This window comes from Shewanella sp. BC20 (assembly GCF_003129585.1).
GTDB lineage: Bacteria > Pseudomonadota > Gammaproteobacteria > Enterobacterales > Shewanellaceae > Shewanella > Shewanella seohaensis.
The window spans coordinates 1-84,127 of sequence record NZ_NHRI01000020.1; the positions used below are offsets into that span (position 1 = coordinate 1).

72 protein-coding genes, 10 tRNA genes and 1 rRNA gene are annotated in these 84,127 nt (G+C 47.5%); 46 read left to right on the forward strand and 37 right to left on the reverse strand.

Annotation, left to right across the window (positions count from 1 at the left end):
* Positions 1 to 115, forward strand: a 5S ribosomal RNA gene (gene rrf, locus CBX96_RS17705).
* 233 nt (positions 116 to 348) lie between these two features.
* Here rrf and CBX96_RS17710 read toward each other — a convergent pair.
* Positions 349 to 1,053 (reverse strand): DUF2057 domain-containing protein, encoded by a 705-nt coding sequence (locus CBX96_RS17710; RefSeq protein ID WP_109287574.1) that lies wholly within the window; start codon positions 1,051 to 1,053, stop codon positions 349 to 351.
* Positions 1,054 to 1,323: 270 nt separating this feature from the next.
* Entirely contained in the window at positions 1,324 to 3,381 is a 2,058-nt protein-coding gene (locus tag CBX96_RS17715; protein ID WP_109287575.1) for a bifunctional 2',3'-cyclic-nucleotide 2'-phosphodiesterase/3'-nucleotidase, read from the reverse strand.
* 691 nt (positions 3,382 to 4,072) lie between these two features.
* On the opposite strand from CBX96_RS17715, the gene CBX96_RS17720 reads away from it, so the two are divergent.
* The 11 genes from CBX96_RS17720 to CBX96_RS17770 all read left to right on the forward strand — a co-directional run bounded on the left by CBX96_RS17720 (position 4,073) and on the right by CBX96_RS17770 (position 16,377).
* Positions 4,073 to 6,220 (forward strand): M3 family metallopeptidase, encoded by a 2,148-nt coding sequence (locus CBX96_RS17720; RefSeq protein WP_109287576.1) that lies wholly within the window; start codon positions 4,073 to 4,075, stop codon positions 6,218 to 6,220.
* A gap of 225 nt (positions 6,221 to 6,445) precedes the next feature.
* Positions 6,446 to 7,069 (forward strand): 2OG-Fe(II) oxygenase, encoded by a 624-nt coding sequence (locus tag CBX96_RS17725; protein WP_011622308.1) that lies wholly within the window; start codon positions 6,446 to 6,448, stop codon positions 7,067 to 7,069.
* A 416-nt stretch (positions 7,070 to 7,485) separates the two neighbouring features.
* Positions 7,486 to 8,088, forward strand: a complete 603-nt coding sequence (locus CBX96_RS17730; protein ID WP_109287577.1) for a GNAT family N-acetyltransferase — start codon at positions 7,486 to 7,488, stop codon at positions 8,086 to 8,088.
* An 82-nt stretch (positions 8,089 to 8,170) separates the two neighbouring features.
* Positions 8,171 to 8,635, forward strand: a complete 465-nt coding sequence (locus CBX96_RS17735) for an N-acetyltransferase (RefSeq protein WP_011716633.1) — start codon at positions 8,171 to 8,173, stop codon at positions 8,633 to 8,635.
* 34 nt (positions 8,636 to 8,669) lie between these two features.
* A complete protein-coding gene (locus CBX96_RS17740) occupies positions 8,670 to 9,065 on the forward strand; it encodes a hypothetical protein (protein WP_109287578.1) in 396 nt (131 codons plus the stop codon).
* Positions 9,066 to 9,326: 261 nt separating this feature from the next.
* A complete protein-coding gene (locus CBX96_RS17745) occupies positions 9,327 to 9,713 on the forward strand; it encodes a hypothetical protein (RefSeq protein WP_109287579.1) in 387 nt (128 codons plus the stop codon).
* Positions 9,714 to 9,959: 246 nt separating this feature from the next.
* Positions 9,960 to 11,024, forward strand: coding sequence for a DUF2157 domain-containing protein (locus CBX96_RS17750; protein ID WP_109287580.1), 1,065 nt, complete (start codon positions 9,960 to 9,962; stop codon positions 11,022 to 11,024).
* Positions 11,017 to 12,141: a DUF4401 domain-containing protein gene (locus CBX96_RS17755; protein WP_109287581.1), complete on the forward strand. Its 1,125-nt coding sequence runs from the start codon at positions 11,017 to 11,019 to the stop codon at positions 12,139 to 12,141. The genes CBX96_RS17750 and CBX96_RS17755 overlap by 8 nt, the downstream gene beginning before the upstream one ends.
* Entirely contained in the window at positions 12,141 to 12,656 is a 516-nt protein-coding gene (locus tag CBX96_RS17760) for a GDYXXLXY domain-containing protein (protein ID WP_109287582.1), read from the forward strand. The genes CBX96_RS17755 and CBX96_RS17760 overlap by 1 nt, the downstream gene beginning before the upstream one ends.
* Positions 12,657 to 12,895: 239 nt before the next feature.
* Positions 12,896 to 15,742, forward strand: coding sequence for an ExeM/NucH family extracellular endonuclease (locus CBX96_RS17765; RefSeq protein WP_109287583.1), 2,847 nt, complete (start codon positions 12,896 to 12,898; stop codon positions 15,740 to 15,742).
* 206 nt (positions 15,743 to 15,948) lie between these two features.
* The gene (locus tag CBX96_RS17770) at positions 15,949 to 16,377 is read left to right on the forward strand and encodes a DUF6678 family protein (protein WP_109287584.1); all 429 of its coding nucleotides are present in this window, start codon (positions 15,949 to 15,951) and stop codon (positions 16,375 to 16,377) included.
* Positions 16,378 to 16,433: 56 nt separating this feature from the next.
* Here the strand turns inward: CBX96_RS17770 and CBX96_RS17775 are convergent, their stop codons facing one another.
* The 8 genes from CBX96_RS17775 to CBX96_RS17810 form a co-directional block, all read right to left on the reverse strand.
* The gene (locus tag CBX96_RS17775) at positions 16,434 to 17,330 is read right to left on the reverse strand and encodes a hypothetical protein (RefSeq protein ID WP_109287585.1); all 897 of its coding nucleotides are present in this window, start codon (positions 17,328 to 17,330) and stop codon (positions 16,434 to 16,436) included.
* 10 nt (positions 17,331 to 17,340) lie between these two features.
* The gene (locus tag CBX96_RS17780) at positions 17,341 to 18,099 is read right to left on the reverse strand and encodes a hypothetical protein (RefSeq protein ID WP_086904444.1); all 759 of its coding nucleotides are present in this window, start codon (positions 18,097 to 18,099) and stop codon (positions 17,341 to 17,343) included.
* Positions 18,099 to 18,632, reverse strand: coding sequence for a hypothetical protein (locus CBX96_RS17785; protein WP_181382231.1), 534 nt, complete (start codon positions 18,630 to 18,632; stop codon positions 18,099 to 18,101). The genes CBX96_RS17780 and CBX96_RS17785 overlap by 1 nt, the downstream gene beginning before the upstream one ends.
* A 141-nt stretch (positions 18,633 to 18,773) precedes the next feature.
* Positions 18,774 to 19,058 carry a DnaJ family molecular chaperone gene (locus CBX96_RS17790; RefSeq protein WP_011622321.1) on the reverse strand — a complete coding sequence of 95 codons (285 nt, stop codon included), beginning with the start codon at positions 19,056 to 19,058 and terminating at the stop codon, positions 18,774 to 18,776.
* Between the two features lie 567 nt (positions 19,059 to 19,625).
* A tRNA-Met gene (locus tag CBX96_RS17795) sits at positions 19,626 to 19,702 on the reverse strand.
* A 47-nt stretch (positions 19,703 to 19,749) separates the two neighbouring features.
* Positions 19,750 to 19,826: transfer RNA gene (locus CBX96_RS17800), tRNA-Met, on the reverse strand.
* 89 nt (positions 19,827 to 19,915) lie between these two features.
* Positions 19,916 to 19,992: transfer RNA gene (locus tag CBX96_RS17805), tRNA-Met, on the reverse strand.
* A gap of 38 nt (positions 19,993 to 20,030) precedes the next feature.
* Positions 20,031 to 20,107: transfer RNA gene (locus tag CBX96_RS17810), tRNA-Met, on the reverse strand.
* Between the two features lie 257 nt (positions 20,108 to 20,364).
* Between CBX96_RS17810 and rlmKL the strand changes: the two genes are divergently transcribed.
* The 5 genes from rlmKL to rmf all read left to right on the forward strand — a co-directional run bounded on the left by rlmKL (position 20,365) and on the right by rmf (position 26,887).
* Positions 20,365 to 22,506: a bifunctional 23S rRNA (guanine(2069)-N(7))-methyltransferase RlmK/23S rRNA (guanine(2445)-N(2))-methyltransferase RlmL gene (gene rlmKL / locus CBX96_RS17815; protein ID WP_109287586.1), complete on the forward strand. Its 2,142-nt coding sequence runs from the start codon at positions 20,365 to 20,367 to the stop codon at positions 22,504 to 22,506.
* Positions 22,499 to 22,738 (forward strand): glutaredoxin family protein, encoded by a 240-nt coding sequence (locus CBX96_RS17820; protein WP_011625889.1) that lies wholly within the window; start codon positions 22,499 to 22,501, stop codon positions 22,736 to 22,738. The genes rlmKL and CBX96_RS17820 overlap by 8 nt, the downstream gene beginning before the upstream one ends.
* Before the next feature lies 1 nt (position 22,739).
* Positions 22,740 to 24,662: an ABC transporter ATP-binding protein gene (locus CBX96_RS17825; RefSeq protein WP_109287587.1), complete on the forward strand. Its 1,923-nt coding sequence runs from the start codon at positions 22,740 to 22,742 to the stop codon at positions 24,660 to 24,662.
* 28 nt (positions 24,663 to 24,690) lie between these two features.
* A complete protein-coding gene (locus CBX96_RS17830; RefSeq protein ID WP_109287588.1) occupies positions 24,691 to 26,523 on the forward strand; it encodes a DUF3466 family protein in 1,833 nt (610 codons plus the stop codon).
* 187 nt (positions 26,524 to 26,710) lie between these two features.
* Positions 26,711 to 26,887 (forward strand): ribosome modulation factor, encoded by a 177-nt coding sequence (gene rmf / locus CBX96_RS17835; RefSeq protein ID WP_011071969.1) that lies wholly within the window; start codon positions 26,711 to 26,713, stop codon positions 26,885 to 26,887.
* A 107-nt stretch (positions 26,888 to 26,994) separates the two neighbouring features.
* Here rmf and fabA read toward each other — a convergent pair whose 3' ends face one another.
* Entirely contained in the window at positions 26,995 to 27,510 is a 516-nt protein-coding gene (gene fabA, locus CBX96_RS17840) for a bifunctional 3-hydroxydecanoyl-ACP dehydratase/trans-2-decenoyl-ACP isomerase (RefSeq protein ID WP_011625892.1), read from the reverse strand.
* A gap of 74 nt (positions 27,511 to 27,584) precedes the next feature.
* On the reverse strand, positions 27,585 to 29,318 hold the full coding sequence (locus CBX96_RS17845; RefSeq protein ID WP_109287589.1) for an AAA family ATPase: 1,734 nt from the start codon (positions 29,316 to 29,318) through the stop codon (positions 27,585 to 27,587).
* Between the two features lie 221 nt (positions 29,319 to 29,539).
* Here CBX96_RS17845 and CBX96_RS17850 point away from each other — a divergent pair.
* The 9 genes from CBX96_RS17850 to CBX96_RS17890 all read left to right on the forward strand — a co-directional run bounded on the left by CBX96_RS17850 (position 29,540) and on the right by CBX96_RS17890 (position 34,768).
* Positions 29,540 to 29,630 (forward strand) — tRNA-Ser (locus CBX96_RS17850).
* A 691-nt stretch (positions 29,631 to 30,321) separates the two neighbouring features.
* A tRNA-Ser gene (locus tag CBX96_RS17855) sits at positions 30,322 to 30,412 on the forward strand.
* 511 nt (positions 30,413 to 30,923) lie between these two features.
* A complete protein-coding gene (uvrY, locus tag CBX96_RS17860) occupies positions 30,924 to 31,568 on the forward strand; it encodes a UvrY/SirA/GacA family response regulator transcription factor (protein WP_011622328.1) in 645 nt (214 codons plus the stop codon).
* Between the two features lie 109 nt (positions 31,569 to 31,677).
* Positions 31,678 to 33,507 carry an excinuclease ABC subunit UvrC gene (gene uvrC / locus CBX96_RS17865; RefSeq protein WP_011622329.1) on the forward strand — a complete coding sequence of 610 codons (1,830 nt, stop codon included), beginning with the start codon at positions 31,678 to 31,680 and terminating at the stop codon, positions 33,505 to 33,507.
* 47 nt (positions 33,508 to 33,554) lie between these two features.
* Positions 33,555 to 34,103 (forward strand): CDP-diacylglycerol--glycerol-3-phosphate 3-phosphatidyltransferase, encoded by a 549-nt coding sequence (gene pgsA / locus CBX96_RS17870; protein ID WP_109287590.1) that lies wholly within the window; start codon positions 33,555 to 33,557, stop codon positions 34,101 to 34,103.
* 143 nt (positions 34,104 to 34,246) lie between these two features.
* Positions 34,247 to 34,322: transfer RNA gene (locus CBX96_RS17875), tRNA-Gly, on the forward strand.
* 20 nt (positions 34,323 to 34,342) lie between these two features.
* Positions 34,343 to 34,416 (forward strand) — tRNA-Cys (locus tag CBX96_RS17880).
* A gap of 48 nt (positions 34,417 to 34,464) precedes the next feature.
* A tRNA-Leu gene (locus CBX96_RS17885) sits at positions 34,465 to 34,551 on the forward strand.
* A 130-nt stretch (positions 34,552 to 34,681) separates the two neighbouring features.
* Positions 34,682 to 34,768 (forward strand) — tRNA-Leu (locus tag CBX96_RS17890).
* 332 nt (positions 34,769 to 35,100) lie between these two features.
* Here CBX96_RS17890 and CBX96_RS17895 read toward each other — a convergent pair.
* The 5 genes from CBX96_RS17895 to CBX96_RS17915 all read right to left on the reverse strand — a co-directional run bounded on the left by CBX96_RS17895 (position 35,101) and on the right by CBX96_RS17915 (position 39,250).
* Positions 35,101 to 35,376 carry an HU family DNA-binding protein gene (locus CBX96_RS17895; RefSeq protein WP_086904877.1) on the reverse strand — a complete coding sequence of 92 codons (276 nt, stop codon included), beginning with the start codon at positions 35,374 to 35,376 and terminating at the stop codon, positions 35,101 to 35,103.
* Positions 35,377 to 35,758: 382 nt separating this feature from the next.
* Complete coding sequence (locus tag CBX96_RS17900; RefSeq protein WP_109287591.1) at positions 35,759 to 36,667, reverse strand: ABC transporter ATP-binding protein; 909 nt, start codon at positions 36,665 to 36,667, stop codon at positions 35,759 to 35,761.
* Positions 36,664 to 37,494 carry an ABC transporter permease subunit gene (locus CBX96_RS17905; RefSeq protein WP_109287592.1) on the reverse strand — a complete coding sequence of 277 codons (831 nt, stop codon included), beginning with the start codon at positions 37,492 to 37,494 and terminating at the stop codon, positions 36,664 to 36,666. Before CBX96_RS17905 ends, CBX96_RS17900 begins: the two co-directional genes overlap by 4 nt.
* Before the next feature lie 84 nt (positions 37,495 to 37,578).
* Positions 37,579 to 38,244, reverse strand: a complete 666-nt coding sequence (locus tag CBX96_RS17910) for a YceH family protein (protein WP_109287593.1) — start codon at positions 38,242 to 38,244, stop codon at positions 37,579 to 37,581.
* A gap of 166 nt (positions 38,245 to 38,410) precedes the next feature.
* On the reverse strand, positions 38,411 to 39,250 hold the full coding sequence (locus CBX96_RS17915) for a S1 RNA-binding domain-containing protein (protein ID WP_086904872.1): 840 nt from the start codon (positions 39,248 to 39,250) through the stop codon (positions 38,411 to 38,413).
* 474 nt (positions 39,251 to 39,724) lie between these two features.
* On the opposite strand from CBX96_RS17915, the gene CBX96_RS17920 reads away from it, so the two are divergent.
* The 9 genes from CBX96_RS17920 to CBX96_RS17960 all read left to right on the forward strand — a co-directional run bounded on the left by CBX96_RS17920 (position 39,725) and on the right by CBX96_RS17960 (position 47,981).
* Entirely contained in the window at positions 39,725 to 39,877 is a 153-nt protein-coding gene (locus CBX96_RS17920; RefSeq protein WP_011071981.1) for a hypothetical protein, read from the forward strand.
* A gap of 463 nt (positions 39,878 to 40,340) precedes the next feature.
* Positions 40,341 to 42,254: a biosynthetic arginine decarboxylase gene (gene speA, locus CBX96_RS17925; RefSeq protein WP_109287594.1), complete on the forward strand. Its 1,914-nt coding sequence runs from the start codon at positions 40,341 to 40,343 to the stop codon at positions 42,252 to 42,254.
* 281 nt (positions 42,255 to 42,535) lie between these two features.
* Positions 42,536 to 43,507: an adenosylmethionine decarboxylase gene (locus CBX96_RS17930; RefSeq protein ID WP_109287595.1), complete on the forward strand. Its 972-nt coding sequence runs from the start codon at positions 42,536 to 42,538 to the stop codon at positions 43,505 to 43,507.
* A 214-nt stretch (positions 43,508 to 43,721) separates the two neighbouring features.
* Positions 43,722 to 44,360: a pyridoxamine 5'-phosphate oxidase gene (gene pdxH / locus CBX96_RS17935; RefSeq protein WP_109287596.1), complete on the forward strand. Its 639-nt coding sequence runs from the start codon at positions 43,722 to 43,724 to the stop codon at positions 44,358 to 44,360.
* A gap of 20 nt (positions 44,361 to 44,380) precedes the next feature.
* Complete coding sequence (locus tag CBX96_RS17940) at positions 44,381 to 44,833, forward strand: YaiI/YqxD family protein (RefSeq protein WP_011622341.1); 453 nt, start codon at positions 44,381 to 44,383, stop codon at positions 44,831 to 44,833.
* A gap of 150 nt (positions 44,834 to 44,983) precedes the next feature.
* Positions 44,984 to 45,559: a YceI family protein gene (locus tag CBX96_RS17945; RefSeq protein WP_086904685.1), complete on the forward strand. Its 576-nt coding sequence runs from the start codon at positions 44,984 to 44,986 to the stop codon at positions 45,557 to 45,559.
* Between the two features lie 160 nt (positions 45,560 to 45,719).
* Positions 45,720 to 46,076 (forward strand): DUF3802 family protein, encoded by a 357-nt coding sequence (locus CBX96_RS17950; protein WP_109287597.1) that lies wholly within the window; start codon positions 45,720 to 45,722, stop codon positions 46,074 to 46,076.
* Positions 46,077 to 46,445: 369 nt separating this feature from the next.
* Positions 46,446 to 46,826 (forward strand): STAS/SEC14 domain-containing protein, encoded by a 381-nt coding sequence (locus tag CBX96_RS17955; protein WP_109287598.1) that lies wholly within the window; start codon positions 46,446 to 46,448, stop codon positions 46,824 to 46,826.
* A 189-nt stretch (positions 46,827 to 47,015) separates the two neighbouring features.
* Positions 47,016 to 47,981, forward strand: coding sequence for a RimK/LysX family protein (locus tag CBX96_RS17960; protein ID WP_109287599.1), 966 nt, complete (start codon positions 47,016 to 47,018; stop codon positions 47,979 to 47,981).
* A 31-nt stretch (positions 47,982 to 48,012) separates the two neighbouring features.
* Here the strand turns inward: CBX96_RS17960 and CBX96_RS17965 are convergent, their stop codons facing one another.
* The 3 genes from CBX96_RS17965 to nhaB all read right to left on the reverse strand — a co-directional run bounded on the left by CBX96_RS17965 (position 48,013) and on the right by nhaB (position 53,013).
* The gene (locus CBX96_RS17965; RefSeq protein ID WP_109287600.1) at positions 48,013 to 50,631 is read right to left on the reverse strand and encodes a PAS domain-containing protein; all 2,619 of its coding nucleotides are present in this window, start codon (positions 50,629 to 50,631) and stop codon (positions 48,013 to 48,015) included.
* Positions 50,632 to 50,788: 157 nt separating this feature from the next.
* Positions 50,789 to 51,316, reverse strand: coding sequence for a disulfide bond formation protein DsbB (gene dsbB / locus CBX96_RS17970; protein WP_109287601.1), 528 nt, complete (start codon positions 51,314 to 51,316; stop codon positions 50,789 to 50,791).
* Between the two features lie 95 nt (positions 51,317 to 51,411).
* Complete coding sequence (nhaB, locus tag CBX96_RS17975) at positions 51,412 to 53,013, reverse strand: sodium/proton antiporter NhaB (RefSeq protein WP_109287602.1); 1,602 nt, start codon at positions 53,011 to 53,013, stop codon at positions 51,412 to 51,414.
* Positions 53,014 to 53,316: 303 nt separating this feature from the next.
* Here nhaB and fadR point away from each other — a divergent pair, with 303 nt between their 5' ends.
* Positions 53,317 to 54,042, forward strand: a complete 726-nt coding sequence (fadR, locus tag CBX96_RS17980; protein WP_109287603.1) for a fatty acid metabolism transcriptional regulator FadR — start codon at positions 53,317 to 53,319, stop codon at positions 54,040 to 54,042.
* A gap of 107 nt (positions 54,043 to 54,149) precedes the next feature.
* Here the strand turns inward: fadR and CBX96_RS17985 are convergent, their stop codons facing one another.
* The 4 genes from CBX96_RS17985 to sodB all read right to left on the reverse strand — a co-directional run bounded on the left by CBX96_RS17985 (position 54,150) and on the right by sodB (position 59,790).
* Complete coding sequence (locus CBX96_RS17985; RefSeq protein ID WP_086904482.1) at positions 54,150 to 55,676, reverse strand: SpoVR family protein; 1,527 nt, start codon at positions 55,674 to 55,676, stop codon at positions 54,150 to 54,152.
* Between the two features lie 9 nt (positions 55,677 to 55,685).
* Entirely contained in the window at positions 55,686 to 56,954 is a 1,269-nt protein-coding gene (locus CBX96_RS17990; RefSeq protein WP_041408751.1) for a YeaH/YhbH family protein, read from the reverse strand.
* A gap of 65 nt (positions 56,955 to 57,019) precedes the next feature.
* Entirely contained in the window at positions 57,020 to 58,954 is a 1,935-nt protein-coding gene (locus CBX96_RS17995; RefSeq protein WP_011625916.1) for a PrkA family serine protein kinase, read from the reverse strand.
* 251 nt (positions 58,955 to 59,205) lie between these two features.
* Positions 59,206 to 59,790: a superoxide dismutase [Fe] gene (sodB, locus tag CBX96_RS18000; protein WP_011622352.1), complete on the reverse strand. Its 585-nt coding sequence runs from the start codon at positions 59,788 to 59,790 to the stop codon at positions 59,206 to 59,208.
* 226 nt (positions 59,791 to 60,016) lie between these two features.
* Between sodB and CBX96_RS18005 the strand changes: the two genes are divergently transcribed.
* A complete protein-coding gene (locus CBX96_RS18005; RefSeq protein ID WP_011622353.1) occupies positions 60,017 to 60,349 on the forward strand; it encodes a Grx4 family monothiol glutaredoxin in 333 nt (110 codons plus the stop codon).
* Positions 60,350 to 60,478: 129 nt separating this feature from the next.
* On the opposite strand, the gene CBX96_RS18010 is transcribed toward CBX96_RS18005, so the two are convergent.
* The gene (locus tag CBX96_RS18010) at positions 60,479 to 61,717 is read right to left on the reverse strand and encodes a uracil-xanthine permease family protein (RefSeq protein WP_109287604.1); all 1,239 of its coding nucleotides are present in this window, start codon (positions 61,715 to 61,717) and stop codon (positions 60,479 to 60,481) included.
* A 215-nt stretch (positions 61,718 to 61,932) separates the two neighbouring features.
* Here CBX96_RS18010 and CBX96_RS18015 point away from each other — a divergent pair, with 215 nt between their 5' ends.
* Both CBX96_RS18015 and hda read left to right on the forward strand, forming a co-directional pair.
* Positions 61,933 to 63,015 carry a DUF2066 domain-containing protein gene (locus CBX96_RS18015; RefSeq protein WP_109287605.1) on the forward strand — a complete coding sequence of 361 codons (1,083 nt, stop codon included), beginning with the start codon at positions 61,933 to 61,935 and terminating at the stop codon, positions 63,013 to 63,015.
* A gap of 78 nt (positions 63,016 to 63,093) precedes the next feature.
* Positions 63,094 to 63,804 carry a DnaA inactivator Hda gene (gene hda / locus CBX96_RS18020; RefSeq protein WP_011622356.1) on the forward strand — a complete coding sequence of 237 codons (711 nt, stop codon included), beginning with the start codon at positions 63,094 to 63,096 and terminating at the stop codon, positions 63,802 to 63,804.
* Between the two features lie 178 nt (positions 63,805 to 63,982).
* On the opposite strand, the gene CBX96_RS18025 is transcribed toward hda, so the two are convergent.
* The 4 genes from CBX96_RS18025 to CBX96_RS18040 all read right to left on the reverse strand — a co-directional run bounded on the left by CBX96_RS18025 (position 63,983) and on the right by CBX96_RS18040 (position 68,722).
* Entirely contained in the window at positions 63,983 to 65,932 is a 1,950-nt protein-coding gene (locus CBX96_RS18025) for a hypothetical protein (protein WP_181382232.1), read from the reverse strand.
* 430 nt (positions 65,933 to 66,362) lie between these two features.
* Positions 66,363 to 66,743, reverse strand: coding sequence for a DUF2069 domain-containing protein (locus CBX96_RS18030; RefSeq protein WP_011626505.1), 381 nt, complete (start codon positions 66,741 to 66,743; stop codon positions 66,363 to 66,365).
* 47 nt (positions 66,744 to 66,790) lie between these two features.
* Positions 66,791 to 67,141 carry an arsenate reductase (glutaredoxin) gene (gene arsC, locus CBX96_RS18035; RefSeq protein WP_088211409.1) on the reverse strand — a complete coding sequence of 117 codons (351 nt, stop codon included), beginning with the start codon at positions 67,139 to 67,141 and terminating at the stop codon, positions 66,791 to 66,793.
* Between the two features lie 111 nt (positions 67,142 to 67,252).
* Entirely contained in the window at positions 67,253 to 68,722 is a 1,470-nt protein-coding gene (locus tag CBX96_RS18040; RefSeq protein ID WP_109287607.1) for a M48 family metalloprotease, read from the reverse strand.
* 112 nt (positions 68,723 to 68,834) lie between these two features.
* On the opposite strand from CBX96_RS18040, the gene CBX96_RS18045 reads away from it, so the two are divergent.
* Positions 68,835 to 69,068, forward strand: a complete 234-nt coding sequence (locus CBX96_RS18045; RefSeq protein ID WP_109287608.1) for a sulfurtransferase TusA family protein — start codon at positions 68,835 to 68,837, stop codon at positions 69,066 to 69,068.
* Positions 69,069 to 69,276: 208 nt separating this feature from the next.
* Complete coding sequence (locus CBX96_RS18050; protein WP_089068027.1) at positions 69,277 to 70,377, forward strand: AI-2E family transporter; 1,101 nt, start codon at positions 69,277 to 69,279, stop codon at positions 70,375 to 70,377.
* Between the two features lie 129 nt (positions 70,378 to 70,506).
* Here CBX96_RS18050 and CBX96_RS18055 read toward each other — a convergent pair whose 3' ends face one another.
* Positions 70,507 to 71,424: a LysR family transcriptional regulator ArgP gene (locus CBX96_RS18055; protein WP_109287609.1), complete on the reverse strand. Its 918-nt coding sequence runs from the start codon at positions 71,422 to 71,424 to the stop codon at positions 70,507 to 70,509.
* A 112-nt stretch (positions 71,425 to 71,536) separates the two neighbouring features.
* On the opposite strand from CBX96_RS18055, the gene CBX96_RS18060 reads away from it, so the two are divergent.
* Positions 71,537 to 72,151 (forward strand): LysE/ArgO family amino acid transporter, encoded by a 615-nt coding sequence (locus tag CBX96_RS18060; RefSeq protein WP_109287610.1) that lies wholly within the window; start codon positions 71,537 to 71,539, stop codon positions 72,149 to 72,151.
* Between the two features lie 180 nt (positions 72,152 to 72,331).
* Here CBX96_RS18060 and bcp read toward each other — a convergent pair whose 3' ends face one another.
* Together bcp and CBX96_RS18070 are read right to left on the reverse strand one after the other, a co-directional pair.
* Positions 72,332 to 72,799 (reverse strand): thioredoxin-dependent thiol peroxidase, encoded by a 468-nt coding sequence (bcp, locus tag CBX96_RS18065; RefSeq protein WP_109287611.1) that lies wholly within the window; start codon positions 72,797 to 72,799, stop codon positions 72,332 to 72,334.
* A 3-nt stretch (positions 72,800 to 72,802) separates the two neighbouring features.
* Positions 72,803 to 73,354, reverse strand: coding sequence for a glycine cleavage system protein R (locus CBX96_RS18070; protein ID WP_011716686.1), 552 nt, complete (start codon positions 73,352 to 73,354; stop codon positions 72,803 to 72,805).
* A gap of 172 nt (positions 73,355 to 73,526) precedes the next feature.
* Here CBX96_RS18070 and dapA point away from each other — a divergent pair, with 172 nt between their 5' ends.
* From dapA to CBX96_RS18090, 4 genes are all read left to right on the forward strand, one after another.
* Positions 73,527 to 74,411, forward strand: a complete 885-nt coding sequence (dapA, locus tag CBX96_RS18075) for a 4-hydroxy-tetrahydrodipicolinate synthase (RefSeq protein WP_109287612.1) — start codon at positions 73,527 to 73,529, stop codon at positions 74,409 to 74,411.
* Between the two features lie 3 nt (positions 74,412 to 74,414).
* A complete protein-coding gene (bamC, locus tag CBX96_RS18080; protein ID WP_109287613.1) occupies positions 74,415 to 75,512 on the forward strand; it encodes an outer membrane protein assembly factor BamC in 1,098 nt (365 codons plus the stop codon).
* A 372-nt stretch (positions 75,513 to 75,884) separates the two neighbouring features.
* A complete protein-coding gene (locus CBX96_RS18085) occupies positions 75,885 to 76,967 on the forward strand; it encodes an efflux RND transporter periplasmic adaptor subunit (protein ID WP_011623099.1) in 1,083 nt (360 codons plus the stop codon).
* A complete protein-coding gene (locus tag CBX96_RS18090; RefSeq protein ID WP_011626494.1) occupies positions 76,964 to 80,059 on the forward strand; it encodes an efflux RND transporter permease subunit in 3,096 nt (1,031 codons plus the stop codon). The genes CBX96_RS18085 and CBX96_RS18090 overlap by 4 nt, the downstream gene beginning before the upstream one ends.
* 49 nt (positions 80,060 to 80,108) lie before the next feature.
* Here CBX96_RS18090 and CBX96_RS18095 read toward each other — a convergent pair whose 3' ends face one another.
* From CBX96_RS18095 to CBX96_RS18115, 5 genes are all read right to left on the reverse strand, one after another.
* Entirely contained in the window at positions 80,109 to 80,582 is a 474-nt protein-coding gene (locus CBX96_RS18095; protein WP_109287614.1) for a GNAT family N-acetyltransferase, read from the reverse strand.
* 101 nt (positions 80,583 to 80,683) lie between these two features.
* A complete protein-coding gene (locus CBX96_RS18100) occupies positions 80,684 to 81,439 on the reverse strand; it encodes a sulfite exporter TauE/SafE family protein (RefSeq protein ID WP_109287615.1) in 756 nt (251 codons plus the stop codon).
* Between the two features lie 225 nt (positions 81,440 to 81,664).
* Positions 81,665 to 81,976 carry a cytoplasmic protein gene (locus tag CBX96_RS18105; protein ID WP_109287616.1) on the reverse strand — a complete coding sequence of 104 codons (312 nt, stop codon included), beginning with the start codon at positions 81,974 to 81,976 and terminating at the stop codon, positions 81,665 to 81,667.
* Positions 81,977 to 82,007: 31 nt separating this feature from the next.
* Positions 82,008 to 82,610 carry a DJ-1/PfpI family protein gene (locus tag CBX96_RS18110; RefSeq protein ID WP_109287617.1) on the reverse strand — a complete coding sequence of 201 codons (603 nt, stop codon included), beginning with the start codon at positions 82,608 to 82,610 and terminating at the stop codon, positions 82,008 to 82,010.
* Positions 82,611 to 82,716: 106 nt separating this feature from the next.
* Positions 82,717 to 83,748, reverse strand: a complete 1,032-nt coding sequence (locus CBX96_RS18115; protein ID WP_258294904.1) for a hypothetical protein — start codon at positions 83,746 to 83,748, stop codon at positions 82,717 to 82,719.
* Between the last annotated feature and the right edge of the window lie 379 nt (positions 83,749 to 84,127).

Consider the following 84,127-nt stretch of genomic DNA (forward strand, 5'->3'; position numbering starts at 1 on the left):
TTGGTGACAATAGCATTGTGGTCCCACCTGATCCCATCCCGAACTCAGAAGTGAAACGCAATCGCGCCGATGGTAGTGTGGGGTCTCCCCATGTGAGAGTAGGTCATCGCCAAGCGCCTAATTAAACAATGAAGCCAGCTGAATAAGCTGGCTTTTTTGTTTTTCGCGTTTTCAATTTCCACCGGTTAACTCTTTATATTGCCACTTCACTCACGGTTCAGCTTGGTTTTCCCCTAACCATTTAGGCAAATTATATCAGGCCAATAAAAAGAGCAACTTAGGTTGCTCTATTCTGTATGGGGTAGCGTGTCTTGCTCGTTTGTTACTGCAAAAACATAACGAACACGCTTATTGCTCGTTAATTTTTGCCTTGAATTTTGCTTTGGTGGCGTCATCGGCGAGGTGATACCAATAATCCAGCATATGGCTGATTTCGGCTTGAGTCGGCGAGTCAGGCGCTGCGCCTTGTGTTATTGCTACTGTTGATGCGGCAGTACTGGTGGCTATGGCTGTTGATGGTGCAGAAGTGGTAGCAGGCAGCGTTGGAGCACTCGTTGCTGCAGATACTTGAGGCGCAGCAAGCGTTATCGAGGCGGGATGCTGGCCTTGATTGTATTGAAAGATTTCCTGCTCGAAGTTTCGGCCTATCTGAAGCCCGTTTTTCACTAATCTGTCTTGGTCAAAGCTAATTGCTTGATTGTGCTTATCTAACAGCGTGAGTGACGGTGACTCATCGAATTGCTTTGCGGCTTTGGCCGAGTCGATACTAGGCAGTTTGAGCAGTAATGCTTGGTCGGTTTCATTAAAGCGGATGATCAGTACGTCCGATTGGTAGCGTACCGAATTAGCCTGTTTGCGGTACTGGGCGTTGAAGCGAAACGCGATTTGGTTCAATCCATCACTCAACGTGACTGGCGAGGTGCTTAATGGCTTTTGTCCATTCACAGTTAACAGCTCGACATCACTTGGCAGCAGCAGGATAACTTCCGCACAAACGGGTTGCAGGCTGGCAAGCAGCATGGCGGATGCGCACAGGATAGAGGGGGATTTCATAGGCTTTCTCTTGGTTGATATCACGCACTAATGATAAGTGAGATAGCCGTTAACACAAAGTGGAGAGCTAAGCCGATGATCACAAAGGACACTCAAAGCACTATACATTCATCGATATTTAGTTGGGATCTAGAATAAAGAAAAGGCTCACTGGGAGCCTTTTCTTGTCTAAGTACGAGACTGAGTTTAGCCTGATATTGGCTTAACCTAAGCGTAATAACGCAAATTACTTCGCTTTATCTTGGCTTAACCTAAGCGTAATAACGCAAATTACTTCGCTTTATCTTGGCTTAAATTGATGCGGTACACGGCAAAACCGAGTTCATCTTTACTGATCTTGGTCATTTCGCGTTGTTTATTGGCTTCGATAAAGGCAGCGGCTTTATCGCTATCTTGGGTCTGGAAGCGAATATCTAACGCAACATTGGTGCTGATGGTTTTGAAATCCCAGTTGTAGTCAGCACTTGGGTTGACCATGCCATCATACTTGCCTGTGGTTTCGTTGAACTGAGATTGCGCCGTGATGTAGGCCGCTAAGGCTTCACGGTTAGTATCTGGTAGTTCCAGTACCACATGATCACTTCCTGTACCGGCAAACTTGCCACCAAAGGCGCGGTAGTTATTTGAGGCCACGATAAATTCTTTGGCCGCAAACTCTTCGCCAGTAAAGACTTTACCGTTGGCATCTGTGTAGCTTAAATCGACGATACGGTTAGCGTTGGCATTGACGACGGCACAGTCGCGGTCAAACTTGCTTGGTTGAGTCACATCAATCTTGTAGGTCAAGCCATCGAGCACGTCGAAGTTGTAGGTTGGGTGACCATCCCAGTTGATTAATTCCTGCGGCGTGGTCTTGGTTGGATCGATTTGATTGAATTGGTTAGCCGAACACTCCAGCCAATCTTTCAGTTCAGCACCCGTCGCTTTAACCGCCACCATAGTGTTGGGGTAGAGGTAAAGATCGGCGGCGTTTTTAAAGGTCAATGCGCCTTTATCCACTTGTACATATTGGTCTGCATCACTGGTTGTACCGTGGCGACCACCAGCTTTGAATGGCGCAGAGGCCGATAAGACTGGCAGATCTTTTAATGCCTCGGGGAGTTTGGCTTTAACGTTGGCAATTTGCGCGTCAGAAACGATTTGTACGGTTGGATCGTCCTGCACTAAGGTCAAGAAGCTATACATATCGGCGGCAGCAACCCCAATTGGCTCGTCCACGAAGGCGAGTGTCCCTTGGTGCTCGGCGGCGACAGCATCATGGATGGCGGTGTCGGCTTCGACTAATGGTGTTTTAGTTGCACCATCATAGATAGGACGTGCCTTAGTGGTGGCACTGAGCACTGACCACTTACCGTCTTTACGCTCGAGTTTAAAGTCGACCACACCTAAGTTGTCACCCCAGCGTCCAGGCATGACGGCTGGTACACCATTTAACAGACCTTTAGTCACGTCTGTGTTAGGTAAGTCGGCATATTTGGCATCGGGGAAAATAGAGTGGCTGTGACCAAAGAGGATGGCATTAATACCGTCGACATAGGTCAAGGCATAGGTTGCGTTCTCTGCCATAGGATCGCCAGGATTTTCGGTCGAACCAATACCAGAGTGTGGGATTGCGATAATCAAATCAGCGCCTTTTGCTTTCATTTCAGGCACATATTTTTTGGCAGTCGCCACAATATCTTCAACCGTTACTTTGCCGGTCAGATTTTGTTTATCCCACAATAAGATTTGTGGTGGCACAAAACCAATATAACCAATCTTAATGGTTTGGTTATTTCCTTCGCTATCGACGATTTGTTTTTCTTTAATGATATAAGGGGTGAATAAATGCTCACCTTTTTTCACATCATTCCAGCAGCCATTATCGTCGGCACAATAGACGTTGGCGTTAATATAAGGGAATTCTGCACCATGAAGTGATTTATTTAAAAAATCTAAACCATAGTTAAATTCGTGGTTACCGATATTACCTACTTCGTAATCTAATAGATTCATCGCTTTATAGGCGGGGTGAACATCGCCCATTTGCAGGCCGACTTTAGCCATGTAGTCACCCATAGGACTACCTTGAAGCAGGTCACCGTTATCTACGAGTACACTGTTTTTGGCTTCTTTACGGGCGGCATGGATAAGGCTTGCGGTACGAGCTAGACCGATAGTTGGGTCTTCTTTACCACTGTAGTAGTTGAAATCCATGATATTTGTGTGCAGATCCGTGGTTTCTAATACACGTAAATCCGCTTGAACGATTTGCTCATCATCCGAGCCACAGGCGCTTACGCCTAAGGCAGCAGTGATCATCACTGCGAGTAGTTTTTTATTTAACATTGTTTTCTCTATTTATATTTATTTGACCCTAATACATGTTCTTTTGAGAACATGCCCATCATCCTGTTAATTCATAACGAAAGAACTGTTAGGTCGTCGCGTCATTCAGTTAACGGACGGGGATTATAAAGAGATTTAATGATCTGAATGTGACATTAATTGGATAAAAGCTGTTTCAAATTGTGACTAGGCGCTTGATTGATTAATTTGTGCACCATGGCTGCGGTATTTTTATTCATCGGCTGGTTAACTCGATGTTGCCAGCTATTTATTAAGAATAATTAATATTTGTTAGATGATTGAATTTCGCCTGTGCTGATATTCGATGAGTCTCTGAGATAATGTTGACGATTTTTATGAAGTGTTTTCACCTAAGCTTTTATTTATAAAATAAATTCCATCGTTTAAAACCTTGATTGTTTTTACGCCTTACCTATGGCTGCTCGTCGCTCAATCGCAGACAAAATGCCCTTGATTGCGTAGTTTGACGGCCGTCACACATAAAGAGATACAAATTCCCCTCGATCCTTGGCTTCGAAAACTTGGCCGAAGGTCGCTTAACTTGCTAAGGTTGTGCGTCGAAAACGGGCGCCCAAAGCATGCGTCAGTTGGAAGAGAAGCCAAAATCCGTTACTCGCACCTTTCACTTAAAAAATATAAAGACAGGGCAGTAACACTCTAGGGAGTTCCTATGCGTAAGTCTGTTATTACTACTGCCGTGGCCGCGGCATTGTTATTGGGCGCTTGCTCAGAAAAACCGGCAGCCAATACTGAGGCCGCCAATGCGGTCGCGACGCAAGCTGCTGCATCGACTCAAGCTGATGCAACCAATGTGTTATTGAGTAAGAGTCCACTGCAGGATCAAGCTCCGCAGTTTAATCTGATCAAGAGTTCGGATTATGCCCCTGCGTTTGCGCAGGGCATAAAAGAGCATGAGGCTGAAATTGCTGCCATTATTGCCAATAAACAGGCGCCCACCTTCGAGAATACGATTTTAGCCATGGAAACCTCGGGTGAGTTGTTAACTCGAGTGTCACGCACCTTCTTCAATCTGGCGGGGTTAATCTCCGACGATGATTTTCAAAAAACCGAGGCGGACTTAGCGCCTAAGCTATCGGCCCACCGCGATAACATCTACTTAGATCCAAGTTTATTTGCCCGTGTTGAAACCGTATATCAACAACGTGCCGGGTTAAATGCCGAAGATAAGCGCTTGGTCGAGTTTTATTACGAGCAGTTTGTACGTGCTGGGGCCAAATTATCCGATGCCGATAAAGCCAAAATGCGCGACTTTAACGCTGAGTTAGCGACCCTTGCGACTGAGTTTTCCCAAAACAGCTTAAAGTCATTTAAAGACGATGTGATTGTTGTGACCGACAAAGCACAACTGGACGGTTTATCTGACAGCGAAATCGCGACCTTAGCGGCCGCAGCGCAGGCAGCGGGTAAAACGGGTTACCTGATTACCTTAGTGAACACCACTCGTCAGCCTATTTTAGCCAGTTTAAATAACCGCGAACTGCGCCAAAAAGTTTGGGAAACCTCGGCTCACCGCGCCGTTGCCAGCAATGGCCCTTTAATCGTGAAGATGGCGCAGCTGCGCGCCAAGAAGGCCAATTTGCTCGGCTTTGATACTTGGGCAGCCTACGCCGTAGCCGACCAAATGGCTAAAACGCCAAGCGCCGTGTATGAAATTTTAGATGACTTGGCGCCTAAAGCGCTGGCTCACGCTAAGGCCGATGCGGCGGATATCCAAGCTGAAATCAAAAAGGCCGGCGGTAATTTTGAATTACAACCTTGGGATTGGGCTTATTACGCCGAGAAAGTGCGTCAGCAAAAATACGCCCTCGATGAGAGCAGCATCAAACCCTACTTTGAGTTTAACTCTGTTCTGAAGGATGGTTTGTTCTTCGCGATGCACAAACTCTACGGCATCAGCGTTAAACCGCGCACCGATTTACCAGTATGGAATAGCGATGTCCTCGCCTTTGAGGTTTTCGATAAAGACAACAGCTCTATTGGTCTGTTCTATCTTGACCCTTATGCCCGTGAAGGTAAGGGCGGCGGCGCTTGGATGGATGAGTTTGTCACTCAAAGCGGCCTGCTAGGCACTAAGCCTGTGGTGTATAACGCACTGAATATCCCGAAACCTGCCGACGGTCCAACCTTGATGACCTTCGATGAAGTGACCACTATGTTCCATGAATTTGGTCATGCGGTGCACGGTTTATTCTCCAAGGTGAAATACCCGAGTGTGGCAGGTACCTCTACAGCGCGCGATTTTGTGGAGTTTCCGTCTCAAGTTAACGAAGATTGGAACATTGACCCTGCGGTCATTGCCAATTACGCCAAGCACTACCAAACTGGTGAGCCTATTCCTAAAGCCTTACTCGATAAAATCTTAGCCTCGAATAAATTTGGTCAAGGTTTTGATACTGTTGAGTATTTAGCGGCTGCATTACTGGATATGGAATGGCACTCGATTGGTGCCGACACCCAAATTAAGGATGTGGAACAGTTTGAGCATCAAGTGTTAGCCAAACATGGCCTCGATTTCGCGCCAATTCCACCGCGTTATAAGTCGAGCTATTTTAGCCATGCTTTCTCCGGTGGCTATTCTGCCGGTTATTACGCTTATCTGTGGACGGAAGTGTTTGCCGCCGATGCCTTTGCCTATATGGGCCAACATGGTGGTTTAAAAGCCGAAAACGGCGATAAGTTCCGTGATGCGGTATTGTCTAAAGGCAACAGCGAAGATCTGATGCAGGATTACATCCACTTTACCGGTCAAAAACCCACGACCGATGCCTTATTAAAGCGCCGTGGTTTAGTCGATTAAACGATTCATTGTAAAAAGGGCCAAAGGCTTGGTAGGGCAACCTATCAAGCCTTTTTTTACGCTATTGTTTTTCGATAATCTTTACTCTAAAATCCCGCCAAATTTGACTGTGGGATAGCTTCTTTATCCCGTATCGACGCCCCTCGAAAATCAGGCTCAGTTCCCCCTCCTTTGAGCCCTTGAGTACAGCTAAAGCGTAGCCTTTTATTATTGGATGTAGCATTAATGGTTTCGCAATTAAGTGAAGCAGTGCTGGATGTGATCGCTGACGCCTTGGTAGACAAAGGCTATATTTTTTTACCCGAGTTAATTCCTCACCCCATTAGCCAAGTATTATTGGAAAAAATCCAAGCAACAGAAATACATGAGCTCAAAGCGGCCTCGATTGGACGTGGCGCTGAGCAGCAGCTTAATCCCGATATCCGTCGCGATAGGATCCAGTGGCTTGAGGAGCAGAGTGAACCAGATAGCCTCTATTTAGATTTGATGACGCAGTTAAAGGATGGCCTAAATCGTCGATTATTTATGGGGTTATTCGACTACGAAAGCCATTATGCCGTGTACCAACCCGGCGCCTTTTATAAGAAGCATGTGGATGCACTAAAAGGCAGTCAAAACCGTATCTTAACTACAGTGTTTTTCTTAAATCCCGATTGGACGCCAGCAGATTGCGGCGAGCTGATTATTTACGATGAAGCCGATAATGAGATTGAACGCATCGCGCCTAAAATGGGTCACTTTGTGATTTTCTTAAGCGAGCGCTTCCCCCATGAGGTGAGTAGAACCTTAGCCCAGCGCAACAGCATTGCTGGCTGGTTTAGGGTGAGTAATAGCGTGCACGGGTTTTAATGTATTGGGCCGTAAAGGCTTGATGCTGCTGAAATGCTTAATATGATTTCAAAGCGCAGTGTTTTTAAGTAAACACTGCGCTTTTTTGATCTTAATGGGCTGCGTTATCGACATCCGTCAAATCGATGCCTAAGTCGCTCTCTTTTGCTAGTTTGCGTTGACGCTAGGCTAAAAGGGGGCATCACTATCCGAACTCTTTCGATCCCTGCGTTATTTAGCGGCATCAGAACTAGCCTCATTCGATTCATTAACATGTCATTTTCTAAGGCGAAGCTTAAGGAAATCTTAGCGTCAGCACCTAGAATGAAATTAAAAATCACATTGAAAATAGAGGTTTTTTTATTTTAGATTAATGTTAGGCTAGTAAAAAATGTGCGCAAGGACACACTTTTTAGTCAGCTAATGGAGGCGATACTGTGGGCGAACGCGATCTTTTAGGTTGTTTAACGGGTGAACATGTAGTGCTAGAACCCCTCTCTTTATCCCATGTTGCCGCCTTGAGTTTAGCTGTGACAGATGGCGAGTTGTGGCGTTTATGGTTTACCAGCGTGCCAGAGCCAAGCGAGATGAAAGCCTATGTGACTAAAGCCTTGGATGAGAAAGCGCGCGGCGAGAGTTTCCCGTTTGCGGTGCGCGACCGTCTCTCCGGTGAGATTGTCGGCAGTACCCGTATCTGCCATTGGGAGAGCGAGCATCGCCATTTGGAGATTGGTTACACTTGGTATGCTAAGCGCGCCCAGCGCACGGGGATCAATACCGAGTCCAAGTTATTACTGCTGACCTTTGCATTCGAAACCCTCGATGCCATTGCCGTCGAGTTTCGCACCCATTGGCATAATCAAGCATCTCGCCAAGCCATTGCCCGCCTCGGCGCAAAGCAAGATGGCGTGCTGCGCAACAATAAGATCCTCAAGGATGGCACGATCCGCGATACCGTGGTGTATTCCATTATCGATTCCGAATGGGCCACAGTGAAACACAACTTAGCATTTCGCTTACAACAGCGACCAGTAGAGTAGGGCGGATTGCTGCTTTAAATGGCGATGGTCATTCGCTATTTGGACTCGCAACACGCATGTAGATTTGAGGTTGGAAAGGCCGATGGCAAACATTATTTCTCGTGCTGACGTATCCCATAGTCATGAGGTTGCCCTGTTATTTAATGAGTATCGGCAGTTTTACGGCTGTAAGGATGATGTCCTCGCGGCGGAGCAGTTTATTCGTGCGCGATTGCAGGATGCCTCGTCCGTGGTGTTTATGGCGCGCTCCCCCGAGGGAATGGGGCTGGGGTTTGTGCAGTTATATCCCAGTTTTTCATCGCTGCGTTTAGCGCCGATTTTTATCCTAAACGATGTGTTTGTCACCCAGCATGCGCGTTGTGTTGGCATCGGTCGAGCGTTGGTGCAACAGGCGGCGGAATATGCCAAAGCTCAGGGCGCTCGCGCCTTAGTGCTGGAGACCCAAAAGGAGAATGTCCGCGCGCAGGGATTGTATGAGGCCTTAGGGTTTGTGCGGGATCAGAAATTTTTAACTTACGAGCTTGAGATCCACTCATTGCTTAAGTAGTTTATGCTTAATTGCTAATAAAAAGGACAACAAGATGTTTAAAGCGTTTGCCGTTGCCGGCTTAATGTTAACCGTGAGCCATAGCGTAGTCGCCGATGAGGCAGAAAAGGCCTTTAGTAAAGAAGCCATTGAATGTGCTGCTTATTATCAAATCAGTTCCGAGGCCATTGGCGCCATGAATGCCCCGCAAATGCAAGCTGTGGGTGAGCGCTTAAAAAACTCTAAAGTCGAGGCTGAAAATCTGGCGAAGAAGTATCAGTCAGAAGCCGAAGTTACTCAAGCGGTGGCCGACGCTAAAGCGCGCCAGATCCAGAGTCTAGGCGGCTCAAGTAACTTAGGTGCACTAATGGGCAAATACAAAGAAGAGTGTAAAAACCTGTTAGCCGATCCGCAAAAGCGCCTCGATTACTGGACCATGGCCACCATGTAAGCCTTGCCTGTGATAAACAAAGGAGCCTGTGGCTCCTTTGTGTTATCTGAAGTCTATTTATAGATTTACTGTGGTTTAGCATGATTTAGTCTTTATGAATGTGATTCCGCCGATACCTGTGTCATGGCACATGCTATGTGTAATAGCGCACAGCTTTTGTCATTAAGAGTAAGGCTGTTGTAATAGAGTGCCGCTTTGGCGGGTCTTACTCCCTAGATGAGCATGGGCCTAATGGCCGCGAATAAGGGCGAGAGATAACCAATGATCAGTTTGGCGATAGCAACAATCCTGAGCACAGGTGTGTGCGTTTACCACTTACTGGAGGGGAAACAAAAGCGGCTGCCGAAGCTGATGAGTGCGTCCTTATCTGAGCCAGATAAGCAGTGGTTCAGCGCGCTATTTTATTGCCAATCGGTATTCTATGTATCCACTACCGCGGTGTTTTTGGTGTGTGCGCTCAAACTCCTTCCTGAAATGTATGGCTACAGCCTATTGCTGTTTTTGGGGCTTAACTACGGTATGTATGCCATTTGGCTGTTTTACGTGGCGTTGTTATCCCCACCTCAAGCCAGCCTGCGACTCCGTTTGCAATCTTTAGTCTTTTTATTGATAGCCTTGCTTGCGGTGCTCAGCCCACTGCAGTTATAAACGCGTTCGTTGAGCTAGGATTTCCCCTGCCAATAGACAGTACCTATATCCCTTTGGTTGATTTATGGATAAGGCTGAAGATTCACTTATCTATTTGTTCTATTGATCAATACAATAGGGACTATCTTTGGCAATTTGCTTGGCAGGTTTGTCGCGCACTTAGTGATGTACTTAGTGATGCACTTATTGATAGCTCTTAGTGATAGTTGCGCTGTCATTGTCAGGTAATAATAGGGAGATTTCAGATTGCGTTATCTTACCTCGCACGTCTATGAATGGCTGGAACAGGGACATCTCACGCCAACCGAGGCAAACGAACTCTATCGACAGTTATCCGTACCACCCAATGCCGCCAGTTGGCGCAGCTTATTGGCGCAGCTTTTACAATGGGCGGGGGCGTTAAGCTTTGCCTGCGGGGTGATTTTCTTTTTTGCCTATAACTGGCTGTCACTCGCGCGAATGAGCAAGTTTGCGCTGATTGAAGCGGCGCTATTAATTAGCCTTGTCAGCTTTGTCTGGCTGTATTATCGCAGCGCAGCGAAGCAGCTCGTTGACCCTTCTCATTGTTTGTTCGGAGCAACTCTTGCCAATGCTGCGCTGCTGGTGGTGAGCATGTTAGTGGGTGGGCTGCTCGCGCTAGTTGGGCAAACTTATCAAACTGGCGCCGATCCTTGGCAGCTGTTCGCCATTTGGGCGCTTGCGATTTTGCCCTTCGCATGGGTGGCAGGCTTTGATGGCCTATGGTTACTGCTGGTGGGGCTAGTTAATTTAAGCCTTGGGCTGTATGCCGATACGACTTTGCTCTGGCTGGATGAACAGTTGTGGTTATGTCTCTTTGTGGTCCTTAATCTGACTATCTACTACGGTTTTGTGTTTCTCGGCAGTACCAGCAGACGTTGGTATGCGCCATTTGTAGAGTATGCGAGTTCATTGATGGCCATGGGGTGCTTTACCTTACTGGTGTGTTGGATGATTTTTGAGCCGAGCGACACTAAGCCGCTGCTGGTTGCGGTGTGGGTTGGTTATTTTGGCCATCTATTGTTTGGATTCTGGTGGTTCAGGCACAAACGATTGCAGGTTTATCCCTTGGCATTGGGTGGCTTTAGCTTGATCAGCGTCGGCGCGGCGTTATTCACCGAACTGCTGTTTCGCAATAGCGATCCTATTGGCGGCTTTTTGTTGATTGGGCTTTATATCATTTTAGCGAGCACAGGCTTAAGCACTGTGTTAAGGCGATTGCATCGGCAAGCTAAAGCGGGCATCTCGCCTACGCAACTCCGCAGTGAGAATGAGGAGCTAAGCCATGAATAAGCACCCCAATGAGTCGCTGCAAACAAGCGAGATAACTGCGCCGCAAGCTCTGTGGCAGAGTTTATATGCTAAGGGCGCAGTGAATACCCCAGAGTTGCCCGATTCCCAAGATATGCCCTGGTATATCGCCCTGATGCAAGCTGGCGCGGCCTGGATAGCCGCTTGGTTCTTATTAGGTTTTATGGTGTCACTTTTCGATAGCCTGTGGGGGCGATTCGAAGGGGGCGCGGCACTTTTTATCGGTGGCAGCTATTTAGGCTTAGGGCTTGCCTTATATTGGGGCGGGCGCCAGCAGCACTTTTTGCAGCAGTTTGCCTTTGCCTCCTGTTTAAGCGGCGCGCTTGCTCTAGCTTGGGGGCTGTTTGATTTACTCGGCGACACCTTCAATCTGGCTTGGTATCTGAGCATGGCGGCACTGTTTTTACTGCTTTGGGGGATTATCAAGCACGCTGTGGCCCAGTGGGTATTTGCATTTGGCTGTAGTGTCTGCGTCACAGGCCTGTTGGCCGAGTGGCATCTCTTATCGTTAACGCCGACGCTGTGGCTGTTACTATCGAGCATTATGCTACTCAATCTTCACCGCACTGGGCACCACTATCAACGGGCGAGAATGTGGATTTTTGCCACCAGTGCAAATCTGCTCACCATTCAACTTATGCATGTGTTTAGTCTGGATAGCGAGTTTTCGCAGTTGTATGCTGTAGATTGGCAATCGGGGATTACCGCGGTTCATTTACTGATCGTGTTTGCCATCTGCAGCTTTTTACTCCTGAGTCTGTGTAAACAATGGCAGACTCCATTGACCCATCCCGCCATATTATTTGCGCTTTTAGGATTAGTGCTCATTACTGCACTGTCTTTCCCCATGCAGGGATTATCGACGGCAGTGCTGCTGATATTGTTGGGGCACTACGGGCATGAGGCGTGGCTTAAGGGGATGGGAATCGCCTCCGGGCTAGTGTTTGCGGCGGGCTATTATTATTCCCTTGAGACGACCTTGATGCTTAAGTCTCTGTATTTAATGGGATTAGGCGGGGTGCTGATTATCGCAAGGTTACTGATGTGGCGCTTTTTTCCCATCACACAAGTGCAGGTTGAGCATAAGGAGCAAGCATAATGGATACAGCGACCTTAGCATTAAGCCGTTTCCATAAGCGCGCCTTAGTCTTAGTAGTGTTTACCGCCGCGGTACTGCTGATAAGCATCAACTGGCGAATAGCCCAGTTTGAGCAGTTATTACAAGATGGCCAAGTGGTACGTTTTGCCTTAGCGCCAGTGGATCCTCGCTCGATTATGCAGGGGGATTACATGGCCTTGGAGTATGCCATTGCGCAGGAGGTGCGCGCCGCACTGCCTGAAGGGATGACGCAGGGGCAACTGCTGTTGACGCTCGACTCGCAAAAAGTGGCGCGCTTTGTCGGTATTTACCGTGACCAACCAAAAACGGCTGAGCAACTCACGGTAGATTTTCGTCTGCGTAATCATAGAGTAAAGCTCGCCTCAAATAGTTTCTTCTTCGAAGAGGGCCAAGCAGACCACTTCAGCCAAGCCAAGTATGGAGAATTCAGAGTCAGTGAACGGGGAGAGTTGTTGTTGTTGAATCTGCTGGATGAGCAGTTGCAGCCGCTATAACGGACAACCCTGATGATCGTTAACAAGATGGTGAGCCATGCTCGCCATCTTCGCTATTTTTCCTAGTCCAATCCGCTAAATCGTCGCCTAAATATCCATCTTAAGTTGCAACTTGCGTGCAACTAATTTGTAACCTTGATTCCCTATAGTATCGTCAGTTTTCGAGGCTAAGCGCTTCGAGAAATCGTAAGTCTTTAACTTCAATACCAATATAAAAAAGATACTTATTAGGGGTCATTATGTTTAATAACAAAACACTGTTGGCGTTAGCCATCAGTAGCGTGTGTGGGTTTGCCCATGCTGCCGATAATCTGATTATTTCTGAATATGTTGAAGGCAGCAGCAATAACAAAGCCATTGAGCTGTACAACCCAACTGCCAACACTCTCGATTTAAGCCAGTATCAATTGCGCTTCTATTTTAATGGCAGCACCAATGTGGGCACGACTATCGCCCTGAACGGCACCTTAGCCGCAGGTGCGACTTATGTGGTTGCTGATAACGACGCATCGGCGGATATTCTGGCGGTGACGAATCAACAAAGCAGCGCGAGTTTTTTCAATGGTGACGATGCCATTGTGCTGACCTATCAAGACCAAGTGATTGATAGCTTAGGCCAAGTAGGTGTCGATCCCGGCACTGAGTGGGGCAGTGGTGATTTATCGACGCAGGACAATACTCTGCGCCGCAATCCCGATCAGCTAATCGCCGATACCATTATTGATGATGCTGTCACCTTTAATACATGGTTAGGTTTTGCCAAAGACGATATCTCGGATCTGGGTAAGTTCAGCGCAGGCACCCCCAACGTTCCTGTTGAGCCGCCACCGAGTTCACTTGCCTGTGGTGAAGCCTCAACGCCTATCCATGCCTTACAAGGTTCGACCAATGTCAGTCCGTTAAACGGACAAACCTTAGTGGTAGAAGCCGTAGTGGTGAGTAATCAAGAAGCTGGCCTAAAGGGCATCTTCGTGCAAATGGCCGACAACGAAGCCGATAATGATCCTCAAACCTCGGAAGGGGTGTTTGTTTATACCGGTAATGCACCTACGGGTTACGTGGCGGGCGACCGTGTACGCTTAAAGGCTAAAGTCACTGAATATCAAGGCTTAACGGAACTGACTACCGTTGCCGATCATAAACTGTGCGCTGCAGGACAACCCCTACCCACTGCCGCCGTGGTGACCTTACCTGTGAATTCGAGCGATGACTTTGAACCATTTGAAGGCATGCGTGTACGCTTTAGCCAAGATCTGGTGGTGAACGAAGTCTACAACTTGGGCCGCTATGGTGAAATATCACTCGGTAGCAGCCGTCACTTTATTGGGACACAAGTCGCAGCGCCAGGTGCCGATGCCTTGGCCGTGACTGCGGCCAATCTTAAAGACAGTATTTTACTCGACGATGGCCTAACGGCGCAGAACCCCGATCCTGTGATTTTCCCTGCGCCAGGTTTAAGCGCATCGAACACTGTGCGTGTGGGTGATAAAGCCACGAGTCTGACGGGCGTCATGCACTATGGCTTTAATCTTTATCGCATTATGCCGACTGAGCCAGTTAATTTTGTGGCGGAAAATCCTCGTCCACAATCGCCAGTACTAGCCGAAGGTGGCAACCTGAAAGTCGCTAGCTTTAACGTACTGAACTACTTTAATGGTGATGGACAGGGCGGTGGTTTCCCGACTGCGCGTGGTGCCAATACCCTGAGTGAGTTTGAGCGTCAAAAAGCGAAGATTGTCAGTGCTATGGTGGGGATCAGTGCCGATGTGTTTGGTCTGATGGAAATCGAGAACGATGGTTTTGGTGCTAACTCGGCGATTGCCGATCTCGTGGCGGGCCTCAATGCCGCCGTGGGTGAAAATCGCTATGCCTATGTTATTCCAAAGGTCAATGGCAGCAACGTAAGCGCGATCGGTACGGATGCGATTACCGTTGGTTTAATTTATCGCAGTGACAAAGTGAGCCCTCAGGGTGATGCGCGTATTTTATCGAGCGCGAACTCTCCCTTAGATGACGCCGGGCAGCCGCAGTTCGACGACAGCAAAAATCGCCCTATGTTGACTCAAGCCTTCGCGCTAAACGGCAGTGAGGAAAGCGTGGTGGTTGCGGTTAATCACTTGAAATCTAAGGGCAGTGAGTGTGCTGGCGACCCAGATATGAACGATGGCCAAGGTAACTGCAATATTACCCGTACCCGCGCAGCAACGGCAGCAGGGCAGTGGATTGCCGCGCAGTATCCAGAGCAAGGCGTACTGCTGATTGGCGACTTAAACTCCTACGCTAAGGAAGATCCGCTAAGCGCATTGGCTAACGCTGGCTTTAGCGAGTTGTTTGCAAAACTCGAAAAAGCCAATCCTTATTCCTATGTATTCTCGGGTGAATCTGGGCAGTTAGACCATGCGCTGGCCAATGCCGCGTTAGTGGATAAAGTCCTAGATGTGACCGAGTGGCATATCAATACCGACGAGCCGCGCGTGTTAGATTACAACGAAGAGTTTAAGACGGCTGCGCAGGTGCAAGACCTGTACGCCAGTGATGCTTATCGCTCATCGGATCATGATCCTGTGGTGATTTCTCTGTTGCTCGAAGCGGAAAAAGTGGCTCCTGAAGCCAGCTTCACTCAGGTTGTGAATGGTGCGAGTGTGCAATTGACGTCAACCTCTATTGATAGCGACGGCCAAATCGTCTCTACTGAGTGGGACTTTGGTGACAACACTCAAGCCATGGGAGAGGCCGTATCTCACACCTATGCGCAAACTGGTGATTATCTAGTGACGTTAACCGTGACCGATAATGACGGTTTAAGCCATAGCAGTTCACAAATGGTGTCTGTCGTGGTTGAAAATGTGAAGAAACCACCCGTTGCGCAAATTCAGCACATCAATTTATGGCTAGTCGATATGTTTATTTCGACCAGCTATGACACAGACGGTGTGATCAAGCAGCATAAGTGGAAGTTTGATAACGGTAGCCGTGCAAGTGGTCCTGTGGTGTTTCGCCAAGCTCGCCGCGGACTCCATACGGTCGAGTTAACCGTAAAAGACAATGATAAATTAACGGATACCACGTCACTGACGTTCCGTTAAGCGTTAACCACTTTCTATAAATATCAAAAGCCTGCTATTGCAGGCTTTTTTACGTTTATTCACTTACTTAATGACTATCTTAACTGACTGTATCAACTGACCATAACGTGCTCTAAATTCAAGCTAAGTCGATTTAAGTATCTATCCACTTGCGCTAAGATGACGCCACTTAAGGATTTTTACTCACAGGGAGCAGGCGCATCACAATGAATGCAGACACCTTGGCGTACCTCAATCAGCATCAATTAACCTCGGTGTTGAGCCTCACTAAATGGCGTCAGCTGGAGCTGGCACTCCATGAAAAGCCAGAGTTTGTGCCCCATGTGCGTTATAAGCTGCTGGAAGATGAAGGGCCAAATCCAGGTTTTACGCCAGTCTGGTGGGACGAGTTACTCGCGATTTGCGAGCGGATTGAATGGCTTGAGATTGACCCGCTCAAAAGAGAACACCGCGGCAGATTACTGCCGGAAAAGACCACGGATTTTACTGATTATATCGAGGCGCAACTGCACAAGTATCGACTCCCCTACAGTAAAGAAGCACAAGGGCTCAGGATTTGGGGCTATCTTCGCCCCGATGCGGCGATGCCGGTATTTTGTATTGCACCTGGTGGCGAGACCATAAACGAAGGGTAAGCAAATTCAGACGGCAGAAAAAAGAGGGCGCTAATTGATTAGCGCCCCGATAAGGATTAAAGCACGATATAAAGCGGCCAGCCGAGTAGACCGACGAGTCCTTCTTTATGCTCAAATCTTTCTAAACGCTCTGGTGAGGCATCACTAAGTAGCAGTTCGCGGTAGCTTTTCGCGAAATTCAATGTACGCAGCAATGCTGGCGCAAAGTTTTTACCCAAATCTTTACCGATAGTCTCGGCCAGCTCCGCAGGGAGTTCCGCCAAGGCTTTTTGGGTTTGCTGCTCGATATAATCAAGGCTGAACCATTCGTCCTGCAAGCTGATTTTGGCAATGCGCTTTTTCAGATCTTGTCTGACTTTGGCATTATCAAACAACATCCGATACAGCACGGCTTCGGCCAATACGCTCTCCAGATTTAAGAAATCTAAAGGATCGTAGCTGGTTTGGGCATAAAACTGTGCCATGAGTGCCGCAATCGATTGCTGACGTTGGTGCTCGGCCAAGGCATCCTGGTAGGCCTCATAGCCCAGCCACTCTTCGGCGTCAGGCGGTGTAGAGACTTGTTCCAGCAGGAATTTGTCCACATCACCATAGAGCGACTTACCGTTCGCCAGCTTATGTTTGCTGACGACGCTGAGCATGCTCCAACCCTTTTGGAAGCATTTGACTACGCCGTCGCTGGTGAGCAATAAACGCACCGCTTGCTGTTGATCCTGATCAGACAGTTCCATTAATCCGAGGCTGACAACGCCAATCACATCGTGCGCCGCCTGTTCCAGTAAGTGCATCTTGTACTTGTTGTAGAACTTATCCGCCAATTTGAGGCTCATCAAAATGGCTTTAGATTTGATTTGTGCGAGCTGCTCACCACTAAGGGTGTCGTCTGCTTGGCCTTTGGCCAACACCTTGCTCAGGTATGGACCTTGGTCTAAATCACGCAGTACCAGTTGCATCTAGGGATCCTTAATCTAAAAAGCTAAACATATCATCCACTTCTGCGTATTCGTCCGTGACTTGGTTTTTCTCTTTCGCTTGGATAACCAGTTCATTGACGAACTTATTAATGATCATCTCCCAACCAGAGCTTTCGTTACGCAGCAGGTTTTTAATGGCTTTTTCTACATCGGGTGCCAGCTCATGGATTAATGCCATCAGACTACGTGGGTCATCTAGGCTTAAGCTATGGGCTTCTTCACTGTCGACACGACTGTCATAGCCGACGGTGTCGGTATCTTCTTCATCGTCGTAATAATCGTTGAAGTGGTCTTCATCGTCGTGGCGCTCACCCAACATCATCTCGATAAAGGGGATAGACAGATAGAAGAGGCCGGCGGGATCTTCGGCAATGCACTCTAAAATAGCGGTTTGTTTTTCTTCGCTATCTTGAATGCGAATTAAATAGGTCAAAAAATCAAAGGTATGCTGAATGAGTTCTTCGGCATTGTTCTTGATTTTTTCTTCCCAATATAAAGGTTGCTGGCAGACGATGTCGCGAATTTGCTCAGGGGTCATCAGCTCCGACATAATTGACGGGCAGGAGATATCGTGGTGACTGTTGATTTGCGTCAGGGTCACAATATCCATTTTTTCAATGACTTCAACTAATTGCTCATCGTTCATTGTGGTGGCGATGAGTTCGAAACGTTTACTGGCCTGTTTTGGCTCGACATCGGCGAGCTCTTTAATCTCGGCAACGGTTATTTCAATGAGACTAGTGTTCATTAGCGGTCCTCATCATCGTAGTGATCGTAGTAGCCATCTTCCTCTTCGCCGTCATCATCGTCGTCATCGGAATAATCGGCGTAATCACTGTCTTCGTCTTCAAAATCATCGTCAGCGCTGCGTTTAGGCACAGGTGTACTTTTGCCTTGGTTTTCCAGTAGATAGAGTACGGCGCAGCTTTCAATCAATAAATCTTCTGAATAGGCGCGCACCGCTTGCACTAATGGGACATCGGCATTATTAAAGCCAATAGTGACCTTGAACTCGTCCCACTCGGGTTGCGTTGCAGTGTTAATCCAGTGAGCCCACTTAAGCTTGGCGTCACTTGGAAATTTTACTCGGCCATAGAGTGCCACAGGCAGGTACTCGGGTACTGACTCGAGCATTTTAGGATCGGCCTGTAATACTTTTTTGATTTGACTAGTAAATTGTTCCAATGCCTTGGGTGTATCCGGGTCATCATAGGACTCGATATTGTCGTAGGCATTGGTCTTAAGCTCATTAATGCGTGAGATATTCAGTTTTTTGGCCATGGGCATGTCTCGAAATAAAAAGCTATCAAACAAACAGCTTCTCAAAATAAACCGTGTTGCAATAAAAGGTCCAAATTAAGGGGCTAGGCAAACTAAGCTCATTCATTTGGCACTCCCAGCGTTGCACTGGAAATAACCCGCTTAAGGGTAAAACTGATCCCATAATTCGCGCATGGCGCCATTGGGATCGGTCACGATCACATTGTTGAAGTCTCGGATAAACGCATTTCTAAGCTTGGGATCTGAGAGCACTTCATAAGCTTTTTTAACGCGCTCAAGTTGTTGTGATGCTTGCTCTTTTTCTTCATCAGAGGCACCTAACAACTTATCGGGATGGTATTTGTTTGAGAGCCGGCGATAGGCTTTTTTAATGTCGTCTTCTTTGGCGCTAGGCTTGATACCGAGCACACTAAAGTGGTTAATCATATTTGTACCTGCAGGCGATGGGTTGGTATCGCAAGATAAAAGGCTAAGTGCTGATTATCTGTCAATTTGTGGAATTATGATTAGTCAGCGACGGATCATAGCAGAAATGCTTGTTTGGCGGCAAATGACTATGGCGGCATTTATGGGGAAAAGTGAGTACTTAATTGTGGTTTGTGAGCATAGGCAACAGTGAGGGCCGACGACGAGTGCTGACTTAGGTGCTTTGGGCACTCCTAGCTGCTCACATTGTTATTTTACCGCGAGTGAATGGATGTGTTTTTGTTCATCGTAATCCGATATAGCTCGATCACTTAGATAAACGATAAAAGCAAATAAAGCCAAGATAAATTTTGGTTACATGAATTTCGGGTACAAAAAAACCAGCGGAGGCTGGCCTAGTTGTTACTTTGTTTAAATGGGTTGCGGGAGCCGGATTTTAACCAACGACCTTCGTCTGTGTTTATAAAGGGTTGAGGGCGACGAGCTAGCCTAGTGAAACTCTATAAGACGAATTTCGGGCACAAAAAAACCAGCTTAATGCTGGCCCAGTCGTTACTTTGTTTTAATTGGTTGCGGGAGCCGGATTTGAACCGACGACCTTCGGGTTATGAGCCCGACGAGCTACCATGCTGCTCCATCCCGCGTCCGATTAACACTGTTAATAACTTTTTTAATTCTGTCATCTAAGAATTGGTTGCGGGAGCCGGATTTGAACCGACGACCTTCGGGTTATGAGCCCGACGAGCTACCATGCTGCTCCATCCCGCGTCCGATTAACGCTGCGAATAACTGTTTTTATTCTGTTATCTAAGAATTGCCCAAGGGCGATTTCTTTTTATAAGCCTATACATCTAGATTGGTTGCGGGAGCTGGATTTGAACCAACGACCTTCGGGTTATGAGCCCGACGAGCTACCAAGCTGCTCCATCCCGCGTCCGATATCTATCTGTATTACTTAACTTTGCTTTAAATTGGTTGCGGGAGCTGGATTTGAACCAACGACCTTCGGGTTATGAGCCCGACGAGCTACCAAGCTGCTCCATCCCGCGTCCGTCTTCAAAGCGGGGCGAACTATAACGGCAGCGCTGTGGCATTGCAAGGAGGAATTCTAAAAAAACGGGTGAATGCTTAAATATAAAGCGTAGTGCGGGGAATTCGTCCAGTCTTGGCCGTTATCTGGGATTTGAGCGAGCTAAATGTGGGTTAACTGCTTGACTAAATCGAGTTTTGGCTAATAACTGTTTATCTTTTATGTCGCTTCACAGGTATAATGTCGGTTTGATTTTGACTGTGTATTGATTATCCCATGCTTAATTTTTTTGCTGCCGCCCCTAAGGGCTTTGAATATAGCTTAGCCCAAGAACTGACAGAATTTGGTGCGACTGAGATTAAAGAAAGTGTTGCCGGTGTCTATTTTACCGCGCCGCTTGCCTTAGCTTACCGTATTACCCTGTGGACACGTTTGGCCAGCCGTATCGTGCTGGTGATCTATAAGGGCCCCTGTGAGTCGGCGGAGCAATTATATAACGCAGCTTATTGTATTGATTGGTCAGCCCATTTCTCCAATCGCAACACCTTTAGTATCGATTTTCACGGCACTGGCGGCTTTATCAATAACACCCAGTTTGGTGCGTTAAAGATTAAAGATGCGATTGTTGACCGTTTCCGTGATGACGGTGATGCCCGTCCAAACGTCGCCCGTATCGATGCCGACATTAAAATCGACGCCCATTTCCGTAATGGGGTGATTACCATTGCGATGAACTTCTCGGGACCTTCTTTGCATCAACGCGGTTATCGCTCTACGACCGGTGAAGCGCCGTTAAAAGAAAACCTCGCCGCCAACATGCTAGTGCGCAGTGGCTGGAAAGCCGCGCCAACCACCTTACTCGATCCTTTCTGCGGCAGTGGTACTGTGCTGATTGAGGCCGCATTAATGGCTGCCGATATTGCTCCAGGGTTGCAGCGCAGCCGTTTTGGTTTTGAGCATTGGCGCCGCCACGATAAAGCCACATGGCATGAGATTTTAGAAGAAGCCAAGGCTCGTGCATCATTAGGTGTAAAACGTTGCGACGTGAAGTTCTACGGCTCGGATATCGATTCGCGCTTAGTGGCACTGGCAAAACGTAATGCGCAAAACGCCGGTGTACTTGAGCTGATTGACTTTAAAGTGGCTAATGCGCTGAATGTCGAGCCGCCCGCTGGTGAAGGTTACTTGATTACTAACCCTCCCTACGGCGAGCGTTTAGGTAGCGTCTCTGAGCTATTGCAGCTCTATTACCAATTAGGCGACAAGTTTAAAAAGGAGTTTGGCGGCTGGAAAGTGGCCATGCTCTGTAGCGATATTGAGCTGATTTCGGCGCTGAAACTCAAAGCCGATAAGCAGATGAAGATGTTTAACGGTGCGCTAGAGTGTGCCTTTAACCTTTATACCTTGCACGCGCAAAGCACTCGCCGTGATACACCCGTATTGCCGGAAGGGGTGGATATTGCCGATATCGCACCAGCGTTTGCGAACCGTATTAAGAAAAACGCTAAGCAATTAGAAAAGTGGGCGAAAAAAGAAGGTATCGACAGTTACCGTTTATATGATGCCGACATTCCCGAATATAACGTCGCGGTCGACCGCTACTTAGACCATATCGTGGTGCAGGAATATATGGCGCCGGCCAGTATTCCAGAGGCAGTGACAAAACGCCGTTTAAGCGATGTGCTACTGGCTCTGCCTGCCGCGATTGGTGTCGATCCGCACAAGATCACTATGAAGACCCGTGAGCGTCAAAAGGGCACCAATCAGTATCAAAAGCTGGATGAGCGTAAGCTTGAACTTATCACCACAGAATATGGCGCTAAGTTTAAGCTGAACCTGACGGGCTATTTGGATACAGGTTTGTTCCTTGACCACAGATTAACCCGCCGTTTAGTGGGACAAAAATCGAAAGGACGCCGGGTATTGAACCTGTTCTCTTACACAGGTTCCGCCTCTGTGCATGCCGCATTAGGTGGCGCTAAGTCGGTCACAACGGTTGATATGTCAAACACCTATCTGGCGTGGGCGAAGGAAAACTTTGCCTTAAACGATCTCAGTGGCAAGCAGTATGAGTTTGTGCAGGCCGATTGTTTGCAATGGATCCGCGATAGTACGCTCGATAAATCCGCGCAATATGATTTGATTTTTATCGATCCGCCGACCTTCTCTAACTCCAAGCGGATGGAAGATTCCTTCGATGTGCAGCGTGATCATGTGAATTTATTGGGCATGCTCATCAAGCTATTAAGTCCAAATGGGGAGATAGTGTTCTCCAACAACAAACGCAAGTTTAAGATGGACACCGAAACCTTGGCCAAGATGAAAATCAAGGTGGAAAACATCGATGATCTGACCTTGCCGATGGATTACAAGCGCAATCCCCATATCCATAACACTTGGCTTATCACCCATGCATAATGTACTGCAAGCGGGTTACATTCTATACCACACCGAAGGGTGTCACTTATGTGAACAGGCTGCGGCATTACTTAATGCCGCCGAGGTGCCCTTTACGGCCATCGATATTTGTGATGATGAAGCCTTAGCTGAACGTTATGGCGTGTGTATTCCCGTGGTGAAGGCCGCGGATGAGCGTTGCCTCTTTTGGCCCTTTGACGCTACCCAATTACAAGAATTTTTAGGAGCTTAGTTTGAGTCTGGTTCGTATCAATAATGGCTCGTTAGCCTATGGTTACACTCCGCTGCTGCAAAATGCCGATTTCACCATCGAGCGTGGCGAGCGAGTGTGTATTGTTGGCCGCAACGGCGCGGGCAAGTCGAGTCTATTGAAGATTTTATCCGGCGATGTGCTGCTCGATGAAGGGGAATTCAACATCGACAACAGCGTCACCGTTAGCCGTTTGCAGCAAGATCCGCCAAAGGCGGAGCAGGGATCGGTCTACTCTTATATCGCTGCGGGCTTAAAGGAAGTCGGTGAAGCGTTAGAGCAGTACCATCAACTGTCCCACGATGTGGCCTTTGCCGAGCCTGAGCAGATGGAGCGCATGCTCAATCAAATGCAAAAGCTGCAGGAGACTTTAGATCATCACAACGGCTGGCAGCTTGACTCGCGCATCAAACAAAATTGTGAGTTGTTAGGCCTCGATCCCGATAAATCCTTGAGTGAATTATCCGGCGGTTGGCAGCGTAAAGTAGCGCTTGCCCGCGCCCTCGTGAGTCAGCCGGATTTATTGCTGCTCGATGAACCGACAAACCACTTAGATATCGATACCATCGAATGGCTGGAAAAATTCCTTTTGGATTTCCAAGGCGCCATCGTGTTTATCAGCCACGACAGGGGCTTTATTGCCCGCATGGCCACACGTATCGTTGATTTAGACCGTGGTGTAGTGACCTCATGGCCTGGGAATTATCAAGCATACCTTGATGGCAAGCAGGAATGGTTAAGGGTTGAAGCTGAGAAAAACGCCTTATTCGATAAGCGATTAGCCGAAGAAGAAGTCTGGATCCGCCAAGGCGTTAAAGCCCGTCGTACCCGTAACGAAGGCCGCGTGCGTGCATTGAAAGCACTGCGTCAAGAACGTAGCGAGCGCTTATATCGTCAGGGCAATGCCAAGATGGCGGTGGCTGATACCGAGCGTTCGGGTAAGTTGGTCTTCGATGTGAAGGACTTAAACTACAATCTGCCCGATAAAAATCTGGTTAAAAACTTTAATACCACGGTACTACGCGGGGATCGTATTGCGCTTATCGGCCCTAACGGCTGTGGTAAATCGACCCTTATTAAGCTGTTGATTGAGAAGTTACAACCTCAATCGGGTGAGGTGAAAGTAGGTACTAAGTTGGAGATTGCTTATTTCGACCAATACCGTGAGGCGCTGGATCCTGAGCAAACCGTTGAAGACAACGTGGGTGAGGGTAAAAAGACCATCACCATTAATGGTCAAGATCGTCATATCTTAAGTTATCTGCAGGATTTCCTGTTTTCGCCGATGCGCGCTCGTACTCCAGTGAAGGCATTATCGGGTGGTGAGAAAAATCGTTTACTCTTGGCTAAGCTCCTTATTCGTCCGGCCAACCTGATTATCCTCGACGAACCTACAAACGATCTTGATATTGAGACCCTAGAATTGCTAGAGTCGCTGCTGACTGAATATCAAGGCACACTGTTACTTGTGAGCCATGATAGGGCCTTCATCGATAACACTGTCACCAGCAGCTGGTGGTATGCGGGTAATGGGCATTGGAGCGAGTATGTTGGTGGTTATCAAGACGCGATTGACCAAGGGGCAAAGTTTTATTCTGAGGAACCTAGTCAGCCAAACACGGTCGAAGCTCCTGCGACAGCAAAAACCGCTGAGGTGAAAGTGGCCGAGCCCGCCAAAGCTGCGAAAAAACTGTCCTATAAGTTACAGCGTGAATTAGAGGCCATGCCCGAGTTAATGGAGAAATTAGAGGCTGAAATCCTCGAATTGCAAACCACAGTGGCGCGCCCAGATTTTTATAGTCAGGCACAGGATAAAATCAATCCGATATTGAACCTGTTGGCAGATAAAGAAAAACAATTGGAAGTTTGCTTCGAGCGATGGGAAGAGCTTGAGTCACTGAAGTAAACCAATAATAAAAATGGGAATAGAATTAATGAAGTCAAAGTTGGATAAAGCCCTCTCCTTGGTTGCCTTAGGTGTCCTTGGCGTATTACACAGTGCCCATGCTGCACCCGTCTATGAAATTGTTAACCTTGATAATTATGATCTGCCACTCTCTGACAGCTTCCAAGGGGCGCGTAATGGTTATGCCTTAGGTGTTAACGCCAACGATGAGTTGGTCGGTATCATCAAAGGTAAGAAAAAACTCAGTACATCTGATGTCGAAGGTGGGGTTATTGACGTCGAAGATGGTATTGCCCCTGAGGAAACCATTACCTACTCTATTACATCTGCCATTATTGCCAATAACTTTGCTTTTATCGCCGCGCAAAATGGTGCCTTTGGCGCATGGAAGCCAACCTTTGACAGTATCAATGGTACTACGCCACCGAGTGATACTTCGGTCGTTAATTCAGTCGATACCTTTTACTATGGTATTAATGATGCCGGCGTGAAAGTGGGGAGTATGACCGCACCTGAAAAGAAAACGGAAAATACCGCGACTACGGATGATACTGCGGATTACTGGTATTACCGTGATTATGAATATCGCGGTTTTGCCAAAGTAGGGGATAGCGAAATTCCCTTACTCCCACCTTATACTCAATATGTTAAAGATGACAAAACCGTTGAGTTAGGCGGTTGGTCTGCGGCAACAGCGATCAACAATAATAATTTAGTTGTCGGTTATGCCAGTACTGATATCAGTAAATATGGTGGCGATCGTGTAGCTTACTGTTTAAGCACAGATAACACGTTACCGTTAGATGTGTGTATCCAGCGTGAGCAATACCCGAATACTCAAGGTACGCGCAATATTCAGTACCAAACCCGTGCATATGTGTGGCAACTGGATAATGGCGTAGCAACTGGCACAGTTTTACCTTTAGGCTTAACCCCTGCGAGTGATAACACCTTAACCTTTACGGCTCAAGCTCTGGGTGTGAACAATGAAGGTGTAGTTGCAGGACGCTCGCACGTTTACCGTAACGGTAATACAGATAGATTGCGCCAGGATGCTGCCTATTGGAGTAAAGATGCTGAGGGCAACTATCAATACCATTGGATCCCAATGGGTGATTCTGTTTCGAGTTCAATTGCTTACGATGTTAACGACAACGGCATCCTTGTGGGTAGTTATCGAAGTTATATCCAAGGTTATCCACGTGATAAATTCTTCTACTTTGATACCAATACGCCTGATGTTGCTTATGTCACGCCGAATGATTTTGCATCAACGACCACAGACCTTTCGAGTAAACCCAAAGATATCAATAACAAAGGTCAAGTCGTTGGTTATATTGAAACCACCTACGATAAGGAAAAACCACGTCCTAAGGCGGGCTTCCTGTATGAGAAGTCTACCGGGGAGTTCAGTAACCTCAATAACTTGCTGACCTGTGAATCTAAGGGTTTTGAAAAGGGCTCGGATGATAATTGGGCTCGCCATAAGGTTGAAATTAAAGACGGTACTGGCAAGGTGCTAAGCTACAACAGCGATATTCTCGTTGTTGAAGCAAATAGTATTAATGAAGATGGCACTATTGTAGGTACCGCCTTTATCCGTAAACCTTCGTTCCAGTTAGACTCGAAGGGTAATATTATTGTTGGGGAAAATGGTGAACCGCTGTTTGAACTTAGCGGTAATGGTGACCCAGTTACGGCCTATGTTCCGCGTATGGTCGTGTTAAAACCGACCACTAATGGTGAAGCTTGTACTGTCGATGACAGTACTGACACGGGTAATTACGAACGTAAGGGCGCTGCATCTCTCGCTTGGTTACTTGCCTTACCTTTAGTCTGGTTACGTCGCCGCGTTCGCTAATTTTTCAGCTTGAATTCAGACTCAAAAAATCGAGGCAAATTGCCTCGATTTTTTTTAACCATGATCTCAATAGTTTAATAAATAGTCGATAAAATGGACGATTTTTTGATTGATCTCGGCGCTGAAAAGCACTATTTCTATGGATGAAGCTGTTGCTTCTATTTCAAGTAGAACAGAGGACGCTTGCATGAAAAGACAAAAACGAGATCGTTTAGACAGAGCTTTTTCCAAAGGATTCCAAGCGGGTATTGGGGGTCGATCTAAAGAGCTTTGTCCTTATGCAAATCTTGATTCGCGATCACAGTGGTTAGGTGGTTGGCGTGAAGGTGTGGATGGCCGAGTTAATGGGCTATTTAATAAATAACGAGTGTTTCTCGTGGATTAAATAGCCCTGAACAGACAGAGTAATGCAGCATAATTGCCCTCAGATGAGGGCATTTTTGTATCTTAGCTTGTAGGGAATAGCTACGATTAGAAGGTCGAGGTATCACTAAATACGCCGACTTTTAAATCGGTCGCACTATAGATTTGACGACCATCGACTTCAAGGATGGCATCGGCAATACCCATGACCAATTTACGATGAATGGTACGTTTGATGTTTAGCTTGTAAGTCACTTTTTTCGCGCCAGGTAACACTTGTCCGGTAAATTTCACTTCACCGACGCCCAGTGCGCGGCCTTTACCCTCGGCGCCTTCCCAACCGAGGTAAAAACCTACTAGCTGCCACATAGCGTCTAAGCCTAAACAACCAGGCATTACTGGGTCGCTGATGAAGTGGCAGCCAAAGAACCAGAGGTCTGGATTAATATCGAGTTCAGCAACAATTTCACCTTTGCCAAATTCACCGCCGTTATCGTTAATGGTAATGATCCGGTCGATCATCAGCATATTATCGACGGGTAAACGAGGCGAGTTTGGACCAAATAAATTCCCATGGCCACAGGCGATGAGTTCTTCTTTATTGAAACTGTTTGCTTTATTCATTGTTTTACTACTCCAGCAATAAGAGCCGCCAAGATTAGCGAACACGTGTAAGCTAAACAACTCCGATCAGCTAATTAATGGCGAAATAATCCCAGTTTTGCGAGTAATCTCGTCATTAAGCTAATCTCTTCTTCGCCATTTCCCGCTAGCTTATCGAGCCGTTCTTGCACTAGGCCGTATAAGGAATCTGCAGGGAAGTCATTATCTTCATTGGCAACCCCAGCAGGCATCTGCATCAGTAGCTCCACCGCTTCGTCCATATGCTCAATTGCATAGATATGGAATTGGCCTTTGCCTACAGCTGTTATCACTTTAGGGGCGAGGTTAAGTTGCAGAACGTTCGATTTAGGCATAATCACGCCCTGTTCACCCGTGAGACCGCGTCGTTCACACAGATTGAAGAAGCCTTCAATCTTCTCATTAATGCCGCCAATGGCTTGCACATTGCCGAATTGGTCCAAGGCGCCGGTAATGGCGAGCGACTGGATAATCGGCTGCTCGGCAATGGCCGACATCAAACAGCAATACTCGGCGAGCGAGGCACTATCACCATCGATCTCTTGATAGGACTGTTCGAATACTATGTTGGCATTAAGGTGTAGCGGGGCGTCACGACCAAAAATACGATATAGGCAGGCGGATAAGATCATCATGCCCTTGGCGTGGATATTGCCGCCCAGCTCGGACTTTCTTTCAATGTCTGCCACTTCGCCATCACCATAGTGCACGGTTGCGGTGATCCGCGCGGGTTCGCCGTAACTATGGTCAATCGCATCGATAACCGTCAGGCCATTAATCTGTCCTACCATAGCGCCTTCAGTTGGCAGATTTATGAAATTGTCATCAAAACTTTGCCCAGAAAACTCTTCAGAGCTGTTATGGCGATAGTTGGCTTGCTCGAGCGCGTGTTCAATACTGGCGGCATTGATAGTGGCTTTGCCGCGATAGACCTTAGCCTGAGCCATTAATTGGGCAAAATCGAGCATCGACAGGCTTAAACGGCGTTGATGTTCTGTCAACCTAGCACTGTGTCTAAACAGTGGCGCAAGGCTTGATTGCTCTAAACCAACCTCAACACTCTGCGCCACGGCTTGTAACCAACTGGCATATTGCACTTCTTTAAAGCGAGTCAGATCGAGTTCACTCGCCAGCTCTGCCAGCAAACTAAAGTGGCGCTGAAATTGCCAGTCCTCTGAGCGGACTTGGCTGTAGATTAAGCCTGCGCCAATCAGAATGATTTTACAATTTAGCGGAATAGGGCTCAGGTGGCTGCTTATCTGATAGGATTTTTGCGTCAGAATTTGCATCACCAGATCCCATAGGCTTTCGCGTTTCCACAGTGATTCGGCGCAGATAAACACATAGTGGCACTGGGCGAGGGCGCCGGGTTGATATTTGCTGCCATTTGCTGATTGCACCATACGGCCGAGAAGATCGGCACGGCGGATATTGCCACTCAGGTAACGGTAACTGACATTTTTCTCGGCAATGGCGCCTTGATTGTCGAGCGGCGCTTCATACTGCCATTGGAATTGAATCGCTTTTTCTACGGGACGAGCCGCCACTAAATATGCGCAGGATAACGGCTCGATGGTTTCCATTAGGGCTTGCATGATTAATTGTCGGTCGATGCCGGGGAAATCGGCGAGGTACAGCTGTTGATCGGCAATGGCGTTATGTAACTTAAAGGCATCCAATACACGTTCTTGCCCTAAAAGCAGGGCTTTTAACCCTGTGGCCGATTGCGGCAGGGTAGGAAGGTTAAATTCAGGCGCGAGTGAGGATGATGGTATCAAGAGTGAATTCATATAAGCATTTACCATGAAAAGTTACCGCGATTTTACCATACCAAGACGGCAAGTCTCTTACTGTATAGGTGTTTTTGCGTTGGTTTACTCAGATATTGCTGAAAATTTGTGGGCTATTTGCCTGAAAAAACATCTTGGTGAACATAAGATGAGCATTTGACACAATATTGAAAAATTGCTGTTTACAAGCACCGATGATGCTTATATTATTTGCGCCATTCGGAGGGGTGGCAGAGTGGTTTAATGCACCGGTCTTGAAAACCGGCGTGGGTTTATAGCCCACCCAGGGTTCAAATCCCTGCTCCTCCGCCATATTTTACGGAAAAGCCATCAGCAATGATGGCTTTTTTGTTTGTGCCATTTGAACCCAGGGTTCCCTCATTCTAAGCGCAGCTCCTCTGCCATATTCCACGAAATGTCATCGGCGATGATGGATTTTTGTTTTGCCATTTAAACCTAGGTTCTGCATACGAAGCTTATCAGCTTCTTTTACTGCATTTGAGAGTCATTTGAGCAGCGCCAGCCCTACCAACTCAGTGTTGTTTGGCAGATAGGTGCACGCGGACTCGGTTGGGTGATACGAATACCAATTAGCTAAGGTTAACGCCCATTTACTTAAGCAAACTCGTATTTACCTTGGGGGTTTCTTCCCACCTTCTTAACTACTTATAAGTGCAGGCATCCACATCGCCAATTTGCCTTCACACGCCTTTAGTGCGCTTTGATTCGTGCGACTTTTTATTAAATGTCTATTTCGGCTATATAAAGTGGCTACTTTAAGGTGGTGGGGGCGAGTTAAAGGGACGTGTGTATTGAGCGCAGCGTGTTTGCGCCTAAGTAGCCATAAGTGCCACCTTAAGTGTGAATACAGGGACTTTTGGGTGAAGATTAGACGTTATTCGATGGTTTTATCGACGACTGGATATCAAATCGCCAATCAATTCAATTAATAATAAATTTAGGTTTACAACCTTAGGGGAGATAGCTATTATCTCGCTCGTTCGGAGGGGTGGCAGAGTGGTTTAATGCACCGGTCTTGAAAACCGGCGTGGGTTTATAGCCCACCCAGGGTTCAAATCCCTGCTCCTCCGCCATATTCTACGGAAAAGCCATCAGCAGTGATGGCTTTTTTGTTTTTGCCATTTGAACCCTAGGGTTCCTCATGCTAAGCGCAGCTCCTTCGCAATATTCCACCGATAAACTATCAGTAGTGATGGCTTTTTTGTTTTTGGCATTCCGGAAGTTGAACCCAAGATTCCTCATACTAAGTGCTGCTTCTCCGCCAGATTAAGTCTAAAGATCATCAAGCAATTTGCGTTCTTTTGGATTCTCAGGCTTCTATTCTATGGTGTTTAAAACTTGCGGCATTGAGCACACTCTTGGTTATTTGCCGTGAATGCCGAAACCAGTAGCGCCCTAAGTGCAGAATTTAAACTGGGTTAATGAGTCAGTTGTTCCTTTAAATATCATCTAGTTAACAATATTCATTTTATGCTTTGCGAAATGCCATTGTTGGGCTAAATTACCCTGATAACCTATATTCCGGTTGCGGTATCCTGATTTGACTAAACTTTCTTAGTCTACATTGGTAAAGGTGGATAAAAGTTGATATCGATATATTTAGTTGACGACCATGAGCTTGTAAGAACTGGGATCCGCCGCATCTTAGAAGATGAACGTGGGATCAAAGTCGTGGGAGAAGCGCCAGATGGCGAAACCGCGGTACAGTGGGCGAGACAAAATGAAGCCGATGTCATCTTAATGGACATGAATATGCCTGGGATGGGCGGGCTCGAAGCCACACGTAAGATTTTACGTTATCAGCCCCATGCCAAGATTATTGTATTAACGGTGCATACTGAAGATCCTTTCCCCAGTAAAGTGATGCAGGCGGGCGCGTCCGGTTATTTAACCAAAGGCGCGACACCTCCCGAAGTACTGCAAGCGATACGTCAGGTTTCCCGTGGTCAGCGTTATTTATCTCCAGAAATTGCCCAACAAATGGCATTGAGCCAATTCAATCCCGCCGATGAGAATCCGTTTAAAGCCTTGTCTGAGCGTGAGCTGCAAATTATGTTGATGATCACCAATGGTGAAAAGGTCAATGATATTTCTGAGCAGCTCAACTTAAGCCCCAAAACCGTTAACAGTTACCGTTACCGCTTGTTTGCGAAGCTTGGGATCAGTGGTGATGTGGAGCTGACTCGTTTAGCGATCCGCTATAAAATGTTAGATGCAGGCCATTTCTAATGGCCGCTTGTGTCAATGGTTCTAGCATTAATTAAGTGTTAGCTGTGAGTGTGAAGACGATTTATCAAGTTGTGTTGAAGACCGTGAGTAAAAGAGTGGGTGTGTAACGATGTCGACAGGTTTTAACGCCCAGAGTTTTTTACGCACGGTCTCATCCTCTGCTGGGGTTTATCGCATGTATGACGTCAAAGGTGACGTCATCTATGTGGGTAAAGCCAAAGATCTTAAGAAGCGCTTATCCTCCTATTTCCGTAAAAACCTTGGAAATGTGAAAACCCAGGCGCTGGTGTCCCATATCCATCATATCGATGTGACGCTGACCCACAGTGAGACCGATGCGCTGCTGCTTGAGAATGACTATATCAAGCAGTACATGCCCAAATACAATGTGTTACTGCGGGACGATAAGTCATACCCTTATATTTTCTTGAGCCAACACGAGCATCCACGCCTTGCATACCATCGTGGACCGCAGCGGGAGAAGGGCTATTACTTTGGGCCTTATCCGAATGGCGGCGCGGTGCGCGAAAGTTTGCACTTGATGCAAAAGTTGTTTCCTATCCGCCAGTGTGATGATCTCTATTATAAATCCCGCACTCGTCCCTGCCTGCAATACCAGTTATCCCGTTGCAGCGCGCCTTGCGTCGGTAAGGTCAGTAATGCGGAGTATGATGAGCAGGTTAAACTCGCCAGTTTGTTCCTTAAGGGAAAAGATAAGCAAGTCATCAGTGAACTCGTGGCTAAGATGGAAGAAGCCGCCGAGCAGCAAGCCTATGAGCAAGCCGCGCGCTTTCGCGATCAAATTATGGCGCTGCGCCGCGTGGCCGAGCAGCAAGAAGTCTCGGGTAATACCGGGGATATGGATGTTATCGGCGTACACTACGCCTCGGGTATCGCCTGTTTTCACCTGCTATTTATCCGCGAAGGTAAAATTTTTGGTAGCCGCAGCTATTATCCAACGGTGCCCGCGCAAACGGATATTGAAGAAGTCTTACGTTCCTTCCTGCTACAGTTTTATTTAAATGCCGATATTCAACGCACCATTCCTAAGGAAGTGGTGATAAGTCATCACTTTGAAGAACTGCACGAGTTAGAGGCGGCCGTCTCTGAGGCGTTAAACAAAAAGTTCAGCATCAAAACCAATGTGCGCGCCGACAGGGCAAGTTTTTTGCGCCTCGCGCTGACTAATGCCACTAATGCTGTGATGACGCGCCTGTCCCATAAAAACACTGTTGAACAGCGTTTTGTCTTGCTGGAGGAGATCCTCGAACTCAATGCGCCGATCCAGCGGATGGAGTGTTTCGATATCAGCCATACCATGGGGGAGAGCACGGTAGCCTCCTGCGTGGTGTTTAACCGCGAGGGACCACATAAGGCCGAATACCGCCGTTACAATATCGAAGGCATTACTCCCGGCGATGATTATGCCGCGATGAAACAAGCCATTAGTCGTCGATTTGATAAAATCGATGCCAGCGGCAAAATTCCTGACATCCTATTTATCGACGGCGGTCTAGGGCAGCTGCGTATCGCGCAGCAAATAGTGGATGAGAAATTCGTCAATTTAGATAAAGCGCCGCAACTGATTGGGGTGGCAAAGGGGGAGAGCCGTAAACCTGGGCTTGAAACCTTAATCTTTGGCGATACAGAAAGTAGCTTTTCCCTTGAAGATGACTCACCAGCGCTGCACCTTATTCAACATATTCGCGATGAGTCTCACCGCTTTGCGATTACAGGTCATCGCAATCGTCGCCAGAAAACCCGTAACACCTCGACGCTCGAATCCATTCCGGGCATTGGTCCTAAGCGGCGCAAGGCATTATTGCAACATCTTGGTGGTTTACAGGAAGTGAAGGGGGCGAGTGTGGCCGAGTTAGCGAAAGTGCCTGGTATTAGCATAGAAATGGCACAAACCATTCATGATGCATTGCGAGGGTGATAAATTTAAGGCAAGATTGGCGCTGCTTTTGACTAACTGGTTCGATCATGCCGTTTAACTTACCTATAGCATTAACCCTTTTTAGGCTTTTTTTACTGCCCATCTTTGTGGTGCTCTTTTATCTGCCTTACAGCTGGACTCCCTTCGTTGCTGCTTTTGTGTTTTGGCTTGCCGCCATTACCGATGCTTTGGATGGCTATGCCGCCCGTAAACTCAAGCAACTCACGCGTTTTGGGGCTTTTCTCGATCCGGTTGCCGATAAACTGATGGTAATCACCGCGCTGGTGTTATTAGTGGATCAATATGCCAATATTTGGTTAACGTTGCCGGCACTGTTTATGATTGGTCGTGAAATTGTGATTTCTGCCCTGCGTGAATGGATGGCTGAATTAGGTAAGCGCGGGACGGTTGCGGTTTCTTGGATCGGCAAATATAAAACGGCGGCGCAGATGGTGGCGATTATTGGCCTGATCTGGCAATACAACCCACTAATGATCCAAGCCGCATTTGTGCTGTTATATATCGCTGCCGTGTTAACCTTCTGGTCAATGATGAGCTACATTTTAGCCGCCTGGAAAGATTTAACGGCCGAATAGCACAATAAAAGATCAAAGAGATTATTTAGTGCGCAAGCAGTAAGTTATCGATAAAACAGCGGTTGACACTGCATCGTAAATAGGTAGAATGCCTCCCCGTAGACGAGAGACGAAGTGAAAACAAAATCTTAACTCTGCGTGATGCGACATTAGCTCAGTTGGTAGAGCGATACCTTGCCAAGGTATAGGTCATCGGTTCGAACCCGATATGTCGCTCCAATCTAAATGATTGGAAAGATGGCGCGATGGCAGAATGGCTATGCTGCGGATTGCAAATCCGTCGATCTCGGTTCGACTCCGGGTCGCGCCTCCATAATTAAGATATTAATGACACGATTCCCGTCGTTAATATAAAGAGTTTGCCCGAGTGGTGGAATCGGTAGACACAAGGGATTTAAAATCCCTCGCTGGTAACAGCGTGCCAGTTCAAGTCTGGCCTCGGGTACCATGATTATAATGGTGACAGCTCAAAGCGAGCTGAAGCGGTAAACTTCGTTATCTATAGATTGAAATATAACTAGAAGAGCGAAGCAAAGAGTTAACAATATCAATAGCAGTGCTTGCGATATTAAGAGTTTGCCCGAGTGGTGGAATCGGTAGACACAAGGGATTTAAAATCCCTCGCTGGTAACAGCGTGCCAGTTCAAGTCTGGCCTCGGGTACCATTATTCTTAGTGAATAGTAAATAAGCCTCGACATTAGTCGGGGCTTTTTTGCATCTACGGCTCTGATTTTTGGGTTTTGGTTTAAAGTGCCGTTTCTAACTTCTTCGCTAGAGCCACGGCTTCGCGCTTGCCACTTTTGTTACAGGCATTAGTCCTGCCTTATAACCTACTTATTTCTCAACTTTATTGCTCCACATTGAGCTTGATAGTATCAAACTGAGCTCGTGTAGGCTGCGTTTGAACGCTAAGGCTTATTGCCAAAGTGATGTCGTTACCTTGTCCCATAAAAAAGCCCCGTGGTTTTCACGAGGCAATTTTACACATCCGCAATACTACTCATTTATCGCTTGTTTAAGCGCTGTCGCGGCCTTAAAGCTTGGCTGGTTAAAGCCTGCAATCTCAATCGTCTCGCCAGTTTGCGGGTTTCGACCCAATTTAGGTAAATGATAACGTAATTCGAAGGTGCCAAATTGTGGCAGGAAGACTTTTTCACCTTCGCTTAAGGCGATATGGATCTGTTGTAGGATCTGTTCGACAACAGGTTTAGTGCTGGCCTGGGACTGTTCAAGCGAAGTGGCGATACGTTGGATAAGTTGTGCTTTGTTCATTGAAACCTCTGAATTCAGCGAAAGAGCAGGAAAGGGGAGTTATAACAAGCCCGGGATCAGATTGAAAGCCTAGGTTTACCAAAGCGGCTTAACTGCTGCTTTATTGGTTAGCGGTGGCAACTCACCTTTTATTTTGAAACGTAAATACGCCTCAGATAAGCAGCGTTAGGGGCTAAGTTGGCCTGTAGCGTTTAGATCTAAAGTGGACGTTAAAGGATAAAGCCTTTTAACACTGATATTTATGACTGTTCGATGTTTGACATGGTGTAATAAATGGCATTGCTTTAGCACTTATAAACAACATATTAGCCACAAAGCGCCCTTGCGGGCGCTGTTAGAGGTGGAGCTAAGCGTAGGAATAATGGTTGGACTTATCGCGGAGTTAAGAAAATAACGTTTCTTCCAATGTGCGCCCTTTCAGCAGCATCTTATATTGCCAATGCTGCTGCTTAAACAGGGCGAGTAGGGCGGTTTCAAACTCATAATGGCGATTTGCCGTGTCATCCAATTGGATAACAAATACATGAGTTTGTTTTGAGGTGATATTCACTACACCGGCTATTTGACCTACGGCTTGGATGAGCGCTTCACTGTCGCAGCTTTCCATGGTGAGGGTGAGATATTCACTGCCGCTATTGGATGAGCGCATTGAAATCGATTGGCCCAGCTCACCTTTATCTAGATACAGCACTTGGTCACAGAGCTTCTCGAGCTCGTCCAAGTTGTGAGAGCTGATCACAAAGGTGGTTGTGGGCGACAGCGTTCTGACGAGTTCACGGATTTTCTTCGCATTGGCAGGATCGAGTCCTGCGGTTGGCTCATCGAGTAATACCAGTTTAGGCGAGCCGATTAAGGCTTGGGCAATCGCCACACGTTTACTCATTCCATGGCTCAGGCTCGGTGGCTTTTGCTGCGCCACCTCGGCTAAGTCCACTAAATTCAGCACTCGCAGGGCTTCTTGATTTGCCTGCTTGCTATCCATCCCTTGAAGACGCGCAAAGAAGCTTAACTGACTGATAATGTTCAAATTGGGATCGAGCGTCGCATCCTGTGGCAGGGCGGCAATTTGCCCTAATAATGCTGGACTATTTGGCGCTTCTCCCAGAATACGAACCGTGCCCGCGCTTGGGGTGAGGTAACCACAAAGTAGGCTAAATAGCGTGGTTTTACCTGCACCGTTAGGGCCAACCAAGGCGATGGGCGCTCCCGATTCGAGGGTTAAGTTAACGTTATTGAGCGCTTTTTTACTGCCATAGTGTTTGGACAGTCCTTGGCATTGAATGAGGATCATAGTTGACTCCTTTGTATATAAACGCGGCCAAGGAAGAGGGCGAATGCGGTTTGTAATAGGGGGATTGGTGCGTAGGCAAAACTATTGAGTCCATTGGTGTTGACCATGTTCGACAGTTGAGCGCCAGGCAATATCCATTGTAAGCCTTCAAATAAGCTGGATTGATTACCCAAAATCAACAGTGCAATCGAGACGACTGTCCACAAGATGGTGGCGAGCACCATGGCCTGTCTTGCCGTGTTGGCATAAAGGGACAATAGGGTCATGACCGCGGTAAAGGGTAAAATCACGATAAGCAAGTTGATGCCGACCAAGGCACCCGAAGTTAATGCGGGTAATAACAAGCCGATATCACGAGTGAGAGCCAGCGCTATGGTGGCGAGGATAGTCAATAAGATCAGTAGACCTTGGATCAAGATTTGCCCCAAAAAGCGGCCGAAGAGTAGGCTGTCTTTGCTGGTTCTTAGGGTATAGAAGCGCAATGTGCCGCGGGATTTGTCTGAGGAGAACTGATCGGCGGCAATCAAAATACTGAACATGGGAAACAGATACAGCGCAAAGCACCAGAAGATAGCCATTTCCGCCACGGGCCAGTCAAACAGCACATTGAGTGCTTGGCTGCCTAAGAGACCGTCGATCAGATCTTTAATATTGGGCTGCATCAATAGGGTCGAAGCGCCTTGGATGGGATAGAGCAATAGCATGCCCCACACTAATGCAAAGGCGATAAGGGCGATAATCCCGCGAAGGTTAAATAGAAATTTGCGACATTCAAAGCCAGCGATCAAAAGCATGTTGTTGAATGTACTGGGAGCGTTTGGTGTCATTCGCTGTCTCGTCAGTGAGTGGGCGGACAAACTTTCACGTTAGTCATCATTAAGAGCGACCATTCGCGAAAGTCGTCCGCGCGTTTAGGATAAAGAAGCGATAAGCGAGTCTAACTTATTTTTAAGTTCAGCTACTTGCTCTTCAAGCTGCGTGACTCTCGCTTCCAGTTGTTGTCTATCCTGCTCGTTTAGCGGCTGGGCATCTGCATTTGTGGCACTGGTAAATGACGCGGCGCTGACCTGCTCAGCACCTTGGGAGAATAGCTCAGTGTAACGGCATTCACGCTTACCCGGTTCCCGTGGCAGTTGGGCTAGCACGGGTTTATCTCGCTCCATCAATTGCTTAATGCAGGCTTCCACTTCGAGCACATCTTTAAAGTCATGTAGCCTGTTGCTGCGGGTACGCAACTCCCCCGGCGTTTGTGGGCCGCGAAGCAGCAGCAAGCAGACAATAGCTAGCGCCGCGCTGGAAAGTTGTAACTCGCTAAATTCGGTGTTGCAGAATCTGTGCTTGTATTTGACGACTCGGCTGCCAAAGCCGGATTGCTCGCTGATAAGTCGCTTTTTATTCAATGAATCGAGGGCGTCTTGAACCTGCGCTTCGCTTAAGTCCAATACGGGATCGCGGCTGGTTTTTTGATTACAGGCGAGGGTCAGGGCATTGAGTGAAAGAGGGTATTGCTCTGGGGTGGTGACTTCTTTTTCAAGTAGACAACCGATAACTCTGGCTTCGTGTAACGTGAGTTCCATATAAGCTCCAAAGAAAAAAGCATGGCTTTGTTATAACAGAGCCATGCTTAATATCCTAGCGCTTGTCGGTAAACTGAGGTTTAAGGCAAACTATTTGTACAAATAAAGCACGAACATGGGGGCAAGAGAGTGCTAAGTCCCGTATTCGGTTGACTATTCTGCCCAATCAGTCTGCTTCAGTCAGACGTAAGCCATCATCATCGATGCTTAACTTGCCCGCTTTAAACAGGCCGCCGATGCTCTTCTTGAAGGCTTTTTTGCTCATGCCGAGTTGCTCGTAAATCACTTCGGCATCGGTTTTATCGGTCAGCGGTAAGAATCCACCCGCTTGCTTAAGTTTCACTAAGATAATGTGCGCGTGCTTATCGAGCTCTTGCTTACTGCCTTGTTGCAAGACCAAATCGATTTTGCCATCGCGGCGAACTTGTTTGATAAAGCCTTTCACTCTTTGGCCAAAACGCAGCTTTTGGAACACTTCATTTTGGTAAATCACGCCCCAGTGGGCATGGTTAATAATGGCTTTGTAGCCTAAATCTGTGGTGCCACCGATATATAAGTCAACCTGTTGACCCACTTCGTACTGAGCTGGAGTTTTATCGAGGAACTTATCAATTTTTGATGAGGCGACAATACGTTCATCCGCGCGGTTAACATGCACGTAAACGAGGTAAGAGCGGCCTTCTTCGATAGGTTTATGCTGCTCGCCAAAGGGCAGTAGCAGATCTTTATCTAATCCCCAGTCTAAAAATGCCCCGTAAGGACCCGTTGCCACGGCTTTTAGATAGGCAAACTCACCGACTTGCGCAAGTGGTCTGCGCGTAGTGGCAATGACGATATCTTCAGAGTCCAGATATAAAAAGACCTCTAGCCAGTCACCGACTTGGCAATCTTTTGGGGTGGCTTTGTTGGGCAGTAACACTTGGCCAAATTCGTGGGCATTTAAATACACACCGAAGCTGACTTGTTTTACCACCTCAAGTTTGCAGGTTTTTCCTATCTGTACCATGTAGCTCTCTATCTATAGATGTCATTCGGCGGTGATTATAACCGCTTTATCCGTAAACGGCAGCTTCCAGTTCGGCTTTTAGGTTTGCACTTTAGGATTAATGGCTTAGTGAGCGTTAAAAATCATGCCGGCGCTGCGATTGTTAGCCATTTATACTGCAAGACTATTAAAAAATATTGAACGTATTAAAAGTAGGATTATTCACTAAGTTATTAATTTATCGCAATTAACCCTACATGGGGATGCCATCCCTGTTAATGGGGTGTTTGTTATATTTTAATGAAAAATATTAAATGAGATTCTTGCTTGCATTCTGTGACATTGCGCGGTTTAATTGCGCCGTTTAACGACTTCGCTCGTTACAGACATGACAAATATTACGTGAGTTGTAATGGTTTTATGGTTCACAGGTCATTAACCGTGTAACGTACAATTTATAATGGTTACATGGGGTTAAGAGGAATTGTTTAGCTAATGCACAAGCATCCATTTTTTGCTCTTTGCCTAAAAGCATCACAATGTCAGCGCTCAATCGTTGTGCCCTATGACGATACCAGCCTTAAACATCTCACGTTAATCCGTATCAATTCTGGCCGCGAAGAAGCCAACAGTCCCCTGTTACAATAATCTTGCCTGTTATTAGGTGCGCTCGGTCTTGCCTGGCCACTTAATATGTAATGTTGTTCCTTTAGTGTTACCTGTAGTTGTAGACATGCTTGACCCTCTTTTTAATGAATTTGGGGTATTCGGCTGTGATGCAACGCCTAACGTTAGGGTTTTGGGTGTTTTTTAACCTCAAAGCGCGCTAAGGTTAATGCCATTGGTGAGAAACCTTGGCGATAAAAGGTGATATGAACGCAATCTCCTACCATCGCCAGTGTAATAAGAATATGGGGTTTACCCCGGCTGCGTTAAGGAAAAACGCATCAATGTCACCTCTGCTGGGTTGATTTTGCTGCATTAAACAGGGTGAATTCATCCTAATTGTATGTCAGGTAAACATATGTTTTACCTGGGTTTGTCGAACGGGCGGTCGCGCAAGAATGCCGTGGCCGTTTAACCCATTTTTTTATAGACGGGCTAAATAAAAATGAATGATTGGTCTATTGATGCTGCTCGTGCTGGGTACAACGTTACCCACTGGAGCCAAGGGTTTTATGGGATCAGCGACCAAGGTGAGGTGACTGTGTCGCCGGATCCTAAGAATCCTGATCACAAGATTGGCTTAAATGAGCTAGCAAAAGACATGGTTAAAGCAGGGGTCGCTTTACCTGTATTAGTTCGTTTCCCGCAAATTCTGCACCACAGAGTGAACAGTTTGTGCCAAGCATTCGACCAAGCGATACAAAAATATGAGTATCAGGCGGACTATTTGCTGGTTTACCCCATTAAAGTAAACCAACAAAAAACTGTGGTAGAAGAGATCCTTGCGAGCCAAGCATCAAAAGAAGTTCCACAATTAGGCCTAGAAGCCGGCAGTAAGCCAGAATTAATGGCTGTATTAGCCATGGCGCAAAAAGCCAGTTCAGTGATCGTGTGTAACGGTTACAAAGATAACGAATACATTCGTTTAGCCTTAATTGGTGAAAAGTTAGGCCATAAGGTCTACATCGTTTTAGAAAAACTGTCTGAGCTGAAGATGGTGTTGGCCGAGTCTAAGCGTTTAGGGGTGAAACCTCGCTTAGGTCTACGTGCTCGCCTTGCCTTCCAAGGTAAAGGCAAGTGGCAAGCCAGCGGTGGCGAAAAGTCTAAATTCGGTTTATCTGCGGCGCAGATTTTAACTGTGGTAGATCAGTTAAAAGAAAACGACATGTTGGATTCGCTGCAGTTATTGCACTTCCATTTAGGTTCGCAAATCGCCAACATCCGCGATATTCGTCAAGGTGTGAGCGAAGCGGCGCGTTTCTACTGTGAATTACGTGAGTTAGGCGCCAGCATTAACTGCTTCGACGTCGGCGGTGGTTTAGCGGTGGATTACGACGGCACTCGTAGCCAAAGTAACAACTCAATGAACTATGGCTTAAGTGAATACGCGAACAACATCGTGAACGTGCTTACCGATATCTGTAATGAATACGAGCAACCAATGCCACGTATTATTTCAGAATCTGGCCGCCACTTAACGGCGCACCACGCTGTGTTGATCACCGATGTGATTGGTACTGAAGCTTATCAGGTAGAAGAAATCCAGCCGCCAGCGGAAGAGTCGCCACAACTGCTGCACAACATGTGGCAATCTTGGACCGAGATCAGCGGCCGCGCCGATCAACGTGCACTGATTGAGATTTACCACGATAGCCAAAGTGACCTGCAAGAAGCGCAATCGCTGTTTGCTTTAGGTCAATTAAGCTTGGCGGAACGTGCGTGGGCTGAGCAGGCTAACCTGCGTGTATGTCACGAAGTTCAAGGTTTGTTAAGCACTAAAAACCGTTACCACAGACCGATTATCGATGAGTTAAACGAAAAGTTAGCCGATAAGTTCTTCGTTAACTTCTCTTTATTCCAATCGTTACCGGATGCTTGGGGTATCGATCAGGTGTTCCCTGTGCTGCCATTGTCTGGTTTAGACAAAGCGCCAGAGCGCCGCGCAGTGATGCTGGACATCACCTGTGACTCTGACGGTATTGTTGACCAATACGTAGATGGCCAAGGGATTGAAACCACGCTGCCCGTTCCGGCTTGGAGCGCTGAAAGTCCTTATCTAATGGGCTTCTTTATGGTCGGTGCCTATCAAGAGATTTTAGGTGATATGCACAATCTGTTTGGTGATACCAACTCTGCTGTGGTCAGCATCGAAGAGAACGGTATGACCAACATTGAGTCGGTCCTTGCCGGTGATACGGTTGCTGACGTACTGCGCTATGTTAACTTAGACGCCGTTGACTTTATGCGTACTTACGAAGAGTTAGTGAATCAGCACATTGCCGAAGACGAACGCGCCCAGATTTTAGAAGAACTGCAAGTGGGCCTAAAAGGTTACACTTATTTAGAAGATTTTTCTTAATATTGAGTGTGTTAAAAAAGTCAGCCTAGGGACACTTAGGCTGACTTTTGTTTTTTATAGCCGGTTGCTTTTTGCTAGTGCTTTGCAAGGCTGTCACCTTGTAAATGCAAACTCGGTGGTTTTATTGCGGCGTTAGTCGTGTAAAAATAGCCGCGCGAAATTGATGGGTTACCAGTCTTAAAATGCGTGCGTTCACTTAAGTCAGCGTTGCCAGCGAACCATTAATGACTGTTATACCAATAGATGCCCAAACACAGGGATAAGATGAGGCGAACGGTTTGATGTTTTTTGAAGGCGCGGAAAAAAAGCTTGAGATCAGACTCACTCCCAAGATGGCGTCATTACGCCAACGAGAGTACGGCTTTTGGTCAACCTTAGTGGCCTGCGCCAATGCGGAAATCCTGTCCACAATCAGTAATCATGCCTGCGATGCCTATCTGCTGAGTGAATCTAGTCTGTTCGTCTGGGATGATAAAATTCTGCTACTCACCTGCGGTAATAGCACGCTGGTTGATGCCGCCTGCCATTTTATCAACGCCGTAGGCGTGGAGCACATCGCCGCGCTCTGTTATCAGCGCAAGAATGAATACCAAGCTGAGCTACAAAGCACGAGCTTTGCGGACGATATCGCTAAGTTGCGAACCTTGATCCCCGGCAAAGCCTTTCGAGTGGGCCATTTAGACTCACATCATCACTATTTGTTTTGTAGTGACAATCAGTTTTGTACTGGCGATCTGTTTTGTACAGGCAACCAAGTTATGCCCTCAACCGAGACTTGCCTTGAACTGATGATGTACCACATCCGTGGCGAGCTTGCCGATTATCTCAAGCTGCCAACACAAACTGAGCAGGGGATTTATCAACGGCTTGAATTTCAGCAACTCTTTCCCGATTTTCAGTTTGATATGCATTGTTTTCAGCCAGCTGGTTTTTCGTTGAATGCGATACGTGGGACAGACTATGTTACCTTGCATATCACCCCATCGATGGGGCAAGGGGAGCATTCCTATGTGAGCTTCGAGACTAATCTCGATTTAGCGACTTACCCCCATCCCGTTGTGGCGCGATTAGTCAATGGATTCTTCCCAACGAGTTGGGACTTGATTGGTTTTAATCAGCCTATCGTTACCGAAGGATTCCCTGCTCATCTGTGTCTAGGCCAAGCCGTGGTCACCACAGCATCAGGTGGGGAGATTATTTTTAGTCATTATCAATTACTCAAAACCCAAGTATTACAGCCTGAGTTTATGTAGTGGCAAACTCTGGTGAGCTCGCCATTGCTGCTTGAGTCCATCTTGTACCATGCTTAAGCGCTGGATAATCAATAAAAAGCTAAGGTTAACGGCCCTGGCTTTTTTATTGACGGCTTAATAACAGAGCAGCGAATTGCGAGTTAGGCATGGTAAACTTGCATTATTAGCGGATTGCACCGATGGCAATCATTGTGCGCTTGTAAAAGGAAACCCTATGACAGATCTCAGTGATATTCGCCGCGAATACACCAAAGGCGGTCTAAGACGCGCCGATTTACCCCAAAATCCCATGCAACTATTCGAGTTATGGATGACGCAAGCTCGCGATGCCGAGTTGAGCGATCCCACGGCGATGTGTGTTGCCACCGTCGACGAGCATGGTCAGCCCTATCAGCGAATTGTGCTGTTAAAGCGCTTCGATGACACAGGATTTGTGTTCTTCACTAACCTAGGTAGCCGAAAAGCGCAGCAGATCGCAGCCAATAATAAGGTGAGTTTACATTTTCCCTGGCATCCGATTGAACGCCAAGTATCGATTCTCGGTGAGGCGCAGCCACTCTCTACCGCCGAAGTGCTGAAATACTTTATGACCCGTCCTAAGGATAGCCAGATTGCGGCTTGGGTGTCACAGCAGTCGAGCAAACTGAGCGCGCGACAAGTGCTCGAAGGTAAGTTCTTTGAAATGAAAGCCAAATTTGCCAAGGGCGATGTGCCCTTACCGAGTTTTTGGGGCGGCTACTTAGTCAAACCCTCGAGTATCGAGTTTTGGCAGGGCGGGGAGCACAGGCTGCACGATCGTTTTCTCTACACTCGCCAAGCGGATGAATGGGTCATTGACCGTTTAGCACCTTAATGGTCTTTAGGAGCGTAAGCGTGGGACAGTATAAGATTTGGGTCGATGCCGATGCCTGCCCAAACCCGATTAAAGAGATTTTATTTCGCGCGGCAGAACGTAAGTCGCTGCCGCTAGTGCTGGTGGCGAACCAAATGCTGAGGGTGCCACCATCGCCTTATATCAGCCAAGTGCGAGTCGGCTCAGGTTTTGATGTGGCAGATCAATACATTGTCGACCATGTTGAGGCTACGCATTTAGTGATCACCGCCGATATCCCGTTGGCGGCGCAAGTGATTGAAAAGGGCGCGCTGGCACTTAATCCCCGCGGCGAACTCTACACTACGGATAATATTCGCCAAAAACTGACGATGCGCGATTTTATGGAAGACTTACGTTCATCGGGCGTGCATACCGGTGGTCCTGATGCCTTATCGGCGGCGGATAAACAGGCTTTTGCCAATAGTTTAGATAAGTGGCTGGTGCGAGTTTAACGATAGTTAACTAGTCGCTAAACAAGAAAAAGAGTATCTTTAGCGAGGCTTAGGTGATCTTTGTCACAGATTGCCTAAGGATACGGCGGGGACTTCTGTGTCACAGGGTGACCGCCTTGCCTTAACTCTCACTGATTGAGGATGGATACGATGAAAAAATGGATAGGAATTGCAGCATTATCGACGCTGGTTAGTTTTAGCTGTGCGGCCCAGTGGCAAGTAATGGAGCAGGACTCTCGAGTCAGCTTCGTGTCGGTAAAAAAGGGTGATATCGCTGAGGTTCATCACTTTAAGCAACTCAATGGTGTCCTTAAGGATAATGGTCAATTTGAATTAACCATTCCCCTGATGAGTGTGGCGACTGGTATCGATGTGCGCGATGAGCGTATGCAAAACCTGCTGTTTGAAGTGTCCTTGTATCCCGAGTTGAAGTTAAGCTCGCAGGTGGATACCAAGATGCTGAAAGATCTAGCCGTCGGTGAGACTAAAGTTGCCGACATCGATGGGAAAATTTCCCTCCATGGAAAGCAACAAACGAAAACTTTTTCGGTAATTTTAACCAAAGTATCTGATAATAAACTGATGGTTAGCAGTTTTCAGCCGATAATAGTCAATGCTAATGAGTTCGATTTGGTCTCGGGTGTGGATAAATTGCGTGATATTGCAGGTTTATCTAGTATTAGCCAAGCCGTTCCTGTGTCGTTTGTACTAACCTTAACAAAGTAACAGCGATAAGATTGGTTTAGATCAATACGTCAGCTCTCCTGTTCGCGATATGGTTAGCGAGTGGCTGACGTGCAAATCTTTATATCGACCACTTTAGATGTGGGTTTTGTTTTTTCAGTGTCGCCTTTGGCGATAGATTTTGGTGTGTGAAGGGTAAAAAATGGTCACAGATAAAGACGGTTACATGCATTTGATCCAGTATTTGACTGAGCATCTTGGCTTGTTCGAAACGCCCGATACCCAAACTGTGTCCGACGATACTGTGATGGAGTTGTTCGAAGAGCAATTATCCGCACAGATTATTATGGTCTGCGGCCAAAATCCTTCCCTCTCTTTTGCTGAACGAAACACCATTATCCGTGAGGTCGATGCGATTGTGTACGATCTTGAGGAAATCTTAGCCTCAGTGGCGAATCATAGAGCCACGCCAGAGCAAACGCTGTTTATCACCGAGTTTTCTGGCCTTATCAAGAATTTGTTCGATCAAGAAATCTCAAAAATTCAAGTCCATGTGTAATACCTTCGCTTAAGCTTAGGATTAACCTCATCTCTTGGGTTAGTCCTATCTGTTAGTTTGTTAGCTAGTTACTTACTTTGTTAGTTATCCCTCATCATTACTTCACTTTTAATGTGTAACTCCAGCCAAGTGGGTTGTTTGGGCACCAGTCGATGCCTTTCGTGCAGGCTTTGAAGGTGTGAAGTCATATCGCGCAATGCTTACGCATGCCTTGCGAAACTTACAATCTCATCTCGTAATCACCTGCTATCGCATCAGTTTCCCGCAAGTTTGAGTAAAATAATTCCCACTTTTCAAGCATCTTCATTTACAGGGTATATCTTTACTCTATAGCCGTATTTTCTCGTTCGGTATCAAGGGAGATGCATAATGCTAACCATACGTCCAAGCTATGCCGAAGATATGCTGACCATTGTGGTGTCGGGTCAAGTCACCCATGGGGATATTGAAGCCTTACTGTTTCCCGCGATTGAGGCCAAGTTGCAGGATCATGCGAGTCTTCGCTTGTGGTACGAGTTCAGCCCTGACTTTATTGGCATTACCGTGGGCGCACTCTGGGATGATGCTTTACTCAGTGTGTTTCATTTTAGTGATTTCTCGCGGGTGGTGATGATTGCGGACATGCAAAGGCTGGGGGCTATGGTCAATACACTGGCTTTTATGTTGCCCTGTCCGGTGAAGGTTTTTAGCGAACATGAGCGCGCGCTGGCAAAAGCTTGGTTGGACGAAGCGAAAGTGGCAGAGGTGTAACGGCTGTAACCATTGTGTGTTAACTTGTGACTATTCCTTATTTTTTCATTGGCTTAATTGCTGTATTTGCCCTCAGCTTAGTGTTTTTCGGCTCTTTTCCTTCGCTTTTGTGCTATCACTAGCCCCTACATCGACCAAGGTGATGGGCTCAAAGTGGCTTGTCCGTCATCGTTCAGATAAGGAGTGAGGATGTTAAAACATCAAAGTGTCGGTCGCTGCACCACATTATTGCTAGGCGCCATTATCGCAAGTTTGAGCCTTGCTGGTTGCGGTAAAGTCAGTGAAGAGATGCAAACGCCTGCGCAGAGCGCAGCATCTACTGACACTAAGGCGATTATTGGTCAATCAGAGAAGATGCGCTTATTGGCCGCACAACTGGATTTTCAGGCAAGAATTGATACGGGCGCGGCGAACACCTCATTACATGCCATCGATCTGCAAGTTGAAGGCGGTGCATCCGACAAGATGCAGGATAACATTGGTAAGACATTGCATTTTACCACCGAAAATGAGGCGGGCGAGCAGCGGCGCTTAGCGGCGAAAATCCTAAAGACCACCACAGTGAATAACGCTCAAGGCAGTGAAGTCCGCTATTTGGTCGAGTTGGACATTGGTTTTGAGGGCCAACACCGTCTGGTTGCCGTTAACCTACGTGACCGAAGCCATATGGATTACAAATTACTGATCGGGCGTAATTGGTTAGCGGGCCGTTATGTTGTCGATGTGGCCGAGAAACGTCTTATTGGCCCGACAGCGTTTATCAAAGTGAAAGAAGTCGGGCTGACCTTTAAAACGCGCATCGATACGGGGGCGGTTGAAAATTCCCTGCATGCGATTGATCTCAAGATTGACGATGAAGATCCTACCAATATGGATAACAACATTGGTAAATGGCTTAATTTCACTACCGAAAATGAGCGTGGTGAGGACATGCGGTTAAGGGCTCGGATTGTCGATACTTCGCTTATCCGTAACGCGCAGGGGAGTGAAGTGCGTTATATGGTCGAATTGACCTTAGGCGAACCGGGACATGAGTACCCCGTCAAAGTGAATCTTAAGGATCGCAGTCAAATGTCTAATAAACTCTTAATTGGCCGTAATTGGCTACAGGGCCATTATCTGGTGGATGTGACCCTCGGTAAGTCGAGCGACTAGTCTGTCTCGATGGGCTTGCACTTAGCCGTGGTTATACCGCAGCTAATGGCCAGTGGCACTCAATCAGAGTGCCACGATTGAGCTCACTCTCTACCTTAAGCTCACCATGTAACTCTTCTTTTATCCAAAGATTAATGCAAGTCAGTGTGCCAATACATTGGTTTTGTTGCATTTCTTGTTTTAGTTGCTCAAGGTGCGCGACTGATATCCCGACACCATTGTCCTTAAGCTGCATCTGAAACTCGCCGTCTTTCTTTTCAAGCGTTAATGCTAAGGTTCTGTTTTGAATATGCTCTTTAAAGGCATGATGCAAGGTGTTGTTAATAAGCCGATAGAAAAACTGCAAATATTGCCAAGCATTGCCATCGACCACTAATTGCTCGTCGCACTCTAGATTGACCTTAACCTGAGTTTTCAGCAGTTGTGGCTGTAATAAACTCAATAATTGATTGATAAACTGAGCTAAATGCAGCGGGCGTATCTCACTATGTTGATCGGTAAACAGCTGCGATATATGCCTGAGTCTGGCCGCTTGTTGGCTCATCAATTGCACCACTTGGGCTTGGTGGCTGTCATCTTCCTTGTGGCGCACTTGGCAGATCTGTGCGAGAAGTTTGTCCTGCTCTTGCATCATTTGGCTCATGACGTCGGCTAGGAAATTCTGCATCAGTTTCTGACTTTGTTGTTTGCTTAGGTTGAGTTGGATTTGCTGATTGATCTCGGCTTGAATTGCCGCGAGTTGTTCCCTGAGCTGGCTGCTTTCTTGCTGCGAGAGTTGGGTCTTGCGCTGTTCATCTTTTAGCTGGGCTAATTGCGATTGCAGCAACTTTTCTTGTTCTTTTTCTTGGCGTTTTTTCAAGTCCACATTAAAGCCAATGGCACCGACGCCCATGGAATTATCCTCATCGTCGCGAATATCGAATTTACTCATTTGATAAATAACCTCGCCGCGAAGGGAGGGAATGGCTTCTTCGAAATGTAGGGCATCGTGGCTATGGGTGACCCTTTGGTCGTTCTGTTGATACTGTTGCGCGAGTGAGTTTTGGAACAGATCAAAGTCGGTGGCGCCGATGATCTTGCGCCGCTCAATCCCTAAGACTTCGCAGTATTTGTTGTTCACTAAGGTATATCTGCCGTTTAGGTCTTTGATGTAAATGATGGTGGATGAGAAATCGAGTAAGGATCTTAATTGTTCCTTGCGCTGATTTAACTCCTGCTGAAAATGCTGTTGAGTCAGTAATTGCTGCTCAAGGGCGAGATTACTGGCATCTAGACTGGCCATGGCGACTTCAAGCTGTTGGGTGCGGGATAAGAAGCTTTTCGCCAGTAGGCCGACCTCATCGTGCCGCTCCTTGGCTTTTAATTCGATAGAGGCCGAATCATTGCGTTTGAGTGCCTGCACCATCTCCATAATGGGGGCGATAATTAATCTATGTTGCAATAAAAACAGCAGGATAAGGCCGAGCATCTGAATTAATACGAGGGAGAGGCCGACTTTTTCGATCAGTTTTTTGGCCGTGTCCTGTAATGGGGCGATGGGCGTGACGACCAGAATTTTCCAGTAGGTGTGGGGCATTAAAAACACCGACACCAATGATGGGCCCTTGAGGATAGGATCCATAGTCAAGGAGACCGAGGCGATTCGTCTAGGTGTTAAGAACTGGTTTTTAGCATTGTCATTGACTATGGCGGAGAGCATCTCCCGCTCACTGTTGTTGCTTAGGCGGGTGAGATTGTCCATTTGCTCTTGGGTAAACACACGTTCTGCCACGGCTTGCTCGATAAAACTACGATCGGCTAAGTGCAGTGCCGAGGCTATCGGGCTAAAGGCGGCTTCGGTTTTTGCCAACTCGTCGAAGGTCTGTAGGGCATGGTTAGGATTTTGGGCCGATTGCGGCAGATTATCGCTATTCGGCGAGGCTAAAATTTGGTTTTGATGGTCTAGGGCTATCACGTAGCCACTGACATCTAACATGGTATTGCGTAAGAGCTGATTGAGTTTTTCTAGGCTGATGTCGGTTGTTGCCGCCCCAATAAACTGATGTTCCATCCACATGGCACCCGATGCGGTCACCATAGGTTCGTGGGTGGTGGGATCGACATAGGATTTAGACCAAAATATTTTCCCGACGGGAAAATAGCGGGTCGGTCGATACCATTCTTCGGTGTGGTAGCTTGGAAAACTATCATCGTTATAACTGTTTATGGCGACGAGTTCGCCGTGAATATTGTGTGACCAGAATAAGCTGTCGCGAAACTTTTGCCGATCAAATGCCCCTGGCTCGGGCCAAATCCCGCCACCTGAAATAATCGCCTTTTGATTTTCAATCGAGAGTAAAACCGGAATGCTTTTACTGAGCTGCTCGGGTTCGTAACGGTACAGCATGGCGATTTGACTGATGGCATTGACCTGATTCTCCACTTGGGAGGTCATTTCCTGCAACTTGGCAATGATAATCTGGCCATGGTTTTGATTGAGTAGGGTTTGTTGCTCGCTGATTTGCTGGGTCTGTATGTTGAGAATGACCCAAGCCGTGCTAAAGATCAGTATGCTGGCGATCAGCAGTTGGATCAGACTGAGTTTAAACGGCAGGCTCTTTTGCCATTGGGTTAACGGTGCTTGAGGCTCAATGAGAGGCCGCTTATCCATGTTCGTCGCATTCCGAATGCCGTTATCATTGAGCCAGTTTAGCGTTTTTTCGCCTATTTGCCATTGGCTTAAATCAAAGTTCGCGTAGAGCTTTCGGTGAGAAATATTGACAGCGACAGCTAAAAATGAGGCAGACCTTACGTCTGCCTCATAAAGATTACTTATACAGTGATGGTTTATTCGAACCGCTGAGGATGGGCACAATAAACAGTAACAGTGCGACCAGATAACCACTAAAGGCTACCACCATCCACTCGGCCATAGTGACGCCCATAAACTGCCATGGCATATCGGTACACATTCCCGTTGGTAACATCACGGATGGGAACCATTCATGGAGCGGCATCCAAGCTGGAAATTCGGGTAAAAATGAGCAAGTCGAGAAGGGCGAAGGATTATTCTGCATATCGACTAAGGCTAACGCCAGTTTTAATCCCCAGGTTGCACTGACGGCCCAGCCAAGGGCGCCTAAAATGCGAACGATGCGGTACTTCGGCGCTGTCATACCTATCAATCCTGCCGCCAGAATGCCAAATACCGCCAGCCGCTGGTAAATACACATGACGCAGGGATCTAACTTCATCACGTATTGGAAATACAAGGCGGCCGCTTCGAGGGCAATCGCAGAGCCGGTGAGAATGAACCAAGATGCGCGGGAATGGGCAAAGCGAGTGAATGCTGTCAAAAGTGAACTCCATATCAACAAAAAACGCCCTCGAAGGTAGGGCGTTTTTTTGACTGTACTGAACTCATAAAGTTCAGTCAACTCCGATATTTATGTTAGTGACCTGTCGCAGGCGCTAACGCTTCTTTAACACTGTGATGCAGTATCGCATGGGAGTCGTAGAAGTACTGGGTCATCTGCTCTAAGAAGCCCGATTCGATGGCCATCACACCCACAATCGATAACACGATAGTGTAAGGCAATGCCATCCACACCATTCTGCCGTAGGATAAACGGATCAGCGGGGCAAGGGCAGAGGTCAATAAGAACAGGAACGCGGCTTGACCGTTTGGTGTCGCCACCGAAGGTAAGTTAGTACCAGTGTTAATCGCAACCGCTAACAGGTCGAATTGATCGCGAGTAATTTGACCGTTAATCAATGCGGCTTTGACTTCGTTAATGTAAACCGTGCCGACGAACACGTTATCACTGACCATAGAGAGCAACCCGTTAGCGATATAGAAGATCACTAATTGGGTGTTACCTTCATGGTTCAGTGCCCATTGGATCACTGGGCCAAACAGTTGTTGGTCGATGATCACGGCGACAACCGCAAAGAACACCGCTAACAATGCCGTAAAGGGCAGGGCTTCTTCGAAGGCTTTACCCAGCGCATGCTCATCGGTAATACCGTTAAAGGCTGTGGTTAAGATGATCACAGACAGACCAATCAAGCCTACAGACGCTAAGTGCAGCGCAAGACCTGCAATTAACCAAACGCCAACAAAGGCTTGGATAACCAGCTTCATCTTGTCTTTATTGGTACGACGCGCGTCTTCATAGGCGGCGTAATCACAAAGGATTTTATGCACGGCTTCCGGTAGCTGGGCACCATAACCGAACCAACGGAATTTTTCGACCACAAAACAGGTGAGGATACCCGCGAACAATACGGGCACAGTCACAGGTGACATGCGGATCGCAAATTCGCCAAATTGCCAGTTTGCTTGGGCAGCAATGATTAAGTTTTGTGGTTCACCCACCATAGTACACACGCCGCCTAATGCGGTACCGACACCAGCGTGCATCAATAGGTTACGTAGGAAACCACGGAAAGACTCGAGCTCGTCTTCATTGAGCTGGTTTTCACCATCATCATTTTTGCCTTCGGAGGTATGGTCATGATCGGCCGAGAAATCTTTACCTGAAGCAACTTTGTGATAGATAGAGTAAAAACCGACTGCCACGGTAATAATCACGGCGATAACGGTTAAAGCATCTAAGAAGGCGGATAAGAAGGCAGAAGCCAAACAGAATAGCAAAGACACTAAGATTTTCGAGCGTACTTTAGTGATCATCTTAGTGAACACGAACAGCAGCAGCTGTTTCATGAAGTAAATGCCGGCCACCATAAACACCAGCAGTAATAATACTTCAAGGTTCGCTTCAATTTCGTGCAGTACTTGGCTGGCAGAGGTCATCCCGATGGCGACAGCTTCAATCGCTAATAAACCACCGGGTTGTAATGGGTAGCATTTCAGCGCCATTGCCAAGGTAAAAATAAACTCAAGCACTAATACCCAACCAGCCACAAAGGGGCTGACATAGAAAAAGAGTATTGGATTGATTATTAAAAACGATAGTATTGCGATCTTGTACCACTTAGGAGAATTCCCTAAGAAGTTCCCAATAAACGCCTGACTCATTGTCATCGGCATGGCATCCTCTCTTCTAATTATCTTTTAAAATTGCACAGGTTATTGTTTCTGGCATTTGTTTTAGAAAATCAGTCTAGCCTAAAGAGAATGCTAATGTAACGAGATACTGAAACCCAGATTTCAAAAAGCGGAGCTAATCGGCAAAATTGGCACAATTGCTGTTGATTAATGTCGTTTTTTTGAACATTTCTGTGACAATTGTACGGTGATTTTAAGGTGAGCCTCAGTCAATGGTTTCCATTTTTTACCGCTCTGGTATGATCAGTGACCATTATAAAGCACAACAACTGGAAAAGTGGGCTGATGATTATCAATGCCAAAGGACCTGCAAGTTTTGCAGAGAAGTATATTGTAAGATCGATTTGGGAAAATAAGTTTCCCCCAGGGTCCATTTTACCGGCTGAACGTGAGCTTTCTGAATTAATTGGTGTAACACGCACCACCCTGCGTGAAGTGCTGCAACGCTTAGCTCGTGATGGTTGGTTGAAAATTCAACATGGCAAACCGACTCGGGTGAACAATTTTTGGGAAACCTCGGGCCTTAACATTCTTGAGACCATAGCGGATCTCAACCCAGAAGGCTTCCCTGTGCTGGTAGACCAATTGCTGTCGGCTCGAACCAATGTGAGCGCGATTTATTTTCGCGGTGCACTGCGTAACAGCCCAGATACAGCCGTGGAAGTCCTCGGACAAATTCACCAATTAGAAGACACGGCCGAATCCTTCGCCGAGTATGACTACCTGTTGCATCATACCTTAGCCTTCTCTTCAGGCAATCCGCTGTACGTGTTGATCTTAAATGGCTTTAAAGGTCTGTATAGCCGAGTCGGTCGTTACTATTTCAGTAGCCCAGAGGCGCGCCAGTTAGCGCTGAACTTCTATAAAGAACTCGAAATATTAGCCAAAGCTAAAAACTATATCGATGTGCCCGCATTAATGCGTACCTACGGTATTAACAGCGGCAAAATGTGGTTGCAATTGCGTGACGATATGCCAACCTCGATTGCTCAGCAGGACGGCAATTCATAAGTTTCGATTCCGAAGCTTACATGTGGCAAGTTAGCTGTTTTAAGACGGGTTAAATAAAAAGCCGTTTCATTGAGAAACGGCTTTTTGCTTTTTCATCAAACTGATATTTAGTCGGCCTTGGGTTGCTCAGGGCAGGACGCTAACAAGGTTACGCTGGTATCGGCATTTAACTGCTCAAGGCTGACGGTAAAGCCCCAGAGTCGATGCAGATGCTTTAACACTTCCTTATAGGTGCTGGCGAGCGGGATATCATTACTAGGGACATACCTTAAAGTTAAGGAGCGGTCGCCGTTTATCTCAACGTTATGTACTTGAATATTAGGCTCAATATTCGACAAATTGTACTGCTGCGAGAGTAGATTGCGAATGTCTTGATAACCCTGCTCATCGTGAATGGCCGATACGGACAGATAATTACGTTTCTCATCATCGTGGATGCCAAACAGTTTGAACTGACGGATCACCCTCGGCGACAGATATTGGCTGATAAAACTTTCATCCTTAAAGTTTTGCATCGCAAAATGTAAGGTATCGAGCCAATTACTGCCCGCTATGTCCGGAAACCAGACTTTGTCTTCCTCAGTTGGATTCTCACACATGCGCCGAATATCGGTAAACATCGCAAACCCGAGGGCATAAGGGTTGATACCGCTGTAGTAACGGCTGTTATATTCGGGTTGGGCGACAACGCCAGTATGGCTCTGCAAAAACTCCATCATAAAGCGGTCAGTGACCACGCCATCATCATATAGATGATTCAAAATGGTGTAATGCCAGAAGGTTGCCCAGCCTTCATTCATCACTTGTGTTTGTTTTTGCGGATAAAAATACTGCGCCATCTTACGCACGATACGGATAATTTCCCGCTGCCATGATTCCAGCAATGGCGCATTTTTTTCAATAAAATACAGAATATTTTCCTGCGGCTCGGCGGGAAAACGGCGCTTAGTGGTCGAAGGTTGCTGCTGTTGATGGGTGGGAATGGTGCGCCACAAATCGTTCACTTGGCTTTGCAAGTAGGCCTCGCGGTCTTTTTGCCTCGCCTGTTCTTCCCTAAAGGAAATTTCCGATGGGCGTTTATAGCGGTCGACACCGTAATTCATCAGAGCGTGGCAAGAGTCGATGATGCTTTCAACTTGCTCGACACCGTATTTTTGCTCGCAATCACTGATGTAGTTTTTGGCAAACACCAAGTAGTCGATAATCGAGCTTGCATCCGTCCATGTCTTAAATAAGTAATTATTTTTAAAGAAACTATTATGGCCAAAACAGGCATGAGCCATCACCAAAGCCTGCATGGTAATGGTGTTTTCTTCCATTAAATAAGCGATACAAGGGTTGGAGTTAATCACAATTTCGTAGGCTAGCCCCATTTGCCCACGCTTGTAGCCCTGTTCGGTTTCGATAAAACGTTTGCCGAAGGACCAATGGGTATAGCCAATGGGCATGCCAATGCCGGCATAGGCGTCCATCATCTGTTCGGCGGTGATGATTTCGATTTGATTGGGATAGGCGTTCAGCTTATAAATGGCCGCCACTCGCTCAATCTCTTTTAAATAACTTTGTAACAGCTCAAAGCTCCAGTCGGGACCGTCGCTCAAGGCTGTACGTGTTTTTGCTTCTTTTATCCCCATAGAGCCCCCTTAAACCGCCTGCTTTTTAAATAATTCTCTAAATACAGGGTAGATATCTTCGGCTTGACGAATATGTTGCACCGCTATGTTGTCGTAGTGTTGTTGTAGGGATTCGTATTCGCGCCACAGGGTTTGGTGGGCACGATTGGTGATTTCGATATAGCTAAAATAGCGCACTAGCGGCAGGATTTTTTGCTCCAATAATTGTCGACAGGTGGGAGAGTCATCGGCCCAGTTATCGCCGTCAGAGGCTTGTGCGGCATAGATATTCCACTCATCGGCAGGGTAGCGAGCCTGCTGAATTTCGTGCATTAATTTCAATGCGCTTGAGACAATCGTGCCGCCGGTTTCTTGGGAGTAGAAGAACTCATGTTCGTCCACTTCCTTCGCTTGGGTATGGTGGCGGATATAGACCACCTCGAGGTTTTTGTAGGTTCGGGTGAGAAACAAGTACAGCAAGATATAGAAACGTTTTGCCATATCTTTTGTCGCTTGATCCATCGAGCCTGACACGTCCATTAAGCAGAACATGACCGCTTGGCTTGAGGGCACCTCGCGCCTTGCAAAGTTGTTGAAACGTAAGTCAAAGGTATCGATAAAAGGGACTTTAGCAATCTTCTGCTTGAGCGCTTCAATTTGCGCTTTTAAATCCAAAATCAGTTCGGCTTTAGTGCCAGGAATATTTTCAAGCTCCGCCAGCTCTTGCTCTAACTCTTTGAGCAATTTCTTTTTACTTGCCGACATGGCAATGCGGCGCGCCAAGGAGGAACGCAGTGAGCGCACAATATTGATATTGGCTGGTACACCATCATTGGTGAAACCCGCACGGTAGATTTGATACTCGACGAGCTTGTTTAAGCGATTCTTCTGCAAATTCGGCAGTTCTAAATCCTCAAAGAGCAGCTCTAGGTATTCATCCTTTGAGATTTCAAACACAAAGTCGTCATTCCCTTCGCCCGAATCCGAGGCATCGCCTTTACCCGCACCGCCGCCAGCGCCACCTTGGGGTCTGTCAATTTTATCGCCACGGGTGAATTGATCATTGCCTGGGTGGACTCTGTCTCTTACGCCTCCTTTGCCTTGATGGAACATAGGTTCACTGATATCCCGTGTGGGAATACTGATTTTTTCGCCTTTATCTACATCCGTTACACTGCGACGCGTGACGGCATCGCTGACGGCTTTTTTGATTTGTTGCTTATATCGGTTGATAAAGCGTTGGCGGTTGACTGTGCTTTTTCCTTTCGCATTCAACCGTCTATCGATAAAGTTCGCCATACGCACCTCCCAAACCCCAGCGAAGGCTTTGGCAACACCAAAGCCTCGTTTTTAGTGAGCGCAAGTTAAGAGGATTTACGAACCCGTAAATACCACTCAGACAGGAGTCTGACTTGTTTTTTGGTATAGCCTTTCTCCATCATTCGATTGACAAAATCATCGTGTTTACGTTGATCGTCAGTCGAGGTTTTGGCGTTAAAGGAAATCACCGGGAGTAGATCCTCTGTATTCGAGAACATTTTCTTCTCAATCACAGTGCGTAGTTTTTCGTAGCTGGTCCAGAGTGGGTTGTTGCCCTCATGGCTTGCGCGGGCGCGCAGGACAAAGTTAACGATCTCATTACGGAAATCTTTAGGGTTGCTGATCCCCGCAGGTTTTTCGATTTTCTCCAGTTCGGCATTGAGTGCAGAACGGTCAAACAATTGACCGGTTTCGGGGTCACGATATTCCTGATCTTGGATCCAGAAATCGGCGTAGGTGACATAACGGTCGAAGATATTTTGGCCGTATTCAGAGTAGGACTCTAAGTACGCGGTTTGGATTTCCTTACCGATAAATTCGACGTATTTGGGGATTAAATAGCCTTTTAAGAACTCCAGATAACGTTCGGCGGTATCGCCGGGGAATTGTTCCTGCTCGATTTGGCGCTCGAGTACGTAGAACAAATGTACAGGGTTAGCGGCAATCTCTGAGTGGTCAAAGTTAAACACCCGCGACAAGATCTTGAACGCGAAACGGGTAGAAAGACCGTTCATGCCTTCATCAACGCCGGCGTAGTCGCGGTACTCTTGGTAGGATTTGGCCTTAGGATCGGTATCTTTAAGGCTTTCACCATCATAGACCCGCATCTTAGAGTAGATGGAGGAGTTTTCTGGCACTTTGAGCCTCGAGAGCACACTAAATTGCGCTAAGGTTTCTAAAGTACCGGGAGCACAGGGCGCTTTTGATAACTCAGAGTTGATCAGCAGTTTTTGATAGATTTGCAGTTCTTCTGAAACTCGTAAACAGTAAGGGACTTTGACGATGTAAACACGGTCGAGGAAGGCTTCGTTGTTCTTGTTGTTTTTGAAGGTCGACCATTCTGACTCATTAGAGTGCGCCAAAATGATACCGCTATAGGGCAGGGCGGATAAGCCTTCGGTGCCGTTATAGTTACCTTCTTGGGTAGCTGTGAGCAATGGGTGGAGCACCTTAATCGGCGCCTTAAACATTTCCACAAACTCCATCATCCCTTGGTTCGCACGGCAGAGTGCGCCCGAATAGGCATAGGCATCGGCGTCGTCTTGCGAGAAATGTTCAAGCTGACGAATATCGACCTTACCCACCAAGGAGGAAATATCCTGGTTGTTTTCATCCCCAGGCTCGGTTTTGGCAATCGCCAATTGATCGAGGATAGAGGGGTAGACCTTGACCACTCGGAATTTTGAAATATCGCCGCCAAACTCGTGCAGGCGTTTCACCGCCCAAGGCGACATAATGGTTTTTAAGTAACGGGTGGGAATATTAAACTCATCCCGCAGCAGCTGGCCGTCTTCTTCGACATCGAAGAGACAGAAGGGATGATCATTCACCGGGCTTCTCACGCCATTAGCACTTAGAATGTAAATTGGCACTTTTTGCATCAAGGCTTTGAGTTTTTCCGCCAATGATGACTTACCACCACCCACAGGGCCGAGTAAGTACAAAATTTGCTTCGATTCCTCTAAGCCTTGGGCCGAGTGTTTTAGGTAGGCAACGATTTGTTCAATCGCATCTTCCATACCGTAAAAGTCTTTAAAGGCGGGATAGCGTGAGATGAGACGATTCGAAAAGATACGGCTTAGGGTTGGATTTTTCGCGGTATCAATAATTTCGGCTTCGCCGATGGCAAGCAGTAATCGCTCGGACGCTGACATATAAGCACTGCGATCTTCTTTGCAGATATCGAGGTATTCTTGCAAAGTGTATTCTTCATCGAGTTTTTGTTCGTAGCGCTTTTGGTAATGCTCGAAAATGCCCATATAAACCCCCTGAAACGCCAGTGATGTCATGGATGGATAACTGATTTTTCAGCTTCCTACACTAATCTTAGACACAAACTTGCCAGCTGTGTCAAAAAAATATCAAATAAAAACAATAACAAATGATTGCAATTGCAATTATTGCACTTGTAGCGATTGGGCGGTGTTAGACAAAAAGGGCGAGGTGAGGGATTTGTGAGGCCATAAAAAAAGAGCCACTTGGGCTCTTTTTCGAAATGATTTAGCAGCGATTAACCAGCGAAGTTTTGGTTAACGAAGTCCCAGTTAACTAATTGCCAGAAGTGGGCTAAATAGTCAGGACGTACGTTGCGGTAATCGATGTAGTAAGCGTGTTCCCACACGTCCACAGTCAGGATTGGCGTCACAGTGCTGTCAGTCAGAGGCGTAGCAGCATTGCTAGTGTTAACGATAGCTACAGTGCCATCGGCCTTTTTCACTAACCAAGTCCAAGCGCTACCAAAGTTGTTTACGGCAGAATCGGTAAATTGTGCTTTGAATGCGTCGAATGAACCGAAAGCAGCATTGATTGCATCAGCTACAGGACCTGTTGGCTCACCGCCAGCGTTAGGCGCTAAGCAGTTCCAGTAGAAAGTGTGGTTCCAAACTTGAGCTGCGTTGTTAAATACGCCACCAGTAGAAGTCTTGATGATTTCTTCTAAAGATTTACCTGCGAAATCGGTTCCTTCGATCAAACCGTTTAGCTTAACAACGTAGGTGTTGTGATGCTTGCCGTAGTGGTATTCAATGGTTTCTTGAGAAATGTGTGGTTCTAGTGCGTTCTTTGCATATGGTAATGCGGGTAATTCGAAAGCCATTAGTATCTCTCCATGGTCTTAGGTTATCGTTTTTTAAACGTGCTCACTGCGCTCTATTGTACCGATAATATTTGTGATGTGAATCATTGTTTGGCTAATTGATTAGATAGGCGTCATCGAAAAACTAATTGTAGGGCATAACCTTACAAACTGTGGGATTTTGTTCTGTGCCTAGCTGTCGTACAATAGCGGCATTGAGTCAATGTCATCGTACTTAGGAATTAAAATGGAAACAGTAGAGAAAATTAAACAGCAAATCGCTGAAAACCCAATCATCGTTTACATGAAGGGTTCTCCTAAATTACCAAGCTGTGGTTTTTCATCTCAGGTAGCACAAATCATGATCAACTGCGGCGAGCAGTTTGCATTTGTGGATATTCTCCAGCACCCAGATATTCGTGCTGAATTACCTAAGTATGCAAACTGGCCAACTTTCCCACAATTGTGGATTGAAGGCGAGCTAATTGGTGGTTGTGATATCGTGGTTGATATGTACCAAAAAGGCGAATTACAGCCGTTAATCAAAGCGACTGCGGATAAATACAAAACTGCAGAGTAATCACGCTTAAACGTGATGAAAGAATAATAAAAAAGCCGCTAAGTGAATAACTTAGCGGCTTTTTTGTTGCCGAATCCTAACACAAGGATTCGGCGATGAGTGATGCGCTATAGCGCTTATTCACTGCGTTTAGTGTGTTGCAGCGTCACGCTCATGGTGTTTGCTTGCAGGTAACAGCAGATTCATGGTGATGGCCACAATACCACAGAGGCTGATGCCCGTGAGGCTGAAGGAGCCAATGCCAAAGGCCATACCACCAATACCGAAAACCAGTGTCACGCCGACAATACTTAAGTTACGGGGCTCGGATAAATCCACGTGATTACGGATGAGGGTATTTAAGCCCACTGCGGCGATAGAACCGAATAGCAAACACATAATGCCACCCATCACTGGGACTGGAATCGTTTGCATCAGGGCGCCTAACTTACCCACAAAAGCCAAGGTAATGGCGGTGATCGCCGTCCAAGTCATGATCCTAGGGTCGAAGTTACGGGTTAAGGTCACCGCGCCAGTCACTTCCGAATAGGTGGTATTTGGGGGGCCACCGAAGGCCGCTGCGGCAATTGTCGCAACGCCGTCACCGGTCAAGGTGCGATGCAGGCCGGGTTTTTTCATAAAGTCTTTACCCGTGACATTGGAAATCGCGAGGATATCACCAATATGTTCAACCGCGGGCGCAATCGCGACTGGGATCATAAAGGCGATGGCATGCCAGTTAAATTCGGGCGCGACAAATTTCGGAATAGCAATCCAGCTTGCCGCTGCAACCACCGCAAAATCCACGATCCCGAAGGCAAGGCTTAGACCATAACCCACCACAATCCCCGCCAGAATAGGCATAACCTTAAGTAAGCCCTTGGCAAAAATAGCCACAGCTATGGTGGTACAGAGTGAGGCGAGGGAAATAATCAAAGCGGTATTGGTGGGAACGAGTGTTAAGCTGCCGTCTCCACTTTTACCCAGCGCCATATTCACCGCCACAGGCGCTAAACCTAGACCAATGATAATAATCACTGGGCCAACCACCACAGGTGGAAGCAGTCGATGGATAAAGTCGGTGCCGCGCACTTTCACTAACGCGCCGAGGAGGATATACACAAAACCCGCGGCAATGATGCCGCCCATGGTCGATGGGATCCCCCAGGTTTGCACCCCGTAGAGAATCGGGGCAATAAACGCAAAGGAGGAGGCGAGGAAAATTGGCACTTGGCGTTTCGTGATTAACTGAAACAGTAGGGTACCAATACCCGCAGTAAACAGGGCGACACTGGTATCAAGCCCTGTGAGTAGCGGCATTAGCACTAGGGCGCCAAATGCAACAAACAGCATTTGCGCGCCCTGAAGTGGTATAGCGAGTCGTTTCATTTATTGTTCTCGTAAATTTAGGGTAAACCGCGAGATGATAACAGTTTGTTGCTATATGTTCCTTATAAAATGCCCCGATTGTGGGTAAGGATCACTGTTTTATTACTAAAGCGAGTGACAACACTTAATCCGTGGTCGAAATCTCCCCAAGACTCGCTAAAGCCGCTAACTATGGTACAATTTGCACTATCTGACGTTACTTCAACTACTCAAAGATGCTGAAATTCCTATTAAAGCCAAGCTTACTCGCGTTTTTATACTGCCTGTTTACCGTTAATAGCCTGCAAGCTGTTGAAGTGAGTAAATTAGATGAAGCTGACGTACCTGTTTCTTCCCGTGCGGTGCCTGAACGTAATAGCGCACTAAAAACGGCATTGGAAAAAGTGATCATTAAGAATACCGGTACTGCTCGTTCTTTGGATAACGGCGTTATTCAATCGCAACTGGCCAATCCCGATGCACTGCTGAGCCAATATGGTTATGTGGAGCAAAATGGCCAACTGCTGTTAAAAGCCAACTTTGAGCATCGCCGCATTATTACCCTTTTACGTCAGGCCCAATTACCCGTGTGGGGCATTCAGCGTCCACTGACACTCTTTTGGGTTGCCATGCCAAGTGAAGGTGACACGATTTTACTGAGTGATTCATCGACCTTAGCCGAGCGTCAGGCATTCAATACCTTCTCCGATGAGCGCGGTATTCCTGTCTTGCTGCCTATTCTCGACCTCGATGAGTTAATGGGCATCAATCCGAATGATGTTAAAGGCATGTTTGCCGATATAGTGTCTAGCGTTTCTGGACGTTACCAAGCCGACTTCTTAGCCCTGGTCGCAATTGAACCTGCTGGAAACCAAGTGCGTTACCGCTTGAATTTGTACACCAAGGCCACGATCGACTCGTTAACACCGCCACTCTTTAGTTTTAATGGCACGGCAGAAAATAGCGCGCAGGCGATCACCGCCATGATGGCCGCCCTCGGGGATTATTATTTTACTAAGTACGCCATTGCCGATTCTGGCGAGCAGGTCGGTGCCAGCGTGACCTTTGTGAACATTGATAAAATGGCGCAGCTAGTTGAAGTGGAAAAATACTTAAAGCAACTCAGCGCAGTGAAGAATGCGACGTTGTCGCGCATCCAAGGTAATACCGCAACCTTTTCCTTGGATTTGTTTGGTTCTCAGACCGACTTTGAGCGTTTACTGAGTCTAGAGCCGCGAATTTCGGTGGTGGCGCCAGGGGAGTTTTCTGCCGGTGTCAGCCCTGCGGGTAAAACTGTCTATCAATGGCGGTTACCTTAAACTTCCCTCGTTGTGACTGGGCATGCTCTGCTCAGTCATGTGGGGGAGTCGATAATTTATTGATATTGAGACGTACGAGTGCCATTAAACTCACCGCTACAACTGTCGTTACCGGTTTACTTACCGGATGATGAAACCTTTAACAGTTATTATCCGGCAGCGGGTAATGACGAACTTATCCAAAAGCTGCGCGCCAATGCCGAAGGCCAAGGTGAAGCCGCTATTTATGTGTGGGGACCAGTGAAATCGGGGCGGACTCACTTAATGCACGCCGCCTGTGCCCATGCCAATGAACTCGACCGCCGCAGTTTTTACCTTCCCCTTGGCATTCATGCGAGTATCTCAACCGCGCTGTTAGAGGGGCTGGAGCAGCTCGATTTGATCTGCATCGACGATGTGGATGACATTGCGGGTCACCCGATTTGGGAAGAAGCCATATTTGATTTGTACAACCGTGTCGCCGAGAACAAGCGCTGTGCGCTGGTGGTCAGCGGCCGCTCGGCGCCCGCGGATGCTGGCTTCTTGTTACCTGACTTAGTCTCTAGGATGCAGTGGGGACTCAATTATCAGCTGCAACCTATGGCCGATGATGAAAAGCTAGCCGCACTGCAACGCCGCGCGGCGATGCGCGGATTACAGTTGCCCGAAGACGTTGGCCGTTTCTTACTTAACCGCATGGCAAGGGATCTACGTACCTTATTTGATGTGTTAGATAAACTGGATAAGGCCTCCCTCGTACATCAGCGCAAGCTCACGATTCCTTTCGCCAAAGAAATGCTGCATCTGTAATCGTTCTGACTGTTAATCTAAAGCCTGTTTAATAAACATTCAGTGTTAACAAAAAGCCCGTCGTATCATGACGGGCTTTTTTATCTCTATTTATCTCACATCTATCGTTATCTTAGATCTGCTAAGAGGCTTGAGCTTAGCGTATCTGCTTGTTTAGCAATCCAAATCACTGTTCAAATCATTGCTGTGGGTGGCGGTGACGATCGCCACTGAAGCGTAGCTCTGGCTCGGTAAGCGTTTCGCCACTTGCCGCAACTCCTTGTAGTCCTTTCACTGTGGTATTGGGCGAAATCCCCAAGGTTTGGCGCCAGCTTTGGCCTTGCGTCATCGCTATTGGCTCGGGCAGGCTCGTGAGCAAGCCGATACCATCAAGTTCTGGTAGCATGCCATCGATCACTAAGGCTGCGCGGTTCGCTAGGCTATCATCGCCAATTCGGCCCCTTTGTCCCCAGTCAACGATTACAGTGTCAGCCGTAAGTACGGCGGGCAGGTTAGTGACGGCCACATCGCGCTGGATTTGATAGCGATAGCTCATCATGGCTTCTTCGAATAACATCGCCGCGTCTTCACGGGTACTGGAATAATTGTAAAAGTCATTGGCGATATCACCGGAGAAAAACGTACTCACATCCGAAGGTTGATAGGCTTTTTGGGTTGCAGTGGCTTTGGCGCCTAAGAAGCTCACCGCCGCAAGGCCTGTCATCTCGGTGCTGGTGAGGGGATAGCTGCGACTTACTTGATCGGATATCAAACTCTTATTGGCATTTCTACGGCTATAGTCGTCCAACAATCTGGGACCTGTGAGCGTGGCGTGTATGCTTCTTGGGAAGAAGTCATTGGCGTGGGCGAGCTCATGGTACAAGAGTGAGGCGAGATCGGGATTAATCTGGCTGAGCGTGCGCGTGGCGCGCGTAGTGATTGGGAATCCCTGTGAAGCATATTGGTTATTTTTAACGTAACGCCACGGCATGATGAAATTGAGTTCACTGCCAAAGTCGCTGCGATAATCTGGCGCCTCGTTAATGGTGTCGCGCTGGGTTGGCGTGAGCCACAAATCATTCGGGTCGAGATAAATCGCCCCTGTGACCACCCAATAAAACGAGGGACGCACATCATAGCTGATCACCACGGCGGTGACCGATTGTAGTAGGCGGGCAAAATCGCTGCTCGGGTCCATTTGACGTAAAAATGCTTCGAAATTGTCTCCCATCCAATCGTGGGACACTAAGACGCGATCGAGAATCGTGTCGACATCGAGCGTATTTGAGACTTGGCCGATTAGCGGCAATTGATTGATAGTACAAGCTTCTTTTAACTGATTCGAGTACACACAGCTCGTTAAGGCGCTGGCATAGGGAGAAGCAGGATGATAAGCGTGGGTGCGTGCCACAGGTGTATCGAAGTAGGTTGAGCTTATTGTGGGCGCCGCCGTGGTGAGCACATAGGCTTCGTCTGTCACTGTATTACCGTTAATCGTGGCCGATGCCCTAAGGCGAGTTAGGGTATCTTGAGCAACAGTGGCCGCAGTAAACAGGGGTCTAAAGGGATCGCTGATATCGAGACTGACACTGGGGCCCTCGGCGATACACCAATTGATGCTTGATGCACTAAGGCCGGCTTGTTGAGCGATGCGTAGGCTGACATCGTTACCCTCAACGGCTTGATGATCTTGACGAATGTTTAGCATTGCCCCCGCGCTGCTGTCGGCATTGAACGCTATTTCAGCCGTTTCATCAATATTGCTGCCGTTGATATGTAGGCTAAAACGGTAGCTGCCTGCTGCGGGGATATCGAAGGCTAATACTGGGCTATTTTGACTCACAAGTTCAATGCTGGGGCCTTCTAACTGTTGCCAGCGGAAGGTGAGATCCTGTGAATCGCGACTCCCTAGGCTGGCAATAATGGCACTGGATTGTCCCGCCACATATTGGGGCTCAGTTTTAAAGCGGATGGCGCCTGAATCTGTGGTGATGAGCGGAGTCACTGTGGCGCATCGTGGCACGTTAGTGGTTGGTGGGGTGACTGTACCACCATCATTTTTATCCCCACCACCGCCTCCTCCACAGGCACTGAGAGCGACGGTCGCCGCGATAATACTCAATCGACGCATTGGAACCCATATTCCCATCATGACTCACTCCAATTAACGCTATGTTATTGTTTTTGTAGTATGACTGGCTTGGTTGGCCGTCATTGCTTGGCATATCAACCGACTATAGCACGCTCTTTTGGTTACAAAAAGTGATGAAAGGTAAGTTAAATGTTGTCGGATTGCGAGGGGGAGTCGTACCGAAAAGGGATTAATACAACAGCGGATTTGGCTGTGAGTGAAGGTTATAAAAGCGGGGTTCGAATTTATAGAATTATGATGTTGCGAATCACAACATATTGAATCATGACATCTCTAATCACGACTTCTCGAAACAAACAGCGCGGAGCGGTATTAAAACCGAACCGCGCTTGTTAATCTGAACTTGCTCATCTGAACTTGCTTATCGGCGCTGGCTAATCGCGACTTGTTGGTTGCTGGCAGCGATGAGATTGATTGGAGCTCACAATCAGTCTTGCTTGTCGGACTTTTTCTTAAGACCTAGGCCGAGTTCACGCCCACGGATACGTGCATAAAATGGGAACGCGACTAACAGGGTGCCAATCAGCAGGACTTCGATAATGGCAAAGGCCAATGCATCGGTCGTGACATACAACAAGGTAAGGGCGTGCAGCATATATAAGCATAAAATAAAGCTGGCCCAAGCATAGGTGTATGGATTGCCTTTCAAAATACCTCTTAAGGGCAGCAACAAAGGTACTAGCCAGAGTAGGCTGAATAATAAGGTGTATTCCCCATTGAGGCCCTGACCAATAAACCAACCGCCCAGCAGGAGAACGAGGGCAAGGTAGCCTAAACGGCTCAGTGTCAGCAAAGTGCTTGAGGTCATGATGTTCCTATCTTAATCGCATCGAATGATGGTGAAATGGCCGAAGATTAGAGAATGTTCAGTACATTTTCCGGTGGACGACCAATGGCTGCCTGTTGATTGGCCAGTACGATTGGGCGTTCAATCAATTTTGGCGTCTTGACCATGGCGTCGATAAGTTGCTCTTCGGTTAAGGCCGGATTGGCGAGTCCCAGTGCTTGATACTCGTCTTCCTTAGTGCGCATCAACTCACGGGCGCTGAGTTTGAGTGTGGCTAAAATTCCACGGATGTCGGCGGCGCTTGGTGGATTCTTAAGGTATTCCACGACTGTGATATCGCAGCCTTGCTGCTCGAGTAGGGCTAAGGTTTCGCGGCTCTTTGAACAACGTGGGTTATGGTAAATCGTTGCTTGGGTCATAGTACTTATGCTCAATCGGCTAAAACAATGGCGCGGATGATAGCAGAAAAAACAGCGCCCCGTCAGGATGTTCGGGGCGCGATTATAAGCGATACAGATAAAATGGCTATTTTACTTCAGGGCATCCATCTCTTTATCCGCTTGTTTAAATTGGCGGATACGTGCTTCGATTCGTGCCAGTTGTAATGGATTGCCTTCCGAGGCGCGGTAGGCAAAGTTCAGCTGATCGATAGCGCCCTTGTAGTTAGCGCCTAGCGCCATTATCTCGGCATTGGAGAAATACTCCATGCCCTGATTGCCCAATTTTTTATAGGCAAGATTGAGCAGTTGATAGGGCAGTTGATTTTGCTTATCGAGGAAAATCATGTCTTCCAGCAGAGGGATAGCTTTCGCTGGCTCACCGGCCTCAATATAGATATTGGCTAAGTTCGCGTTAATCACCTGCGATGTGGGTTTCATCTTACGCTGGGCTTCGAGTAGCTTAGTCGCCTTAGCATAATCCTTGCGCTCGTTGAGCAAATCCGTCTTGGTATCGATATAAAACAAGTTGTTATCATCGATTTTTAATAGCTCGTCGACAATCTTTTCGGATTCATCAAATTTCTTCAATCTAAACAGCGCTAAGGCTTTGCCGTAGAGGGCCGCTTCTTTAAAGCCGTAGGTTTGCTTATTGAGCTGTTTTTCAAACATGCTCAATACGGCATCGTCGCTGTAACTGGAAAAACGCACCTGAATACGGGCTTTAGCGAGCTGGAAGTTTAAATTATCCGGTACATAGCGGTGTGGATACTGATGGGCACGATCGCGCGCTTCGGAGATCCGTGACTCGGGTAATGGGTGAGTCAGCAACATTTGTGGCGGCGTGGTGGTAAAACGGTAGCGACTGGCGAGTTTACCAAAGAAATCGGCGGCGGCATTGGGGTCAAAGCCCGCATCGACCAGAATCTGCATGCCAATCCGGTCGGCTTCTTTTTCATGCAGACGGGTATAGTTGATCTTCGATTGGGTCGCCATGGCTTGAGTGGTTGCCAGCGCAGCCATCCCCGCCTGCGGCACGGCGATGGTTAGTAAAATGGCTCCAAGAAGGCCCGCAACGGTCGCTGGGCCACTTTTTTGCTGCGCTTCGAGGGAGCGCGCCAAGTGACGTTGGGTCACGTGGGTAATTTCGTGGCCGAGCACTGAGGCCAGTTCACTTTCGTTATCGGCGTTAAGGAATAACCCTGTGTGTACTGCAACGTGGCCGCCGAAGAAGGCAAAGGCGTTAATCTCATCGTTTTGCAGTAAGAAGAAATAAAAGGGCGTTTTAACGCCCGTGGCGTGGGCGACTAATTTATTGCCCAGTTCAGTTAAATATTGGCTCAATACCGGATCGTTAAGCATGGGCGCCGATGAGCGAATAACGCGCATATAGGCATCGCCATAGACCATTTCTTTTTCTAGGCTGAAGGTATTGACGGCGGCGGTGCCCAAGTCGGGCAAGTCGTTGTTGGCAAAACTCTTTGCGGCTCCACCGAGTAACATTAATGAAAGCACACTCGCCGCAAGGGGTTTACATCGGGTCAAAAACGTCAAATTACGCAAGTGGATCCTTTAATTCTTTTAATTGTCTCAACTAAGGCTAGGGTAGCACTTAGCTTGTAGTTTGAGTTGCAACTTAGGATAATAGCCCAAGTTCGTTCATAGCAAGTTCATTATGATTTTTATTGATTTAACATCATTTCGCTGCCCCGTTCCCTTGGTTAAGGTCAAACTTGCGTTGAAGTCTGTGTCTGCTGGCGATAGCTTACATATCCTACTCTCAGACCCAGGTTCCCGCCGAGATGTTCCCGCGTTTTTTAAAAAACAGGGGCATACCGTCGTGACATTGCAAGATGACGCCAGCCAATTAGGGCTATTAATCACAAAAGTTGATTTATCGCAGGGCTAAGCACGCCCAAAGCATGATTCAATGCCGCAGTAAAAATGGCCAGTTGGCTTAGCTGGCTGCAACTTCGCCTAGGCGTGTCGGTCATAGGTAGCAGTTAACTGATTTTCAAGCATATACACAGTAAAACGGATGCGATAAGGTTAACCACCAAAGCATAAGCATCTTTCCTGCGTTTTCGGAAAGCCAATCACCTCATTGGAACGAATTCATGTTTAGTTTTTTCTCTCGTTGGTATCAAGAGCGCTTTAGCGATCCTCAGGCGGTGACGCTGCTGGCCATTCTCGTGGGTCTTGCCCTAGTGTTGTATTTTGCGGGCGGCTTATTAGCGCCGTTGTTGGTGGCATTGGTGCTGGCTTTTTTGCTCGAATGGCCTGTGGCACAAATGCTGAAATTGGGGATTAACCGCACGACGGGGGCCTCTTTAGTACTAGTGCTGTTTTTAGGAATTGTGGTGCTGCTGACCTTTGGCCTTATCCCGAGTGTGTGGCGCCAAGGCGTGAGTCTGATGACAGATTTGCCGAGTATGATCGACAAAGGATTACAAACCTTGCAGGGATTAGCGACCCAGTATCCGCAGTTTGTCAGTTCAGAACAGCTTAATTTAATGGTCGCCGAGCTTAAAAAATTGCTCGACACCCAGCACCTGCTCGATATTGCTAAGCAACTGATTGGTTATTCGGCCTCCTTATTGGTGCTGATGGTGTACGCCATTTTAGTGCCCTTATTAGTGTTCTTCTTTCTTAAAGATAAAGACCAGCTGATCAGTGGTAGTAAACGTTTTTTCCCTACTAATCGACAGCTAGCCCGCAAGGTATGGTTTGAGATGCACCAGCAGATCTTCAACTATATCCGCGGCAAGGTGATTGAGATTGTGATTGTCGGAGTAGCAAGCTACATCTTCTTTGCCTTTATGGGGCTGAGATACTCGGCCTTACTCGGGGTGTTGACCGGTTTGTCTGTGCTTATTCCCTATGTGGGCGCAACTTTAGTGACCTTGCCCATCACCTTGGTGGCCTTCTTCCAGTGGGGTTTTAGCTCCGAGTTTGGTTATCTGATGTTAGGTTACGGCATTATTCAGGCGTTAGATGGCAACGTGCTGGTGCCCATTCTTTTTTCCGATGCGGTGGATTTACACCCCGTCATCATCATTGCCGCCGTGTTAGTGTTTGGTGGTTTATGGGGCGTGTGGGGCGTGTTCTTTGCCATCCCATTGGCGTCCTTGGTAAAAGCGGTGATCAATGCTTGGCCGAAAACCGAGATTGAACCTGTAGCGATAACGCAGGTGAAGGCGGATTCGGCAGAAGCCTAAGCCGTTGGCAGTAGATAACACTGATAGGTAAAAGCTAATAGATAAAAACTGGGCCCGAGTGCTCAGTTTTTTTATCCGCTAACTATTTGTACTAACCATTGTTTGTTGTACTAACGATTGCGGCACTCATCATTGCTGTAATAGATGCTGCGCGGTGGCGGCGAGGGCGCGATAGACCAAGGTCGTTTGCTTGGCTTTTATATTCCAATGCTGCCAATAGAGGGGAACCCGAATGCGTTTTTCTGGGGTGAGTTCAATCAATATGCCTTTGTCTATCAAAGGTTTTGCCTGTAAGTGTCCGACTAAACCATAACCCAGACTTAAGTTAATCGCCTCTAAAAAACTCTCCGATGAGGGAATACTGTGTTGCCACCATTGGCCTGGCAACATTTGAAAATACTGGGCGAGGTACTTTTCATGCATTTTATCTTTGGTTGAAAACACCACGGCAGGGGCTTTCGCGAGCTGCGCTTGGGTTATTTGAGCGCCGACATCATCGCTATTTTTTGCCCATTCGAAATAACGCGCCGCAAACGCTGGGGTCGCGACGCACATATATTCCATGGTCCCTAAAAACTCGCTGCTACAACCGGCCATGGGATTGGCCGTTGTAGTCACACAACCGACGGCCTCACCGTTTTTCAATAGGTGATGGGTGTAGGACTCATCATCGACAATCAATTCCAGCAGCCAAGCATGTCGGCTGAACATATCGGCCAAGGCGGGTAAAAACCATGTCGCTAAACTGTCGGCATTGACGGCAATCCGCACCGTCGTGGGATGGTTTGGGTCATCGGCATCTAACTCGGCTCTCAATTCACTCTCGAGTAATTGCACCTGAGAATAGTGGCGCAATAAACGTTTACCCGTGGGAGTCGCCACCACGGGCGTTGAGCGGATAAGTAAGGATTGGCCGACTCGTTCTTCTAATTGCCTAACGCGCTGTGACACCGCCGATTGGGTGATATGCAACACTTTGGCGGCGCGCTCGAAGCCGCCTTCGGAGACGACGACCGCAAGCGCTTTAAGATTGGCGTATTCCAACATGATTGCCGTCCTTAAGGTTATTAATTTTACTTATGATACATAAAAAACATTAGTTATATTAATTTTGTTGTTTTGTCTATGCTAGCGCCTTCTTCAGACATGAGAGGTAGTTATGCAAACGGCGTTTATACAAGGTATGGGCATTGGTGGTAGTTTGATCATTGCCGTAGGGGCGCAAAATGCCTTTGTGCTAAAGCAGGGGATTAAGCGAGCTTATCCTTTGCCGATTGCGCTGCTTTGTTCAATCATCGATGCCTTAATGATCACTGCGGGGGTTGCTGGGCTTGGGCATATTATTGAAGCCTTCCCGACCATCAAACATGTGGCCAGTTTTGGTGGTGCCGCTTTTTTGCTTTGGTACGGAGCCAATGCGCTTAAGGCCTCGTTTGCCGCTAAAGGGATGGAGATGGATAATGCGCAAAATGCCGACACTTTGCGTAAAGCCATGCTGACCACGCTTGGGATCAGCCTGCTTAATCCACACCTTTATTTAGATACAGTCGTGCTGCTGGGGAGCATTAGTACTCAGTTCGAAGATGCCCATCGTCCTTGGTTTGGTGCGGGTGCGGTACTGGCTTCGTTTATTTGGTTCTTCAGCCTAAGTTTTGGTGCGCGTTTATTGGCGCCGATATTTAGCCGCCCAGCGGCGTGGCGATACTTAGATCGTTTTATTTGGTTGACCATGTGGAGCATTGCCGCGGCAATTATTTGGCCTTATCTGGCATAAGTTTGGGCACCTAAGCAGCATCAGCTTGAATTTATTTCACAAATCAGGTTGATTTTTAGACGCAAGCTGAAAATTTTTCATGAAAAAAGGCCCTGATAAAGGGCCTTTTTGCGTTCAACTGCTAATTTTTTGTGCGCTGTGTTGAGCCGCGAGACATGAATGCGGCACTAAAGTGCGCAATTAACCAGCAATTTGCGCCAGTACAACTTGGTGATGATCGCTGGTTTTAAACTTATCGAACACATGGGCAATGGTGCCGTCGGTGTTGATGAGGAAGCTCAATCTATGGATACCGTCGTAGATTTTGCCCATAAATTTCTTCTCGCCCCACACGCCAAAGGCATCGGCGACGCTGTGGTTTTCATCACTAAGCAGGGTAAAGTTAAGCGACTGTTTTTCTGCAAACTTAGCTAATTTAGCCACGGGATCAGGACTAATACCAAGCACGGTCACTTTGTGGCTGTCGAGTTCGGCTTTGCTGTCACGTAAACCACAGGCTTGCACTGTGCAGCCAGGGGTTGACGCCTTAGGGTAAAAGTAGACTAAAACCGGGCCGCGCGTTAAGCATTCTTGTAGGGAAACAGCATTACCCTGTTGATCTTGAAGGGTAAATAGCGGCGCTTTCGCGCCAGCGGTTAATGTGTTCATCAATTATCCTCTATCGCTTCTTGAGGTGGTGCCTTCCATGCGTCTAATGGTGCAATCCAGTGCCATTTCTTCAGAGAGTTGATAGATACTCTTTTCGAGCTTTTCTAGTTCAACTTTTTCAGGAATATTGATGGTCAACGAAATCGTCTGGGTTTGCTCACCGTTGTCGAGTTCTTCAGAGAAAGAGCGTACTGCGGCTAAGTCTAAGGAACGGTCGGCGAGGAACTGGGTGATAAGCTTCATAGTGCCGCGCTGATCCTTACCGGTAAAGCGCACTTCAAGGCGTGAAAGGTAGTTTTGCGGCGTATGTTTAGAGGTGCGCTTCATCACTGTCATCAGTTCTAATTCAACACTGAGACTCGGGAGCAGGCTTTCAATTTTCGTTATGGATGCCCACGAACCTGACAACATCATGATTAAGGTAAATTCGTTACCAAATAATGCCATACGGCTGTCGACGATATCGCAGTCACAGTCGCTGGCAAGTCGAGCTAGTTTACTTACGAGTCCAGGACGGTCTACGCCCATTGCGGTTACGACCAGGAAATTGGTCATGAATTGTCCTCACTTTTTCGATATCATAGAGCGAAAACTCGAGACTGAGTGCCGAGTTTTTGTGCGGGATGTAATGCTACCATAACTAATTCAATTTGAGAGCCCCGTTAGTGCTTGTCATTAATGGTTGGCATCAGTACCATAGCGAATCCTGAAATTTTGGGGAAGTCAGATGATAAACGGAAGCATCGTAGCCTTAATCACGCCAATGAACAGTGATGGCTCAGTAGATTTTGCAAGTCTTGAAAGGTTAGTCGAATTCCATATTGACCAAGGCACAGACGCCATCGTCGCCGTGGGCACTACCGGCGAGTCAGCGACTCTGCCAATGAATGAGCACGTTACTGTGGTCGCGCAAACGGTTAAGTTTGCCGCAGGCCGTATTCCTGTGATTGGTGGCAATGGCGCGAATGCGACATCTGAAGCTATCGAACTCACCAAGTCTTTATCTAAAGTAGGGGTTGCCGCCATGTTAGGCGTGACACCTTACTACAACAAACCCACGCCAAAGGGCTTAGTCGCACACTACACTGCTGTGGCGGCGAGCACGGATATTCCGCAAATTCTCTATAACGTACCAGGACGCACTGCCGTCGACATGAAGCCCGAAACCGTGGCCGAATTGGTCGCTGTGAGCAATATTATTGGCGTTAAAGAAGCCACGGGCGATGTATCACGCGTTAAGCGTTTACGTGAGCTTTGCGGTAATGACTTTATGTTGTACAGCGGCGATGACGCAACGGCGAGAGAGTTTTTACTCCTTGGCGGTAATGGCGTGATTTCGGTTGCCAACAACATAGTGCCAAAAGCATTTAAAGCCATGTGTGATGCAGCACTTGCGGGCAATGCCGTATTAGCGGCGAGCATCGATGAGCCGCTGCGTGGTCTGTATAGCACACTGTTCTGTGAAGCGAACCCAATCCCTGTGAAGTGGGCAGCTCACCGTATGGGACTGATTGAGTGTGGCCATATTCGTTTACCTTTGACTGAACTTTCTGAGCAATGTCATGGTCTGTTGTTAGATGCAATGACTCGCGCCCAGATAGAGGTTAAATAATTAATGTTAAAGAAAGTCACCCCACTGTTCCTAGTTGCTGCCGTTGCAGCTTGTAGCTCGCCATTAGAGCGTCGCCAAGCAAACGGCGGTGAAGACTATGTGCAGGCCGAGCAAGCGCCAATGCTGAAGATCCCCGAGGGATTAAAAGCACCGCCATATAATAAAGAATTTGAAGTGCCTAACTTAGGGCCAAAGGCGAATTCCGCGCTGGTTGGTAAAAACCTCGATATCCGTCCTCCACTACAAGTACTGCCAATGGCAGAAGGTACGCACGTGGAAGAGGGCAGCGATAACATTAAGATCGTGGTTGAATCGATTGATAACAGCGTCGATCTTAAGCAAGAGATCTTCACTAACTTAGATGGTTTCTTTGCTAAGCAAGGTATCAGCATTCGCAACCGTGATTTCGATAAAGGCAGTATCGAAACCGATTGGATTGAAAACACGGAAGTGCTTGAATCGAGCCTGTGGGGCTCAGATAAAGAGTACCTGCTGCGTCAGCGCTATCGCTTCGACGTAGAAACTCGTCCGCACGGCCGTACCGCTAACATAGTGATCCACTTGGTTGAACACCAAGAGTTTTACGACGGTAAAGAGCAAGATGTTCTGTTAAGCAGTGAAGATAAACAGCGTTACACTATCGACATGCTCAACAGCTCTATCGCTTATATGAGTGTGAAGCGCGAGCAAGCGATTCAAGCGAACCGTTTGAAGCAGACCTTAGGGATCAATGTGGATTTAGTGACGCCTGAAGAAGGTGCTGCTTACTGGTCCGCGAAAGCGCCATACAAGCAAGTGTGGGATCGTCTGCGCATCGTGCTGCCAGAAATGGGCTTTGAAATTGCCGATATGGACAGCGCTAAGGGACTTTACTTCATTAAGTTTACCGACAACTCTGGTTTCTGGAGTTCGTTGTGGAACGACAAGCAATTGGCCTTGAAGGAAGGCAGTTACCGCATACTGCTTGAAGACGGCGATAGCCCAGAGGAAACCAAAATCCTGCTGCGCGACGGTGAAGACCAACCATTGTCGAATGACGTCGTGACCAATGTGTATCAGTCACTGTCGAACCTGATGAAAGAAGAGCGCAAACTGCGTTAATCCTACCACAGTCTACAAAAGGGCGATTTAATCGCCCTTTTTTGTGCCTGCCATTTGAGCGCCGCTATGCTCACCTTGCGCGTTAACTATACAGAATGATGTTTCAGAATATTTCTGGCGTATATCAATATTTAAAGCATGGTTTTAGATAAAGTGTTTTAAATTTCGACTTTTTTTGAAGTAATTCGCTAAAGCTGCCAATTATCCTACTGTATTCTTAATCCTGCTTATCCTTTCTGACTCAAATTGCCATTTATTACAAATTTTATGCAGTTGGCGTAATTTGTAAGAAAAAGTAAAACGTATTGATGCAATGATGCGAGTGGGTAAACTAGCCGTCACTAATGCGAGTCATCATCATTTGGAAGCCAGATGAAAAAAATCATAATTATCATCGCTATTTTGGCTGCGGGCTGGTTTGGATACCAAAGTATGCAACCCCAAGCACCGCAGAAAGCTAATGTTAAGCTCACCCCTAATGTGGTCATCGCGACTGCCGCTATGGCGCCCGTGCGTGACGAAGTCGAAGCCATAGGCACCAACAAGGCCTATGAGTCTGTCACTATCACGCCTAAAGTCACCGATGTAGTCACCTCACTCAAGTTTGATGATGGCGATATCGTCAAAAAGGGCGACTTATTGGTGCAACTGCAAAATGCCGAGCAGATAGCCAAAGTGAAAGTGGCTCAGGTTAAGGTGAGTGACAACCAGCGCGAGTTAGCGCGGATCAGCTCTCTGGTGACCAGCCGCACTGTGGCGGAGTTAGAACGTGACCGCCTGCAAACCTTAATCGATACCACCCGCGCCGAGTTAGAGCAGGCACAATCCTCCCTGAATGATCGCAGCATAGTGGCGCCCTTTAATGGTCGTTTAGGCCTGCGCCAAGTGAGTGTGGGTAGCCTTGTGACTCCGGGGACTGAGATCACCACGCTCGATGATATATCTAAGATTAAATTGGACTTTTCGGTGCCTGAGCGCTTTATTCAAGACTTACAGCCCGGTAAACAAGTCGAAGCCAAAGCCGTGGCGTTTCCCGATGAAATCTTTAAAGGCAAAGTGATTTCTATCGATAGCCGTGTTAATCCAACCACTCGTGCCGTGATTGTGCGCGCCGAAATCCCAAATCCGGATTTACGTTTACTGCCCGGCATGCTGATGAAGGTGAAACTCATCAAGCGCAGCCGTGAGGCCTTGATGTTGCCTGAGTCGGCGATTATCCCAATCCAAAAAGAGCATTTTGTTTACAGCGTTAATAAAGACAATGTGATTGAGCGTAAGCAAGTCACCATTGGTATTCGGACCCGCGGCTGGGTGGAAATCCTCGGTGGTTTAGAGATTGGTGAAAATGTGGTGATCCGCGGGTTACTCAAAGTGCACCCAGGCGATGTGGTCAAAACCGAATTGGCTGAGAAGTTTAGCTATCTTTCCGATGCTAATGCGGAGCCAAGTGTATGATCCTGACAGATCTTTCCGTTAAACGACCGGTATTTGCCTCGGTTATTAGCTTATTGCTGGTGGCCTTTGGTTTAGTGGCATTCGATAAGTTACCGCTACGGGAATACCCTAACATCGACCCGCCGATTGTTTCGATTGAAACCAACTATCGCGGCGCCAGTGCCGCCGTGGTTGAGAGCCGTATCACCCAGCTGATTGAAGATAGGATCAGCGGCGTCGAAGGTATTCGCCATGTGAGTTCATCGAGCAGCGATGGTCGCTCGCAGGTGACCTTAGAGTTCGATATCAGCCGCAACATTGAAGATGCGGCCAACGACGTACGCGACAGAATTTCGGGCCTGTTAGATAACTTACCCGAAGAAGCCGATCCCCCAGAGGTACAAAAGGCCAACGGTGGCGATGAAGTGATTATGTGGCTCAACCTAGTGTCGGATCAAATGACCACATTAGAGCTGACCGATTACACCCGTCGTTATTTATCCGACCGTCTGTCCGTGGTGGACGGGGTGTCGATGATCCGTATTGGTGGTGGCAAAGTTTACGCCATGCGCGTGTGGCTCGACAGACAAGCCCTAGCATCCCGAAGCCTTACAGTGGCCGATGTTGAAGCCGCGTTAAGGGCTGAAAACGTTGAGTTGCCCGCAGGTTCGCTCGAGTCCAAGGAGCGCCATTTTACCGTACGTTTAGAGCGTAGTTATCGCACCGCTGAGGATTTTGCCAATTTGGTGATTTCCCAAGGAGAAGATGGCTATTTAGTCAAACTTGGCGATGTGGCTAAGGTGGAAATTGGCTCGGAAGAAGAGCGCATCATGTTCCGCGGCAACAAGGAGGCCATGATTGGTCTTGGGGTGTCGAAACAGTCGACCGCCAACACCTTAGAAGTGGCCCGCGCTGTTAACGCCTTAGTCGATAAAATCAATCCAACCTTACCCGCTGGCATGTCGATTAAACGTAGCTACGACAGCTCAGTGTTTATCGAAGCCTCGATTAAAGAGGTGTACCAAACCCTGTTCACCGCCATGGTGCTGGTGATCATCGTGATTTATCTGTTCCTTGGCAGCGTGCGCGCCATGTTAATCCCCGCGATTACCGTGCCCGTGTCTTTGCTTGGGACGTTTATCGTGCTCTATGCGCTAGGATACACAATCAACCTATTGACGCTGCTTGCGATGATCCTCGCTATCGGTATGGTGGTAGACGATGCAATTGTGATGCTGGAAAACATTCACCGACGTATCGAAGAAGGGGATTCGCCCTTAAAGGCGGCATTCTTGGGCGCCCGTGAAGTGGCCTTTGCGGTTATCGCCACCACCTTAGTGCTAGTGGCGGTATTTATGCCGATCACTTTCCTCGAAGGGGACTTAGGTAAGCTCTTTAAGGAGTTTGCGGTGGCCATGAGCGCGGCGGTGATCTTCTCCAGTATCGTGGCCTTAACCTTAAGCCCGATGATGTGTTCTAAGCTGCTTAAACCCGCGTCGCAGGATTCGTGGTTAGTGCGTAAGGTCGATAGCATAATGACGGGGATTTCCCGTGGCTATCAGAGTTCGCTTGAGAAGGCGATGGCAAGACCTGTGCTGATGTCGGTATTAGTCTTGATTGCGCTCGGGAGCAGTGTGCTGCTCGCCCAAAAAGTGCCGCAGGAATTTGCGCCTCAGGAGGACCGGGGTTCGTTATTTTTGATGGTGAACGGGCCGCAGGGCGCGAGTTACGAATATATCGAATCCTACATGAACGAAGTGGAAAACCGCCTAATGCCGTTGGTTGACTCGGGCGACATTAAACGCTTGCTGATCCGTGCGCCCCGTGGCTTTGGCCGCGCCGCAGACTTCTCTAATGGTATGGCGATTATCGTGCTCGAAGATTGGGGACAACGTCGCCCAATGAAAGAAGTGATAGGCGATATTAACAAGCGCCTCGCGGATTTAGCCGGTGTACAAGCTTTCCCTGTGATGCGCCAAGCCTTTGGCCGTGGCGTGGGTAAACCTGTGCAGTTTGTGATTGGTGGCCCAAGCTACGAAGAGTTGGCCCGCTGGCGCGACATTATGATGGAAAAGGCGGCGGAAAATCCTAAACTGCTTGGCCTTGACCACGACTATAAAGAGACCAAACCGCAGCTTAGAGTCGTGATCGACAGGGACAGGGCGGCCAGCCTTGGGGTATCGATTTCCAATATCGGTCGCACCTTGGAATCGATGCTGGGTTCGCGTTTAGTCACCACCTTTATGCGTGATGGCGAAGAGTATGATGTGATTGTGGAAGGGGAACGCAGTAACCAAAATACTGCGGCCGATCTGCAAAATATCTATGTTCGCTCCGAACGGACCAAGGAGCTGATCCCACTGTCAAACTTAGTCACGGTCGAAGAGTTTGCCGATGCCAGCTCCCTTAACCGTTATAACCGTATGCGGGCGATTACCATTGAGGCCAGCTTGGCAGATGGTTATAGCCTAGGTGAAGCGCTGGATTACCTCAATCAAGTGGCGCGTGCTTACCTGCCTGCGGAAGCGGTGATCAGCTATAAGGGACAATCTTTGGATTATCAAGAGTCTGGCAGCTCAATGTACTTTGTGTTCCTGCTGGCTCTGGGGATTGTATTCCTAGTATTAGCGGCGCAGTTCGAAAGCTATATTCACCCTATGGTGATCATGCTGACGGTACCGCTGGCCACAGTTGGCGCCTTGATTGGGCTGTGGTTTACGGGCCAGAGTCTCAATATCTACAGCCAGATTGGGATTATTATGCTGGTGGGCCTTGCGGCGAAAAACGGTATTCTTATCGTCGAATTTGCCAACCAGTTGCGGGATAAGGGCGTCGATTTCGACCGCGCGATTATTCAAGCCTCTTGTCAGCGTTTACGCCCCATCCTAATGACGGGGATTACCACTGCCGCGGGAGCCGTACCTCTGGTATTGGCCGCAGGAGCGGGGGCGGAAACCCGCTTCGTGATTGGTGTGGTGGTGCTTTCGGGCATTATGCTGGCGACCTTGTTCACTATCTTTGTGATCCCAACCGCCTACGGTCTCTTTGCCCGTAACAGCGGCTCGCCAGAAGCGATTGCCCAGCAATTAGATAAGGAGTTGGCGCAGGATTAATCCCACGCGAACACTTAGCCAAAATAGGCGCTTAAGTTCACTTAAGCGCCTATTTTATTTGGGCGAAATCATTTTGGGCGAAATCACTTTGGGTAACGTCAACGGCTTGAATATAGCGAAAGGAGGTTTTCTCAAAGCCAATGGACTCGTAGTAAGCTTGGGTCTGCTCGCGGCGCATAGAGGTGGTGACCTCAAGCTGACAACAACCCCGCTCACTTGCTCTGTCTTTTGCAAAGTCAATCAGTTGCGTCCCCACGCCTAAACCGCGACTCGCTTCAGTCACCACTAAGGCGGTAATGCGGCAGATTTGCTGCTGTGAGGGAAAATAATCAAAAAAGATCAAACTTATCAGCCCAACTATGTCTCCCTCAGACTCGGCGAGATAGATTTCATCCGATCTTTTGGGAGCATCGAGATACTGCTGTAATTGCGCCTCAGTTGCACTGTAACCCAGCTGTAACAGTAAGTTAGCCATGGCGTTAAGGTCTGTTATCTGTGCTTGTCTAATTGCAATAAAGCCCATCATGCTTCCTTATTCTGCCCAGTCCCAAGATTTCTATTAAGCAGGTAGTCTGCCAATACATGACTCTTGAGGTTGACATATTTTAGGCTAACACAAAGGGGTTAACGCATAAAAAATCCCACACTCATGGCGAAACCGACAAGCACAATAAAACCCCGCAACAGGGATTGGGGAATGCGATAAGCCAGCGCGGCGCCAAGATAGCCGCCAACAATGGCCATAATGGCAAGCAGTAATAGATATTGCCCGTCAATTAGATTACCTAGGGCGTAAATCACCACGGCAATGGTGGTGAGTAGAGCGGAGAGTAAATTCTTAAGTCCGTTCATCCCATGTAATTGGGTCTGGCCGAGTAGCCCAAAGGTGGCGAGTAAAATAATCCCTAATCCCCCATTAAAATAACCACCATAAATACAGACGAGACACAGAATCATCATTGCAGTCAGTGGCTTGACGGTATTCACTCGGGTGATGCTGGCATTCGCTAAGCGTTTTTTCAGTAACCAAGGCCCACCAATAAAGGCGAGGGTGGCCAGCAAAATCAGCCAAGGGACGAGATAAGCGAACACTTGCTCGCTGGTGCTTAGCAGAATCGCCGCGCCTAGGCATCCGCCAGCTATCGCAATCAGGCACAGGGTTTTTAGATTAAGATTTGCAGGATATTCAATCTCTTTTCGAAAACGCCAGGCACTGGCAAGGTAGCCGGGGAGCAGGGCGGCAGTGCCCGTCGCGTTAGCCAACAGTGGCGGCACGCCAACAAACACAAGGGCAAATAAGGTGATAAAGCTGCCACCGCCCGCCACCGCATTTAGCATGCCGCCGAGTAAGCCTGCGAGGGCGATCAGTAACCAATCCATAGTGAATGCTCCGCTGCTATTGACGTGTAGAAGTTGAACGTCAATTGCTTATAAAAACATCACCTTAACAGTAAGTTACTCAGATGAAAAGCCATCAATATTGTAAGTCGCGGCAGATTGATTGGCTTTATTATGTGGTCTGAATTGGTTTTGGTAGATAGCCTTGGCATTAATTGTTCTGCCGCTAGATTCATCTAACGTTATTAAGGCTTGGCACTGATGTATTTATTCTGCATGGAACAGTCCTGAAGCAAATATCGCGGTGGCTATGGCCAAGTATTGATCGCTAAATACTTCTTCTTCCCAGCAATGTTGCCCACGCTCTTGATAGTACACATGGTAGCTGGCATTCGATGGCGTAGCGATGCAGTACCAACCATCAAACGTCTGCTTGCTAAAGTTGACCCAATACTGCGCATCCGCTTGTTTGATCTGCTGGACTAGCGCTTCATCTTGCGCCAATAGCGCCGCCAGTTCGGCTGCGCTGGTGAGTTTGTGTTCGGTTTTTAACTGATTGAGTAGTGCTTTGAGTGTCATTATTGAAGGCCTTTTATCCTGAGGCGCTGTGTTAGCGAATCGCTGAGGCAATCGAGGATTCGATTAAAGCTTCAAACACATCGGCTTGGCCTGCGGGGATCAGTTGCCGATGAATTTCGCGGCGCTTTGCACTGTCAAATAAACGCTCCGCTACCCAACCCGTTAAATAGAGTGAGGACAGACAACCTCCCGCGGTGGCAATATTGCCATTGATCACCAGAGCTGAGTCTTCCACCTCCACCCCCATGGCCACTAATGCGGGTTTGGCATCGGGATGCGTCGTCGCCGAAATATTGTCGAGTAAGCCTAACTTGGCAAAGAAGAATGAGCCCGCACAAATACTGCCAAGCAATTGCCGTGCAGGGTCTAATTTAAGGGCCGACATAAACTCAGGATCCGCAAGTGCGGCAGGTACGCCTTTGTAGCCACTGCTGAATAATACCACGTCAGCATCGGCGACTTGCGCGACATGACCATCGGTTTCTACCGTCATCCCCAAACTCGACCTGTGGCTAGGTTTGGTCCCGAGCACTTTGACTGTCCAATCGGTTGTTGTGCGGCCGAGAATATCGCGCATTAAAAAGAAATCGATATCGGTAAATTCATCAAATATCACAATCGCAATCTGGTACATCCTTTGTCCTCTTGTTTGCATTGGGATGACTTAAGGCTTGAATAGGCTCAGCCTTACGTCAGGGTTATCAATATGGGGTTATTGGAATGCATGGTTAATCAACATCTTAACCAGCACTTAACGATGGGAGCCGCTTGGCAAAAATAGCATGGGCATTAAAATCTTGGCTTTGCATTCTGGTTAATGTCTGGGTTAACACGTCATCAGCCGCATCTTCAATCCGCTGGATCTTCTCTGCTGCGACATAGTCGCTAAAGGCTGTGGAGACTTGCTCAAACAACGATGTTATATCGCCAAATGCGGGATGACTGAATTGCGGGTTAGGCAACCCCCTAAGGGATCGCAGTTTTAGCAGCATTAACGCAGTCAATGGTAAATATGCGTGTGGCCCACTATCAAACTCAAAAAAGCACTTTTTATCGCCGATAACTGCTTGCTCTACCTGATGGTCACACAGGGTTTGCAACATAGTGCGAACAAACACCTCATCTTGAGTATCCCAGTTATCTAGAAATTCAGCATAGGGAAAGGAGGCTGTTTTACGAAGTGTCACTTGTACTTCAGTAGCAAAAGGCGGCTCAATAACACCCAAATATCGCCCATATAACAACACCAAAAAATCACCGATAAACCCGTGGGAACGAATTATCCAGCCAGCGCGCCAGGCGGTGGCGTTCGCATTATATAACTCATCCGCTTCAGCTTTTAGTCCTACTAACAACATAATCACAAGCTGAAATGCTCGTTCTGTTGCCCACATGGCATTAGCAATCTCACCTTTTGTTTCAATCTCGCGGTAAAAACGATAGTAGTCAATCGCAGTATCAAAATAACCATATGCTAGTGAGCACATCAATGGTTTAGCTTCAAGTATACCTGATTCGATATAGGTAAGCTGGGCCAGATAACCCCAATGGCGTTTGGGTACACCAAACTCAGCCCCAAATAATTGCCATTGACGAAAATCCTTATCGAATTCACGGTATTGCTTTACTCTTTCAAAACTATCAGTCTTCCCGCTATTGATATAATCGGTTAGTAGATGTTGATTGCGGGGAAATACATCTTGAGCATAATCGCGCATATGCTTACGACTGCGACTGCGTTTATTGAGATATTTAGCTAACAACTTGAGCATCCTTAGTATTTAGGCTGCGGCAAGTTTACCGCAACTGCATACAGGGGGGCTAACTGTGAAGTAAAACGACTATACAAGTCATCCATGCACACGATTTATAAAGTAGGGTTGAATACGCAGAACATTGCAGCAAACAGCGCTGATGCGTTGGCGACCATCGAAAAAAGGGACTTTTTCGTTGAGCCCCCAAGGATGGGTTTACGGCGTGTCGCCAGAGCATAAGTGCTGTTGCACTCGACAGTTAAGCAAAGCAGTAAAGAATCCGCCTTCTTAGAAGGCGGCTTTGATTTGCCCCTGGAAGGGGCTATTTCCTTACACCTACTTCATCTGTAGCGACAATTGAGCATCATGCTCTAGATCTTGCTTATCTTGATGGCGA

Bases quoted from the DNA above. Each gene is read 5' to 3' on its own strand.
- CBX96_RS18110 (WP_109287617.1), bottom strand. From the start codon at position 82,610: ATGTACCAGATTGCGATTGTGATATTTGATGAATTTACCGATATCGAT.
- CBX96_RS18100 (WP_109287615.1), bottom strand. From the start codon at position 81,439: ATGGATTGGTTACTGATCGCCCTCGCAGGCTTACTCGGCGGCATGCTA.
- CBX96_RS17950 (WP_109287597.1), top strand. From the start codon at position 45,720: ATGGTCACAGATAAAGACGGTTACATGCATTTGATCCAGTATTTGACT.
- CBX96_RS17740 (WP_109287578.1), top strand. From the start codon at position 8,670: ATGTTTAAAGCGTTTGCCGTTGCCGGCTTAATGTTAACCGTGAGCCAT.
- speA (WP_109287594.1), top strand. From the start codon at position 40,341: ATGAATGATTGGTCTATTGATGCTGCTCGTGCTGGGTACAACGTTACC.
- CBX96_RS17945 (WP_086904685.1), top strand. From the start codon at position 44,984: ATGAAAAAATGGATAGGAATTGCAGCATTATCGACGCTGGTTAGTTTT.
- CBX96_RS18095 (WP_109287614.1), bottom strand. From the start codon at position 80,582: ATGGGCTTTATTGCAATTAGACAAGCACAGATAACAGACCTTAACGCC.
- CBX96_RS17755 (WP_109287581.1), top strand. From the start codon at position 11,017: ATGAATAAGCACCCCAATGAGTCGCTGCAAACAAGCGAGATAACTGCG.
- CBX96_RS17960 (WP_109287599.1), top strand. From the start codon at position 47,016: ATGTTAAAACATCAAAGTGTCGGTCGCTGCACCACATTATTGCTAGGC.
- CBX96_RS18115 (WP_258294904.1), bottom strand. From the start codon at position 83,748: ATGCTCAAGTTGTTAGCTAAATATCTCAATAAACGCAGTCGCAGTCGT.
- CBX96_RS18010 (WP_109287604.1), bottom strand. From the start codon at position 61,717: ATGAAACGACTCGCTATACCACTTCAGGGCGCGCAAATGCTGTTTGTT.
- CBX96_RS17710 (WP_109287574.1), bottom strand. From the start codon at position 1,053: ATGAAATCCCCCTCTATCCTGTGCGCATCCGCCATGCTGCTTGCCAGC.
- bcp (WP_109287611.1), bottom strand. From the start codon at position 72,799: ATGAACACATTAACCGCTGGCGCGAAAGCGCCGCTATTTACCCTTCAA.
- CBX96_RS17830 (WP_109287588.1), top strand. From the start codon at position 24,691: ATGAAGTCAAAGTTGGATAAAGCCCTCTCCTTGGTTGCCTTAGGTGTC.
- CBX96_RS17845 (WP_109287589.1), bottom strand. From the start codon at position 29,318: ATGAATTCACTCTTGATACCATCATCCTCACTCGCGCCTGAATTTAAC.
- CBX96_RS18030 (WP_011626505.1), bottom strand. From the start codon at position 66,743: ATGACCTCAAGCACTTTGCTGACACTGAGCCGTTTAGGCTACCTTGCC.
- sodB (WP_011622352.1), bottom strand. From the start codon at position 59,790: ATGGCTTTCGAATTACCCGCATTACCATATGCAAAGAACGCACTAGAA.
- CBX96_RS17930 (WP_109287595.1), top strand. From the start codon at position 42,536: ATGTTTTTTGAAGGCGCGGAAAAAAAGCTTGAGATCAGACTCACTCCC.
- CBX96_RS17965 (WP_109287600.1), bottom strand. From the start codon at position 50,631: ATGGATAAGCGGCCTCTCATTGAGCCTCAAGCACCGTTAACCCAATGG.
- CBX96_RS17995 (WP_011625916.1), bottom strand. From the start codon at position 58,954: ATGGGCATTTTCGAGCATTACCAAAAGCGCTACGAACAAAAACTCGAT.
- CBX96_RS17910 (WP_109287593.1), bottom strand. From the start codon at position 38,244: ATGGAACTCACGTTACACGAAGCCAGAGTTATCGGTTGTCTACTTGAA.
- CBX96_RS18090 (WP_011626494.1), top strand. From the start codon at position 76,964: ATGATCCTGACAGATCTTTCCGTTAAACGACCGGTATTTGCCTCGGTT.
- CBX96_RS18085 (WP_011623099.1), top strand. From the start codon at position 75,885: ATGAAAAAAATCATAATTATCATCGCTATTTTGGCTGCGGGCTGGTTT.
- CBX96_RS17745 (WP_109287579.1), top strand. From the start codon at position 9,327: ATGATCAGTTTGGCGATAGCAACAATCCTGAGCACAGGTGTGTGCGTT.
- CBX96_RS18005 (WP_011622353.1), top strand. From the start codon at position 60,017: ATGGAAACAGTAGAGAAAATTAAACAGCAAATCGCTGAAAACCCAATC.
- CBX96_RS17895 (WP_086904877.1), bottom strand. From the start codon at position 35,376: ATGAACAAAGCACAACTTATCCAACGTATCGCCACTTCGCTTGAACAG.
- CBX96_RS18015 (WP_109287605.1), top strand. From the start codon at position 61,933: ATGCTGAAATTCCTATTAAAGCCAAGCTTACTCGCGTTTTTATACTGC.
- CBX96_RS17735 (WP_011716633.1), top strand. From the start codon at position 8,171: ATGGCAAACATTATTTCTCGTGCTGACGTATCCCATAGTCATGAGGTT.
- CBX96_RS18105 (WP_109287616.1), bottom strand. From the start codon at position 81,976: ATGACACTCAAAGCACTACTCAATCAGTTAAAAACCGAACACAAACTC.
- pgsA (WP_109287590.1), top strand. From the start codon at position 33,555: ATGCCGTTTAACTTACCTATAGCATTAACCCTTTTTAGGCTTTTTTTA.
- CBX96_RS17990 (WP_041408751.1), bottom strand. From the start codon at position 56,954: ATGGCGAACTTTATCGATAGACGGTTGAATGCGAAAGGAAAAAGCACA.
- CBX96_RS17920 (WP_011071981.1), top strand. From the start codon at position 39,725: ATGCACAAGCATCCATTTTTTGCTCTTTGCCTAAAAGCATCACAATGT.
- CBX96_RS17905 (WP_109287592.1), bottom strand. From the start codon at position 37,494: ATGACACCAAACGCTCCCAGTACATTCAACAACATGCTTTTGATCGCT.
- rmf (WP_011071969.1), top strand. From the start codon at position 26,711: ATGAAAAGACAAAAACGAGATCGTTTAGACAGAGCTTTTTCCAAAGGA.
- CBX96_RS17790 (WP_011622321.1), bottom strand. From the start codon at position 19,058: ATGATTAACCACTTTAGTGTGCTCGGTATCAAGCCTAGCGCCAAAGAA.
- CBX96_RS18055 (WP_109287609.1), bottom strand. From the start codon at position 71,424: ATGTTGGAATACGCCAATCTTAAAGCGCTTGCGGTCGTCGTCTCCGAA.
- CBX96_RS17715 (WP_109287575.1), bottom strand. From the start codon at position 3,381: ATGTTAAATAAAAAACTACTCGCAGTGATGATCACTGCTGCCTTAGGC.
- fadR (WP_109287603.1), top strand. From the start codon at position 53,317: ATGATTATCAATGCCAAAGGACCTGCAAGTTTTGCAGAGAAGTATATT.
- CBX96_RS18025 (WP_181382232.1), bottom strand. From the start codon at position 65,932: ATGGGAATATGGGTTCCAATGCGTCGATTGAGTATTATCGCGGCGACC.
- arsC (WP_088211409.1), bottom strand. From the start codon at position 67,141: ATGACCCAAGCAACGATTTACCATAACCCACGTTGTTCAAAGAGCCGC.
- CBX96_RS17785 (WP_181382231.1), bottom strand. From the start codon at position 18,632: ATGGCCAAAAAACTGAATATCTCACGCATTAATGAGCTTAAGACCAAT.
- CBX96_RS17900 (WP_109287591.1), bottom strand. From the start codon at position 36,667: ATGATCCTCATTCAATGCCAAGGACTGTCCAAACACTATGGCAGTAAA.
- CBX96_RS18060 (WP_109287610.1), top strand. From the start codon at position 71,537: ATGCAAACGGCGTTTATACAAGGTATGGGCATTGGTGGTAGTTTGATC.
- CBX96_RS18045 (WP_109287608.1), top strand. From the start codon at position 68,835: ATGATTTTTATTGATTTAACATCATTTCGCTGCCCCGTTCCCTTGGTT.
- CBX96_RS17770 (WP_109287584.1), top strand. From the start codon at position 15,949: ATGAATGCAGACACCTTGGCGTACCTCAATCAGCATCAATTAACCTCG.
- fabA (WP_011625892.1), bottom strand. From the start codon at position 27,510: ATGAATAAAGCAAACAGTTTCAATAAAGAAGAACTCATCGCCTGTGGC.
- pdxH (WP_109287596.1), top strand. From the start codon at position 43,722: ATGACAGATCTCAGTGATATTCGCCGCGAATACACCAAAGGCGGTCTA.
- CBX96_RS17820 (WP_011625889.1), top strand. From the start codon at position 22,499: ATGCATAATGTACTGCAAGCGGGTTACATTCTATACCACACCGAAGGG.
- CBX96_RS17780 (WP_086904444.1), bottom strand. From the start codon at position 18,099: ATGAACACTAGTCTCATTGAAATAACCGTTGCCGAGATTAAAGAGCTC.
- CBX96_RS17915 (WP_086904872.1), bottom strand. From the start codon at position 39,250: ATGGTACAGATAGGAAAAACCTGCAAACTTGAGGTGGTAAAACAAGTC.
- nhaB (WP_109287602.1), bottom strand. From the start codon at position 53,013: ATGCCGATGACAATGAGTCAGGCGTTTATTGGGAACTTCTTAGGGAAT.
- CBX96_RS17720 (WP_109287576.1), top strand. From the start codon at position 4,073: ATGCGTAAGTCTGTTATTACTACTGCCGTGGCCGCGGCATTGTTATTG.
- CBX96_RS17760 (WP_109287582.1), top strand. From the start codon at position 12,141: ATGGATACAGCGACCTTAGCATTAAGCCGTTTCCATAAGCGCGCCTTA.
- CBX96_RS17725 (WP_011622308.1), top strand. From the start codon at position 6,446: ATGGTTTCGCAATTAAGTGAAGCAGTGCTGGATGTGATCGCTGACGCC.
- uvrC (WP_011622329.1), top strand. From the start codon at position 31,678: ATGTCGACAGGTTTTAACGCCCAGAGTTTTTTACGCACGGTCTCATCC.
- bamC (WP_109287613.1), top strand. From the start codon at position 74,415: ATGTTAAAGAAAGTCACCCCACTGTTCCTAGTTGCTGCCGTTGCAGCT.
- CBX96_RS17765 (WP_109287583.1), top strand. From the start codon at position 12,896: ATGTTTAATAACAAAACACTGTTGGCGTTAGCCATCAGTAGCGTGTGT.
- rlmKL (WP_109287586.1), top strand. From the start codon at position 20,365: ATGCTTAATTTTTTTGCTGCCGCCCCTAAGGGCTTTGAATATAGCTTA.
- CBX96_RS17985 (WP_086904482.1), bottom strand. From the start codon at position 55,676: ATGGGGATAAAAGAAGCAAAAACACGTACAGCCTTGAGCGACGGTCCC.
- CBX96_RS18050 (WP_089068027.1), top strand. From the start codon at position 69,277: ATGTTTAGTTTTTTCTCTCGTTGGTATCAAGAGCGCTTTAGCGATCCT.
- CBX96_RS17775 (WP_109287585.1), bottom strand. From the start codon at position 17,330: ATGCAACTGGTACTGCGTGATTTAGACCAAGGTCCATACCTGAGCAAG.
- dapA (WP_109287612.1), top strand. From the start codon at position 73,527: ATGATAAACGGAAGCATCGTAGCCTTAATCACGCCAATGAACAGTGAT.
- CBX96_RS18070 (WP_011716686.1), bottom strand. From the start codon at position 73,354: ATGACCAATTTCCTGGTCGTAACCGCAATGGGCGTAGACCGTCCTGGA.
- CBX96_RS17955 (WP_109287598.1), top strand. From the start codon at position 46,446: ATGCTAACCATACGTCCAAGCTATGCCGAAGATATGCTGACCATTGTG.